Below are 115,343 nucleotides of genomic sequence, written 5' to 3' on the forward strand. Positions count from 1 at the left end.
AAATGAATGCAAAATAGTTAGAAGAATTAAGCTATTGAATTGTATGGATAAAATCACGACTAACTGTTAGCTTGGGTCCAGAATTATTTGAGGCGATCAGCAGCGGCGGCCAGACGAAGCGTTTGCGCTTCTGCAATTTGTCCGAGCCCCAGGACACCAGCAGCATGGCGATCACCGCGGCCAGGTACGGCAGCGCCGAGAGCCAGCCGGCTTCGATCATGTCCATCTGCGCGCCGGCCTTGAGGATCGACGGCAGCCACAACACGAAACCGTAGACACCAATGCTCCAGCAGAAAAACTGCAGCGCAAGGATGATCACTTTCGGCGAACGGAAGGCTTCGGCGTAGTTCTTCACTGCTTTGATGCCGACCTGTTCGGCGGCGAGGGCGCTTTCCAGGTCGTGCTTCTCCTGGTCGGTCAGCCATTTGGCCTGGGCCGGACGGTCATCGGCCAGACGCCACCAGATAAACGCCCAGAATACCGCCGGCAAACCTTCAATGATGAACATCCAGCGCCAGCTGTAATGCTGCACCAGATAACCTGACACCACTGACATCCACAGCATGGTCACCGGGTTGCCGAGGATCAGGAAAGTATTGGCCCGGGAGCGTTCGGCGCGGGTGAACCAGTGGCACAAGTACACCAGCATCGCTGGCATCACCGCGGCCTCGACCACACCGAGCATGAAACGGATCACGATCAGCCAATAGGCGTTGGAGACGACCCCGGTCAATGTCGCGAGCCCGCCCCAGAGGATCAGGCTGACGAAAATCAGCTTCTTCACGCTGTGTTTCTGCGCATAGATCGCGCCCGGTATCTGGAAGAAAAAGTAACCGAGGAAAAACAGCGCGCCGAGCATTGAAGACAGGCCGGGCGTGATCATCAGGTCGGCGGCCATCCCGGAGGCGGCAGCGAAGCCGTAATTGGCGCGGTCCAGATACGCCAGGCTGTAGGTGATGAAGACGATGGGCATGATGTACCACCAACGGCGGGTGGCGAGTGAGGCGGTTTTCATAGTGGTGCTCCTGAGCTTGTTGTTTTTGTCGCAGCAGGTAACGGGTCAGAAATCTTCAGTGGCTGTGCGGGGCTCTTCGCGGGCAAGCCTCGCTCCTACAAGAGCGCCGCTGTCCTGTAGGCGCGAAGCTTGCCCGCGAACAGCGGTCTCAAATTCGACGGACATCTCAAGTCGGGTCGGCAACCCCTCCATATCCCCGCGACTCTGCACCGCACGGCTGCCAATCCAGTTGGCCCGCTGCACGGCATCGGCGAAGCTGTGGTTTTCGAGCAAGGCGCTGATCATGCCGACGGCAAAGCCATCACCGGCGCCGACGGTATCGACCACCGTTGCCACCGGCACACCCGCGACAAACCCCTGATCTTGCTGCGTGCGGTAATACGCGCCATGGGGCCCGAGCTTGATTGCCACCGCTTCTGCACCCTGATCGAGATAAAACGCCGCAATGTCCTCCGGGTCTTCATACCCGGTCAGTAAACGTCCTTCACTCAACCCCGGCAGCACCCAGTGGGCGAGGGCGGCGAGGCGGTTGATCTCGCTGATCATCAGTTGCTCGCTGGCCCACAGACTTGGGCGCAGGTTCGGGTCGAAGGACACGCTGCGCCCGGCAGTGCGCATGCGGGTCATCAATTCGAACGACATTTCCCGGGCCGACGCAGACAGCGCCGGAGGAATGCCGGTAGCGTGCAGATGTCGCGCGTTGAGCAACGGCGGGGAGATCGATTGCACCGACAAATGACTCGCCGCCGAGCCGCGACGGAAATACTCGACCGCCGGATCACTGCCATCGTCGGTACGAGACTTGAGCTGAAACCCGGTCGGGTGTGCCGGGTCGATGGCGACATGGCTGCAATCCAGGCCTTCCTTTTCCAACGTATCGACGACAAACCGTCCCAACGAATCGGCACCGACCCGGCTCAGCCACGCCACGTTGAACCCCAGCCGCGACAGGCCGATCGCGACGTTGCTGTCCGCCCCGGCAATGCGCTTGTGGAATTGGCTGACGGCCGCCAGATCACCGTTCTGATCGGCGACGAACATGGCCATGGTTTCGCCGAACGAGAGAATATCGAACTCAGACATGGGCACTTTCCAGACGGGATTGGCCGAGGCGGGCGAGGGTGGCGACGTGGTCGGTGGTCAACTGCACCAGGTCATCGCCTTGCAGCGGATATTCCGCCGCGCGCATGACGCCTTGGGCCATGTGCCGCAGCAGTTGTTCCCACAGGTGCACATCGCTGGCAGCCGGTGGGATGGCGACCAGTTTGCCGTCAGCCCGGCGCGCAACGGCTTTGCAATGCACGTAACCGACATGCCGACCGAGCAGCCGAGCGGCATTGACGGCGGACTGGTCCTGCCATTGCCAGTTGCCGATGTCGAAGGTCATTTTGATCGGCAGTCGGTGTTGCTCGACTTCGCCGAAGAAGCGTTGGAACGGCTCGATACGCCCGCCGTGCAAGGTCTGGTCGTTTTCCACCAGCAGCTGCACCGGGCTTCGCGCGAGGATCCGGCTCAAGGTGTGCAGATCGTTGTTGTCGGTGAAGTAGCCCAAGGAAACTTTCAGCCATTTGGCGCCGAACGTTTCAGCGCGCTGGAGGGTGCAAAGCAGTTCAGGGTTGGGTTTCGACTGGCCGGCCAGCCACAGTTCCATCGGTGAGGAATAGATGCTTTCCAGGCCATGTGAGCGAGTGGCGTCGGCCAGTTGCACCGGGTTTTCATGGGTCAGCAATTCTTCGCGCCATTCAATGCGCGTGGCACCGGCGGCCGCCAATACCTCGATAAAACTGCCTTGGCCGCGTTGGCGGACCAGATCGGCGCCGTAGCTCGACAGGCTGATGGAAACGGGCGGTTTATTCATTGTTTTGCACCTCTGAAACCGGTTTCATTTTTGTTCAAAAAAAATGGCTTAAGTAATGTGGGGTTCTTTCGGGCCTCATCGCGAGCAGGCTCACTCCCACAGGCATACGCATTCCAATGTGGGAGCGAGCCTGCTCGCGATAGGGCCATCACATTCACTGAAGATTCCCAAGGGTCGACCCACGCACAATCAACCGCGCCGAAAAATCCATCGTCCGCACCGGTCCGTCATCCCCACGCAACCGCTTGAGCAAACACTCAAACGCGCTCGCGCCAATCTCCGCCGTCGGCTGGGCCAGCGCCGTAATCCCGCTGCCCACCAGCGGATACCAATCCAGATCATCCAAAGCAATCAACCCGACATCCTCGAACAGATTGCACTGCAACTCGCGCAAGGCATGGGTTGCGGCCAACGCCGCAATGCCATTGGCACAGAACAACGCTTTGTGACCAGGGCCGGGGGTTTCCAGGAAGGTTTTCAGTTGCGCAATCAGCTCGCTCCCCGTTTCGACCACCGCGCCGGTCAGCGCCGGACGTTGCCCGATCTGCGCCTTGAAACTGCTGACCCGCTCAATCCGCGAGCTGGTGCCGTCAAACGGTTCGGTCACCATCAGCACGTCGCGATAGCCGCGTTCCTGCAAGTGGGCGATGGCCATTTCCACTGCGGCCGGGTTGTCCAGACCGACCAGATCACTTTCAAGCTGCTCAACCTTGCGATCCACCAGCACCATCGGCATCTCCCGATGCAGCTCGCGCAACTCATCGCGGTGGTGGCCCAGGGTATTCACGATCAAGCCTTCGATGTTGTACGAGCGCAGCAACGCGAGGTGCTGGCGCTCCTGCTCGTCATCGCGATCGGTGTTGCACACCACCAGGCTGTAGCCGTGCTGACGGCAGGCGGTTTCCACCCCGTGCATCACGGCAATCGAATAAGGGTTACGGATGTCGGCCACCAGCATGCCGATCAGGCGAGTGCGGCCGCGTTTCAGGCCGCGGGCCATCTGGTTGGGGCGATAGCCGAGTTGGGCAATTGCCTGCTCGATGCGCAAGGCAATGGCATCGGAGAGCAGAGCGCGATCATCGCCGATGAAGCGCGAGACGCTGGCCTTGGAGACGCCGGCGTGTTCGGCGACGTCAAGCATGGTGACGCGGCTGCGCTGGGCGGCGGAGAAATCGTTCACGGTCTGAAACCTTCTTATTGGATTTATCAGGTTAAGTGCCAAGCACTGAAACCGGTTTCAGAAGACACCAGAAACGAATCCCCCGTCAAGTAGCGAATGAACGATGAGCCTATAAACGCCGACGGATGGAGGTCACAACCAGACACTCAGCCAGGCCGATACCAGCAGCAACACCGCCATGCCACGGTTGAAACGTTGCATCGCCTGCGGCGAGCGTAACCAACGCATGGAGCCTGCGCCGAGCAGTGCCCATACGCCGAGGCAAGGCAGGGAAATCAGGAAAAATGCCAGCGACAGATACACCACCTGTACCAGCCGATGTTCACCCGTTCCGGCAAAGACGCTGACGACGGCGAGGGCCATCATCCATGTTTTCGGGTTAATCAATTGCAAGCTGGCGGCGCCCACCGCTCCAAGTCGCGCCTTGGTTTCCTGCGCGGCAACGGATTGCGCCGGGGCGCTGAAAATCTGCCACGCGAGGTAACTCAGCCACATCACTCCGATCCATTGCATGGCGGTTTGCACGGCGGGCAACGCGCTCAGCGACGAACCAGCTCCGGTACCCACCACCAAAACAAGGGTGGCGGCGCTGGCACAGGCACCGAAAATGATCGGCAGTGCGGCAGAAAGTCCATATCGGGCGCTGTTACTCAGCACCAGAATGTTGGTGGGTCCGGGCGTGATCGACGCCACGAAAGCAAACAGCAGGAAAGGCAGGAACGTCGGGAAAGAGGGCAGCATCGCGGGCAAACTCCGGTGAAGATCGATGATGACGATCTTCACAATCGGCGTATCACCTGTCTGGAAGATTTGAGCAGCGCTTGCGGTACAGCGCGGGTGTCAGGCCATAGGCTCTTACAAACCAGCGGCCCAGATGACTTTGATCGGAAAACCCCAATTCCATGGCGATTGTGGCCGGTAGTTCTCCGCGGGCCAGCAGGCGACGCGCGGTGGCCAGGCGTAATTGCACGAGGTAAGCATGGGGTGCGATGCCATAAGCGGCCTTGAACGCGCGGGTCAAACGGAATCGATCTACGCCAGTTGCCGCAGCTAATTGATCGAGACCGATGTCGTAACGGGCGTTGGCATGCAGGTACTCCCGGGCCTTCTGCGCCACCCGGGGCAGGCGTGGGTCTTCCGCATAACGGGTGCGCCAGTGCAAGTGAGTGGTGAGGCGCTCCAGTAACCCGTCAAGAGCGCTCTGGCGCACGATTCTCAATTCCGCCCCGTGCAAGGCTTCAAAGGCGAGGCTGATGGCGTGAGCCAGCCTTGTATTACTGGCCAGGGTGGTGGCGAAACTCAATTGACTATTAAGCGGTGCGTCTTCGAACAGCGCGCTCAACTCACGTTCCAGCCACTGTGGATCGAGGTACAACATGCGGTAGGTGAACCCATCCTCCGTCGGCGCCTCTCCGTCGTGGATGTCTCCCGGTTCGAGCAAGAACACTTTGCCCGGCGTGCTCTGATGCCTGGCGCGCCGGCAATTGAATTGCTGAACGCCTTGCTCGGTCACGCCCACCAGGTAGCTGTCATGCCAGTGCGGATCGTAAGCGTGGCCCTTGAAATGCGCGCGCAGGGTTTCGATGCCGGTGTCGGCGTCTTGGGTCAGGTCGATCCAGTTGTGGGTGGTCATGTTGCACCTGCGAAACCGTTTACCGACGTATTTAACGCCGACGCCGGGAACAATGACTAGAACGTTTGTGCAGCGCTCAGCCAAATAACCCGGCTGCGATGTTGATCGAAAAACCGAGAATCGCCGTATTGAACAAAAAACCGATCAGTGATTGCGCCAGCACAATCTTGCGCATGCTCCGAGTCGCCACGCCCACATCCGAAGTCTGCACCGCCACGCCAATGGTGAAAGAGAAGTACAGAAAGTCCCAGTAATTGGGAGTTTCCAGTCCTTCGGCGAAGCGTAGTGCCAGGTCCTTGCCGTCCCAGGTGTAGAACAGGCGAGCGTAATGCACGCTGAAAATCACCCCGATCAGCAGCCATGAGCCGATGACCGTCAGCGCGGTGAAGCCGTAATGCAGAAGCTTGCGGGTGGTTTCCAGGTCTTTGCTGCCGGCCAGCTCGAAGGTGATGGTCGCGAGGCTGGCAATCGCCGCGATGCACACCACAAACAACACCAACCCGGCGTTTTCGTCTTCGATCTCGGCAATACGCCTTACATCAGGCGCCTTGGCGCGGGCGGCGAGCCAGAGCATCAGGATCAAGTACGTCCAGACCCCGACATTCCAGCCAATGAGGATTTTGCTGATGATCGAATCGACTGGAGCCAGAATGCCTGCTGCGAGGCCAAGGGTGGCTGCGGCAGACAGGCGAGGGTGGGTGCGGGCGAGATAGGGCATGGGTGCTCGATGGGCCAGGGTATGCGACCACCTTAGTCCAGTGTGGTCTGTTGTGACCACACCAGAGAAAACAACCCGCTCCCGCAGGGGATATGTTGTGGGTTAGATGTCTTTATGGCGTTTGCGGACCAGCTTCATCACCACCACAAAAAACACCGGCACAAACACCACCGCCAGCGTCGCTGTGATCATCCCGCCGATCACCCCGGTGCCGATTGCTTGCTGACTCGCCGAACTGGCCCCGGTAGCAATTGCCAACGGCACCACACCCAGAATGAACGCCAGCGACGTCATCACAATCGGCCGCAACCGCAAGCGCGCGGCTTGCAGCGTGGCGTCGACCAAGTCATGCCCTTCGTCGTACAGGCTCTTGGCGAATTCGATGATCAGGATCGCGTTCTTCGCCGACAGGCCAATGATGGTGATCAGTCCGACCTTGAAGAACACGTCGTTGGGCATCCCGCGAAAGGTCACGGCCAGCACGGCGCCGAGCACACCCAGCGGCACTACCAGCAGCACCGATGTCGGAATCGACCAGCTTTCATACAGCGCCGCCAGGCAGAGGAACACGATCAACAGCGACAGCCCGAGCAGAATCGGTGCCTGACTGCCGGACAAACGTTCCTGCAAAGACAACCCGGTCCACTCCTGACCCAACCCGGCCGGGCCGAGTGCAACCAGCCGCTCGATTTCCGCCATGGCTTCGCCGGTGCTGTGGCCGGGCGCCGGCTCGCCGGAAATGCTGATCGCCGGGTAGCCGTTGTAACGGGTCAACTGCGCCGGGCCTTGGGTCCATTTCGCCTGGACGAAGGCCGACAACGGCACCATTTTTCCGCCGTCGTTACGCACGTGGATCTTCAGCAGATCGGCCACCTGGCTGCGTTGATCGCCTTCAGCCTGAACCACCACCCGTTGCATCCGCCCCTGATTGGGGAAGTCGTTGATGTAGGCCGAACCGACCGCCGTGGAGAGCACGTTGCCAATGTCGGCAAAGGACACGCCCAAAGCGTTGGCCTGTTTGCGGTCGACTTCCAGCTGCACTTGCGGCGCCTCGGCCAGCGCGCTTTCGCGCACGTTCATCAGGATCGGGCTTTTCTCGGCGGCGGCGAGCAATTCGCTCCGCGCTTTCATCAGCGTGGCATGACCGAGGCCGCCACGGTCCTGCAAGCGGAACTCGAAGCCGCTGGAAGTGCCGAGACCGTCAACCGGCGGCGGCAGCACCGAGAAGGCCACCGCATCCTTTATCTGGCTCAGGGCAATGTTGGCGCGGTCGGCAATCGAACTCGCCGAGTCGTCGCTGCCCCGATCCGACCAATCCTTCAGCGTGGTAAATGCCAGCGCGGCGTTTTGTCCGCTGCCGGAAAAACTGAAACCGAGAATCACTGTGCTGTCGCCGACACCCGGCTCAGTGGCGTTGTGCGCTTCAACTTGTTCCACGACCTTGACCGTGCGGTTTTTGCTCGCGCCCGGTGGTAGCTGAATGTCGGTGATGGTGTAACCCTGATCCTCAACCGGCAGAAACGAGGAGGGCAGGCGACTGAAACACAGGCCCAGACCAATCAGCAGCACGCCGTAGATCAGCAGATAACGGCCCGTGCGTTTCAGTGCATACGCCACCCAACCTTGATAACGCTCGGTCAGACGCTCGAAACCACGGTTGAACCAACCAAAGAACCCGCTCTTTTCGTGATGCTCACCCTTGGCAATCGGCTTGAGCAGCGTCGCGCACAGCGCCGGGGTCAGGGTCAGCGCAAGGAAGGCGGAGAACAGGATCGAGGTGGCCATCGACAGCGAGAACTGTCGGTAAATCACCCCGACCGAGCCCTGCATGAACGCCATCGGAATAAACACCGCCACCAGCACCAGGGTGATGCCGATGATTGCCCCGGTAATCTGCTTCATCGCCTTGCGCGTCGCCTCTTTGGGCGACAGGCCCTCGGTGGCCATGATCCGCTCGACGTTTTCCACCACCACGATGGCGTCATCCACCAGAATGCCGATGGCCAGTACCATGCCGAACATGGTCAGCACGTTGATCGAGAAGCCCAGCGCGAGCATGGTCGCAAACGTGCCCATCAGCGCCACCGGCACCACCAGCGTCGGGATCAGCGTGTAGCGGATGTTCTGCAGGAACAGGAACATCACCGCAAACACCAGCAGCATCGCCTCGCCGAGGGTGTAAACCACTTTGGTGATCGAGACTTTGACGAACGGCGAGGTGTCGTAAGGAATCTTGTATTCCACGTTCGCCGGGAAGTAGCGCGCCAGTTCATCCATCTTCGCGCGCACCAGGGTCGCGGTGCTCAGCGCATTGGCGCCCGGCGCCAACTGTACGCTGACGGCGGTGGAAGGCTTGCCGTTCAGGCGCGTGCCGAACTGATATTCCTGGCTGCCGATCTCGACCCGCGCCACGTCCTTGATGCGCACGGTGGAACCGTCAGGATTGGCCTTGAGGACGATGTCGGCGAATTCTTCCGGCGTCGACAATTGGCCTTTTACCAGAATGGTCGCGGTGATTTCCTGGGTGGTGCGCGTCGGCAAATCGCCGATGCTGCCGGCCGAGACCTGGGCGTTCTGCGCGACGATGGCGGCGTTGACGTCGCCCGGGGTCAGGTTGAAACCGATCAGCTTCTGCGGGTCGATCCAGATGCGCATCGCCCGTTCGGCGCCATACAACTGGGCTTTGCCGACGCCGTCCAGGCGCTTGATCTCGTTCATCACGTTGCGCGCCAGGTAATCACTGAGCGCCACATCGTCGAGCTTGCCGTCGCTGGAAGTCAGGGTGATCAACAACAGGAAACCGGCGGAGACTTTCTCCACCTGCAAGCCTTGCTGATTGACCGCTTGGGGCAGCCGCGACTCCACGACTTTCAGCCGGTTTTGCACGTCGACCTGAGCCATTTCCGGGTGGGTGCCCGGCTGGAAAGTGGCCTTGATGGTGGCGCTGCCGAGGCTGCTCTGGGATTCGAAATACAGCAGATGATCAGCGCCGTTGAGCTCTTCCTCGATCAGGCTGACTACGCTCTCGTCGATGGTCTGCGCCGAAGCGCCGGGGTACACGGCGTAGATTTCGATCTGCGGCGGCGCGACGTCGGGGTATTGCGCCACCGGCAACTGAGGAATGGCCAAGGCGCCGGCCAGCAGGATGAACAGGGCAACCACCCAGGCGAACACCGGGCGATCGATAAAGAACTGCGGCATAAAAAGCGTCCTGCTTACTGACCAGAAACCTGGGCAAGTGGAAGAGGGGTGTTGTCGATCTGGACTTTTTCACCGGGCTTGGCGTGTTGCAGGCCTTCGGTGACGATGCGGTCGCCGGGGTTAAGGCCGGCGGTGACGATCCAGCGATCGTTCTGTACCGCGCCCAGTTCTACCGTTTGCTGGCCGATGCGCTGCTCGGCGTCGATCACCAACACCTGGGCAATGCCGGCGCTGTCACGCTGAATGGACCGTTGCGGTACGCTGATGCCTTGCTGATTGACGGCTTGTTCGAGGCGCACCCGCACGAAGCTGCCCGGCAGCAAGTCGAGGTCCGGGTTGGGGAACTCGCTGCGCACGATAATCTGGCCAGTGCCCGGGTCGACAGTGATGTCGGTGAATAGCAGCTTGCCCGGCAGCGGGTAAAGGCTGCCGTCATCCTGAATCAGCGTGGCTTTGGCCTGGCCCTGGCCCACTTCCTTCAACTGCCCGGAACGGAAGGCGCGGCGCAGGTCGTTGAGTTCCCGGGTCGATTGGGTCAGGTCGGCGTGAATCGGGTTCAGCTGCTGGATCAGTGCCAGCGGCGTGGTTTCGTTCTGCCCGACCAGCGCACCTTCGGTCACCAGCGCGCGGCCGATGCGCCCGGAAATCGGTGCGGTGACGGTGGCGTAGCCGAGGTTGAGTTTCGCCCGGTCCACGGCGGCCTTGTTGGCGGCGACATCAGCAGCGGTTTGCCGGGCACTGGCCCGGGCGTTGTCGTAATCCTGGCCGCTGATGGCGTTGCCTTCGATCAACTGGGCATAACGCTGTTCCTGCAATTTGGCCTGGAACGCATTGGCTTCAGCCTTGCGCAAGGACGCTTCGGCGCTGTCGAGGTCAGCCTTGAAGGGTGCCGGGTCGATACGGAACAGCACATCGCCTTTTTTGACGTCGCTGCCTTCGCGAAAGGTGCGTTGCAACACGACGCCGGCGACCCGGGCGCGGACTTCGGCAATCCGTGGCGCGGCAATCCGCCCGCTCAGTTCACTGGTGATCGACAGGGGCCGGGTTTCGATTGTTTCGACGCGCACCGTGGCCAGAGGCGCCTGTTCTTCGGCGTTCGAGGACTTGTCACAAGCGCTCAGCGTCAATGCCAGCGCCATCAGGCTGAGCTTGGCAAGCAGGTTCTTTGACATGTAATTACCCCAATAATGACTGCCCGCATCCTACGGGGAGGCGAGGAGAGTAGCGGTGAAGCTTTGTTGGTGCTGTGTGAAATTGTGTAAGGGTTTTGCTCGCGGGCGTGCGGGGGCGTATATCCTTGGCCGCTTGAAACTTTTTGCGCCTGTCAGGCCGCCTTCGCGGGCAAGCCTCGCTCCTACCGTTAATCGCATTCCCTCGTTGGAGCGAGTATGCGCATTTCCCTGTAGGAGCGAGGCTTGCCCGCGAAGAGGCCCCAAAGGTCGCCACTGCACTTTCTGGAAACACCCATGCCCAACATCCTCCTGGTCGAAGACGACACCGCGCTCTCCGAACTGATTGCCAGCTACCTGGAACGCAATGGCTATAGCGTCAGTGTGATCAGCCGTGGCGACCACGTGCGCGAGCGGGCGCGGGTCAATCCGCCGGACCTGGTCATCCTCGACCTGATGCTGCCCGGGCTCGATGGCCTGCAAGTCTGCCGCTTGCTGCGGGCGGATTCGGCCACGCTGCCGATCCTGATGCTCACCGCTCGCGACGACAGCCACGACCAGGTGCTGGGGCTGGAAATGGGCGCCGACGACTACGTCACCAAGCCCTGCGAACCCCGCGTCTTGCTGGCCCGCGTGCGCACGCTGTTGCGCCGCAGCAGCCTCAGCGAACCGCAGACCGCCAACGACCGCATCCTCATGGGCAACTTGTGCATCGACTTGTCCGAGCGCACCGTGACTTGGCGCGATCAGCTGGTGGAGCTGTCCAGCGGTGAATACAACCTGCTGGTGGTGCTGGCCCGGCATGCCGGCGAAGTGCTGAGCCGCGACCAGATCCTGCAACGCCTGCGCGGCATCGAATTCAACGGCACCGACCGCTCGGTGGACGTGGCGATTTCCAAGTTGCGGCGCAAGTTCGACGACCACGCGGGCGAGGCGCGCAAGATCAAGACCGTGTGGGGCAAGGGCTACCTGTTCAGCCGTTCCGAGTGGGAATGCTGAGACGATGTTCAGGATCCTGTTTCGCCTCTATCTGGTGATGATCGTCTCGTACAGCGCGGCGATCTACCTGATGCCGGACTTGGTGATCAAGCTCTTCCATGAACGGTTCGTCACCTACAACCTCGATTATTCGCGCGGGCTGCAAACCCTCATCGTCAAACAGTTCCATGCCGTGCCGGAAGCTCAATGGCCAGCGTTGGCGACTGAAATGGACAAGGAGTTTGCCCCGCTGCGCATCGTTCTGACCCGCCATGACGATCCCGACTTCACCCTCCAGGAGCGCCAGCGTTTGCAGCGTGGCGAGAACATCGTGCGCATCGGCGACTGGGGCTGGCGCACGCTCGCCGTGGCACCGCTGAATGAGCAGTCCGTTGTCGAAATGGTCGTACCGCCGGACCCGATGGACGTCAGCCTGTTGTACTGGAGCATCAACGTCCTGATCGGCGCGACCATGCTCGCCTGCCTGTTGCTGTGGCTGCGTCCGCACTGGCGCGATCTGGAACGGCTCAAAGGCACCGCCGAACGTTTCGGCAAGGGCCACCTCGGCGAACGCACACAGATCTCCTCGCACTCCAACATCGGTAGCCTGGCCACTGTCTTCGACACCATGGCCGGCGATATCGAAAACCTGCTCAACCAGCAACGCGACTTGCTTAACGCCGTGTCCCACGAACTGCGCACACCGCTGACGCGCCTGGACTTCGGCCTGGCCCTGGCGCTGTCCGACGACTTGCCGGCCGCCAGTCGCGAGCGGTTGCTGGGGCTGGTCGCGCACATACGGGAACTGGATGAATTGGTCCTGGAACTGTTGTCCTACAGCCGACTGCAAAACCCGGCGCGTCTGCCGGAGCAGGTTGAAGTGTCGCTGGACGAGTTCATCGACAGCATTCTGGGCAGCGTCGATGAAGAACTGGAATCGCCGGACATCGTGATCGACGTGCTGCTGCATGGGCAACTTGAACGCTTCGTGCTGGACCCGCGACTGACGGCTCGCGCGATACAGAACCTGCTGCGCAATGCCATGCGCTATTGCGAAAAGCGCATTCAGATTGGCGTAAAGGTCTGTCCGAAAGGCTGCGAAATCTGGGTCGATGACGACGGTATCGGCATTCCCGACGATGAGCGCGAGCGGATCTTTGAACCGTTCTATCGGCTGGATCGTAGCCGGGATCGGGCAACGGGCGGATTTGGCCTGGGGCTCGCGATCAGTCGCCGGGCGCTGGAAGCACAGGGTGGCACGCTGACCGTTGAGGCATCGCCGCTGGGCGGAGCGCGATTCAAATTGTGGTTGCCGACGCCGGCCAGCACTTCGGTTTAAGGTCAGGCGCGTTTTCAGACTAAAGGTAGTCATTCAGGTTTTTAAGGTGCTGTACCTGTCAGATCTGACAGTAGCGGTCATCGGCCGGGCGGTGTTGAATAAAAAGGACGTGCTCTTTTCTATCCAGCCATCGCAGCCCGGCCTACAGGGACTTTCCCATGAATACGATGACCACATTCACCCTCGACAAACCCCTCATTCCGGGAATGAAAGAACCGATTCCGGGGCCGGACGGCGTCGACGCCGGGCTGCCACTGGCGTTGACTTACCTGTATCCGGAAGGGGTCAAAGTGTTCATCGAGCCTTCGTCCCTCGCGCAAGCCGGTGACACCTTCAAGTTGCAGCTCAACGGCGCAACGGTGGCCTCATTCCCCGTGATTGCGGGTGAAGAAGACAAGCGTGCGGCTGTTTACGTGCAGACCCGGCACTGGACGGACGGGCTCAATACGCTCGATTGCTTGCTTGATCGCGCAGGCACCGAGATCGACGCTTCGGCGCCGTTGCGAGTGTTATTCCATGCGCAGCGCCCCGGCCTCGTGGATCAGTTTCCTGGCGAGGAAGGTCATTCGGAGCTATCGATTGAAGTCGAGTCAGAAGTGCTGGATCAAGGCGTGGACCCTGAGCGGGCGAGCGAAGGCGTTATCGTTACGCTGTCCTATCCGTTGATGAGGACGTTTGACCAGATTCGGCTCGATTGCAATTCCATTGTGCTCAACCACACGGTGACCCAGCCTGAAGTCGATCAGGGTTGGCTCGAGATGACGGTCGACGAAGCGACATTTGTTGCGGCTGGCGATAATCCGCGTTTTCGCATCAATTACACAGTGATCGATCGCGTAGGTAACGGGCCGGATGTCAACAGCCCGTACTCGGCCAGTCTGTATCTGTACGTCAACCTGAAGGGCACGTGGTATGACCCACCGATCGTCAGTGAAGACCCCGCCGATGCCGAAGACGATCCCGATACCATCGAGCTTGAAAAACTCGCGGGCAAACCGGCCACGGCACAGGTTTACGTGCCGCGCGGTTGGTTGAAAGACGACGAAATCCACTTCACTTGCCGCTTCCGCAGCGCCGACGGATCGGAACCGGAAGACGTGTTGACGCTCATTGAAACAATCAAGAATGTCCCTTTCATGTATTCGCTGTCCGTTCCATACGATCGATTCGCCCGAATTGCGGGCGGGACTGCCGTGTTCAGTTACACCCGCATGAGTCAGGGCAATAGGCTTGATCGTTCCATTGCGTTGAAGGTCGACGTCAAAGGCAAGGCTGTCTCCTTGCTGCAACCGCCAACGCTGGTGGGGGCGGGCACTCCACTGGACCCACTGGACTTTGTTGATGGCGTGACCGCTCGTGTGGAATTTCTTGACGATGTTCCCGGTGATCAGGCCCGACTGTTGGCCGAAGGTACACCCGGTCTCGGCTCGCCGACGTTCGCCGCCATGGCCTTCAACAAAAACCATCGGGCGAACTTTCTGCTTAAGCCACAGATGTTGATGGCCAATCATGGTGCGGTCATGAGCCTGTCCTGGGCGTTGCTCCGCGATACTGCGGCGCAAGCCAGCGATTCACTGGATGTGACGATCAATCGAATAAATGACAAGGACCCGCGCCTGCCAAAGCCGTCGATCCCTCAAGCCATCGGCAATAAGGTGCTGGATCTCGGCTCGTTTGCGGGCCCAGTGCAGGCGCAATGCGCGCCATGGCCCGGGATAGGACTTGGGCAATTGCGTTGGTTTCGCCTGCACGGTGTTGATGTAAATGGCAACGAGTACGTCATCCCTATCGCTCAGGGCGCACCTGTCACGAATGTTGAGATAGGCGGGCTGGACAACACGGTGCCACGGGATCTGCTGCTGAAGTTCAAGCCCGGAAGCCAGCTGCAAATGGTGTTGAAAGTGGGGTTCGACGGCAAGGACGATGAAAGCGCTGCCGTGGTGTTTGCCACGCAGGAACTGACAGTATTGAACCTGCCCGCTCAGCCTCTGGAGGACTTTGACGGTGCGCCCACCCAAACGGTGCGGCACGGCGGTGTCATTGATCTGTCCAGCATGCGGATCACGTTCAAGTCGGGAGAAGGCGAGGTTGCCGTCACCCCCCGCACTGAAATTGGCGAATCGTTTCCCGGACAGGTAGAAAACCAGGTGCTGAGCATCGGTCGCGAAGCGTTTGGCGCAGCGGCGGTGAACGTGGAATTGAAACTCAAGAACAGTTATTCACGGATCAGTTTCTGGCACGTCAGCTCCAATTACGACAACAGCACTGTGTCGTATTACACCGCCGCTGGAGCCTTGCTGGGCACACAGAAACTGGGGACATCATACGGTGGTCCGGTGAATGTTTCGTTTGATGCACCGGGTATCGCTCGGCTGGATTTTCACTGCCCTACGCCGGACTGGTTCTCACTCGATAATTTCAGAGTGGCTGATTAGTGTGGGGCCGAAACGGAACAGACTTGGTTATCGGTGAGTGAGCGATTGCAATTTCCAGGTAGCGTCTGCCAAGCCTGCGAAACTGCGTTCGAATCGTGGCGCACTCGAACGCAGTCCTTGTGGGCAGGTGCCGGGGGTTAACCCGGCACTTGATCCGCTGAAACCAGATCAACGCCAGCCACCTGCATCCGCTCGATCGCAGCCGCTAACGATCCGTCCAGGTCAATCGCCCGGCACGCATCCAACACCACGAACACATTGAACCCCGCCGCCCGCGCATCCAGCGCCGAGAACATCACGCAGAAATCCAGCGCCAGTCCGACCAGATAGAGCGTGTCGATACCGCGTTCTTTCAAATAGCCGGCCAGGCCGGTGGTGGTCTTGCGATCCGCTTCCAGAAATGCCGAGTAACTGTCGATGTCCGGGTTGCAGCCCTTGCGGATGATCAGTTGCGCGTGGGGCAGGTTGAGATCCTTGTGTAACTCGGCCCCTGCCGTCGCCCGTACACAATGATCCGGCCACAGTGTTTGCGGGCCGTAAGGCAGCTCGATGACCTCGTAAGGTTCGCGATCGGGATGGCTGGACGCGAACGAGGCGTGGCCGGGCGGGTGCCAGTCCTGGGTAATGATGACCTGTTTGAACCGGTCGCCCAGGCGGTTGATCAAGGGCACGATCAAGTCTCCCTCGGGCACCGGCAGTTGCCCCCCGGGGATGAAGTCGTTCTGTACGTCGATGACCAGCAAGGCTGTGCGAGAAACGTTTGGCATGGGGAGGTTCCTCCTTGGAAAACAGACGCCAAGCATAGGGCAACTTCGCTCACGCGCTAAGTCGGCTACGCAACGATTTCGCCATGCCTTCCAGTTCCGTCGCCGGGTTATGCCCGATCAGCATCCACGCATGTTCCATGTCTGCCCAATACACCACATTCATCCTGTGCCGAATCTCATGGGAAAAATGCCGGCTACCACTGTTGGAGCGCTTGGCGCACAAGGCAATCGGACCATGTGCCGGGTCCAGATAAGTAATCTGCGCGATCGGCATGCCGTCGTATTCGAGGATCTGCGCGCGCTTCAATTCGGAGCGTGGCAGGGCCAGTTTTGCAGGCGTCAGGCTCAGGCCCAGGCGCGCCTCGATGGTTCGCAGTTGCGCCCGTTGCGAGGCTTCGTCGACGGGCAAGTGTTCCAGGGTTTGCGGCACGTACAGCGACATATAGTCGGCGACCAGGCCCCGCCAGTTGCTTTTCTCCTGACTCAGTTGCCAGGCAAGGAACAATCGATCCGCCACCACGCCACTCACCACCAGGCCGGCCGCCGCCGCGAGGAATCGGCGTCGATTCAGGGCCGGACGTTCAGGCGAGGGCAAAGTGTCGAGCATCGACTGCAAGCGGTGGACAGGCGCCTGTTGGGCCAGTTCGTCATAAGCCTCTTTGAACGGCAGGCTGCTGCGGGCCAGCCATTGCAGGCGCAAGTTGAGTGTCGAGTCTTCGGCGACGGCCGCGTCGATGCGGGTGCGCTGGTCGGCATCGAGCTGATCGTCGAGGTACGCCACCAGTTCCTCGTCCGAAGGTGTCGCGCGCTCGTTCATCGACGTTCTCCCGTGAAAGGGTTCGGCACTGTGTGCAGTGGCGGATATTCAGCCAGTTTCACCCGTGCGGCGGCCAGGCGGCTCATGACGGTGCCGATGGGCACTTGCAGCACCTCGGCGACTTCGCGATACGACAGGCCTTCGACATACGCCAGGTACACCGTTTCACGTTGGGCCTCGGGCAGGGCGTCGACCCGGCGGATGACCTGGGCGGCGAGCACATGGGTCTGCGCTACCGATTCTCCGTCAACCGACAACTGGCTGTCGGCATCGACCAGGCCCTGACCTTGGCGCACCCGTCGGGAGCGCACTTCGTTGAGCCAGATCGAATGCAAAATGCTCAACAGCCAGCGGTCCATGCGGGTGCCAGGTACAAACTGCCCGGCACGCTCAAGTGCCCGAACGCAGGTGGCTTGCACCAGGTCTTCGGCCACATGCCGTTGCCGGGACAGCAGCAGGCCGTAACGCCATAAACGCGTCAAATGCTGGCCCAGTTCTGTTCGTATTGCCTGATCGCTGGCGATGGCGACCTCCGTCTGTTCGGTGTGTCAGGTTTTCGATGAATCATTGATCGCTTCGGCCAGGTCCTGATATTCCTCACACGTACTGCCACAGATCGATTTGATCTGCTGCAACTGCTCTTGCGCCAGGTCCAGCCGACCTTTGATCACGTAAGCCTCGCCGAGGTATTCACGCACTTGCGCATAGTGCGGGTCGAGTTTGACCGATTGCAGGTAATAACCGATCCCTTCGTCGGTACGCCCCAGTTTACGCGTGGCATAGCCGCGGTAGTTCAGAGCCTTGGCCGTATTTGGATTCTTGAGCGTATCGAGCAGGGCCAGGGCTTCTTCGTAGCGACCGTCCTTGGCCAGGCGGTAGGCGTAATCGGTGCGGTCAGCGTCCGGGACCAGGCTGCTGGTTTGCATGACGCACTTCTGCGATTTGGTGTCGAACACCTGGTCTTTGGGGCAGTTGGGTTTGGCCGGAGCGTCATCGTCGCCATCGGCCAGGGCCAGTGAACCGGACAACGCAACGGCGAGCAACAGCGGGGCGGTGAAAACAGCAAAACGGATAGTCATGGAAAATGCTCGGCGAGTTGATTCGATTGAGTGTAAACCACGCCCCGGCCGCAGGCGGCAGCCGCAAGGGTAATTCTCATGGGGCGTTGATTGGAGAACACCGCAGGGTGAACAATTATTCATTTCTTTGGCGGGGAAAGCTCAAATCGAGGCGCTATGCTCGACAGCATTCGTTGTTGTTCAGGAGCACTACCATGAAAGATCAGGTCCATCATTCTGCGGCTGCGGGTTACAAAACCGGGGCCGATACGTATGTTCGCGGCCGCCCGGACTACCCGCCGCAAGTGGCCGAGTGGCTGAGCGAAACCCTGGGCTTGAACGCGGGCAAAACCGTGATCGATCTGGGCGCGGGCACCGGTAAATTCACTGGGCGCCTGGTCGCGACCGGCGCGCAGGTGATTGCCGTGGAACCGGTGCCGCAGATGCTTGAGAAGTTGTCCGACGCGTTCCCCGATGTGTTGGCGGTGAGCGGCACCGCGATGGATTTGCCGCTGCCGGATGCATCGGTGGACGTGGTGGTCTGCGCCCAGGCCTTTCACTGGTTTGCCAGCACTGAAGCACTGACCGAAATCGCCCGGGTCCTCAAGCCCGGTGGCAGGCTGGGCCTGGTGTGGAACCTGCGCGATACCAAGGTGAGTTGGGTGCCGAAACTGGATGCGATCATCAACGCGCTGGAAGGCGATACGCCGCGCTACTACACGGGAGCCTGGCGTCAGGCCTTTCCTCATCCGGCGTTCGGGCCGTTGCAAGCCCAGTATTTCAGCCATGGGCACACGGGGGCGCCGGAAGATGTGATCTTCAATCGCGTGCGCTCGACCAGTTTTATTGCGGCGTTGCCCGAGGAGCAGCGGGAGAGGGTGGATGAACAGATGCGGGCGTTGATTGCCGGGGAGCCTGACTTGCGCGGCAAGGATGTGGTGACCGTACCTTATGAAACCGTGGCGTTTGTGGCGGTGAAGGGCAGTTAGATCGGCGGTGCTGCCTTCGCGGGCAAGCCTCGCTCCTACAAAGGCACCGTATGCCCGCGAAGAGGTCAGATCAGACACTGGAGAACCCGAGGCAGTCCCGCTTTTGGCCGAACCACTGCCTTACTCCCCCACGCAATGCCTTGTTATAGTCCGGTCCTCATTTTTGCCCGGTAAAAGGATCACTGCCATGTCTCAGTACACCGCGTTCACCGTCGAACTGGCCGATAAAATCGCCCATGTGCAGATCAACCGCCCGGAAAAGATCAATTCGATGAACGCCGCGTTCTGGAGCGAGATCATCGACATTTTCCAGTGGATCGATGACACCGATGAAGCCCGGGTTGTTGTACTCAGTGGCGCCGGCAAGCACTTTTCCTCCGGCATCGACCTGATGATGCTGGCCGGGGTGGCCAATGAACTGGGCAAGGACGTCGGCCGCAATGCGCGCCTGCTGCGCCGCAAGATCCTCGCTCTGCAAGCGTCGTTCAACGCCGTCGATAACTGCCGCAAGCCGGTGCTGGCGGCGATTCAGGGTTATTGCCTGGGCGGCGCCATCGACCTGATTGCCGCGTGCGACATGCGTTACGCCGCCGAGGACGCGCAATTTTCGATCAAGGAAATCGACATCGGCATGACCGCCGACGTTGGCACTTTGCAACGTTTGCCGCGGATCATCGGTGACGGCATGCTGCGTGAACTGGCTTACACTGGTCGCACCTTTGGCGCCGAGGAAGCGCGCAACATCGGCCTGGTCAATCGCGTTTACAGCGATCAGGCCAGCCTGTTGGATGGTGTGATGGGCATTGCCCGGGAAATCGCCAGCAAGTCGCCGATCGCGGTCACCGGCACCAAAGAGATGATCAGCTACATGCGCGACCACCGCATCGACGACGGCCTCGAATACGTTGCCACCTGGAACGCCGCCATGCTGCAATCCACCGATTTGCGCGTGGCCATGGCTGCCCATATGAGCAAACAGAAACCCGAATTTCTGGACTGATTAAAATGACTTCACGCTGGACCACCGCAGTACTGGACACCGATCAACCTGGCGGCTGGGCCGTGGCTCGCAGCCCCGAAGGCTTTCTGTTCGACGACAATGGCGCGCTGTTCCCCCGCGAATGGCTCAAACGTCAGGACCTGTCGATCCTGGCCGAACATGGCATCGGTCACCTGGATGGCGAACCGGTCTACCTGCTGGAATTGCGCAGTCACAGCGAAGTACCGGGCTGCAACTGGAAAGGCTTGCGGGCGTTCATGCTCGATGGCGATCACACGGTGTACAAGGTGCTTGGTTATGCTGCGCAGATCGGCACCTGGTACCGCGAGCATCGCTTTTGTGGCAATTGCGGTCAGGCGGCGACGCAAGTTCCTCGTGAGCGTGCGATGTACTGCGAACCGTGTGATTTGCGTTATTACCCGCGCATCTCGCCGAGCATGATTGTGCTGGTGACCCGGGGCGACGAGGTGCTGTTGGCCCGTTCGCCACGTTTCGTGACCGGGGTCTACAGCACGTTGGCGGGGTTTGCCGAGCCGGGCGAGTCAGCCGAGGACTGCCTGATTCGCGAAGTGCGCGAGGAGGTGCAGATCGAGGTCAAGAACATCCAGTACCTGGGCAGCCAGTGCTGGCCGTTCCCGCATTCAATGATGCTCGGCTTTCACGCCGAGTACGCCGGTGGCGAGATTGTCTGTCAGGAAGACGAGATTGAAGACGCCCAGTGGTTCAACGTTCATGAGTTGCCACCCTTGCCGGCGTCGCGCTCGATTGCCCGTTACCTCATCGACGTCTACGTGGCGCGGCGCTTAGGTCACGCTGAACCAGTGCTGCCAGGCTAGCCGCACGGTCAAGCCCAGCACCACGGTGATGAACACCGGGCGAATGAACTTCGCGCCGCCGCTGATGGCGGTGCGAGCCCCGAAGAACGCGCCGACCATCACCGACAGGCCCATGCTCAGGCCGATGATCCAGTCCACCTGCCCGGAAAACACGAACACCGACAGCGCCGCGATGTTGCTGACGAAGTTCATGCTGCGCGCCACGCCGCTGGCCTTCACCAGGTCGATGGGATACATCAGCAGACTGCTGACAGTCCAGAACGCGCCGGTGCCCGGACCGGCCACGCCGTCGTAGAAACCGAGGCTGAAGCCTTGGGTCGATTGCCACTTTTTCTTGATCGGTGCGTCGCTGTCCAGCGGCGCTTTTGGCGTGCCGCCGAACAACAAATACAGGCCACAGGCGAACACGATCACCGGGAGCATTTTGTTCAGCCATTCGGCGGGCAGGTAATGCGCGACCACGGCGCCGGTCAGCGCACCGACCAGCGTACCGACGATGGCATGCACCCACTGCCGGGGATGGAACAGCTTGCGGCGGTAGAAGGTAAAACTGGCGGTGGCGGAGCCGAAGGTCGAACTCAGCTTGTTGGTGCCCAGCACCAGGTGTGGCGGCAGGCCGGCGGTCAACAGCGCCGGGGTAGTCAGCAGACCGCCACCGCCGGCGATGGCGTCGATGAAACCGGCAATGAAGGCGACAATGGCCAGAATGGCCAGGGTGGTGAGGTCAACGCTGAGTTCAAAAGGCATGGAAATCGGCTTATTCGGCGGGGTGCAGCAAGGGGCTGCGGGGAAGGGCCGATATCTTACCTAGATCCAGACTTTGCGGCGACTGGTCTGGCCCTTTCGCGGGCAAGCCTCGCTCCTACGGGATTGTGGTCATCACAAAACGGGCGGACGACATAAATCCTGTAGGAGCGAGGCTTGCCCGCGAAGGCTGATTCACAGTCAACAAATAAGTGGCCTGTTACATCGCCTTCGCGGGCAAACCTCGTTCCTACAGGGGATCAGCGGTTACAGACCAAGGTCGGACAGGCTCGGATGATCATCCGGGCGACGTCCCAGTGGCCAATGGAACTTGCGGTCGCTTTCCTTGATCGGCATGTCGTTGATGCAGGCAAACCGGTTGGCCATCAAACCGTTTTCATCGAACTCCCAGTTTTCGTTGCCGTAGGAACGGAACCAGTTACCCGAGTCGTCGTGCCATTCATAGGCGTAACGTACGGCGATGCGGTTGCCGGTGAAGGCCCAGAGTTCCTTGATCAGGCGATAATCCAGTTCCTTGGCCCACTTGCGGGTCAGGAAACCTTTGGCTTCTTCGCGGTTGTAGGCGAACTCGGCGCGGTTACGCCACTTGGTGTCCAGGGTGTAGGCCAGCGACACGCGTTCCGGGTCGCGGGAGTTCCAGCCGTCTTCGGCCAGGCGAACTTTTTCGATGGCTGATTCACGGGTAAACGGCGGCAATGGCGGACGAACTTCGGCGTTAGACATATATAGTCTCCCTTTCAAGTTAGAGTTCGAGCAAGTTGTCAGGCTTGGTTCAAGTGTTACAGGTCCAATAACTTTCGCGCCATGCATTGCGCATTATCGGCGGCACTGTGATCACCCATCACAAGCGCTACGGTAATGGCGCCGTCGATCAGGATCAGCAGCTGTTTGGCCAGCGTCTCCGGGTCGGTAGCGCCATGTTCGGTGCAGAGCTCGCACACGTAGTCGAGCAGCTTTTGTTTGTGGTCTTTGGCGACCAGGCGAACCGGGTCTGACGGGTCGCCGGTTTCACCACTGGTATTGATGAACGCACAGCCACGGAAACCTTCAGAGGCGAACCAGGCCTTGAGCACGGTAAACAGGTTGAGCAGGCGGTCGGCCGGGGTTTCAGCCTGGTCGACTTCACTTCTGTACCAGTGCATCCAGCGCGCGTCGCGGCGTTGCAGAGCGGCGACGGTCAGCTCCTCCTTGTTGGCGAAGTAGCGGTAGATACTTTTTCTGGAGACGCCGGCGGTTTTCACCAGAAGATCCATGCCGGTGGCGGCGATGCCACTTTTATAGATCAACTTTTCGGTGACATCCAGAATGATGTCGCGTGTGTCGTTGCTTGTGATTTCGTTCATGTGGCGAACAGTAGAACGATCGTTCTCCTTGGTCAACAGGTTTTTAGAAAGATCATTCCCGCGCTCTGCGTGGGAATGCATCCCGTGACGTTCCGCGTCACATTTCGAAGCGGACGCAGAGCGTCCATGGCGGCATTCCCACGCAGAGCGTGGGAACGATCGGTGCCGTGGGAAGACCCAAGCGGATCCATGGTGTAAGCTCTCGGACTCTTCGGAATTGACCCTTTGCGAGCCCTATGCCGTCGCTTTTCAAACGCTCTCTGCTGCCTAAGCTGCGCAGTTTTCCGCTGACCGCCGATGCCGTCACCATTCTTTCCGGCGCTGCCGAGTTCCGGCGTTGCCTGCTGGAAAAAATCGCCAGTGCCACCCAACGCATCTATATCGTTGCGCTGTACTTGCAACAGGACGAGGCCGGTCAGGAAATCCTTGATGCCTTGCACGCCGCCAAACTGAAGCGTCCGGAACTGGACGTGGTCGTGGTGGTTGACTGGCTGCGCGCTCAGCGCGGCTTGATCGGTGCCGGCAAACAGCCGGGCAACTCGGCCTGGTACCAGGAAGCGACGCGCACCCACGAAAGTGTTGTGCCGGTGTACGGCGTGCCGGTGCAGACTCGCGAGTTGTTCGGCGTGCTGCATTTGAAAGGCTTTGTGATCGATGACTGCGTGATCTACAGCGGCGCGAGCCTGAACAACGTTTACCTGCACAAGTTCGACAAGTACCGCTACGATCGTTATCACCTGCTGCAGAACCACGCACTGGCTGATTCCATGCAGCACTTGATCCAGCACGGTCTGATCGCTTCCAAAGCGGTGCATCGCCTCGACCTGCCGAACCTGCCGACCACCCGCAGCCTGCGCAACGACATTGGCGATTTGCGCAGCCGCCTCAAGCACGCCGCGTACGACACCACGGCCGGCAGTACGGCGAAGGGCGGTTTGTCGGTGAGTCCGCTGCTCGGTGTGGGCAAGAACAACCCGTTGAGCCGAGTGATTTGCGAGTTGATCGCCAGCGCTCAGCATCAGTTGACCATCTGCACGCCGTATTTCAACCTGCCATTGGCGGTGACCCGGGAAATCAACCGGGCCCTGGGGCGCGGCGTGAAAATCGACATCGTGGTCGGCGACAAGACCGCCAACGACTTCTTCATCCCGCCGAGCGAGCCGTTCAAGGTGATCGCCGCGCTGCCGTATCTTTACGAGATCAGCCTGCGGCGCTTTGCCAAACGCCATCAACACAGCATCGACAGCGGCAAGCTGAACCTGCATTTGTGGAAGGACGGCGACAACACCTATCACCTCAAAGGCATGTGGATCGACAAGCGCTACACCTTGCTGACCGGTAATAACCTCAACCCACGGGCGTTCCGCCTCGACCTTGAGAACGCGTTGCTGATCGACGACCCGAAAGGCGAATTGCTGGAGCCGCGCAGTAAAGAACTGGGCGAGATTTTCCATAACACCACGCGCATCCAGCGATATCAGGATCTGGAAACGCTGCTGGAATACCCGGCGGCGGTGGCCAAGTTCCTCAAGCGTGTCAGTCGGGTGCGGATCGAGCGGTTGCTCTATCGGATTTTGTAACCCTCAGTGCTGCCGCGTCTGTGGCCACAACGCCACCAGCAGCAACAGCGCAGCGGCAACCAGGTAGGGAAGGCGCGGATCGACGTCGTAGATTAACGTCGCCGCCAGCGGCCCGATGACCACGCCAAAGCCTTGCGCGGCACCAATGGAGCCGGCGGTGGCGCCTTGTTCCGAGGCGTCGACCGCGTTGGCCGCCAGTGCGGCGAACGACGGAAAGATCAGCCCCATCCCGCCCGCCGACACGAAAAAGCACAGCCATAAACCCCACGCAGCATCCGCCAGGATGCTGCCGGCAAAGCCCACGGCCGCCACCAGTGCGCCCGCGCGGATGAGCCGCAGCGGCGGCCATTCAAGCCGGCGCACCAGCAGTTGCGAACAGATCAGCGCGAAACCGACCATGGTCAAGGCGATGCCCGCGGTTTGCGCGGCATCGGCCGGGTTCATGCCGAGTCGGTCGAGGGCGAAGAAGCCGACGGTGATCTGCGCAATCGACACACAGAGCATCGCCACAAACGCGACGGCCATTGGGCGACGCAGTCGTGGATCGTTCAGATGAACCTTGCGCGGCGCTTGCCGCAGGTGCAGTTCCTGACCCTTGAGTTTGTAGTGCAGCACCACAAACGCCAGTAACGGCAGGATCGCCATGGCATAGAACGGCAGGCTCAGACTGAAGCGCGACAACAACGCCGCAATCGCCGGGCCGATCACCAGCCCGCAGGCGTTGGCCGCGCCCAGGGCCGCCATGGCTTTGGCGCGGTGTTGCGGCTCGATGTTGTCGGCGATCAGCGCGTTGCCGCCCACCGGAATCGCGGCATAGAACACGCCGATCAGGCCGCGTCCGATCATCAACCCGATAAACCCCAACAGCGCCGACGGCAGAAAACGCAACGAGGCATCGATGAACAGGCACAAGGCCCAGTAGGCGAGGGTGAAGCCGGCTGTGGCGATCAACAGAATCCGTCGCCGGCCATAGCGATCACTGGCCTGGCCCCAGGGGCGGGCGAGCAACATCCAGATCACTCCGGACACCGTCACCGCCGCGCCGGCCTGCCAGGTGGCCAGGCCCAACGCCCGGGCGATCGGTCCGATCAGGGAGACGAACGCCATCATCGACATGGAACAGGCCATGTTGGCGACCATGAGTGGGCGCAGGTCGAAGGCAGGGGTGGTCATGGTGAGTCTTCCGTGAGCTTTTATTATTGGCGGGGGATGTTAGCGCGGGTTATGTGCAAGGCAGGAGGAATATCGGTGAGCGTGATAATGCCTTCGCGGGCAAGCCTCGCTGCAGGAGCGAGGCTTGGCCGCGAAAAGGCCCGCCAAAACGCTACAAAAAATCAGTTCAAACCCAATTTCCCACGCAATGTGGAAAGGTCTTCAGCCAACGTATTCACCGGCCCAACCAACGCCTTGCGGTCGTTCTCTTTCACCTTGTCATACGTCTCGAACCCACCATCCCCGGTTTTGTACTTCGCCAGAATCTTGTTCACGCTGGCAAAGTTCTTGTCGACCTTGGCAATAAACGCCGCGTCCTGCTTTTCGATCTGCGGACGGAACAGGTCGACGATTTTCTTCGCGCCGTCGATGTTGCCCTGGAAGTCATACAGGTCAGTGTGGCTGTAGCGGTCTTCTTCACCGGAGATCTTGGTGGCCGCCACTTCTTCAAGCAAGGCAGCGGCGCCGCCCACCACTTTCTCAGGCGGGAAGGTCAGGCCGGCGACGCGGGTTTGCAGGTCTTTGACGTCTTTGTTCAAGCCATCGGCCAATTCATCGAGACCCTGGGTGCTGTTTTCCGAGAACAGCGAATATTCAATGCGGTGGAAACCGGTGAAATCTTCGGCCTTCACGCCTTTTTCGTGGTCATCAACGCGTGAGTCGATGGACGCATCGAGGTCGCTGAACAGCTCGGCAATCGGCTCGATCGATTCGTAGAAAACCCGGGTCGGTGCGTACAGTTTCCTGGCGGTGGCCAAGTCGCCTTTTTTCACTGCATCGGTGAACTGCTGTGTGTGGCTGGCCAGCTCATCCAGTTGCTCGGTGACATAGATTTTGTAATCCGAAATCGGCTGCACCAGCTCCAGCGGCGCCGTCGCCGCGAAAGCCGACAGCGGGGTATTGAGCAAGCCTAGGGTCAGCAATAACGCGAGGGGCGACTTTTTCATGGGACAGTTCCGTGTGGGGTTGTTCAGGTGTTTGTTTTGGGTGAGGCAGCGTCAAGCAGCGAGCGACCGATGAAGTCCTGGTCGCCCGTCACACCCGGCAGGGTGAAGAAGTAACCGCCGCCGACCGGCTTGAGGTATTCCTCCAGCGGCTCGCCGTTGAGTCGGGTCTGGACGGTGATAAAACCTTTGTCCAGATCGGCCTGGTAGCAGATGAACAACAAACCCATGTCCAACTGACCGTTCTTGTTCACGCCGTTGGAGTAGTTGAACGGCCGGCGCAGGATCAGGTTGGCCTGGGTCGCAGCAGTGCGCGGGTTGGCCAGGCGGATATGCGCGTCGAGTTTGGTCAGTTTGCCTTGCGGGTCCTTGGCGTAGTCCGGAACTTCAGTTTCATGGGCGCCGCCCATGGGCGCGCCGGTGGCTTTTATGCGGCCGAGAATGCTTTCCTGTTCCTGCAAGGGCGTGCGGTCCCAGCGCTCGACGAAGTTGCGGATGATCCGCACCGCCTGATAGCTGCCATTGGCGGCCCATGCCGGTTCGTCGCTGCCCGGTTGCACCCAGACGAGGCTGTCCATGGCCTTGGCGTCGTTGGAGTCCGGGTTCGCCGAGCCGTCGCGAAAACCGAGGAAATTGCGTGCGCTCTGCGCCGGCACACCGGGTTTCGTCGGCGCCTGGGGCGGCACGCTGCCTTCCTGTTTCCAGCGCACCAGCAGCAGGTCCGGCAGGTTTTTCACAATGTCGCGCAGGGCGTGGATGTTGGTATCGGTGGTGTTGGCGCAAAACTGCAGACTCAGGTCGCCGTGGCAGCAATCGGCGTCCAGAGCATCGTTAGGAAAACCGACCATGCGGCTCAACCGTTTGGGCTTGGCCGCGGCCAGGCCGAAGCGCTCGTCGAACAGCGACTCGCCCACCGATACGGTGATGGTCAGGTTGTCCGGCGTGACCACCGGGCCGAGGATGCCCGAATCCACCGGCGGCAGTTTCGGATCGACTTGCGCCACCGGTCCGCCCTGCATCAGGAACGCGATGCGCTCGTTGAGGGTGCGGAACAACCGTTCCAGGTCCTCGCGATCACTGGCCAACACATCAAACGACACCAGCATGCCGGACGCCGGGCGCGGAGTGACGATGCCGGTCTGGTGCTTGCCATGGAACGCGTGGCGGTCTTCGGTCTTGTCGCTGCTTGGCGCTTCGGTGACTTGCGCGGGGCTTGCGGCCATCGCCGGGCAGCTCAGTGCGGAGCCTGCCAGCGCAACACCCGCAGCGCCCATGCCCATCAATACCCGGCGACGCTGGAGGTTGAAGTGTTCTGAATCGTTCATCGGTTTTGAGTCTTCTGTTTAAAGGCCGGAAAGGCCGAGGGCGGGATCGATTCCATCGAGTGCGTCGGCCAGCGCCTTGGCCTTGTCGGCGATCTGTTTACGCTGCGCGGCACTCACTGTGTCGTAGCTCGCGTAGCCGTCCTGGACCTTCAACCCATTGAGTTCGGCATCGAGGGCGGTGATCGCGCTGTCGATCTTCGGCAGCAACTCGACGGCGGACGTGGTCAGCAACGGGCGCAACAGGTCGACGACTTTGCGCGCAGCAAAGAGGTTGGCGGCGAAACCGTTCAGGTCGGTGTGGCTGTAGCGTTCTTCTTCACCGCTGCTGGCACGCACATCGGCGAGGCTGTGCAGATTGCGCACGACAATGCTCACCAACTGCTCCGGTGGCAGCGATTGCGCGAGCAGTTGCTGTTTGAGCGTGGCGACGTCGCTGCTCAAGCGCTGGGCAACCGGTGCCAGACCGTCGAGGTTGCGTTGCTGGAACAGCGCGTACTCGATGCGGTGGAAACCGCTGAAGGCTGGGTCCTGTTCGCGTTTCTCGAAGTAATCGGCGCGGGCATTGATGGCGTTGTCCAGTTCAGCCAGACGCTGGGCGGCGGGGGCGATCCGTTGATAAGCGGCGCGGGCGGGCACATACAGCGCTTGTGCCTGGCTCAGGTCGCCAGCGGCGATTGCTTGCTCAAGGGCGGCGACGGCTTTGATCAGCGCGCTGCTTTGACTGCTCAGGTACACACGGAATTCCGACAACGGCCCTACGAAGGCGACCATCGACGGCTTGGCCTTGGCGGCCGCGTCGGAGGCGGCAGTCGGAGTCACGTGCAAGGTGCCTCGCGGGTTGCTCAGCAATCCGCAGGTGATCGCATAGTCGCCGGGTAGCAGGTTGGCATTGATCACCTGGCTCAGGCCCGGCGCGATGTTCTCCCGTTCTTCGACTACCAGCACGCCGTCAAGGATCTCCCATTCCACCGCCCGATCCGAGCGATTGACGATGCGGAAGCTGGCGCGACCCGCCGGAACGGACAGCGCATTCGGCTCGCAGCTGTGCGGGTGAATGGTCACCAGCACTTCGTCATGGTTAACCTGGCGCTTGGCCGCCGCCATTTTCGAGGCGTAGTAGAACAGGCCGCCGGCGGCGATCATCACGATCACCGAACCGGCCACCGCCCAGCGCAAGGCGCGGGGAGGCGAGGCCTGGGGAGGGGCTTGATTTGGCATGGGTGCCCTTATTGGCTGGAAACGGAAGAAGGTTGTTCAGCGGGTGCCGGAGCTGGGATGAAGAACATCACCAGCGCCACTACCAGGTAAATCAGATAGGCCCCGAGGGTGCTGACCGTCGGCGCGTCCTGGTAACCGAACATGCCGGCCAGCACCGAACCCACCGGGCCGTCCATCGGCAGCGTCGCACTGAAGTCCAAGAGCACGGTTTGCAGGTGATTCCAGACTCCGGCTTCATGCAGCGCCTGCACCGAGTTGGCGAGAATGCCCGCCGCCACCACCAGGATGAACAAGCCGGTCCAGCGGAAGAACGCGCCGAGGTTCAGGCGCATGCTGCCGGTGTAGATCAGGAAGCCGATGATGATCGCCAGGATCAGGCCGAGGAGGGCGCCGATCGGTGCCGCCGGGCCTTCGCTCTGCTGGAACACTGCGAGCAGGAAGAACACCGTCTCCAGGCCTTCCCGGGCCACGGCGAAAAACACCATGGCGATCAGTGCCGTGACCTGGTGTTTGGAGCCGGTCAGCGCGTGGTCGAGGGAGACGTGCAGCGAGTGCTTGATCGAACGCGCCACTTTGCGCATCCAGAAGACCATGGAGCTGAGAATGCCGACAGCCACCAGGCCGACCACACCTTCAAACAACTCCTGTTGTTTCTGCGGGAATTCGGCGCTCACCAGCTCCAGACCACCGCCCACCAGCAAGGCCAGCGCAACGGCAAGGAAAACGCCGATCCACACGGCGGGCATCCACTGGCCACGGCCGGTCTGCTTGAGGTAGCTGGCGATGATGCCAACGATCAACGCGGCTTCAATGCCTTCGCGCAGCATGATCAGAAAAGGAACAAGCATTCAGCACCGTCGTGGAATTAGATAGGGTGCTAAGTTGTAACATAATGACACTCATTCCCAAATGGCATTCATTGGCATTTACCTGAACCTAACCTGAACAACTCTAAAGATCACATCCCCCCTTGTAGGAGCGAGGCTTGCCCGCGAAGAACGATTACTCGGTATCAGGGCAAGACCGAGTCGCCTGATTCGCGGGCAAGTCGGATCGCCGCACCGCTCGCTCCTACAGGATTGGGTCGCTGTGCGCTAAGATGCCGGCACTCAAACAAGATCAAGGCCCACCTCGCTCAATGTCGGAAAAAGACACCATCGCCATCCAACTGGTGCGTGAAGCCCTGTTGCAAAGCTGCGCCCCCGGAGCCGCCACCGACGAGGTATTGAACAAGGTCGGCATTGATCCGCAGCTGCTGCAAACCAGTGATGCCCGCGTTCCGGCGACGGCGTATGCACGGCTTTGGCGCTTGCTGGCCCGGCGCGGGGACGATGAATTTTTTGGCATGGACCCGCGCAAGCTCAAATCCGGCAGCCTTGAGTTTCTCTGCCGCAGCTCGATGATCCAGCCGAGCCTGGCAGCCGGCCTGACCTCAGGCCTGAGTTTCCTGTCGTTGATGCTCGAACGCATGCCGGCGCAACTGGTTCGTCAGCAAAGCCTGGCGGAGATCGTGTTGCTGGAAGATGAGCTGGACCCGCGCCGGGCCTTTATCTATTTCACCTACTGGATGATCGTGCACGGCGTTGCCTGTTGGCTGGCGGGGCGGCGGATACCGATTCTGGCCATTGAATTACGTTGCCCGGCGCCGGATTTCTGCGATGACTATCAGGTGATGTTTTCCGAGAACCTGCGATTCGACCGGCCCCGCACCCGGATGATTTTCTCGGCGGATTGCCTGGACTTGCCGATCAAGCGCAGCCCGGAAGAACTCAAGCGCTTCCTGGCCCATGCGCCAGCGAATATTCTGGTCAAGTACCGCGACCCGGAGAGCCTGGCGAGCCGGATCAAGCATGATTTACGCCAGTTGCCCGCCGATCAGTGGCCGGAGACCGAGCCTCTGGCGCAGCAACTGTGCATGTCGGCCTCGACCTTGCGCCGGCGCCTGGCGGAGGAAGGGCAGACCTATCAAGGGCTCAAGGACAGCGTGCGCAAGGAATTGGCCATTGTCTGGCTGGCTGAGCCGAGTATCAGCTTTGCCGAGATCGCCACGCGGCTGGGGTTTGCGGATGCGAGTTCGTTCTACAAGGCGTTTCGCAAGTGGTCGGGGTCCAATCCTGGGCATTATCGGAGTTTGATCCTCAACGAAGCGAGCTAGATACCGATCATTCCCACGCATTGGCTACCTTGGCCAAACCAGTCAGACAACTTGATAGCTTTGACCATTGCCCCGAGCCCCGCGTGGGGTGAGTATTTCTGTGGTTTTTACGGTTCCCCCAACCTAATAAAAATACACAGGGATTCTGGCAATGCGCGATTACTTGTCTGCCACGTCACAGTTCAATTATCAGCACACCGTCGACGCCGCCCTGGCCGGCGATCTGACTGCCCTAAACGCCTGCGTCGAGTGTTGCGACCGGCATGCCTTGCCGGGGCGTATTGCGCTGTTCTGGGAAGGCCGCGACGGCGCCAGCGCCACGTATACCTTCAAGGACTTGCAGGACAAAGCCGCGCGCTTTGCCAACTTCCTTCTGGCCCAGGGCGTGAAAAAAGGCGACAAGGTCGCCGGCCTGCTGCCACGTAATATCGAATTGCTGATCACCGTCTTCGCCACCTGGCGCATCGGCGCGGTCTATCAGCCTTTGTTTACCGCCTTCGGCCCGAAAGCCATCGAACACCGACTCAGCTGCTCCGGCGCCAAAGTGGTGGTAACCGATGCGGTCAATCGCCCCAAACTCATTGAAGTCGCCGACTGCCCGACCATCGTTACCGTCGGCGGTGCGAAAGGCCAAGGCATCGTCCGTGGCGATTACAGCTTCTGGGCCGAACTGGCTAATTATTCCCCCGAGTACGAACCGGTGTTGCTGACCGGCGAAGACCCGTTCCTGCTGATGTTCACCTCGGGCACCACCGGCCCGTCGAAAGCCCTGTCGGTGCCGCTCAAAGCCATTGTCGCTTTCCAGAGCTACACCCGCGACGCCGTGGACCTGCGCCCCGAAGACGCGTTCTGGAACGTCGCCGATCCGGGCTGGGCCTACGGCATCTATTTCGGCGTCACCGGTCCCATGGCGATGGGGCATCCGATCACGTTTTACGATGGCCCGTTCACCCTCGAAAGCACCTGCCGGGTGATCAATAAATACGGGATCACCAACCTCACCGGGTCACCGACGGCCTATCGCTTGTTGATTGCCGGTGGCGACGAGTTCGCCAAGTCGATCAAGGGCAAACTGCGCATCGTCAGCAGCGCCGGTGAGCCGCTGAACCCGGAAGTGATCCGTTGGTTCGCCGACAACCTCGGGGTGGTCATTCATGACCATTACGGCCAGACCGAACTGGGCATGGTCCTGTGCAATCACCATGGCCTGGAGCACCCGATCCACATGGGCGCCGCCGGGTTTGCCTCACCGGGCCACCGCATCGTGGTGCTCGACGACGAATACAAGGAGCTCGGCGTCGGCCAGCCCGGCATCCTCGCCATCGACCGTACCCAGTCGCCGATGTGCTGGTTCGCCGGTTACGAAGGCGCGCCAACCAAGGCCTTCGTTGGCAACTACTACCTGAGTGGCGATACCGTCGAGTGGAACCCGGACGGCAGCATCAGCTTCGTCGGGCGCAGCGATGACGTGATCACCACTTCCGGCTACCGCGTTGGCCCGTTCGATGTGGAAAGTGCATTGATCGAACACCCGTCAGTGATCGAAGCCGCCGTCGTCGGAAAACCCGATCCGGAGCGCACCGAACTGGTCAAAGCCTTCGTCGTGATTTGCGAGCAATACCGCCCGACGCCGGAGCTGGCCGAAGAACTGCGCCAACACGTGCGCAAGCGTCTGGCCGCGCATTCGTACCCGCGTGAAATCGAATTTGTCAGCGAGTTGCCGAAAACCCCAAGCGGCAAATTGCAGCGCTTTATCTTGCGCAACCAGGAAATCGCCAAGGCTCAAGAGGCTGCGGCGAAGAACGTTTAGCTTGAATCAAGGACACAATGATGCAGATCGAAAACAAGGTTTTTCTCGTCACCGGCGGTGCCTCGGGCCTCGGTGCGGCCACCGCTGAAATGCTGGTCGCGGCTGGCGCCAAAGTGATGCTGGTGGACATGAACGCCGAGGCGGTCGCGGCCCAGGCGCAACGTCTCGGCGCGCAAAGCGTAGTGGCCGACATCAGCGACGAAGCCGCCGCCGAAGCCGCTGTGCAGGCGACGGTGAAAGCCTTCGGCGGTCTCAACGGTCTGGTCAATTGCGCCGGCATCGTGCGTGGCGAGAAGATCCTCGGCAAGACCGGCCCGCACGCGCTGGCCAGTTTCAGCCAGGTGATCAACGTCAACCTGATCGGCAGCTTCAATATGCTGCGCCTGGCTTCGGCGGCCATCGCCGAAGCCGAAGCGGATGCCGACGGCGAACGCGGCGTGATCATCAACACCGCCTCAGCCGCGGCTTACGATGGCCAGATCGGCCAGGCCGCTTATGCAGCGTCCAAAGGCGCGATCGTCAGCCTGACCTTGCCCGCCGCCCGTGAACTGGCGCGCTTCGGCATCCGCGTGATGACCATCGCCCCCGGCATTTTTGAAACCCCGATGATGGCCGGCATGACCCCGGAAGTCCGCGCGTCCCTGGCGGCTGGTGTGCCATTTCCGCCACGTCTGGGCAAACCGGGCGAGTATGCCGCGCTGGTCAGGCATATCATTGAAAACAGCATGCTCAATGGCGAGGTGATCCGTCTCGACGGTGCCTTGCGCATGGCCGCTAAATAAGGAGGATTTGTCATGACTATTGCCAACGATCCCATCGTTATCGTCAGCGCCGTCCGCACCCCGATGGGCGGTTTCCAGGGCGAACTGAAAAGCCTGACCGCGCCGCAACTGGGGGCTGCCGCGATCCGCGCTGCCGTAGAGCGCGCGGGTATCAAACCTGAAACCGTAGAAGAAGTGCTGTTTGGCTGCGTACTGCCCGCCGGGCTCGGTCAGGCACCGGCTCGGCAAGCTGCATTGGGCGCGGGACTGGATAAATCGACCCGCTGCACCACCTTGAACAAGATGTGCGGCTCGGGCATGGAAGCGGCGATTCTGGCCCACGACATGCTCGTTGCCGGCAGCGCCGAGGTGGTCGTCGCGGGCGGCATGGAAAGCATGTCCAACGCACCGTACCTGCTGGACCGCGCTCGCAGCGGTTACCGCATGGGCCATGGCCGCGTGCTCGATTCCATGTTCCTCGACGGTCTGGAAGACGCCTACGACAAGGGCCGCCTGATGGGCACCTTCGCCGAGGATTGCGCCGAAACCAACGGTTTCAGCCGCGAAGCCCAGGACGCGTTCGCCATTGCCTCGACCACCCGCGCGCAGCAGGCGATCAAGGACGGCAGCTTCAAGGACGAGATCGTGCCGATTACCGTGACTGTCGGAAAAGAGCAGGTGCTGATCAGCAGCGACGAACAACCACCGAAAGCCAAGCTGGACAAGATCACTTCGCTGAAACCGGCATTCCGCGAAGGCGGCACGGTGACCGCGGCCAACTCCAGTTCGATTTCCGACGGTGCGGCGGCGCTGGTGCTGATGCGCCGGTCCGAAGCACAGAAACAAGGTCTGAAACCGCTGGCAGTGATTCACGGCCATGCTGCATTTGCCGATACCCCGGGCCTGTTCCCGGTGGCACCGGTGGGCGCGATCAAGAAGCTGCTGAAGAAAACCGGCTGGTCCGTGGACGACGTCGAGCTGTTCGAAGTCAACGAAGCATTCGCGGTGGTCAGTCTGGTGACCATGACCAAACTGGAAATCCCCCACGAGAAGATCAACGTGCACGGCGGCGCGTGCGCCCTGGGCCACCCGATTGGTGCGTCTGGCGCGCGGATTCTCGTGACCTTGCTCTCGGCCCTGCGCCAGAAAGGCCTGAAACGCGGCGTTGCAGCGATCTGCATCGGCGGCGGTGAAGCCACGGCCATGGCTGTGGAATGCCTTTACTAAGGTTGACGCAATTCCCACTGTAGGAGCGAGCCTGCTCGAGAATGCGGTGTGTCATTCAACGTTAATGTCGACTGACACGGCTCTTCGCGAGCAGGCTCGCTCCTACAGGTTCTGCGTCAGGCTCAATTTTTAAGGATTCACCATGATTCCCGATGACGACCAACAACAGATCCGCGACATGGCCCGACAATTCGCCCAGGAACGGCTGAAACCGTTTGCCGCCGAGTGGGACCGCGAACACCGCTTCCCCAAGGAAGCCATCGGTGAGATGGCCGAACTGGGCTTCTTCGGCATGCTGGTGCCGGAGCAGTGGGGCGGTTGCGACACCGGTTACCTGGCCTACGCCATGGCATTGGAAGAAATCGCCGCCGGTGACGGCGCCTGCTCGACGATCATGAGCGTGCACAACTCCGTGGGTTGCGTACCTATCCTCAAGTACGGCAACGACGATCAGAAAGAACGCTTCCTCAAGCCACTGGCCAGCGGCGCGATGCTCGGCGCCTTTGCCCTGACCGAACCGCAGGCCGGTTCCGACGCCAGCGGCCTGAAAACCCGTGCGCGTCTGGAAGGCGATCACTACGTGCTCAACGGCTGCAAGCAGTTCATCACGTCCGGGCAGAACGCCGGGGTGGTGATCGTGTTTGCCGTGACCGACCCGAGTGCCGGCAAGCGCGGCATCACGGCGCTGATCGTGCCGACCGATTCGCCGGGCTACAAAGTCGCCCGGGTCGAAGACAAACTCGGTCAGCACGCCTCCGACACCTGCCAGATTCTCTTCGAAGACGTCAAAGTGCCGGTGGCCAACCGGTTAGGTGAGGAGGGCGAAGGTTACCGGATCGCCCTGGCCAACCTTGAAGGCGGCCGTGTCGGTATCGCCTCGCAATCGGTGGGCATGGCCCGCGCCGCGTTTGAAGCGGCCCGCGACTACGCCCGTGAGCGTGAGAGTTTCGGCAAGCCGATCATCGAACATCAAGCCGTAGCCTTCCGCTTGGCAGACATGGCGACGCAAATCGCCGTCGCCCGGCAGATGGTGCATTACGCCGCTGCATTGAGGGACAGCGGTCAACCGGCCCTGGTCGAAGCGTCCATGGCCAAGCTGTTCGCCTCGGAAATGGCCGAGAAGGTCTGCTCCTCGGCGTTGCAAACCCTCGGCGGTTACGGTTACCTGAACGACTTCCCGCTGGAGCGGATCTACCGCGACGTGCGGGTTTGCCAGATCTACGAAGGCACCAGCGATATTCAGCGCATGGTTATTTCGCGCAATCTTTAAGAAGGAGTCCATTGTGAGTTACGAAACGATTTTGCTGGAAACCCACGGTCGTGTAGGCCTGATCACCCTCAACCGTCCGCAGGCGCTGAACGCGTTGAATGCGCAGATCGTCAGCGAACTGAACCACGCCCTCGATGGCCTGGAAGCTGATTCGAACATCGGCTGCATCGTGCTGACCGGCTCGAAAAAAGCCTTCGCCGCCGGCGCCGACATCAAGGAAATGGCCGAGCTGACCTACCCGCAGATCTATCTGGACGATCTGTTCAGCGACAGCGATCGCGTGGCCAACCGCCGCAAGCCGATCATTGCAGCGGTCAACGGTTTCGCCCTGGGCGGTGGCTGTGAACTGGCGCTGATGTGCGATTTCATCCTTGCCGGCGACAATGCGAAATTCGGCCAGCCGGAAATCAACCTCGGCGTGCTGCCGGGTATGGGCGGCACCCAGCGCCTGACCCGCGCCGTGGGCAAGGCCAAGGCCATGGAAATGTGCCTGAGCGGACGTTTGATTGATGCGGTAGAAGCCGAGCGCTGCGGGATCGTCGCGCGGATCGTGCCGGCGGATGAACTGCTGGAAGAAGCGCTGAAAGTCGCCGCGTTGATCGCCAAGAAGTCGTTGCCGATCGCGATGATGATCAAGGAAAGCGTCAACCGCGCGTTTGAAGTGAGCCTGTCGGAAGGCGTGCGCTTTGAGCGCCGGGTGTTCCATGCGGCGTTTGCGACGCAGGATCAGAAGGAAGGGATGGCGGCGTTCATTGCCAAGCGTGAGGCGCAGTTCCAGGGTAAGTGATGTAGCGACCTCACCGACGCCTTCGCGGGCAAGCCTCGCTCCTACTGGGTTACGGGTCGTTCATGCGAACACCGATAACCTGTAGGAGCGAGGCTTGCCCGCGAAGCTTTCAAGCTTCACACCAGATAGTTTTTCAACTCCCGGGCAATCACCATCCGCTGTATCTCGCTCGACCCTTCATAAATCTGCGTAATCCGCGCATCCCGGTAATAGCGCTCCACCGGGTAATCTTCCAGATACCCGTACCCGCCATGAATCTGAATCGCCGACGAGCAGACTTTCTCGGCCATTTCCGACGCAAACAGCTTGGCCTGCGAAGCCTCGGACAGGCACGGTTTGCCGGCACTGCGCAGCCGAGCCGCATGCAGGATCAGCAAGCGCGCCGCGTTTAGCCGTGTGTGCATGTCAGCGAGCATATTCGCGATGCTCTGGTGCTCGATGATCGGTTTGTCGAACTGCACCCGATCCCGCGAATACGCCAGTGCGGCTTCGAACGCTGCCCGGGCAATGCCCAGCGCCTGCGCGGCGATGCCGATGCGGCCGCCTTCGAGGTTGGACAGGGCGATGGCCAGCCCTTTACCGCGATCACCCAGCAGATTGGCTTCGGGAATCGTGCAGTTGCTCAAAGTCACCGCGCAGGTGTCGGAGGCGCGAATGCCCATTTTGTGTTCGGTGCGGTCGACGATGAAACCGGCGGTATCGGTCGGCACCAGGAACGCCGAGATGCCGCGCTTGCCCAGGTCCGGATCGGTCACGGCAAACACAATCGCCAGTTTTGCCCGCTTGCCATTGCTGACGAATTGCTTGGCGCCGTTGATCACCCATTGGCCGTCGCGCAGTTCAGCGCGGGTGCGCAGGTTGTGCGCTTCGGAGCCGGCTTGCGGCTCGGTCAGGCAGAAGCAGCCGATCGCCTGGCCGCTGGCCAGATCCGGCAACCAGGTTTGTTTCTGTTCTTCGGTGCCGTAGTTGAGCACCGGGCCGCAGCCCACGGAATTGTGGATGCTCATCAATGCGCCCGTGGCGCCGTCGCCGGCCGAAATCTCTTCTACCGCCAGGGCGTAGGCGACGTAGTCGACATAGGTGCCGCCCCATTCTTCCGGCACCACCATGCCCAGCAGGCCGAGTTCACCCATCTTCGCCACCAGACCGTCATCGATCCAGCCGGCCTTTTCCCAGGCTTGCGCATGGGGCGCGATTTCGCCGCGGGCAAAGTCCCGGGCCATGTCGCGGATCATGACTTGCTCTTCGCTCAATTCGATATCGTGCATGGCTCAGTTCCCGCTCTGGTCAAAACCGCTGAAGAAACTCGCGACGTGCTCGGCGTCCAGCGCCTGCAAGGTTGGCGGATTCCAGCGTGGTTGCTTGTCTTTATCGATCAGCAAGGCGCGCACGCCTTCGATCAGGTCGCCGCGCGCGAACCACTGACGGTCCAGGTGCAGCTCAAGGGCGAAACAGTCTTCGAGGCTCAAGTGCCGACCACGGCGCAGCATTTCCAGGGTCACGCCCATCGCCAGCGGCGAACGGCTCTCCAGCAGGTCGGCGGTGGTCATGGCCCATTCATGGCTGTCGGCGACCGTCACTTCACGCAGTTGCTCAACAATACTCGGCACATCGGGCAGGGCGAAGAAGTGATCGATGGCCGGGCGCAGCGCTTCCAGTGGCGCATCGGGCAGTTGTTGCACCGCGAGTTTCGCCAGCAGCCCTTGCAGGTCCTTGAGCGGCGTGTCGCGCCATTCGAGCTGGTCGAGTTGCTCGTCGAGGGCGCCGAGTTTTTCGCTTTCCAGAAACCAGTCTGCCAAGCCGCAATAGAGCGCATCGGCTGCGCGGATTTGCACGCCGCTGACGCCCAGATAAATCCCCAGCTCACCGGGAATCCGTGGCAAGAAATGACTGCCACCGACGTCCGGGAAATAACCGATGGCCACTTCCGGCATCGCCAGACGGCTTTTCTCGGTAACCACCCGCAAGTCAGCGCCTTGCACCAGGCCCATGCCGCCGCCGAGGACAAAACCGTCCATCAGGGCCAGCACCGGTTTGCAGTAGTGATGAATGGCGAGGTCGAGGGCGTATTCCTCGACGAAGAAGTCTTCGTGCAACGTGTCGCCGCTTTTGAAACTGTCATACAGCGAGCGAATATCGCCGCCGGCACAGAACGCTTTCTCGCCGGCACCGCGCAAGACCACCGCGTGAACCTGCGGATCCTGCGCCCAGGCGTCGAGCTGGCGCTGCAGGTGGCGGACCATGTTCAGGGTAATGGCGTTGAGACCGGCGGGGCGATTGAGGATCAGGTGACCGATGTGGTTGCGGACCTCGGCCAGCACTTCGTTTTGCGTGGCATCCATGAACGAAGTCTCTTTCGATGAAACCTGAGCAGTCATCACTAACTCCCTGCTTTTATTGTTCTTTATAGAGAAGCTCGCGCGCGAGCGATCCCGGATCGTACCAGTGCAAATTTATGATGTACAACCGGGATATATGCAGGTGCTTTCTGCATATTTGCATGGGCCTGTGAGAGCGAGCCTGCTCGCGAAGGCGTTGTGTGATTCAACATTGAGGTTGACGGGCAGGGCGTCTTCGCGAGCAGGGAGGTGTGCCGTCAGGAACTATGACGCAGCACTTCACTAATACTGCGACGTTTGGCGTGTAACTCACTGATATGAATCAGTTGTTCCAGGTCTTCCGGGGTGACATCGAAGAACGCCTCCATGTCCGCCAATGCCAGTTTCAAGTCCTGGGCGGTGATGGCCTGGCTGTCGATCGGCGGATGATCCGCCGGCACCATGGGCACCGGCTCGGCGGCGCGCTTGGGGTAGCGAATGCGCGTCAGGTTGTTATAGGCCAGCGCGCAGAGCAGCATGGTCGATGCGGCGAGCATCACCGCGCCGAGGGCTTTCCAGTCCAGCGCGATGGTTGCCGGATCGGCCAGCACCAACAGCAACGCCAGCGCTCCGGCCGGTGGGTGCAGGCAACGCAGCCAGCACATCAGGATCAGCGCCATGCCCGCCGCCAGGCAGGCGCTGCCAAGGGTTCGGCCGAGAACATGTGCGACCAGCAGCGCAACGACGCCGGCACTCAAATAGCCGCCCAGAATCGACCATGGCTGGGCGAGGGCGCCGGAGGACACCGCGAACAGCAACACCGCCGATGCGCCCAACGGCCCGATCAAATGTTGCGCCACTTCCATGCCGAACACTTGGGCGCACAGCCAGACGCTGAACAGCGTGCCCAGGGACATGCCAATGGCAGCACGGCTCCATTCGGAAGGACGGGTGTTGATGGCGGCAGGTAACCAGCGAGCGAGCATGAGGCAAACGATCCGTTGGTAAAAATCCAGGAAAAAAAAAGGCTTAACTGGGAAACCCAGAAAGCCCTTGAAGGTGTTCCAACTATTGGGGGAGGAACGGGGCACAGTGTGCCGTTCATTCCCGATGCTGACAAATTCATATTAATGCAGTTTGAGTGCATTATTTTTGCTGTAACGCGACTCGGCGACCGCTCATGAAACACAGGAACCCGCCCATGGCCGTCAGCGCGCTCAGGGCATAAAACATGGTGGGCGCCGGTGTGTGCATCAGCAGGAAACCACAAATCACCGGGCTCAGGGCTCCGCCGAGGGCCGCGAGGTTTTGTGCGCCGTAGTAACTGCCGCGCAGTTCTTCCGGGGCCAGGGTGTCGACGAAGAGAAATTCGGCGGGGTAAATGATCATTTCGCCGAGGGTGAAGATGAACATCGCCACGCACCAGCTCACCAGGCTGTCGGCCAGACTGAAGCCGATCAGCCCGACGATAAACAGACTGGTGCCGCCGGCGATCCAGTAACGCAGCTGTTCGCGCTTGAGGAATCGGCCGATCTGGTATTGCAGCAGGATCACGCTGATGGCGTTGCAGGCGAGCAGGGCGGCCATGGTTTCCAGCGCCCGTTTGGAGTCTTGGGTCACCAGCAGGTATTGCGACAGGTACAGGGTGAATCGACCGTGAACCACGGTGCTGAGCAGGCAACCGCAGGTGAACATGATCAGTGTGCGGTCGTTCTTCAGAGTAATCAGCGTCTTGAGAAAACTTTGGGGTTGGCCGATCGGGGGTGTCTGCGACGAGTCCCTGGGGATGCCGATCATCAGGAAAATGCTGAAGAACGCGATGCCGCCGGCTATCAGGAACGGCGCAATCGGGTACACCCCGGCAATCACCACGCCGAGCATCGGGCCGGTGGCGTAGCCGATGTTGGTCAGGGTGTAGCGCAGGGAAAATGCCTTGGCGCGTTGGCCAATCGGCAGGTTTTCGCTGAGGATCGCCTTCGAGCCGATCAGGAACAGCGCCGAGGCGGTTTCGGTGATGACCAGGGTGGCGGTGGTCAGGTAGAGGTTTTCGGCGAAGGTCAGCAGGACGAAGCCGATGGCGCTGGAGAGCATCGCCAGAATCAGCAGCCGACGTTTTTCGAGGCGGTCGATGATGTAGCCGCCATAGAGCGCGAGCAGGGTGGCGATGAACACCGCGATGCCCAGCAGCAAACCGACGTCCTGCTGGTTGAGGCCGAGCTTGTTGCTCAGGAACAAGGTGAGCAGCGGGCTGGTGATGGCGCGGCTGACGACGATGGTCAGCGAAACGATCATCAACCGGCGGATTACGAGCGAGTAAGTGGCCACGGTGGGGCAAATGTCCTTATTTAGGTTTTGTAGTGTTCGACGTGGAGCCGTGTCGCCTTCATTCGCGGGCAAGCCTCGCTCCTACAAGTTGTTGGTGTCCGCATGATCAACGCATGACCTGTAGGAGCGAGGCTTGCCCGCGAAGAGGCCCGCACAGGCAAAACACCGATTCAAGTGTGTCCAACCGCCACAATTGCTCAAGCAATTCCCCAGCCTGCTCCTGGGGCATCACCCGCCCGGCCAGACTGAAAAACTTCTCCTCCAGCGCCGCATCACTCAACGGATTCCCCGGCGCGCCCAATGGCGGGTCGACACAAAGATTTGCCTGCCGACCGTCCACCGTCCGCACGCGGATGACGGGCTCGCCATCCTCTGACAGTTGCGGATCCACTTCAAGACGAATGCGCGCCATCCAGTGAGCAATCCGAGGGTCGCCCCGTTGCGCCTCGTCATAGGCTTCCAGCCGGCAATGACCATGAACCAGCCGGGCGGCGAGGGCATAGGGCAAACTCATCTGTGCCGCCGCGAGCGTGCTGACATCCTGCCCACCGCACATGTCCTGAAGAAACCCGCACAACGAGACGTCGATGTCTTCAATCTGATCGGCGCCGACCTGCAGTTGATCCATTAACAACCCCAACGCATCGATTGCCGAATGAGTCCCCCGGCACGCGGCGTAGGGCTTGATCGAGCAGCGGGCGAGCTTCCACACGACGCCCAGATCCGCATCGAGCGCGGTCGGGTTTGAAGCCACGCCGGCCAGGGTTCTGAGAAAACCGCCCCAGACATCCTCGAACAACTTTTTCGGTCCGCTGATGCCTTGTTGAGCAAACCGCGCCGCCAGCAATCCACCTTCGGCCGCTCGACCGCTGTGCAGCTTTTTACTCTGCGAGCCGTCGTGGATGAAGGCCCACAGCCCACCGCTGAAACTGCCAGCGATGCCCAGTGCCGACACGGTTTGCGCGGCGTCCAGTCCAAGGATCCGCGCGCTCGCCGCTGCGGCGCCGAACACCCCGCAGGTCGCGGTCGAATGCCAGCCCGCGCCGTTGTGCGCCGAATAGCCGCCGCAGGCTTCGAGCACGCGACGGCTGACGTCGTAGCCAATAACCACGGCGGTAATCAACTCGCGGCCGTTGACCGGTTCGGTCTGCATCGACACCGCAGCCATCACCGCCGGCAGCACCACCGCGCCGGAGTGGTCGCAGCCCCCGGTGTCGTCCAGTTCCAGGGCATGGGCGGCGATGCCATTGAGGATCGCGGCCTGAGCGGCGCCCATGCGCAGATCAGTGCCCCAGACCAGGGTGTCACCGGCTTCACTTGCGAATACCTGACGCGCCTGTTTCGCCACTTCGCTGTCAGCCCCGGCCAATGTCACGCCGAAGGTGTCGAGGATGTGCCGTTTGGCTTGCGCCACCAGGGCCGGTGGCAAATCTTCAAAGCGCGTGTCGACGCAAAACTGCGCGAGTCGCTGCATGCGTTCAGTCATACGAGGTAATCCCGGTAATGCCGCTCATACACCGATGCCGGATGATCCTCGGTCACGGGGACTGCCGAATCGGCCCACCATTGCGCGACCTCGCCGGCCGTGGCGATCCACACGTCATCGTGCTGCTGCATGCCCTCAAGCAATTCACGCAACACGCCAATTCGCCCCGGCGTGGCAATGATTTCCGGGTGCAGGCGCAGCACGTAACACAGGCCAAACCGGCGAAACCCGGCGAAGTCCATTTGCAGGTTGCCCAGGGTGTGGCTGTAAGAGGCGATTCGCGATTGTGCCGGCGGCACCGCCGGGCTGAGGTTGAAGGCGAAATAGGGCTCGTCTTCCAGTTCGTAGTGCAACGGCAGCTCGATCACTTCGGGGGCGGTGGGGTGAGCGAACGGCAAATCATCGCCGCGCCACGACGAAGACCAGCGAATGCCTTGGTTCCTCAGCGCCTCGATGAAGCCCGGCGCACCGTTACCGGCCGGGATGCGAAACCCGCTCGGACGCTGGCCGGTCAGTGCCGCGAGCGCTTCGCAACCCTTGGCAATCTCGGCGCTTTGTCCGGCCAGATCGAGCAGGTCGTAGTTCTGGTGGCGATAGCCGGCGCAGGCGATCTCATGCCCGCCGGCCTGAATCGCCCGAAGGTGTTGCGGGTTTTCCTCGGCAACGATGCCCGGGATGCACCAGCTGCTTTTTACCCCGAGTTCGGCGAACAAACCGAGCAACCGCTCGACGCCGCGCTGGGTGCCGTAACGCCAGACCGACAGCGTCTTGTCGCGGCCGGCGACTTCAGGCGCCTGGGTCAGGATGCCGTGGATGTCGTTGTAGTCGACGGTCAGGACCACGGCGCAGCGGTATCCTTTGGGCCAGACGGTGGAATCAGCCATGGTGATGCTCCTTGAGCCACCACTGGGCGACATCGCGGCAGGTGGCAAACCACACGTCGTCGCGCTGACGCATGTGTTCGAAGAGTTTTTCCAACAGCAGGATGCGCCCCGGCTTGCCGGTGATCTTGGGGTGGAACAGGGTGGTCAGGCACAGCCCTTCATTCATCGCGCCGTCGTACTCGCGGCACCAGTTGTCGAGGGTCAGTGCGTAGCTGGCGGTGCGGTCCAGCCCCGAGGGGAAGTCCGGCGCACGGGTATAGGCGAGGGAGGCGTAGTCGTCCATTTCCCAGCGGCCGGGGATTTCCACCAGCGGGGTTTCATGGCCCGGCACTTTCACCAGGTACGGGCGGTCATCGCCGCGCATGCTGCTGGAGTAAGTCACGCCGGCTTCCACCAGCATCGCCGGAGTCTCGGCTCGCCAGTCGCCGGAGGGGGTGCGGAAACCTTCGGCGCGGATGTTCAGGTGTTTCCAGAACACCTCGCGGGATTTGTTCATCACGTCCTTTTGCTGTTCCAGCGCCAGGGCGTAAAAGGATTCGTGTTTGTAGCCGTGGTACGCCACCTCATGCCCGCGCTCGACAATCGCCTGGCACTGTTTCGGCCAGTTTTCCACGACCCAGGCCGGGACGAAAAAGGTCGTCGGGATCCGGTATTCGTCGAGCAAATCCAGAATCCGCGGCAAGGCCCGGTAAGGACCATAACCGCCAAAACCGAAGTACTCGGGCTTGCGCCAGATCGAACCGTTGAGCATCGCATCGCCTGTCGGACCATCGAGGTCGAAGGCCAGGGCGAGGCAGGCTTTGTGCGGGTCGGGCCAGGTGGGTTGGGGGGAGGAGGACATCGTGGCGCTCCATTTTATCTATAAGTAAAACGCAGTTCCTGTAGGAGCGAAGCTTGCTCGCGAAGAGGCCGGTACATTCAACATCTCTGCTGACTGAAACACCGCCTTCGCGGGCAAGCCTCGCTCCTACAGGCAAGCATTACTTGCCGGCGTTGATGGTCACGGTCTTGATCGCGCCCAGTTCCAGGTCCCATTTCTTGAGGATCGCCTGATAGCTGCCGTCATCGACCATGCTCTGCAACGCGACCTTCACCGCTTCACTCAACTCAGGCTTTTTCTTGCTCACGCCAAGGCCGGTGAACTGCTGGGAGATTGGCAGGCCCACGGTCTTGTACATGTCCTTTTCCTGGGTCTTGAGATACGGCAGGGTTTCGCTACCCTGCATGGCCGCATCGATACGGCTCTGACGCAATTGCGCGCGGGCATCGGCCGAGCCTTCGGTGCCGACCACCACGATGGCCGGTTTGCCGGCGCCTTCGCAATGGGCCTTGCTGTATTCAGCAATTTCCGCCGGGAAGGTGGTACGACGGCTGGTGCCGACTTTCTTGCCGCACAGGTCGGTGATCTCGTTGAAGTCCTTGTTCTTCTGCAAGGTGTAGAACTGCGGGCCGCTGGTGAAGTAGTCGACAAAGGTCACGCTGGCCTGGCGTTCAGCGGTGTCGGTCATGCCCGACATCACCATGTCCACGCGGTCGGTGGTCAGGGCATTGATCATTTGCTCGAAGCCGGTTTCCTGCCACTTGATCTTCACGCCCAGACGTTCGGCCAGGGCATTGCCCAGGTCAACGTCGAGACCGGTGAGGGTGTTGGTGGCCGGGTCCTTGAAATCCATCGGCGGGTAGTTCGGCATGATCGCCACAACGACCTCGCCTTTTTCCTTGATGCCGGCCGGAAGCTCAGCGGCGAAGGTGACGCCGCAAGCCATAACGCCTGCGAGCACTGCTGGGATAACTATTTTCTTCATGGTCGTTCTCTTATGAGTGTTGTGAGCGCCAAACGGCGCTTAGGTTCGAACGGCAGAAATGAAGCTTTGGGTGCGCGGGTTTTGCGGACTTATTAGTATTTCTTCGGGGCTTCCAGCCTCCACGATCTGCCCGCCGTCCATGAACACCATGCGGTTGGCAACCTCACGGGCAAAGCCCAGTTCATGGGTGACGACGATCATGGTCATGCCGGTTTGCGCGAGGTCACGCATCACCGACAGCACCTCACCGACCAGTTCCGGGTCGAGTGCCGAAGTGGGTTCATCGAACAGCATCAGCTTGGGACGCATGGCCAGGGCACGGGCAATGGCGACGCGTTGCTGCTGACCACCCGAGAGTTCGATCGGGTAGCTGTTACGCTTGTCGGCCAGGCCGACGCGAGCGAGCAATTCCACGGCTTCTTCGTGCGCCTCTTTGGGCGAACGCTTGAGCACCTGGCACGGCCCTTCGATGATGTTTTGCAGCACAGTCATGTGCGGGAACAGGTTGAAACGCTGGAACACCATGCCGGTGGACAGGCGTTGACGGGCGATCTGCGACTCATTGAGCTCGTGCAATTTGTTGCCGACGACCCGGTAACCCACCAGTTCGCCGTCGACCCACAGGCCGCCCTTGTCGATCTTTTCCAGCTGGTTGACGCAACGCAGCAAGGTACTTTTGCCGGAGCCGGACGGGCCAATGATGCACAGCACTTCGCCTTGCTCGACTTCGATGTTGACGTCCTTGAGCGCGTGGAACTGGTCGTAATATTTGTTCAGGCTCACGGCCTTGACGATGCTTCTCATGTGGGGCTCCTCAAGAACGCTTGCCGGCGCCGCGAGCGAAACGACGCTCCAGACGGCTTTGACCGAAGGACAGCACGGTGACGGTGGCCAGGTACCAGATACCGGCGACGATCAGCAGCTCCATTACGCGGGCGTTGGCGTAGTAGATGTTCTGGGCGTTGTAGAGCAGCTCCGAGTACTGGATGACGCTCGCCAGGGAGGTCATTTTCACCATGCCGATGAACTCGTTGCCCACCGGCGGAATGATCACCCGCATGGCTTGCGGCAGGATGATCCGGCGCAGGGCTTGCAGGCGCGGCATGCCGATCGACTTGGCGGCTTCGTACTGCCCGGTGTCCACCGACAGCAAGCCGGCACGCACCACTTCAGCGGTGTAGGCGCCCTGGTTGATGCTCAAGCCGAGCAGGGCGGCCACGAACGGGGTCATCAGAGTCACGGTGTCCATTTCGAACACGCCGGGAATGCCGATGGTGGGAAAGATCAGCGCCAGGTTGAACCACAACAGCAGTTGCAGGATCAGCGGCGTACCGCGAAACAGCCAGGTGTAGGTCACCGCCACATAACGCAGGATCGGATTGGCCGACATGCGCATGATCGCTGTGATCACCCCGAAGACGATGCCCAGGGCCATCGCCAGCACCGCCATGACGATGGTGTTGAGCAAACCCCACATGATCGCTTGCGAGGTAAGGAACTGGCCGATGTACGACCATTCGATCTTGCCTTCGGCGAAGGCGCGTACCAGCCCGAGGATCGCAATGACGATCACGGTGGCGAAGAAAATCCGCCCGTAATAACGCCGGGGCACGTGGTGGTATTGGGTAATGTCGAACTGGTTTTCCGCCAGTTTTCGCTCCCGCTGGAGTCGTTCTGCCTGAGTCTGGCTCATGTTGTTTCTCCGTACACTGTTCTTTCAGATCAACCAAAATCCCCTGTAGGAGCGAAGCTTGCTCGCGAAAGCGGTGTGACATTCAACATTGAGGTCGACTGACATGACCTCTTCGCGAGCAAGCTTCGCTCCTACGGGTTTTTGCGTGCTGCTTCAGAGGCGGAAACCCTGATAGTTCTCGGTCCATTGCTGCTGCGCCGCGAGGGCGGTTTTCAGACGGCCGATCTGCTCGCGCACCTGTTGCGGCGCCGTGCCACCCCAGCCACTGCGGGCGGCGATGGCAGCTTCGAGGGTCAGACTCTCGCGCACTTCCGCGGTCAGGCGTGGATCAATCTCGGCCAGCAGCGCCGGCGATGCTTCCCACAATTCAATGTCGTGTTTCTCACAGGCCTGGACCAGCGCGCCGGTGATTTCATGCGCTTCCTTGAACGGTACGCCGCGCATGGCCAGCCAGTCGGCGACTTCGGTGGCCAGGGTGAAACCGAGCGGTGCCTGGCGACGCAGTTCTTCGACGTTGACCTTCATGGTTGCGACCATCCCGGCCATGGCCGGCAACACCAGCAGCAGCGTGTCGACGCTGTCGAGCACGCCGTTCTTGTCTTCGCTCAAGTCGCGGTTGTATGACAGCGGCAGGGATTTCAACGTCGATAACAACCCGGTGAGGTTGCCGATCAAGCGGCCAGCCTTGCCCCGTGCCAGTTCGGCAATGTCCGGGTTCTTCTTCTGCGGCATGATCGAACTGCCGGTGGCGTAGGCATCGTCCAGCGCGACCCAGCGAAATTGCCGCGACGACCACAGGCAAAACTCTTCGGCGAGGCGGGAAATGTTGATCCCGAGCATGCTGGCGATAAACAGAAACTCGGCGACGTGATCGCGGCTGGCCACGGCGTCAATGGAGTTTTCGCAGACGCCGCTGTAGCCCATTTCCTTGGCCGACTGCTGCGGCAGGCGCGCGATGGCGGAACCGGCCATGGCCGCCGCGCCGAGTGGCGACAGCGAGGTGCGATTGTCCCAGTCCACCAGACGTTGCACGTCACGCAGCATCGATTGAGCGTGAGCCAGCAAGTGGTGAGCGAAGACGATCGGTTGCGCTTGCTGCAAGTGAGTGAAGCCTGGACAGATGCTCTCGATGTGTTGCTCGGCCTGATCCACAAGCGCTTGCTGCAAGGCCAGTACTTCGACGGCCAGGGTGCGCACGTGATCCCGCAGGAACAGACGCAGGTCGTTGGCGGTCTGGTCGTTACGGGACCGCCCGGCGCGCAGTTTGCCACCGAGGGCGCCGAGGCGTTCGGTCAGCAGGCGTTCGATAAAGGTGTGGACGTCTTCGTCGTCCAGGGTCGGCGCGATGCTGCCGGCACGGAAGTCATCACCGATGCGCGTCAGAGCGTCGAGCATGGTCAGGGTTTCCTGCTCGCTCAACAGCCCGGCGCGCTGCAATTCACGGGCATGCGCCTTGGAACCGGCGAGGTCATACGGGGTAAGGCGAAAGTAGCGTTCGGGGCAACGGGACAACGCCGCCAGGGCTTCGGACGGGCCGCTTTTGAAGCGGGCACCCCAGAGACGGTCGGTGGATTGAGACATTGTTGTTTTCCTCGTCGTAGCCGGAAGTTAGTCATTAGTTTGGTGTGATGCCGAAGAGCTTCGCGGGCAAGCCTCGCTCCTACAGATCGGTATGCCGGACCTGGAACCCGTGCCGGGATCGTTAAAAAATCAACCGGGCGTGGTCAGGCCAAAGCAGTTTCAATAGGGGCAGTTATATCGTTGCGAGAGCTGATCGAAGTGTCAGCTTTTAATAGTTCGAAATCAGTGAGTTGGCACTGAAGTACGGGGATTATTAGCGGTTGCCAAGCCTGGTTTTCTGTGTTCATTATTATTTACCAGCACTATTTTTGTTGTTGGACACAGAGTGTTGAATAGGGCGCCAGAGGTAAATAAGCATTATGGAAACCCCACTTTCCAATTCCGGAAACCCGCCACCGAAAACGTCGCATCGGGCGCCGCTGGCCCTCAGTGGCCTGGATTTCAAACTGCTCAAAGTGTTCAAGGCCGTGGTCGAGGCCGGAGGCTTCAGTGCCGCCCAGAACGAGCTGAATGTGGGGCTGGCAGCCATCAGCAAACAGATTTCCGACCTTGAAATCCGCATCGGCATGCGCCTGTGCACCCGAGGCCGGGAAGGCTTTCACCTGACCGAAGAAGGCAGTCTGGTGTACCAGGCATCCATCGACTTGTTTGCCTCGGTCGACAACTTTCGTGATCGGCTTAGTTCGGCGCAGAATGAACTTGTCGGTGACCTTGGGGTAGGTGTTATTGACAATACAATCTCCGACGATAATTCACCGTTAGTGGCCGCGCTTAGAAGAATCAATGAAGAGTCACCTAAAGTAAGGTTCCAACTTCAGTCATCGCAACTGGATGAAGTCGAAAGAGGCGTCGTAGAGGGGCGGTTAGTGGCGGGCATCGTTCCTGTTTATCAGAAGCGTGAAGAGTTCGATTACTACGCGCTGTATGAAGAGCGCTCGGAGGTTTACTGCGCGCTCGGTCATCCGCTGTTCTCGATGCCGGACGCCGAAATCGGCAGCCACGTGCTCAAGGATTACGAGTTCATCAACCATCGCTACGCGATTCATCGCGACAAACTCAATTTCGTCCACTACGACAGTTTTTCAGCCTCGGCGACTCAGGTGGAAGCCGTGGCATTGCTGATCAAGACCGGGCGTTTCCTGGGCTTTTTGCCGCAGCATTACGCTGCATCGATGGCGGCTCAGGGGCAATTTCGCGCGGTGCGCCCGGACCTGATCAGCATCGTCACGCCGTTCAATCTGATCCTGCGCCACAACACCGTGCGCAGCCCGCTGGTCAAGGCGTTTGCGCGGGCGTTGGGTGTGGATCTGAAGGCGCCGGTTTGAAAGTCAGACACATCTGATACGCAAGACAGGGATTATTTCAGGCTGCGCATCGTCATCTGTTTTAATCAATCTGATTTGTTTTTTACAGTACCTTCTCAAGTTTTTTTGGGAAGGCGATCAAAAGATAAATTGATAAGCCGATATAACAAGTCCCGCCCCTTATTCTGCGAATAATAGAATCAATATCTGCAAAGTCAGTAATCGCGGAAAAAATAATCATGGTGTGGAAGCCAGTGCAAGAAATGATAAGTAAATTCTTGCGAAAAATATTCTTCTTTTAAACTTGGCGGTGGCCAGCCGCCGAACGCTCGATGGCGGGGAGGGCGGCGTCGGTGGAGTGGGCACGGCGGGCAATGACATTGATCCGTGCACTTTAGCAGCAGCCTCACGGGCTCGGCATCTGCGAAGGCGGGTTGAGGTGCAGCAAGACGTAATCGTCTTTGTCGAATCGGCCGCTCAACACCGGCGGCACGGCTGCGAACGGCGTGCCTTGCAAAGCCCGATAGTCACGCGCGTCCATCATCAACCACGCCGGCAGTTGAAGCTGTTCCAGCTCCTGAATCGATTCGGTGAACACCGGTTGCAAGTCCTCATCGATATTGACCATGAACTTGATCGCCTTCGCGTCTTTACCCATGCCATGCAATACCAGCGGCGCCGGATCGTTTTGCACGAGCGCAAAGGCCGCGCGGCTGAACGTCTGGGTGTCGTAGAGCCGGCGTTCGACCGGTTCGAACACCAGAATGTAGACCGACCACAACGCCAGAACCGCGCAAAACGCCAAGGTCTGTGCCCGCCATTGGGGCCTGAAAAGCGTGGCCAGTGCGATCACTTGCAGCGCGGCGAGGATGATCAGCATCGAAGTGATCGAGGTCAGTTGCTCGGGAAACCGTCGATGGGCGTACAGCAACACGCCGATCAATACGCAGGGCGTCAACAACCACACTCCTTGCATCAAACCGCGCAACCAAACGAAAACCCGCCCCCGCGCGACCTGGAACGGGTACGCGGCAATGATCGCGGCCATGGGCAACATCGGCAGCAGGTAGCGGGCCTTTTTTGCTTGGGGAATCGACAGTCCGACCATCACAATCAACGCCGCCGCCGTGCAGTACTGCAACAGGCGCAGCGCCGGACCTGCCTGGCGCTGATGGGGCAGCCAGACTGCCGCCAACACCAGCAGCGCCAACGGATACGCCAGCGCATAGTTGCCCAGCGATCCGGTGAAGTAATACAGCGAACCGCTCACGCCTTCACTGCCGTCCATTCGCCCCAGAAACTGCATGCGCACGACATCCTGCATGAACAGGGGACCGCCACGGCTTTCGGCCAGCCATAACAACGTGCCGACGCTTGCGGCCAGCAGCACCGCCGCCGTCAGGCCGAAGCCGAACAGCCGCTGCCATTGGCGATTGAGCAGCCAATAACTGCATAGCATGCCAGTCGGGACCACCAGCCCGATCGGGCCACGAACCGCAAAGCCCAGAAGCAACAGGGCAAAAATCAGCAGCCAGCGCCGGGGTGCCGAAAAGTGGTCCGCGGCATAACCCAGATAGAACACTGCAAAGGCGATCGCCGCGAGCATCAGGTCCTGGGACACCGCTCGGACTTCGGTGACGAAGGTGTTGGTCATCAACATCAACGCGATGCTCAGCAGCGCCCAACGTGGGGAGTAGGGCGCCAGCAAGCGGTACATCAGCGTAACGATTACCGCCCCGGCAATTGCGCTTGGTAACCAGGCACTGAGGCTGTTGACCTGTCCGAACGGCAACGACAGGACCCAGATGAACAGGGTCGAAAGCGCCGAGTAATCGGCGTAGGGCTGGCCATAGGTGGTCGGAAAAACCGACGGCCCATGGCGCAGCATTTCCTCGGCAAACAGCACAAAACGCGAATCGAAACCGATGGCGGCCTGCTGATAAACCCCGGCGCTGAACAGCCCCAGAGCCATCAGCCCCAGCCACAAGGACTGCCGGCGTATGGGCGCCGATACGGCGATCAAGCGACGACCTGATTCGCGGGCCACTGCTGGAACGGAATCGGCAATTTGCGTGATTCCCCACGGCCTATCGGGAAGTACAGGAAACCGCTGCGTGCCAGGCGTTCGGCGTCGTACAAATTGCGTCCGTCGAAGATCACCGGCGCCTTCAACCGTTGCTGGATCAGGTTGAAATCCGGGGCCTTGAACTGCTGCCATTCGGTGCAAATGATCAGCGCGTCGGCACCGGCCAATACCGATTCCGGTGTGCCCATCAGCATCAACTTCGACTCCTCGGGATACAGGTGCTGGGTTTCCTGCATGGCTTCCGGGTCGAATGCGCGCACGCTGGCGCCGGCGGCCCACAGCGATTCCAGCAGCACCCGGCTCGGCGCATCACGCATGTCATCGGTGTTGGGTTTGAAGGCCAGGCCCCACACGGCGAAGGTCTTGCCGCGCAAGTCACCCTTGTAGAACGCGTTGATGCGCTCGAACAGCTTGTGCTTCTGCCGCTGGTTGATCGCTTCCACCGCTTGCAACAGGTCGCTGGAGCAGTGCGCCTCTTCGGCGCTGTGAATCAGCGCGCGCATGTCTTTGGGGAAACACGAACCGCCATACCCGCAGCCGGGGTAGATGAAGTGGTAACCGATGCGCGAGTCGGCGCCGATGCCCAGGCGCACCGATTCGATGTCCGCACCCAGATGCTCGGCCAGTTCGGCGATCTGGTTGATGAAGCTGATCTTGGTGGCCAGCATGCAGTTGGCGGCGTACTTGGTCAGCTCGGCGCTGCGCAGGTCCATGAACATGATGCGGTCGTGGTTGCGATTGAACGGCGCGTAAAGGTCGCGCATCACGTCGCGCACGTCATCGCTGTCGCAGCCGATGACGATCCGGTCCGGGCGCCGGCAGTCCGCGACGGCCGAACCTTCCTTCAGAAATTCGGGGTTGGAGACGATATCGAACTGCAGCAAGCGGCCGACCTTGATCAGGCACTTGTCGATATGCGCACGCAAGGTGTCGCCCGTGCCCACAGGTACCGTGGATTTCTCCACCAGAATCACCGGCTGCTCACGATGCCGTGCAACCGCTTCGCCCACCGACAACACGTAGCGCAGGTCCGCCGAGCCATCGTCCCGGGACGGTGTACCGACCGCAATAAACAGCACCTGACCATGCTGCACCGCGAGTTTTTCATCGGTGGTGAATTGCAGGCGTTTGGCTTCCAGGCTTTCGCGCACCAGGCTGGCCAGCCCCGGTTCGAAAATGCTCACGTGGCCTTGTTGCAGCAATTCGACTTTCTTCTCGTCAATGTCCATGCAGACCACGTCGTGGCCGACTTCCGCGAGGACGGCGGCTTGCACCAGGCCAACGTAACCGCTACCAAATACACTGATTTTCATGAGGCACTCCTGCGTTCGGGCGCGCGAGCCGGACGTGAGTTGATGGTGATGACTCCGAGCATGACCAGGGCCACGCCGAGGGTTTTTGTAACGCTGAACGCTTCGTTGAACAGCGGCAGGCTGGCGGCCAGCAGATACACCAGCGCGTAGCTGATGCTCAGCAGCGAATAGGCCCGGCCCAGCGGCACATCCCGCAGGGCGGCGAGCCAGGACAGCATTGAAACTCCGTAGGCCAGAATCGCCCCCAGCACCACGGCGACCGCCACTGGATCGATGCTGGAAGTCAGTAGATGTTCGGGGGAAGGCAGGCGCGTCATGCTCCAGCGCATGCCCAACTGCGCCGCGCTGCCGAGCAGCACGCTGCCCATGGCGAAGCTGATTCCGCGACGCAGGCTCATGCGTGTTGCCCCAGCAGAATCACACCGCCGATCACCAGCGCCACGCCCAGCCAGTGCCGGCGGTCGATGGGCTCGTGGAAGACAAACCGGGCGATCAGGGTAATCAGCACGAAATTCAGGCTGAGCATCGGGTAGGCAATGCCGACTTCAAGGCGCTGCAACACCAGCAGCCAGACCAGCAAACCCAACCCCAGCGCAGCGAGTGCCAGCCACAACCACGGCGAGCGCAGTTTCTCGCCCCAGGCTGACGGCTTCGCCCGCCAACTGTCGACGGCGTACTTCTGGGCGATCTGGCCCAGGCAGGTCAGCAGGCACGCGGCCAACAGCAGGAGCAGGCTCATGACGCACCCTGAGGAAAGATCAGAATCACCAGATTGCCTTGTTCATAGCGCTTGCCATCCTTGGGCAGCCGTTCGATTTCTTGCAGCTCGTCCTCACCCTTGACCCGCATCACCACGCCGACCGAGCCGCTCTGACGGGCGTTGCGCATCCACTGCTGAACCTGATCGGGATCGACGCGCTGCTGCACCGAGTCAGGATAAGCAAGGCCATATTTCAGTTCGCCTATCGTGTTGTACAACGCCACGTCCGGGCGCTTCAGACGCCAGGCCAGGGCGGCCGCGGCGCCGAGATCGTTGCTCAACAGTTTCCCGGTCTGCGCCAGTTCATCGGCGTGATGGCGGATGAACTGGTCGGGCATCTTGTTGGCCACCACCGAGTCGGGCAGCCCGGCGGGCAGCAGACCGATCAGCAGCAGGCTGCCGAAGGCCGGTGCGGCCCAGCATTGCAGGGGTCTGAAAGCTTGCAGCAGGTTGGCCATGATCCAGCCGATCAGGCCGATGAACACCAGCACCAGGTTGTGCAGTTCATGGTTATACAGCGGCTTTTTCAGTTGCAGGTAAACCAGTGCGAGCAGGGCGGTCAGCCCCAGCAGCAAGTTCAGCAAACCGTTGAGGCCCAGGACCCGGCCTTGCTCCAGCTTGAGTCGGTCGGCCAGGGTATGCCCCAACAGCAAGGCCAATGGCAGCAGGCAGGGCAAGATGTAGCTCGGCAATTTGCCGTTGCTCAGACTGAAAAACAGCAGCGGCATTACCAGCCACAGCAGCAGAAAACCAATGCGGACCTGGCCACGGGTTGTCCATGCTTGCCGCAACGCCGACGGCAGCAATGCCACCCACGGCAGACTGAACGCCACCAGCAACGGCAAATAGAACCACCACGGCGCGTCATGCTGGGCGTCGTCACCGGCAAAGCGACGTACGTGTTCGTGCCAGAAGAAAAATCGCCAGTAATCGGGTTGCTGCGAGTGAATCGCCAGCGCCCACGGCAGACTGACCGCAATAGCCACGATGATCGCCACGGGGCCGTAGACCAGCAGCTCACGCCAGCGTTTTTGCCAGATCATGAAGGGCAGGGCGATCAGCACCGGCAGTAACCAGGCGAGAAAGCCCTTGGTCATGAATCCCATGCCGCAGGCCAGCCCCAGCACCGCCCAACCCATCAGGCGCGGACCACGGCGGTCGCTGTCGAGCGCGAACCATAACGCGACCAGGCTCAGATTGACCCAGAAGGTGAATTGCGGGTCGAGATTGGCGTAGCCGGCCTGGCCCGCGACCACGGTGAAACTCATGTACAGCAACGCACAGGCAAAGCTTTTGCGCGGTTCGTTCCACAAACGACGGGCGATCAGAAAACACAACAACACACTCAGGCCCATGCTCAGCGCCGAGGCAAAGCGCACTCCAAACAGGTTCTGGCCAAACAAGGCCTGGCTGGCCGCAATCACCCAGTACCCGGCTGCCGGTTTTTCGAAATAGCGCAGGCCCATGAAATGCGGCGATACCCAGTCGCCGCTCAGGAGCATGCCTTGGCTGATCTGCGCATAGCGGGTTTCATCGGGAATCCATAAGCCGTGGCTGCCCAACGGCAACAGATACGCCAACAGAAAAACCCCCAACAGCAGCGGCAGTCCCCAGCGTCTGCTCATGCGCCTTGCACTCCCAGCCAGCCTTCCCGGCCTTCGAGATGGCCGCGCACGACCCGGCCCGCTGGCAAGGCGCCCGGGGCTGCGGGAAGCAGGTCGCCCAAGGGTTTAAAGCCGATACCACGCTGGCGCGCATCGGCCAGCAGTTGACGGAAATCGTTGGCCATCAGAATCCCTTCTACTTCGGCGTGGATCGTGTAGACGTTGAGTTTTTCAGCGGAGAATTGGTCGAGGATGAACCCGTTGAAGTCTTTGGCTTCGACGGCAGGGCCCACCACTTCATCGAAGGTCGGCAGGTCCACCGGAATCTGCGGCGCCCCCAAGCCACCGCCGGCCAATCTTGGTTGGAACAGGCTCTGGCCGCGGCAATCGCTGTTGTAGCGAAAGCCGAAGGCCTGCTTGGCCTCGATCACGCGTTCGTCCGCACGCCAACCGGCCGACGCCGAGCACTCGACGGCTTGCCCGAGGATGTCGCTGAGGGTGTCGACGCCCTGGCGGATCTGTTCGATCAGCTGCGCCTCGCTCCACCGCCCGGCATTGGCCTGCCAGCCGTGGTGATCCCAGGCGTGCAGACCGACTTCATGGCCCGCATCCCGGGCCTGACGCATCAAGTGCCCGAGGTCGCGGCCGATCGGTTTGCCCGGCCAGGCCGTGCCGGCCAGCAGAATGTCCCAGCCGTACAGGCCGGCCGCGTTGGAACGGAGCATTTTCCAGAGGAATTGCGGGCGGATCAGGCGCCACAGATGGCGCCCCATATTGTCCGGCCCGACACTGAAGAAAAACGTCGCCTTGACCTGTGCTTCATCGAGGATTTCCAGCAGTCGCGGCACCCCCTCACGGGTGCCCCGGTAAGTGTCGACATCGATCCGAAGGCCTGCCCGCATCAGCATGATTCTTCTTTGGAGTGCTCGGCAATTTCGAGCATGGCCTCACGCAGGAAGAAATCCAGGGTGTTGCCGATGGTCTCGCTCATCTCCACCGTCGGCGTCCAGTCCAGCAGGCGCTTGGCGTTGGCGATACTCGGTTTGCGGTGGGACACGTCCTGGTAGCCGGTGCCGTAGAACGCCTTGCTTTCCACGTCGCGGAAACCGGCGAACGGCGGGAAGTTGTCGCGCAACGGGTGCGCTTCGAATTGACGCAACAGTTCTTCGCCCAACTGACGAATGCTGGCCTCGTTGTCCGGGTTGCCGATGTTGATGATCTGGCCATTACAGGCATCGTTCTCGTTGTCGATGATCCGGGCCAGCGCTTCGACGCCGTCGGCAATGTCAGTAAAGCAGCGTTTCTGCTCGCCGCCGTCGAACAGACGAATCGGCGTGCCTTCCACCAGGTTCAGGATCAGTTGGGTGATGGCCCGGGAGCTGCCGATCCGCGCCGAGTCCAGCCGGTCGAGGCGCGGGCCCATCCAGTTGAAAGGACGGAACAGGGTGAAGTTCAGGCCTTTCTGGCCGTAGGCCCAGATCACCCGGTCGAGCAACTGCTTGGAGATCGAGTAGATCCAGCGTTGCTTGTTGATCGGGCCGACGACAAGGTTGGAGCTGTCTTCGTCGAAGTTCTGGTCCTGGCACATGCCATACACTTCGGAGGTCGACGGGAAGATCACGCGCTTGTTGTATTTGACGCAGTAGCGCACCAGTTTCAGGTTCTCTTCGAAATCCAGTTCGAACACCCGCAGCGGGTTGCGGGTGTATTCGATTGGCGTGGCTATCGCCACCAGCGGCAGGATCACGTCGCACTTCTTGATGTGGTATTCGATCCACTCGGAGTGAATGCTGATGTCGCCTTCGACGAAGTGAAAACGCGGATGGCTGCGCAAGCGGTCAATGGCATCGGAGCCGATATCGAGGCCGTACACCTCGTATCGGTCGTCGCGCAAAAGCCGCTCGGACAGGTGATTGCCGATGAAGCCGTTGACGCCCAGGATCAGCACCCGAGTGCGGCGTGGCGCGCGGCCGGACTCGGCGCCACGCAACACGGAACCGTCGACCAGCCCCAGTTCGCTGGCCAGTTGCGGACCGCTCAGGTACAAGCCGTTGTCGTTACGCTGGCCGGAGGTGATGACCAAAGAGTCTTCGCCACAGGCAATGCGCAGCGGATCGACGCTGATGACCCGGCCCGGTGCCTGGCCTGCGTTGCCCTTGGCAACTTCTGCGCTCCAGACGATCAGCTTGTGTTCGCCAACGGCACAGAACGCGCCTGGGTACGGCTGGGTGACGGCGCGGACCAGGTTGAACAGATCTTCGGCGGGGCGCTTCCACACAAGCTTGCCGTCGGCCGGGGTGCGACGTCCGAACACCGTGGCTTTGGATTCGTCCTGCGGGGTTTCGCTGACGGTGCCTTGACGCAACGCCGGCAAGGCATCGCGCAGCAGGTCGATGGCGGCCACACGCAATTTGCCATGCAGGCTCAGCGCCGTGTCGCTGCGTTCAATGGCCACCCGTTGCTGGGCGATGATTGCGCCGGCGTCGGCGCGCTTGACCATACGGTGAAGGGTCACGCCGGTTTCACTTTCACCGTTGACCAGCACCCAGTTGGCCGGTGCCCGACCCCGGTAGCGTGGCAGCAATGAACCGTGCAAGTTGAACGCACCTTTGCGTGCCGTGGCCAACAGCGGTTCGCTCAGCAGCTGGCGGTAGTAGAACGAGAACAGGTAATCGGGTTTCAGCTTGCTGATGCGCTCGATCCACAACGGATGGTTGGCATCTTCCGGGGCATGAACCGGGATGCCCTTGCGCGCACACAGTTGCGCCACGGAGGCGTAAAAGGTGTTTTCCTTCGGATCATCGGCGTGGGTAAACACCGCGGCGATCTCGAAGCCCGCGTCAAGCAGGGTTTCGATGCCGGCACAGCCGATATCGTGATAGGCGAAGACAACAGCTTTTGCGCTCATGAGAGAACCTGATCGGAAGAAGTGTTAGTGAGGCCGTCGACGGTGACAACGGGTACTGGCGTGGCGGGTTGGCTACGCAGGACTTTCTCGACGAAGAATCGGGGGCGGGCGCGGACGTCGCTGTACATGCGGCCCAGGTATTCGCCCAACAGGCCCATGCCGATGAACTGCCCGCCGGTGAACACAAACAGCACGGCGAACAACACGAATGTGCCGTCGCCGGCCCATTCGGCGCCGAACACCAGGCGCAGGACGATCAACGCCGTGGCGAACAGCAAGCCGAGTCCGGCCATGGCGAAGCCGACGATGCTCAGCAACCGCAGCGGCGTGGTGGTCATGCAGGTGATCAGGTCGAACATCAGGTTGACCAGGCGCATGGGGCTGTATTTGGATTCGCCGTGTTCACGTTCGGCGTGGGTCACCAGGATCTCCGTGGTGTGCCGGGCAAAGCTGTTGGCCAGGATCGGAATGAAGGTGCTGCGTTCGCGGCAGGCGAGCATCGCGTCGACGATGCTGCGGCGGTAGGCGCGCAGCATGCAGCCGTAATCGCTCATGGCCACGCCGGTGGAACGCTGCACCGCGAGGTTGATCAGCTTCGACGGCCAGCGGCGCAGCGCGGAGTCCTGGCGGTTGTTGCGTACCGTGGCAACCACGTCATAGCCCAGCTCGGCCTGCGCCACCAGGCGAGGGATTTCTTCCGGCGGGTTTTGCAGGTCGGCGTCGAGGGTGATCACCACATCGCCTTTGCACTGCTCGAAACCGGCCATGATTGCTGCGTGTTGGCCGTAGTTGCGGTTGAGAATGACCGCCACCACCGGGCTGCACTCTCGATTGGCGGCCTCCTCAAGAATGTGCGCGGAGTTGTCGCGACTGCCGTCATCGACCAGCACGATTTCATAGTCATGGCGCAACAAACGGCAGGCCGCTTCGGTCCGCCTGAGCAGCTCGGGCAGGCTGTCCTGTTCGTTGTAGACCGGGATGACGATCGACACGCAACGGATCGGATACGGTTTCACAGGCTTTTTTCCAGTGTGTTTTCGATGGCGTCGACGACACGATTGACGTCATCGGTGGTCATGTCGGGGAACAACGGAATCGAGCACAGGCGCTCCGAGTTCCATTCGGTGTTGGGCAGGTGAAGGTCAGGGAAACGCTGGCGGTACCAGGTGTGCAGGTGCGTGGCGATGAAGTGAATGCCAGTGCCGATGTTCTGTTCCTGCAAGATCCTCATGAAGGCATCGCGATCCAGTCCGCAGCGCTCGGCGTCGATGCGCAGGACGAACAGGTGCCACGCGTGCCGCTGCGGATACGTCGGGATGGCCAGCGGTTGCACCGGTAAACCTTCGAGGCGTTGCAGGTAGGTGCGCGCCAGCTCGGTGCGCTTGGCGTTGATCGCACCCAGACGCTCCAGCTGCACCAGGGCGATGGCGGCATTGATGTCGGCCAGGTTGTATTTGAAACCCGGCTCCATCACTTGTGCCTGAGGTCTGCGACCGTGGGTCAGCCGATCGTAGGCATCAACGCCCAGCCCATGAAACTTGAGCATGCGTACCCGGTTGGCCAACGCGGTGTCGTCGCTGACGAACATCGCGCCCTCGGCGCAGGTCATGTTCTTGATCGCGTGGAACGAGAAGATCGCCGTGCCTTTCGCGCCGACATGTCGACCTTTATAGAAGGTGCCTGCTGCATGGGCGGCGTCTTCGATGACGGGGATGCCGTGTTTGTCGGCCAATGCGTAAAGTGGATCAAGGTCGAAGGCGGCACCGGCGTAATGCACCGGAATGATTGCCCGGGTGCGCGGCGTGATCGCCGCCTCGATGCTGGCCAGGTCACACATGAGCGTGTCGCGGTCAACGTCGACGAAGACCGGTTTGGCACCCAGCAGGCAGATCATGTTGGCGGTGGACACCCAGGTCTGCGACGGCGTAATGACTTCATCGCCCGGACCAATGCCCAAGGCCAGTAACGTGATATGCATACCACCAGTGGCCGAAGAAAGTGCAACGGCATGACGGCAGCCGACATAGTGGGCAAATTGCTCTTCCAGTTGCTGGGTTTTCGGCCCGGTAGTGATCCAGCCGGAGCGCAATACTTGCTCTACGGCTGCGATTTCCTCATCGCCGATAGTCGGGCGGGAGAAGGGGAGAAACGCCTCATTCATAAGAATCTCCGGGCGAACGGCTTCCTTCAGCAAAATCGCCGAAAGAAGCGTGTTTTCAAGGGGTTGACTGCCGGAGCAGGAAGCCATCAATTGACTTTCCGGGCCGCGACCGGCAGCGTGACGACCCACAAGGGCTCGTCGGGTTGATTGAAGGTTATGCCCGATTTTGTGAAAGGAACATGAAAAACCGGTCTTCGAATCGTTTATCTGAAAGTCATACAGCCACTGTTCAGACTTCTGCCGTTTATCGCGATTTTTAGAAGAGAAGTCCTGCGGAAGTGTTCCCCTTTATATGAACAATGTTTCAATCCTTAGTTGTTTTTACTGAATTGTTTCCACTCAAGGCCGTTTCGTTTGATTGACTTAGTTAATACCCACTCTGTTGCTTCGAAGACCAACCCGATGACTGTCTACCTGGCCCGACTGGCGCCCTCCAGTCAGTTGACCATGCGCTACGTTTTGCAGGATGCGGCCGACCGTTTGGGTTTCGAAGACATGAACGTCGAGGAGATTCCCTGGCATCAGCTCCAACCCGACAATGTGATTGCGTTGGTCGCAGCGCTGCGTGAAGACGGCTACGCACCGAATACCTCGTCGCTGTACGTCAATGCGGTACGCGGGGTGATGAACGAAGCGTGGCGCATGAGCCTGATCAGTCAGGAACACTTGCTGAAAATGCGCTCGGTGAAAGGGATTGCCGGCACGCGTCTGTCCCAGGGGCGCAACCTCAGGCGCTCGCTGATTCAGGAGATGATGGCGGTGTGTGCCGCCGACCCGCGTCCTCAAGGCTTGAGAGACGCCGCCATCATCGGGATTTTGTACGGTTCGGGAATGCGCAAATCCGAGTCGGTGAACCTGGACCTGTCACAGGTGGATTTCAGCGAGCGTAGCTTGCGGGTCACCGCCAAGGGCAACAAGCAGTTGATCAAATACGCCCCGGCCTGGGCCTTTGAAAAACTGCAGGCCTGGCTGGAGCTGCGCCGTTCGCACCTCAAGGAAGGCGAGGTGGACGACCCGTTCCTGTTCAACCGCATCCGTCGCGGCAGCCACATCACCCGCGAGCGCATCACCAAACACGCGATCTATTACATCGCCCGGCAGCGCGGTGCGCAGGTCGGGGTAAAGATCATGCCGCATGATTTCCGGCGCTCGTTCATCACCCGGGTGATCGAAGAGCATGACCTGTCGATCGCGCAAAAACTCGCTCATCACAGCAATATCCAGACGACGGCCAACTACGATGTGCGCGACGACAACGAGCGGCGTCGGGCGGTGGATCGCTTTGATCTGTGATGGCTGGATTCAGGGTTCACTCAGCACATGGGCATGGCCGATGGTTGATACGTGAACCTCACTGCCAGCGGGCGGCGCGTACAGGCCAGAGCTGCGCACCATCAGTGATCGACCGTGCGGGTCGCCGGCGACGGTAGGCTGCAACTCCACGGTCAAGGTGCAGGTGTTGCCGCTGAAATCCCGCTCGGTCACCACGGCGCGGCACCCGGCGACTTCGGTCGGACTGGGCTGGATGCTGACCAGTTGCAGCTGCTCGGGGCGCAGCATGATCTGCGCGGCATTGTTATTACGGTGGTTGTTAACCGGAATACGGCCCAGATCGCAATGGGCCCACCCGGCCTCGATCCTGGCGGGCATGACCACGGCATCTCCAAGAAACAGCGCGGTCTGTTCGTCGTCGGGATAGCGGTAAAGGTCCAGCGGATGGCCCGACTGCACCAGCCGGCCGTCACGCATTACCGCCAACTGATCGGCGAACGACAAGGCTTCGCTCTGGTCATGGGTGACCAGGATGGTGGTGACGCCGGCGTCGGACAGCAATCGCGCGACCATTTTGCGCATGGCGCCCCGCAGGCCGGTATCGAGGGCCGAAAACGGCTCGTCCAGCAACATCAGCCGTGGTTGCTGCGCCAACGCACGCGCCAGCGCCACTCGCTGTTGCTGACCGCCGGAAAGCTCATGGGGCCAACGTTGGGCCATGCTCGCGTCGAGGGCCACGCTGTCCATCAACTCAGCGATTCGCTGGTGCTTCGCGTCGCCTTTGGTCGACAGCCCGAAACCGATATTGGCGGCCACCGTCATGTGCGGGAACAGCGCGCCGTCCTGGGGGACATAGCCGATCAAGCGCTGATGCGCCGGGACTTCATGGGTGTCGTCGACGAGTGTCTGGCCGTCGAGCGAAATACTGCCCGTGTCCGGGAATTCGAAACCGGCGATCATCCGCAGCAACGTGGTTTTGCCGGAACCCGAGGGGCCAACGATGACTGTCCGGCTGCCTTTTGGCACCGACAGGCTGACGTTCTCCAGCGCTCGCTGAGAACCGTAATATTTGCAGATCGCGTGCAGTTCCAGAGCGTTCATCGTCCAGCCGTTCGTTTGGATTGGTAATAAAGAATTGCGGTCAACGGAAGTGACAGCACAATCATCAGCAGCGCGTAGGGGGCCGCGGCGGCATAGTCGATTTCGCTGGTCAGTGCCCAGAAACCGGTGGCCAGGGTGCGCGTGCCGTTGGGGGCGAGCAGCAGGGTCGCGGTCAGCTCATTGGTGATCGCCAGAAACACCAGCGCGGCACCGGCGGCGGCCCCGGGCGCGGCCAGGCGCAGGGTGATCAGCCACAGTGCCCGCGCAGGCGAGCGGCCGAGGCTGCGCGCCATGTTTTCCAGTTCGACCGGTGCCTGCGCGATGCCCGCACGCAAACTCACCAGGGCGCGGGGCAAAAACATCAGCAGATACGCCAACAGGACGGTGATCGTGGTCTGGTAGATCGGTCGGGCGAAATGGATGGTGATAGTCACCAACGCCAGGGCCACGACGATGCCGGGCAATGAACTGGTGATGTAATTGCAGCTTTCCAGCAACCGCTGCAGCCGACCCGGCGAGCGAATCGACAGCCAGGCGATCGGGATGGCGGCGCAGGTGGTCAGGACTGCGCCGCAAATCCCCAGCAGCAGGGTTTGTTCCAGCGCCGGCACAAGCTCTGCCAAGTCCCAGACTTGCGGGCCGCCCGCGATCAGCCATTTGCCCAAGGTGATCAGCGGCACACCCAAGGCCAGGGCGCAGGTGGTGATTTGCAGCATCAACCCCAGCACGGTGGCTTGAGCGTCCAGGCGCACCACCCGTTGTTCACGCGCGCTGCCGGAACCGACCCGGGCGTAACGCGCCGTACCGCGAGCGGCCGATTCGGCGGTCAGCATCACCAGGCAACACAGGGCGAGCACGCTGGCCAGCATGTGGGCAGCGGGGCCGTTGAAGGTGGATTTGAACTGATCGAAGATCGCCGTGGTGAAGGTGTCGAAGCGGATCATCGCGTACAGGCCATATTCGGCCAGCAGGTGCAGGCCCACGAGCAACGCACCGCCACAGATGGCCAGGCGCAGTTGCGGCAACACCACCCGGAAAAAGATCGCCCAAGGCTTTAGCCCCAGGGATTCGGCCACGTCTTCGATCGCCGGGTCGAGCCGGCGCAACGTCGCTGCAATCGGCAAGTACAGGAACGGGAAGTAGGCGATCACCGAGACCAGAACCCCGGCAAACAGGCCGTGAATCGGTGGTACCAGGCTGACCCAGGCATAGCTGTGCACGAAGGCCGGCACCGCCAGCGGCGCGATCGCCAGCAACGACCAGCCACGTCGCCCGGGCAGGTTGGTGCGCTCCGTCAACCAGGCCAGGGCCAGGCCCAGGCTGATGCACAACGGAATCGTGATCACCACTAGCAACACGGTGTTGATCAGTAACTCGCCGACCCGAGGCCGGAACACCAGCGGCACCAGCGTTGCCCAGCCGGTTTGTATCGACACGCCGATGACGAAGGCAATCGGTATCAGTGCCAGCAACGACACCAGCACCGACAAACCGATTACCCAGGCGCCACCGCGACCGGCGAAGACGCCACGGGCGCGTCGTCGCAGGTTGACGGGTATCGCCGCGGGGATACCGGTTGGCAGGGATTCAGGGATCAATTAGAGCAGCCCCGCCTGAGTCATCAGGTCCACGGCTTTTTTGCTGTCGAGTTTCGACGCATCGACCACAGGGGCGTCGAGTTGCGACAAAGGCACCAGTTTCGGATTGGATGGGGCGTTTTTGCCCACGGCGTATTCGAACGACTTGCCAGTCTTGAGGATGTCCTGGCCGTCCTTGCCGGTGATCCATTTGAGCAACGCCTGGGCTTGTTCCTTGTGCTTGCTGGACGCCAATACGCCGCCCCCCGAGACGCTGACAAAGGCCCCCGGGTCCTTGTGCTTGAAGTAGTGCAGGGCCGTGTTGTTGCTGTTTTCGCCGGTCTTGGCTTGATCGCCGAAGCTGTAATAATGATAGATCACGCCGCTGTCGATCTGCCCGGCATTCACCGCCTTGAGCACGGCGCTGTTGCCGCGATAGGCCGTAACGTTGCTTTTCATCCCTTTGAGCCATTCCAGCGTTGTGGCTTCACCCTTGAGTTCCAGCACTGCAGCGACGATTGCCTGGAAGTCGGCACCGGCCGGAGAAGCGCCCCAACGACCTTTCCACGCCGGACCCGCGAGGTCCATCAGTGATTTCGGCAAGTCGGCCTCGGGCAGTTTCGCAGGGTTATAGACAAACACGGTTGAGCGCGCGGCAATCCCGACCCATTTGCCATGGGCCGGACGATAAGCCGCCTCGACTTGCTCCAGCGTTGTCGGGGCAACCGGCGCAAACAGGCCGGCGTTGTCCACCAGCACCATCGCCGGGGAGTTCTCGGTCAGGAACACATCGGCCGGGGACGCGGCGCCTTCCTGCACGATCTGATTGCCCATCTCGGTATCGTCACCATTGCGCACGGTGACCTTGATGCCGGTTTCCTTGGTGAAGCCCTCGACCCAGGCTTTGGTCAGGCTTTCGTGCTGCGCGTTGTAGACCACAATGCCGTCATCCGCTGCAAACACCTGTGTGGCGCCGAGCAGGGCGGTGGCCAGCAAGGCCGCTTTGAGGAAGGAAGGGGTAGGGGTGAACATTCTGTCGGCAGCTCCTGTTCTTTTGGAAGGCATGCACGTCCATTCGCGGATCAATCAATGCGAACCATTTGCATGTTTGAATCGCAGGGAATGTAGAGCTCAAAATGAGAAAAAAACGTCAAAGAAACCGTTAATACATGTCATTTACATTCAGATTAGCAGCACCTCGGCCCCTTGCCCTATGGGTCTGAATCAAACGGTATGGTCACTGGCTCGATGGGCAGCCTTTCGAAGTTCCGCCGGCCGCCTGATTGATCGCAGCGGCCAGACGCTTGATGTTGTTCTGATGGGCCACCACCAATTCATCAATGCTGGGACCGGAAGGTGACTGCAACGTGCTGCGGCAAGTAATCAGCGTGTTTTCACTGTCGCCAAGGCTGCGCAGGCGCCATTTGACATCGATCAGCGCGTATTGCCCTGGAATCGAGTCGAAGCGCTGCACATCCAGGCGCAGTGACATTTTGCGTTGTGAATGGCTGTTGAGCAGTTGGTCAACCATGGCGCTGCGCAATTCATCCACCAGGCTCGCGGCCCACCATTCGGTTTCGAGTATCGCCAGGCCGCTGTTGCCCTGGCGGATCACGATCTGCGGACGATCGACCTGGGGCGGCACGCTGATGCTTTCAATCTCGATCTCCGAGGTACCGCCTCTGGATTGATTACCCAATTGCGCCGGAATCAGGGTGTGAAACTGAATCGGGTCACTGCGGCAAGCGGTGAGCAGTAACAGCGCGGTGACCAAGGTGATCTTCAGCGAAAAAGCCATGGTGTTGCTCCTGTGGTCAGTTGCGCGGTGGCGCCTGCAGATCCATCGGTGCGGCGTTGTTGGGGCGGCCGCGAATCAGCGATTCCGGATGGCGTCCCAGGTAATCCGAGAGCTCACGCAAGGAGCGCGACATGCGTCCGAGTTCGTCCAGGGTCTGGGTCAGCTGTTCCCGCTGCGGTGAGTCTTCGGCGAGCGTCGAACTGGCCGATTGCAGGGTTTTGCTGACGTCGGCCAGGGTGGTTTGCACGCCCGGCAGCGTCTTGGCGTTGAATTGGGCGAGTCCTTTGCGCAGTTCGACGAGGTTACTGTCAAGATTGCCGGCAATTCGCTCGATCGGCAGTTGGTTGATCTTGTTGACCATGCCTTCGAGTTTTTCCTGCAACTGTTCGAGGCTGCCGGGAATGGTCGGAATACTGACCGGACGGGCGCTTGGATCGAACGCGACTTTCTCGGCCTTGGGGTAGAAATCCAGTGAGATGTACAGCTGGCCGGTCAGCAGATTGCCGCTGCGTGCCTGGGCGCGCAGACCGTTCTCGATAAAGGAACCCATCAAGCGCACGGCTGCGGCTTCATCATTGGGATCATGATTGAGCGCCTTGAGCATTTTGGTATGGGCCGAACCCAGGCGCTGCGGGTAGATCACGATGCCAACGTTGACCGGGAAGCTGCGCTTTTTCGCATCGAAATCGAGATTGATCGACACCACTTTGCCGAACTCCACGCCGAGGAATTCCACCGGTGCATCGACTTTGAGGCCCCGCAGGGCCTGGTCGAAACGCAGGCTCAAGTATTGGCCCTTGCCACTGGGCGGGGCGAGGGCGGTTTGCTGGTCGGTGAACAGTTCATAGGCATACTCTTCTGCCGCCGGTTTATCGTTGGGGCTGTACTCCGGCGCGCGGAAGGCGATGCCGCCCACCAGCAGCGATGACAACGACTCGGTCTTCACCGCGAAGCCATTGGCGCCGACGCTGACATCAATACCGCTGGCGTTCCAGAACCGGGTGTTTTCGGTGACATAGGCATCGTTGGGCGCGTGAATGAACAAGTCGATGTTCACACCGTTGCCGTCAGGGTCCAGCGAATAGGCCACCACCTGGCCGACCGGGATTTTTCGGTAATAGACCGGCGAGCCGATGTCCAGCGATCCGAGGTCCTGGGTGTGCAAGGTAAAGCGTTTGCCCGGTTCGCCATAGGTAATCGCTGGCGGGTTTTCCTGGCCTTTGAAGTGTTTCGAACGGGTGTTGGACTGGCCGATATCCGCGCCGATGTAGTCACCGGAGAACAGGGTATCGATGCCCGACACGCCGCCGGCACCGATACGCGGACGCACCACCCAGAACTGTGAGTCTTCACGGGTGAAGCTTTCCGCCTGTTTGGCCAGTTTGATCGTAGCGTTGACACTCTTCTGGTCGCTGCTCAGTTCCACGTCCGAGACCTGCCCGATCACCACATTGCGGTATTTGACCTCGGTCTTGTTGGCAGTCAGGCCGCTGCCGGTCTTGAACGTGACCGTGATGGTCGGGCCTTCCTGCATCATGCTGTGGACCACCAGGGAAATGCCCACCAGTACCGCGACGATTGGCACGATCCAGACCAGCGAAACGCTGAAACGACGAGTCTTGATTGGGGCCTGGCCAGGGGCTTGCGGCCCGTCAGTGGCTTGCGACTTCATCCATGTCCTCCTCGGTGTGTGAGTTTTTATCCTGCTCGTTATCCCAGATCAGACGCGGGTCGAAACTCATCGCTGACAGCATGGTGAACACCACCACCAGTCCGAAAAACAGAATGCCCGGACGCGGTTCGATATCGGCCAGGGCTTGAAACTTCACCAGTGAGGCCACCAGGGCCACCACGATCACGTCGAGCATGGACCAATAACCGATGAGCTCGACGAAGCGGTATAACGTCGATCGTTCCTTGCGCGCCCATAGGCTGTTGCGATGCACCGTAATCAGCAGCAGCATTAACGCGACGAACTTGACGCCCGGCACCGCGATGCTGGCGATAAAAATGATCAGGGCGATGTCCCAGGCACCGTGCTGCCAGAAATCCAGCACGCCGCCCATGATTGTGCTGTCAGCACCGTTGCCGACCATCTTCGTATTCATCACCGGCAGCAGATTGGCCGGGACGTAAAACACCAATGAGGTCAGCAGGTAGGCCCAGGTGCGGGTCAGCGAGTTGGTTTTGCGCCGATGCAACGGCGCGCCGCAGCGCTCGCATTGGTGCGGTTCACCTGTCATGTCGCAGGCCAGTCCGCAGCTGTGGCACAGGCAGAGGTTGAGTTCGCTGGCGACAGGAGGCGTTGTCATAGAATGTCCCACAGCTCACGGATATCGCGCCCGGCGATGCGGATCATCATCAGGCTGAGCACGGCCAGGGCAAACAGACCGATGCCGGGCAGCACATCCAGCAACCCGGCGAGCTTGATCACCGCGACCATGGCTCCCAGCAGACAGACTTCGAGCATGCTCCAGGGCCGCAGGGTTTCCAGCCAGCGCATGCAGAAGCTGAAACCGGGCGAGCGCCGGGAGGCGAGGGCATAGCTCAGCACCCAGATCAGCAGCAACAGCTGGAAAATCGGCGCGATGATCATCGCGATCGCCGCCACCATGGCAATGAACGTGATCGGCCCCAGGCTCAGGGCCAGCACCGAGTCCCAGAGGGTTGCGCTGTTTTTCAGGCCTTTGAGGCTGATGCTCATGACCGGGTAGAAATTGGCGAAAATCCACAGCATCAACGCCGTCCAGGTCAACGCCAGGCGTTGTTCCACCGTCAGGCCGTTATAGCGCTGGAGCACACCGCCGCAGCGTGTACACAGGGTTTTTTGATGTTTGGCGAGCGTGACTTTTTCATACACGCAGTCGCAGTGCTCGCAGATGATCAGTTGGTCAGTCGTAGCCATTGGCCGCACTCGCCAGGACGCAGGAAAGTCAGAGCACCTCCTCAATATAGAAGTGCCTTGCGATTGAGCAAATCGAAAGGCCTAAACAACTGATTGACCGCGTTATCGTTTATCGCGAGCAGGCTCACTCCCACAGGGATCGTCGTCGTCACAAATGCTGTGTCCGCCGAAAATCCCCTGTGGGAGTGAGCCTGCTCGCGATAGCGGCCTGTCAGCCAACCAGTTCGCGCAGTCGATACCAGAACATCCCGAGCGCCAGCAACGGCGAGCGCAGCATCGGCCCGCCGGGAAAAGTCATGTGCGGCACGGCGCTGAACACGTCGAACCCTCGACTGTGCCCGGCATGGATCGCTTCACCCAATAGCTTCGCGCACCAATGCGTGACGTTCAGCCCATGCCCCGAGTAACCCTGGGCATAAAACACATTCGGGTGCTGACTCAAGCGGCCAACTTGCGGGAAGCGATTGGCGGAGATGCCGATCCGGCCGCCCCATTGATAGTCGATGCGCACATCGCGCAATTGCGGGAAGACTTTGAGCATCTGCGGGCGCATGTACGCCGTGATGTCAGCCGGATCGCGCCCGGAATAATGGCAGGCGCCGCCAAACAGCAAGCGCCGGTCCGCCGAGAGCCGGTAGTAATCCAGGCCGACTTTCTGGTCGCACAACGCGAGGTTCTGCGGGATCAACTGCGCGGCAACCTCAGGTGCCAACGGCTCGGTGGCAATAATGTAGCTGCCGGCCGGGAGCACCTTGCCGCTGAGCTTCGGTTCGAGTTCTTCAAGGTGCGCGTTGCAGGCCAGCACCAGACTTCCCGCGCGTACCGTGCCACCGGCACAGCGAACCTGCACCGTGCTGCCATGGATCAACTCCAGAACCGGGCTCTGCTCGAAGATCTGCACCCCGAGGGATTGCGCCAGCCTTGCTTCGCCCAGCACCAGATTGAGCGGATGCAAATGGCCCGAACCCATGTCGACCAGACCACCGGCATAGACGCTTGAGTCCACCACTTGCTCACGGATCTGCTCCGGCCCGACCAGACGGGTTTCGTGGGCGTAACCTGATTCGGCCAGACTGTCGCGCTCCGCCTTGAACGCCGAGAATTGCGCCTTGGTGTTGGCCAGCTCGCAGAACCCCCAGCGCAGGTCGCACTCAATCCCGTGTTCACGGATGCGATTGCCCACCAGTTCCACCGAGTCGATCCCCGCACGCTCCAGATAGCGCACCCCGTCCTCACCGACGTACCGGGTGAAACCGCTGACGTCATGGCCGATGCCGCGGATCAACTGCCCGCCATTGCGCCCGCTGGCGCCCCAGCCAATCCGCCGGCCCTCCAGCACAATCACCGAGAGCCCGCGCTGAGCCAGCTCGATCGCGGTGTTGACCCCGGTAAAACCGCCGCCGATCACGCAGACATCGGCCACAAGGTCCGAGGCCAGCGTGGGGTAGGGCGTCAGGCCTTTGGCGGTGGCCGCGTAGTAGGAATGTGCGTGTTCGTTATTCATTTGTTGGACTTCACTTTGCTCCAGGAACGGGTCATCAGTCGCATGATCGCCTGGGGCGGGGTGGTCGAAATGTAGAGTTTGTCGAGGACTGCCTGAGGTGGGTAAACCTCAGGGTTGTTCACCAGCTCTGCGTCCATGTATTCCTTGGCGGCGGGGTTGGGGTTGGCGTAGCCGACCGAGGCGCTGACCTTGGCAATCACTTGCGGGTCCAGAAGGTAGTTGATGAAGGCATGGGCTTCTTTCGGGTTGCTGGCATCGGCAGGAATCGCCAACAGGTCAAACCACAAGTTACTGCCTTCCTTCGGAATGGCGTAGGCGATGTTCACGCCGTTTTTGGCTTCCTTGGCCCGGTTGGCGGCCTGGAACACGTCACCGGAATAGCCGAAGGCCACGCAGATGTCGCCGTTGGCAAGGTCCGACACGTATTTGGAGGAGTGGAAATAGGTGATGTAAGGCCGGATGCTCAACAGTTTGGCTTCGGCTTTTTTGTAGTCCTCAGGGTTCTCGCTGCGCGGGTCCATGCCCATGTAATTGAGAATCGCCGGGAACACTTCATCGGCCGAGTCCATCATCGATACGCCGCACTGGCTGAGTTTCTTGATGTTTTCCGGTTCGAACAGCACTTCCCAGGAATCGATGCGGTCGATGCCGAGCACTTGCTTGACCTTGTCGACGTTGTAGCCGATGCCGTTGGTGCCCCACAGGTACGGCACGGAATGCTCGTTACCCGGATCGTTTTTCTCCAGCAGCGCCAACAATTTCGGGTCGAGGTTCTTGAAGTTGGGCAACTGCGCACGGTCCAGCTTGAGGAACGCGCCGGCCTTCACCTGACGGGCGAGGAAGTGGTTGGACGGCACGACCACGTCATACCCGGTACGCCCGGCGAGCAACTTGCCCTCCAGGGTTTCGTTGGAATCGAAGACGTCGTAGATCACCTTGATCCCGGATTTGGCCTGGAAGTCGGCGAGGGTGGTTTCGCCGATGTAATCGGTCCAGTTGTAGACGCTGACGGTGGGTTGAGCCTGGGCAACGGCACTGAACAGCACGGCAAGCGCGGCCGGCACCATGGATTTCAATAGACGCATTCGACACCTCTTTAGTTATTAGACTGTGTAGGAGCGAGGCTTGCCCGCGAAGAGGCCGGTCCGTTCAACATCGTCGTTGACAGTCAGGCCGCCTTCGCGGGCAAGCCTCGCTCCTACAGGGGGGCGCGTGATCTCGCGTGGTTTTCAGACGCTAAGCATCAAGAACTCACGCTCCCAGGAACTGATCACCCGCTTGAAGTTCTCGTGTTCAGCACGCTTGACTGCCACGTAACCGCGCACGAATTTGTCGCCCAGATACCGTCCGATGGTTTCGCTCTCTTCCATCTGCGTCAGCGCATCCTCGATGGTGATCGGCAGGCGCAGGTTGCGGCGCTCGTAGGCTCGACCTTGCACCGCCGCACTCGGTTCGATGCGTTCAACCATGCCCAGATAACCGCACAACAAACTGGCCGCGATCGCCAGGTACGGGTTGGCGTCAGCCCCCGGCAAGCGGTTCTCCACGCGCATCGAATCTGGCGTCGAGGTCGGCACTCGCAGGCCGACGGTGCGGTTTTCTTCGCCCCATTCAACGTTGACCGGGGCCGAGGTGTCCGGCAGGAAGCGGCGGAACGAGTTGACGTTGGGCGCGAACATCGGCAGCACTTTGGGGATGTACTTTTGCAGACCGCCGATGTGGTGCAGGAACAGCTCGCTCATCGTGCCGTCGGCATTGGCGAAGATCGGCTGACCGGTGGCAATGTCGACTACGCTCTGGTGGATGTGCATGGCGCTGCCGGGCTCGTCGCCAATCGGCTTGGCCATGAACGTCGCCGCGACGTTGTGCTTGAGCGCCGCCTCACGCATGGTGCGTTTGAACACAGTGATCTGGTCGGCCAGGTCCAGCGCATCGCCATGACGGAAGTTGATTTCCATCTGCGCCGGGCCGTCTTCGTGGATCAGTGTGTCGAGGTCCAGGCCTTGCAGCTCGCACCAGTCGTAGACGTCTTCGAACAGCGGATCGAATTCGTTCGCGGCGTCGATGGAAAACGACTGACGACCGCTTTCCGCACGGCCCGAACGGCCCAGCGGCGCCTTGAGCGGCAGGTCCGGGTCTTCACAGCGCTGGGTCAGGTAGAACTCCATTTCCGGCGCGACAATCGGCCGCCAGCCTTTGTCGGTGTACAGCTGCAGCACTTTCTTCAGCACGTTGCGCGGCGACAGTTCGATCGGGTTGCCGAACTTGTCGAAGGTGTCGTGGATCACGATGGCGGTCGGCTCGATCGCCCATGGAATCACATACACCGCGTCGGCGACGGGCTTGCAGACCATGTCGATGTCGGCCGGGTCGAGCAGGTCGTAGTAGATGTCGTCGTCGACAAAGTCCCCGGTTACCGTTTGCAAAAGCACACTTTCCGGCAGGCGCATGCCTCGCTCATGCAGGAACTTGTTGGTGGGTGCGATTTTGCCGCGTGCAATGCCGGTCAAGTCACTGACCACACACTCGACTTCGGTAATCTTGTGATCTTTCAGCCACGTGAGGAGCTGATCGAAAGGGGCATTCATAAAGACCTCGTTATTGGTTTTTTTTAACGCCGGGGAGGACGGTTTCATCCACCGCACACTTCCCCTGAGACGCGTTGACGACTATCTTGGGCGAGCCTTGCGGTTCCATCTATCCACTTTCAGCAGCACCAAAACGCACCAAACGAGTGCGTAAGGTCATTCATGTCAGCGTCCAGTCCAATTCAGGTTCAAGCGTTCAACACCGACGATGTCGCTGCGCAAATCCGCGCCACGCCGGGTTGGGTTCAGCATTACCAGCAAATGTCGCCGGGGCATTTCGCCGGGCGTGTGCGCTACCTGGACCTGCAAGGCGTGGAGATTTACGAAGAGCAGATGAACACCCGGGTCGAACAGAATTTCAGCGCGCCCGAGGGTTCGCTGGCGTTCTGTTTCGATCGCAGCGACAACGCGCTGTATGTGTTGAATGGCGAAAGCCGCAACATCTGGATCACCCCGGAGAACTACCAGGAAGTCGCCGTGGTGTTTGGTCCGGAGTTCGTGCAGCGTCACGGTTTGAATGTTGCGCGGCTGGAAGGCTTGTTCATGTCGCCGCTGAACTCGGGGCAGAACGCCTTGTTCAGCCGCTGGTTGAGCGGCACCTTGACCCGCCTCGCCGAAACGCTCGACCCGCCGAGCAAAGAAGCGCTGACCCAGCAACTGCTCGAAGACTGCCTGTACATCCTCGACAACGCCTGTGTGTGCCTCGATCACGGCGGCCTGCAGCGCCGCACCGAAGAACGCGCAGTGATGAAACGCATCGGCGAATGGGCCGCCGACTCACCGGAAGAAACCCTCAACCTGCTGGAGCTCTCCCAGGTGGCCGGGGTTTCCCTGCGGCAGTTGCAGCACGCGTTCAAGGCCTTCACCGGGATGACGCCCACCCATTGGCTGCGCCTGCGCCGCCTCAACAGCGCCCACCGCGAATTGCTTGCGCGAACACCGAATGACACCACCGTTGCCGAAGTGGCGATGAATTGGTCGTTCTGGCATCTGGGGCGGTTTTCCAGCAGTTACCGGGCGCTGTTCAAGGAACTGCCGAGTGAAACGCTCAAGCGCATTCGCCCGAGCAGGACCTGATTCGCAAGTTCAGCCTCGCCGAGAGGGCGCAGTGACTGGCTGAACGACCGGTTTTTTGTTCAAACCGTCGATGCAGGTTTCGCCAGTTCAATCCCGGCCGCACCCAATCGCTTGAGAATTTCAAACAACAAATCGCTTTTAGTCGTGCCGACGATTCTCGGGCTGCTGACGTAGCCCGTGACCGTCAGCGTGATGCCTTCGGGGGTCAGTTTGCTGAACCGGACGAAGGTAGCCGGTTTGTCGAGGATGGTTTCGTTCTCGCGGTACGTGTCGTACAGCAGGTTTTGAACTTGCTCCGGATCGATGTCCAGCGGGAACATCAGCTCCAGTGTCGCCACCCCTTGTGCGCTGCCGCCAAGGGTGACGTTGCGCAGGTTCTGCGAGATCAGTTGTGAGTTGGGCACGATGACGATCGAGCGGTCACTGAGTTGTATTTCGGTGGCCCTGACGTTGATGCGGCGGATGTCGCCTTCGACGCCACTGATGCTGATCAGGTCGCCGACCTTGACCGGGCGCTCGGTCAGCAGAATCAGCCCGGAGACGAAGTTTTTGACGATTTCCTGCAAGCCGAAGCCGATCCCCACCGACAGGGCGCTGACAATCCACGCCAGGTTGGTCCACTCGATGCCCAGGGATGACAAGGTCAGCAGAATCACCAGGGCGTAGCCGATATTGGAGAACAGTGTGCTGAGCGAGGCACACATGCCGGGGTCCATGTCGGTCTTGGGCAGGAACTCGTTATCCAGCCATCGGCGCAGTGCGCGAATCAGGTAGATGCCGATGAACAGGGCCAGTAGCGCATTCAGCAAATGGCCCGGGATGATATTGAGTTTGCGCAGGCCATCGCCGCCGAGGATGGCGAACGTCTGGGTAAACAGTTGTCCCAGCGTCGTGCCGACGCCACCGACAAACAGTGAAATGACCGCCAGCAGCATTAAACCGGCGCGACCGACACCGGACAGAATGATCGACGCTTGCTCAAGGCGTACATCGCCGATTCCGAGCAATTGTTTGAGCGCCTTGCCGCTAGGACTCTTGGGTGAAAACAGGTACTCACAGCTGTCTCTGAACAATTGCGTCAGCAAGTAGAAGCCCGACAGGATGATAAAACCCCAGACCAGTTGGTACGTAATGAACCGTGCCAGGGAGATGTAGCCGATCAGCAGCGCAATCAGCGATACCACCGTCGCAAAACCGGCCAACGAATAAATCAGGCCGGCAAGGGTGGTACTCGATTCGGGCGCTTCCCCGGTAGCCGCAACGGCTCTGCGGACTCTGCTGGCTCGCCGGAACAACGTGCCGATAATCAGCGTGACCACCAGCGCGATCAAACCGCGGCCAAACAGAATGGCCGGCGGGCTCATGCCGGTGACGTTGGTGATTTGTGCCAGGCTGACCAGAATCAGCAGTGTGACGGCCAGTATTCTGGGGAAGGGCTGGATTGCCAGTGCCACGGGATCGGAGATGGCCGGCAGTCGCCAGGAAGGATGTCGGGTCGACAGCAGCGCCCGGCTCAGACCGGTAATCAGGATGCACACATAGATGATTTTTTCGAATTCATCGGCAAAGTTCTGAATCAAAGGCGACAACGGCAATTGCCGGGTGAGCGCATAAAACAGCAGTTGCATCGCAAAAGCAGTGGTCAGCAGCGTGGCCACGACAGAGGCCAGTGCGAGCGAGCTTCGACGCAAACGTCCTTCCGGCATTCGATGAATACACACCCAGGTCAGCCCGCGCTCCGCGATTCGTCGGCCCCAGGACCAAACACCCAGGGCCAGCACGATCAATGCGATGGTGAACAGGCGCTCGCCGGGTTGCCAGGCGGCCTTGATTGCGCTGGAAGCCTGCTGGATGAATTCGCTCAGCCGCTGGCGGTCCTCCTTCAGCGGACTGAACAATGGCGCCCAGAACCCCGGCCCCAGGATACTGCCGCTGCGCAGCGTGACTTCGCTTTCCAGCAGGTTGCGGCGAATACCGGCGATTTGAATAAGGAGACCGGCAGCATTGTTTCTGAGTGCTGTCAGGGTTTTCAGGCTGGAATCGACTTTGGTCTTTTGCTCGGAGAGATAGGCTCTTTGCGTCGCGATATCCGATTTCTCTGACTCTACATCGTCGAGTGATACCGGGCCCAACACATCAAGTTGGGCTTGCAGTTGCTTCTGTTCGGGCAGCAGGGATGACTGCAGACTATCCACGTCGTTGATAAACGACTGAACAGCATCTTGCAGGCCGACCATCTGGGTGAGGTTATTGGCCAGCGAAATCTGTTGCTTGATTCGGTCAAGGCGGATTTGCAGGTTTTGCAGATCACTCTGAGAAATGACTAACGACGAAGTACCCGATGTAATACCTGCAGCCGGCAGTATGTCGGCGGCCGACAGCGCTCCGTCACTGGTTGCAAGCAGCGTGAGCACGACGAACATCATTGACTTCAATGCATTACGCATGGGGGTGCTCGACTCTGTGGTGGGTCGCTCAACCTATGAGGTTAGGCCATCACGCCAAAACGATCGAAAAGAATCCTGTTCGCCGTCAGGATCAGGCAATACCGTGCAGAGAGTGGGTGCCGCGTGATCTACACTCTTTGTTGCTGAATCAAGCCCGGGATCAGCTACCCGGGGTTAGTGCAGAGTGACGGGCTGCGTTGGAGGTCATTATGAGCAAGGTGTCATCCATCGGCCTGAGCATCGCATTGACGGTTGCGTGCACCCAGGGTTGGGCTGCAACGGTCGTTCCGATGAAAGGGCAGAGTTCGCAACAGACCCAGCTGGACATCAATGAATGCAACAGCATCGCGTCCGGTCAGGCCGCGTCGACCGCACAGCCTGCTTCCGGAGGGCGATTGCGCGGTGCTGCCGCGGGGGCCGCCGCGGGATCGGCCGGGGCAGAAGTGCGCGGGCGTCAGCATGACGAGTTTTATGAGCGCATCGATGACGACACGAAACAGGACTATCGGCAGGACCGCGCGAAAGAGACCGCCGTGGCCGGTGCCGTGGTGGGCGGCTCGCGTCAGCGTCAGGAACGCCGGGCACAAGAGAAAACCAGTGCCGCAACGACCTCGACGGCGTACACCAGTTGCCTGCAGGGCAAGGGGTATCAGGTTAACCCCTGAGCCTTTCGCGGCCGCTGCTCGAGCAGATAAACCATCAGGCAGGCGTACAACGTGACGGCAAGGAACAAGCCCATGCGCACCGCAAACGCGGTGTACACGTCCTTGCCTGCGATGCTGTCCTGAACCGACTGGCCCAGCAGGATAATCAGCGTGATCAGGGTGTTGAGCCAGAACCCCGGGCTGAACCCGGTCGGGCTCAGCGCGTAGAGCTTGCGCGCCAGCACCAGGCCGAACAGCAGCATCCACAGAAAGAACATCCACAGGTGCACAAACAGGCTGAGGGCGCTCCAGAACAGGATCGCCAGCAGGCCTGCGAGCAAGGTTGAGCCAACGAGTTCGCGACCGGCTGTGTGGGCGTTGGTCGTGGAGCTTTGTTGGCCCAGGCTGACGGCTTTGAGGATGATCGGCAGGTAACCGGCCGGGTCGATCAACGCGAGCAGGAACGTCGGTAACACGATCAGGGTTGCACGTAGCGCCACTCGGCTGACCTCTTCGGCGGGCAACGTCGGGGTGGGCGGCGGGGAAGGGGCGTTGGGCGGATCCGGGAATAACCCGTGACTGATCGCCACGACCGCTACGGCGAGCAGCAAGCCCTTGACCAGGGCACCGATGACCATCGCCGCCAGATCGAATTCGGCAACGCCGGCCGAGGAAATCATCGTCAGGCCAATCACCAGAAAGGTCACGATCAGGGCATTTCCACCGCGCAGGCCAAAACGGAAGACCAGAAACAGGCTCAGACCGATCAGCAGCACGCCGCTGAAGGGGTAATAACGCAGGATCGGGATCAACAACAGGCCGAGGCCCGTGGTCAACATCGCAGCCAATGCGAGCACCACGGCTGCCTTGAACGGCAACGGGCGATTGATCGAGGCCAGCAGGATCAGGCACAGCACCGGCGCGAGAAAGGGGATCGGCAACCCGAGGCCGAAGCTGGCGGCAAGGCACAGCGCCGTGCCAGTGGCCAGGCGTAATGCGCGCTGTTCCCGGGGCGTGCGTTTAGTAGGCATAGCTCAGCCAGCTCATGAAACCCACAAACAGCCGACCCAACGGGTTCAGCGGGTTGCCTTGAGTCGGGAAGGCCATGACTTCGGCCTGCCCGCCAGCACGGATGGCGCCGCTGTCACGCAAGGTTTTTCGGGCGTCTTCGGAGAGCTCGATAATCACCGGAAAACGCTGGGCCGGTCGCAGCCAGTCGCGGCTGTTCTGGACACTGGGTAAGGTGCCAGGCGCCGGTGTCTGTCCGACACTGACGCCATAACCGACACTGCGCACGCGTCCGTCGAACACTTCGCCCGGGAATGCATCCAGGACGATCGCCACAGGCGTATCGACTTTCACCAGACCGAGGTTGTTTTCAGTCATGTCCGCGCTGATCCAGACATCGTGGATGGCAATCAGGGTCATGACCGGGCCACCGGCCGCGGCGAACTGCCCGGCGTCGGTGCGCAGGTCGGTGACCAACCCCGCCGAACGGGCGCGAATCTGCGTGTTGGACAGATCCAGCTCGGCTTTCGACAGCGCCGTGGCGGCGCTTCGCAGCAGGGCGTTGTCTTCCTCGCTGCCACCTTCTTGCTCGCGGGCGCGTTGCACTTCGGCGCGGGCGGCCGCGACCTGGCTGACCGCCTGTTCACGATTGGCGCGAGACACTTCGAGCAGACGCACGGAAATGGTTCCGGGGTCTTCGCGGTACAAACCTTCCAAACGTTGATTGTCTTGTTTCGCCTTCAGTTCGTTGGCCTGGGCCGCGCGCAAGTTGGCTTGCGCCGAAGCGATGCCGGCGGTGCTGGCGCCGATCTGCCGACGGGTCGATTCAAGGTCTGCGCGGGCGCGGTCGACGGCGATCTGATACGGCTGCGGGTCCACTTCGAACAGCACGTCGCCCGCCTGGACGTCCTGATTGTTGCGCACGTTGACGCGGATCACCCGGCCGGCGACTTCCGAGGCGACCGGAATGACAAAGGCGCCCACGCGGGCTTGTTGCGTATAGGGCGTGAAACGGTCGGCCGCCAGGTACCACGCCAGGCTCAGGAGGATCAGGAGCAGCACCCATTTGATGCCTTTTTTCGCCGGGTCGGCGGCAGGCTCAGGAGGCTTTGGGGCGGGCGCCTCGGGGACAGGCTGCGCGGTTTCACTCATGGCTGTTTACCTTGTGAGGCAGGGAGGGTGGCGGGCTCGCTCAGCAGGTCGCCCCAGTCGGTGCGTTTTTCCATCTGCTGGCGGGTGGCTTCATCGACTTTGGGCTGGGCGCTGTACCAACCGCCACCGAGGGATTTGTACAGGGCAATCAGGTTGCTCACCGCGTTGCTGCGGGCGACCAGGTAGCTGTCCTGCTGTTCGAGCAGTGCGCGCTGAGCATCGAGCACCCGCTGAAAGTCTGAGTAACCTTCGCGGTACTGCGTGCTGGCCAGCACCAGCGAGCGTTTGGCGGCCACTCCGGCTTCGCTCAGGATGCGTTCGCGCTCCAGCGATTTGATCAAACCAGTGGCGGCATCGTCAGCCTCCCGCGCAGCCTGGCGGACTTTGTCGCGGTACGCCTCGATCAGTTGCTGCAACCGCGCATCCTGGACGCGCACGTTATTGCTGATCTGACCATGGTCGAACAGGTTCCAGCGCAGGCTGGGACCGCCGATCAGGTCCAGGCTTCGGGACGTACCGTTGAGCGTGTCGGCCGACCAGACGATGCTGCCAAGCAAGGTCAGCGACGGATAGAAGTCACTTTCGGCCACGCCAATCAATGCCGACTGGGCGGCGACATTCAGCTCGGCGGCGCGCACATCGGGCCGACGCAGCAGCAGATTGGCCGGCACATCCTGGAGCACGGCGCGATCGACCAGCGGGATCAAGCCTTCGTTGCTCACGAGCAGCGGTAACGCGCCGGGCGGTTGCCCGATCAGCACGGCCAAGGCATTGCGCGTTCGTTGCAACTGGTCTCCGAGGGAGGGGATGGTGCTCAGGGTGCCGAGGTATTGGGTTTTGGCCTGTTGCAGGTCGAGTTCCGCTTGCTGGCCGCTGTTGAACAGTTTTTCGGTGATCTCGAAATTACGCTTTTGTTGTTTGGCGTTCTCCCGGGCAACGCGTAACCGGGCCTCGGTGGTGCGCAATGAAAAGTAGGTGTCCGCGACCTGGGCGCGCAGCAATACCAGCACGTCTTCGTAGTTGGCCTGAGCGGCAAAATAACTGGCGTCGGACGATTCGATGGCCCGGCTGAAACGCCCCCAGAAGTCCAGCTCCCAACCCATGTCGAACCCAGCGCTGTATTGCCAGAAATGGCTGTCCTGGGGATTGGTGCCACCCGATTGCCGGCGATTGAAGTACAAACTGTCGGCGCTGGCTTGCTGCAGTTGCGGGTACAGAGCGCTTTGCGCAATGCCCAGCTGGGCACGGGCTTCCATCACGCGCAAGCCGGCGATTTTCAGGCTGGAATTATTTGCATCCGACTCGGCGATCAGCTGATTCAGTAGCGGATCGTTGAAGACCTGCCACCACTGGCGGATATCCGGATTCGGTCCGCGTTGACTGGCGTGTTCAAGGGCTGCGGTATTCCAGTGTTCGACCCACGTTTCGCCCGGCGGCTGGAAGTCCGGCCCCAGCCGCACGCAGCCACTCAGGCCAAGTGCGCCGAGCAGGAGGAGGTGGCCTGGCAGTCTTTGCAAGGAACGGCCTCGAGGCATCGCGTATCGTCCAACCAGAGAAGGTCACTGGAGCATAGCCGTCCAAATGAGCAACCGGCTGTTAAGCTTCTCAGGCAACCTCAAACCTTCTGCGATCACTTATAGGCAGGACACTCATGAGTCCTTTTGTGCTGGGGGGCAATTTCTGGGAGAAGGCGCGGGCGTTGTTTATCCGCTCTGCCAAGGTGGTCAATCCCGAGACGGTGCAAGGCGTGCCTGCTAGCGCGAAATGATCCCGTGATCGATCGCGTACTTGACCAGGGCTGCGGGTTTGTCGATGTTCAGTTTGCGGCGGATGCTCAAACGATGGGTTTCCACAGTGCGCACGCTGATGTCGAGCTCGCGGGCCATTTCCTTGTTGTTCAATCCTTGCGCCATTTTGTACAACACCTGGCTTTCGCGAGGGGTCAGCTCATTGTCGGTGCTTTTGTCGGCTATCAGCCGCTGGGCGATTTCGGCGCTGTAGAACGTGCCGCCACTGACGATGGCTTCGATGGCCGCAATGATTTCCCGCGACGGTGAGTTCTTCAGCACATAGCCGCTGGCGCCGGCGCGAACGGATTCACTCACGTATTCATAATTGTCGTACATGCTCAGCATCAGCACCTTGAGCGACGGGTACTGGCTGCGCAGCACGCGGGTCAGCTCAAGCCCGTTCATGTCGCGCAGGCTGATGTCGACCAGCAACAAGTCTGGCTGGCAGCGCCCGACCATCTCGATGGCCTGCGCGCCACTTTCGGCTTCGCCCACCACTTCCAGGGGCGCCATGACCGCGAGCAGCGCTTTGATCCCGTCGCGGACCAGGGAGTGATCGTCGACCAGGGCGACGCGGATCGGATAGGGCAGGTTCATCGCAGATATTCACTCTTGTTGTAAGGGGGTGGGTCAGCGTTTCGCACCGGGCATTTTCATCGGCAGCAGCACGTCCAGCTCACTTCTTCCAGGCATCGATATCAGGTCGAACCGCCCGCCAAAATGTTCGACACGCTCACGGATATTACGCAGGCCGATGCCCGCGTGGCGACGTTCGACCTGGGCGACATTAAAACCGACACCGTCGTCGACCACCGTCAACCGCACGGATTCCTGTGACCCATGCAGGGTAATCGAAACGTTTTTAGCCTGTGCGTGGCGTTCGATGTTGGTCAGGCCTTCCTGCACAATCCGGAACAGCGAAACCGCCGCGCCGTCGACCAGGTCACAATCAAATTCATTATCGTCGTAAGTCACGGTGAGACCGCTGCGCTGCTCGAATTCGGCGGCGAGCTGGCCGATCGCCGCCGGCAGGCCCAGCGTGTCGAGCAATGACGAGCGCAGATCGTGAGAGAGGCTGCGAACCTCGCCAATCGCGTCGCCAAGGCGCTCCGTGGCATCTTTCAGCGTATTCAAACCCTTGTCGTTGGCCTGGCCATTCTCCAGCAGCAGGCTGGCCAGTTCGAACTGGAATTTTATGGAGACGAGCACCTGGCTGATGCCGTCGTGCAGCTCCCGGGAAACCCGTGAGCGCTCTTCCTCCTGGAGGCTGACGATCCGCTGGGTCAGGCGCTGGAGCTTTTTGTCCGCCAGGCGATGCTCGCTGACGTTGAGCGTCATGCCGCTGGCGAAGACGAACAGCACAGCCACGAGCGCCACCGCGGCAATCGCCAGCATGGTCTTGCGGATGCCGTGGGCCACTTCGTCACGCGCCTGCTGGGTGGCGCGCTCAACGTCTTCAAGGTAGATGCCGGTACCGAGCATCCAGCCCCAACGGTCCAGCATCACTACATACGCGAGTTTGTCGGTGACCTGGCCGGAAGAAGGCTTGTTCCAGGCGTAGCGCTGAAAACCTTCGCCGGATTGCGCACTTTTGAGCAGTGCCTGAATCACCGGCAAACCTTGGGGATCTTTCATGTCCCACAGGTATTTGCCCACCAGTTCCGACTGGCGCGCGTGCATCAGGCTGCGACCCTCACGGTCGTAGACGAAGAAGTAGCCGTTGATGCCAAAACTGAGTTTGCGCAGTTCTTCCAGCACCTGTTGCTGGGCGTGCTCGTCACCGTGCCCGTCGTCGTAGAGCGGCGCGATCAGGCTCTGGGCCATTTCCACGTAGTTTTTAAGCTCGGCGCGTTTGCTCGCCAGAATGCTGTCTTCAATCAGCTGCGCCTGTTGATCGCCGAGTTGGCGATTGAGGGAAATCACCAGCGCGCAGATCACCGCGATCGCCAACACCAGCGGCAGAATCCCGAGCGCGACGATTTTGTGTTTGAGCTGCATCTTGGCTCCTGACCGGACCGAGGGAAGGCGATGGCCCGGCATCATATGCCAAAGATACGCGCGTCCAGTAGCGGTGCTGGACGGAATGACCTGCGGCGGGGATGTCTGTCAGGTGAAATGCAAAACCCTTGTAGGAGCGCATCTACGTAGAACTACGTAGGCGCCATGTACGTAGTAACGCGGATTTATTTGTGGACGGCATGCGGGGATATTGGGCCAGCTCCGCACCGCGGACACAATTATAAAAAATTACCGCCGCAGTCCACTGGCTGTCGGCAGGAGACACGCTATGCCCCGTATGGCTAAACACCTCGCCTGGTTTGCCGTGGCTGTTCTGGGAGCGTTTGCGCTAAGTGTCGTGGCCTTGCGCCGCGGCGAAGCGATCAACGCCCTGTGGATCGTAGTCGCAGCAGTCGCTATCTACCTCGTTGCCTACCGCTACTACAGCCTGTTCATCGCCACCAAGGTGATGCAACTCGACCCCAATCGTGCCACGCCCGCCGTCATCAACAATGATGGCCTGGACTACGTGCCGACCAACAAACACGTACTTTTTGGTCACCACTTCGCGGCCATCGCCGGCGCAGGTCCGCTGGTCGGTCCCGTTTTGGCGGCGCAGATGGGCTATCTGCCCGGTACGCTTTGGCTGATTGCCGGCGTGGTGCTGGCCGGTGCGGTTCAGGACTTCATGGTCCTGTTCATGTCCACCCGCCGCAACGGCCGTTCCCTGGGCGATATGGTCCGGGAAGAAATGGGCCGCATCCCCGGGACCATTGCGCTGTTCGGCTGCTTCCTGATCATGATCATCATCCTTGCGGTGCTGGCATTGATCGTAGTGAAAGCCTTGGCCGAGAGCCCGTGGGGGATTTTCACGGTGATGGCGACCATCCCGATCGCGATGTTCATGGGCATCTACATGCGCTACATCCGCCCGGGTCGCATTGGTGAAATCTCCATCATTGGTGTGCTGTTGCTGCTCGGTTCGATCTGGCTCGGTGGGCAGATTGCTGCTGATCCGGTCTGGGCCAAAGCGTTTACGTTTACTGGCATTCAGATCACCTGGATGTTGATCGGCTACGGTTTTGTCGCCGCGGTATTGCCGGTGTGGCTGATTCTGGCCCCGCGTGATTACCTGTCGACTTTCCTGAAGATCGGCACCATCGTGGCCTTGGCGATCGGCATTCTGATCACCATGCCCGACCTGAAAATGCCGGCACTGACCCAGTTCATCGACGGCACTGGCCCGGTGTGGAAAGGCGGGTTGTTCCCGTTCCTGTTCATCACTATCGCCTGCGGCGCGGTCTCGGGTTTCCATGCACTGATTGCCTCCGGCACCACGCCGAAACTGTTGGCCAGCGAAGGTCATGCCCGTTACATCGGTTACGGCGGCATGCTGATGGAATCCTTTGTCGCCATCATGGCGATGGTCGCGGCTTCGGTGATCGAGCCGGGCGTGTACTTCGCCATGAACAGCCCGGCGGCGCTGGTTGGCTCTGATGCTGTGTCGGTTGCTCAGACCGTCAGCAGCTGGGGTTTTGCAATTACTCCGGAAGCGCTGCAAGCGGTGGCCAAGGACATCGGTGAAACCACGATCCTGGCCCGTGCCGGCGGTGCGCCGACCCTAGCGGTCGGTATCGCGCAGATCCTGCATCACGTTCTGCCAGGTGAAAACACCATGGCGTTCTGGTACCACTTCGCGATCCTGTTTGAAGCGTTGTTCATCCTGACAGCCGTCGATGCGGGCACCCGTGCCGGGCGTTTCATGTTGCAGGATTTGCTCGGTTCGTTCGTACCGTCGCTGAAGCGCACTGAATCCTGGACCGCCAACCTGATCGCGACCGCTGGTTGCGTAGCGATGTGGGGTTATCTGCTGTACCAAGGCGTGATCGACCCTCTGGGCGGCATCAACACCTTGTGGCCGCTGTTTGGTATCTCCAACCAGATGCTGGCCGGTATCGCGCTGATGTTGGCGACCGTTGTGCTGATCAAAATGAAACGTCAGCGCTACGTCTGGGTGACCATGTTGCCAGCCGTGTGGCTGCTGATCTGCACCACCACCGCAGGCTTCATCAAGCTGTTCGATGCCAACCCGGCGATCGGTTTCCTGGCCCTGGCCAAAAAGTACAGCGATGCGCTGGCCAACGGCCAGATCCTCGCCCCGGCGAAGAGCATCGACCAGATGCACCACGTGATCTACAACGCCTACACCAACGCAACGCTGACCGCGCTGTTCCTGCTGGTGGTCTTCAGCATCCTGTTCTTTGCGCTCAAGGTCGGCATTGCGGCCTGGGGCTCCAAGGAGCGTACGGATAAAGAAGCCCCATACCAGGCGCTGCCGCAAGCGTGAGGGAGGAGGGCGCCAAATGTTCAATGACCTGAGTCGCCTCGGTAAATACCTCGGTCAGGCCGCGCGCTTGATGGTGGGCATGCCGGACTACGACACCTACGTCGAACACATGCAGGGCAAACACCCGGACAAGCCGGTGATGAGCTACGAAGTGTTCTTCCGGGAACGCCAGGAAGCGCGTTACGGGAGCAAGGCCGGGCCTAAATGTTGTTGAGGTAACTGGCGGCTTGATGCAATCCCCGTGGGAGCGGGCTTGCTCGCGAAAGCGGTGTGTCATTCAACACGGATGTTGACTGACACGACCTCTTCGCGAGCAAGCCCGCTCCCACTTTTTTTGTTTTGTCTTTTAAATCCTCGACGGCGTCCTCGGCGCCGGTAAATCTTCAACCATGGACTAAACTCAGCGAGCCAATCGACTGCGAGGTGTTGTTCATGGCAAAGGACAAGAAATCCACCAAGAAACGTCATTCCGTCGACATCGCGAAGATGTCCAACAAGGACTACCTGAGTGAACTGCGCCGACTGCATGTCGAAATAGTGAAGTTGCAGGAATGGGTGCGGCATGAGGGCATCAAGATCTGCATTGTCTTCGAGGGCCGCGACGGGGCGGGCAAGGGCGGCACCATCAAGGCGCTGACCGAGCGCGTGAGCCCACGGATCTTTCGCGTTGTGGCGTTACCTGCCCCGACCGATCGCGAAAAAAGCCAGATGTATGTGCAGCGTTATCTGCCACATTTGCCTGCGGCTGGCGAAGTGGTGATCTTTGATCGCAGTTGGTACAACCGTGCGGGCGTCGAGCGCGTGATGGGGTTTTGCACCAAAGAGCAGGCAGTCAGTTTCCTGAGGGCTGTCCCCTTGGTCGAGCGCGCAATCGTCGACTCGGGCATCATGTTGTTCAAGTATTGGCTGGAAGTCAGCCCGCAGGAACAGACCCGACGACTTGAAGCGCGGATTGAGGACGGCCGCAAAATCTGGAAGCTCACCCCAATGGACCTGAAGTCGTACAGCCGCTGGTATGACTACTCGCGTGCACGTGATGACATGTTCAAGGCGACGGATACCGGACATGCTCCCTGGCTGGTAGCCAACTCGAACGACAAACGACGGGCTCGTCTGAACATCATCACCGATTTGCTCAGCCGCATTCCTTATGAAGAGGTGCCGCGCGAGAAAGTGAAGTTGCCCAAGCGTCAGCGGCCAGGCGGTTATCACGAACCGGATTACCCACTAAAACGCATTCCCGAAAAGTTCTGAGTGCGTCGTCAAATCTTTCATGGGTACTAAAGCGAATAAAACTATTGATAAAAAGGTACATAAGCTTTAAACGGGAAGAACACTGGCGTATTGCTAGCAACTAAAAAGTGGATATCGCCAGTTTTGGCACAGGGAGCGCTGATGAGTTTTTGTCCATTGTCCGACTCCCCGCAGCAATCCGTTGTCGCCACGCTACCGAAGAGTCGGCCAGGTGCTGTCGGCACAGCCTGCAAGGGCCATGAAGAAACGGTTGAACAATTGCTGACCTCGGCTCGCCACTGGTCTCACACCACCGCATGGGTGGTGTACCGTGCCGGCGAACACATGCACCTGGTCGGGCAGGGCGACCCGCAGGCGAAGTGGCCGTCCAGTGTGGCGAGTGAAGAATTTGAGGCCTTTTGCCAGGCCCGACACTTGCACCGATGGCCCACCGGTCGAGGCGAAAGTGTATTGGGATGGCTGCTCGCGCCCATCAAGGATGCTGCGGAGCCGGCGCTCGCTGAATTTGCCCAGCGCCTGGGCATGCAGGTACAGACCGATACCCTTGCCCGAGCGCAAATTACTCAGCGGGTGCTGTATGAAATTACCTACCTCGCGAGTTCGACCCGCGACCGGTTTGTATTTCTGGTGGGGGTTCACCGGCTACTCGCCAGCCTGATCGACGCCGAGAACTTCTATCTCGCACTGTATGACCCGCACACCGGCAAGATTGACTATCCGTATTACGTCGACATCATCGACGTTGATGCCGTGGAGGCCGAACACTACGAGTACCTTGATGTTTCACACCTGTCGTTGACCGGCCAGGTGTTGACCACCGGCCAGCCGTTGCTGATCGACGCCGCCGGCATTCGCGCGGCTCAGGCCGAGGGCCGCTTCTACTGCGTGGGGGATCGTCCCGAGTTCTGGATGGGCGCGCCGTTGAAAAATGCCTCGGATGACGTGTTTGGCATGCTGGCCATGCAGGTCTACGACGTTTCCCGTACCTACAGCGCTGAAGACCGCGCATTGTTTCTGGTGGTGGTCCGCCACGTGGCCATGGCGCTGGACCGGATCCTGCACCGCGAGAATCTCGAAGGGATCGTCATGCGTCGCACCCTGGAGCTTTCGGCACTCAACGACGCCTTGAGGCAGGAAGTAGCAGAACGTGAGCGCGCCGAACATTTGCAGAGCGCGCTGTTCCAGATTGCTGAACTGTCAAGCCAGCCTGGCGATATGGCTGAACTGTTTCAAACATTGCACGGCATCGTCGGTGATCTGCTGTTCGCGCAGAACTTCTACATCGCACTGTTCGACGACACGACCACTGAAGTGACTTTTCCGTATTACGTTGATGATCGGCAGACAACCTGTCCGTCGGCACGGCGTGGACGCCGGGGCCTGACTGAGTACGTTATTCGTCAGCGTCGACCTTGCTTGATTGACGCCGACGAGGCTGAACGATTGCATGTGCACGGTGAAATCGAAATTGCCGAAGAGTGTTACCGGTCCTACTCCTGGCTGGGCATTCCCTTGTTCGATGGCGATGTGGTGCGTGGTGTACTGGCGGTACAAAGCTATACCTCGCAAGTGCGGTATACCCTGCGTGATCAGGAACTGCTGACGTTTGTGTCGCGGCACATCGACACCGCGTTGTCGCGACGCACGGCCGCCGAAGCCATCCATTCCGCCAACCTCAAGCTCGAAGCCCGGGTGCAGAGCCGCACCCGAGAACTCGATCACGCCAATGCCAAGCTGCAACACGAAAACTCCCACGATGCGCTGACCGGGTTGCCGAACCGAACCTACCTGCAACAGCACCTCAATCAGGCCTGGTTGCGATTCGGCAGCGAAGGCGGGCACCTGGCGGTGATGTTCATCGACCTTGATCGTTTCAAAATGGTCAACGACAGCCTCGGCCACCATTTTGGCGATCTGCTGTTGAGGCAAGCCGCCCACCGTTTGCGCAGTTGCCTGCGTGACACCGACATGCTCGCACGACTGGGGGGCGATGAATTTTCGGTGCTCGCTCCCGACGCGCCGCTGGACGTGGTGATCGAAATCGCCGAACGGATCCTGGTGGCGTTTGACCTGCCGTTTTTTATCAATGGCCATGAGGTTTTTTCATCCTGCAGTATCGGTATTGTCAGCGCCGACAATCAGTTCCATCACGAACCGGCCGACTTGCTGCGCGATGCCGATGCGGCGATGTACCGGGTCAAGAGTGCCGGTCGCGACAGCTACGCGGTGTTCAATCAGGAAGTGCGCCGAGAAGTCTCGGACCAGATGGAGCGCGAAGGGGCCTTGCGCAATGCGCTGAAACGCACCGACGAACTGCTGCCGTATTTTCAGCCGATTGTCAGCGTTGAAACTGGCGAATTGTTGGCCCTTGAAGCGCTGATCCGCTGGCATCAGCCGGGCGGCCGAGTGATAGCACCAGGGGAGTTTTTGCCGAACGTCGAAGGGTTGCGCCTGATCGGTCGACTGGACCTGTACATGCTCACCAGCGTTGCAGTAATCCTCGCACTCCCTCAACACGCCAATTGGCCGCCGGTGCACGTGAATTGCTCCAGCTACAGCATGACGCGCCCGGACTTTGCCAGTGATGTGCTTGCCCTGTTGGCGCAGCACCGGGTCGCGCCGTCGCGGATCTGCCTGGAGTTGACCGAAGGTGCCCTGGTGGCCGAGCCGGCTATTGCCCGGCAGAACATGCAGCAATTGGCCGACAATGGCATGTCGGTGGTGCTCGATGACTTCGGTGCAGGATTTTCATCCCTGAGCTACGTGCATCAATACCGTTTCAGCGGCTTGAAGATCGACAAGTCTTTCATCCTTGAACTGACCACCAGCGCCCGCAGTCGCGCGATCGTGCGGGCAATTGTGCGGATGGCCGAATCGCTGGACCTGAGCGTGGTGGCCGAAGGTGTCGAGGATGAAGCGACGCTAATCTTGCTGCGCGAAATGGGGGCAGGGCAGGCTCAGGGTTACTATTTTGCCAAGCCCATGGGGTTGCAGGCGTTGCTGGATACGTTACTTGTCGCTCGCTAAAACGGGGTGTGTTATTGCGGCAATGCATAGACCTTGAACAGCTTTTTAGCCGTGTCGTCGGCGCCACCCAGGTATTTGTCGAATGCCTGCTCAATCTCGCCCGAGCGGTACATGTCACTTAGCGCGGTATCGACTAGCAAACGGAAGTCTTCATCGTTTCGATCCACTGCCATTGCAGTCGGTGCGTACTCGAAAATTCGGTCGAGCAAAACCAGATTGCTTGCAGACTTATCCGTGGCGAGAAGATTTTTCAGCACCATGCGTTCGGCGAAGAAGGCATCGGCCTTGCCTTCGGCGACCTGCTTGAGGCCTGCCGCGGTATTTTCGACAGTGACAAGCGTGGCCACGACCCCGAGTAATCGCATCCGCTCACGGATCCATGTCTCGGTGACTCCGCCTGCAATGGCGGCGTAGGTCTGGTTGGACAACCCATGGTTGATCGTCGCTCGCCACGTTGGTCCGGTGTTAGCCACCTTGCCAGCAAGCGCATTGAGCAACGGCTGCGGTGCATCCTGACGCACCACTACCGAGAGGCCAGCCGTGTAGACCGGTATTGAGTAGCTCACCCTCTTGCGCCGCTCCAGAGTGGGGGCGGTCGGTGTACAGAGAATGTCGATTTTCCCCGAGCTGACGGCATTTATCTCGTCGGTGGGTGAGACCGACAGGTAGCGTATTTGCAAACCAGGCAGAGCCAATTCGGTCTTGACCTTGTCGGCGATCTTCAGGCACAGATCGATCGCATAACCGCTCGGTATATCGCTTGCCTGGGCGCTAAAAGGGGGGAAGTTCGGCAAGTAGCCGAGGGTGAAGGATTGAGTCGTCCGCACGCGCTCAAGCGTATCGGCACCCGCCAATACCGGCATCAGCGTGAGCAGGCAGACGAGCAGCAGGTTGTTGGCTTTGGACAATTTAACGTTCATATCCTGGTTCCCCGAATTCAGATGGCTGGCAGTCCTGAAGACGACGGTCAAGGGATGTTGGCCTGAGTCTGAGGCGGTGCAGATGGCTCGACAAACCGTTTGGAGAGGAAGCCGTAAAGCAGGTAGCCGAACGCCAGGACAAGGGCGCCGCCGAACACGGCTTCTTTGCCGCAGGCATACAAAGCGTACAAGGAGTAAGCCACGGCAATCAGTAACAGCGCCGTATTGCGGGTGTATACGCCTGCGCTGACTTTGGCTTTGTACATCATGACCAGCAGGCCGGTGGCCGCCGTCACATAGGGGATCAGGTTGGTCACTGCCGCCAGGCTGACGAGTTTTGCAAACTGAGCGCTGGCGTTGGGCGAAATGGTCGACAGCGCCATCAAGGTCTGCAACACACCGCAGACAAGCATGCCGACAATGGGCGCGTTCAGCGCGCTGACCTTGCTGAACAGTTTGGGAAACATGCCCTGGTCAGCCGTCATCTTGGCCGTTTGCGCCAGGGTGAACTGCCAGCCCAGCAGCGAACCGACACAAGCCAATACTGCCAGCGCCATGATGATGTTGCCGACTGTCGGGTTGAACATGTGTGCGTAGACGAGCGCGAAAGGGGCCGATGAGTTGGCCAGTTCGGCATTGGGTATGATGCCCTGAATAACGGACGTCGACAGCACGTAAACCACTGCTGCACCGAGCGTGCCGAACAGGCAAGCCAGCGGCACCGTGCGCTTGGGATCGTCCACGGCATCGGAAGCCTGAGCCGCCGACTCCATGCCGAGGAAGGCCCACAGCGTCAGGGGGATCGCTTTGCTGATGGCTTCGGAGATGGGCAGTTCGTTGGGGTTCCATGCGGCAGCCAGCACGTCAGGCTTGAACCAGAACCAACCGATGATGCACAAGCCGGCCACCGGGATGATGACACCCCACACGGTGATCGCACCGATCTTGCCGGTGATGCCGGGGCCGCCAAAGTTGGCCACGGTGGTCAACCAGAGCAAGCCGACCGTTCCGATGAACAATGGAATGGCGCCACTTCCCAGCCACGGCAGGAACGATGTCATGTACCCCACCGCGGAGATGGCGACGGCCACGTTGGCGATGGCCAGCGAAAGGAAGTACAGGTACGAGCAGAGGAAGAACCCAGATTTGGCGTGTGCCTCTTCGGTGTAGGCAGACAACCCTCCTGGACGCGGGCAGAAAATACCGCACTGGGAAAAGCAGTAGGCGATGGACATTGAGCCAATGGCCGTGACGATCCATGACAACAATGAAACAGCCCCGAGTTGCGCCATGCTTGTCGGCAACATGATGATGCCTGAGCCCATCATGTTCACCGTGACCAGTGTGGTGAGCCCCATGAGGCTCATTTTCTTGCTTGAGTCGGCCATCGGAAACTCCTGGATCTGCTCGACGCATTGACCCTGTGCCCGACGCTTGGATACTTGTCGGCGGGCAAGGGCTTAACCTTGGTGTTTTTGTGACCCCATCTGTCTAGCGCTAATCAGGGTGGTTTTTCGCTTGCAGTGACGGTCAGCTTGTCCGCTTCGGTAACCCAGCCTCCGCCAGTGGCCTTGTAAACATCGACCATGGCGCTGAACACCGAACCCCGGGTCCGGGTGTAATTCAACTCGGCGTCGAACAAGCTGCGTTCGGCATCCAGTACTTCTATGTAGCTGGTGTACCCGTTGTCGTAGCGCAGGCGCGCAAACCGGGTGTAAGTGCGCAACGCCTCGACCTGATTGGCCTGGGACATCATCTGCTCGCGGGATTTGCTCGCCGCCACCAGTGCGTTTTCAACATCCCTGAAAGCCGACTGAATGGTCTTTTGGTAGGCCAGCAAGGTTTGTTGCTGGAACGCCTCGGCTTGCTGGACTTCACCGGCGATGCCACCCGCGGTGAAAATCGGCATGCTCGCGGCGACACCATAGGACCAGGTGGCGGCGGGCCCGGTGAACAAATTTGAGAGTTGATCACTCACTGAGCCCAGTAGCCCGGTCAGGGAGATCGTCGGGAAATACAGCGCCTTGGCGGCACCGATGCGGGCATTGGCGGAAATCAGATCCAGCTCGGCCTGACGCAGGTCGGGGCGTCGTTCCAATAAGTCCGAAGGCAAGCCGGCAGGCACCAACGGTAGCGTCAGTTGGGCCAGGTCACGTCCGCGCAGGATTGGGCCCGGGTTGCGTCCCAACAGCACGGCCAGGTTGTTTTCCTGCTGTGCAACCTGGGACTCGAATTGCGATACAGAGGCCTGGGTGCGCTGGAACTCGGAGAGGTTTTGCGCCAGTTCCATTTCGGAAATGGTGCCGGCACCAAAGCGCAGTTTGAAAATTTCGTAGGAGTCGCCGCGGGCCTTGGCAGTGGTGCGGGCGATTTCCAGTTCGCGGTCGAGATCGCGAAGCAGGATGTAGCTGGATGCCACCGACGACACCAGGCTCAGAATGACCGTGCGCCGGCCTTCTTCAGAGGCCAGCAGGTCAGCGCGTGCGGATTCATTGAGGCGCCGCAAACGACCCCAGATATCCAGCTCCCAGCTGACACTGAGGGTGGCCTGGTAGTTGTTGTAAATCGGATCGACGTTGGCATCCAAAGGCACCGGGCCGTTGTCGCGTGGCGCCCTGGACCGACTGCCTTGCGCACCGGCGCCGATTTGCGGAAACATCTGCGAGCGCACCACTCCGTAACGGCCCTGGAATTCCTCGACCCGGGCGGCGGCAATCTTGATGTCTTTGTTTTCCGCCAGCGCCGTGCGAATCAGGTCATTGAGCGCCGGATCCTTGAACTGTTCCCACCACAGCGTATTGGACAGGTCATGGGCCTCCTGGTCTGCATAACGGTAGGTTGCCGGGGTGTCCGTGGTCGGACGTTGGTAGTCCGGGCCGAGCATGCAGCCCGTCAGGCCCAGGCACACCACGAGGGGAAGATGAAAGGTGCGCATCTCAATCCCCCTCATGTCGGTGTTGCGCAGCGCCGCCGGGAATCTCCCCGGTCGACGTAGACGGCGGTGGCTGAGTGGTCTGCCTGACCGTGCCTTTTTTCTCGGTCAACCGTTCGACCAGGTAGTAAAACAGCGGGATAAAGAAGATTGCGATGACTGTCGCCGCCAGCATCCCGCCAATGACCCCTGTGCCGATGGAGTGGCGACTGTTTTCGGATGCACCGACGGCAATGGCCAGCGGGACGCAGCCCAGAATAAACGCCAGGGATGTCATCACAATCGGGCGCAAGCGCTCCTTGGCGGCGGTCATGGCGGCATCGTAGGCAGACATGCCGCTTTCGCGGTTCAGTACCGCAAACTCGAAAATCAGGATGGCGTTCTTGGCGGCCAGGGCCACCAGCATGGTCAAGCCGATCTGGAAATAAACGTCATTGCTCAACCCACGGATCAGCACAGCCAGCAGCGCACCGAACAATGCAAAGGGCACCGCCAGCAGCACCCCGACAGGCAGTGACCATTTCTCGTATTGAGCCGCCAGGATCAGGAACACCATGATCAGGCCGAAGATGAACACCCGGGACGAGGCACCGCCGCTTTTTTTCTCCTCGAAGGCTTCACCACTCAAGGCCAGGGCGTAGTCGTTGGTCATGATTTCAGCGCTTATTTCTTCCAGCGCCTTGAGTGCCTGGCCGGAGCTGTAACCGGGGGCTGCGTTGGCGGTGAGTTTGACTGCGGGGAAGTTATTGAAACGGGTCAGCAGGTCGGGACCGGTGACGTAGCGGGTGGTCAGCACGGCTTTGAGCGGCACCATCTCCTGGTTTTTGTTGCGCACGTAGATCTGTTGCAGGTCCTCGGCCTTGAGGCGATAGCTTGGTTCTGCCTGCAGGATCACCTGCCACAGCCGGCTGAATTTGTTGAATTGCGACACATAGAGCGAGCCGAACATGGTCTGCATGGTGCTATAGACTTCTTCCACCGGCACACCCAGCGACTCTGCCTTTTCCCGGTCTACGTCGACCAGCAATTGCCGGGAAAACACGTTGAAGGTGGAGGTGATGGCGCCGAGTTCGGGGCGCTGCCTGGCTTTGGCGACAAACGTGCCGACCATTTCTGCCAGTTGATTGACGCCGGCATCCCCCTTGCTCTGAATCCATACCTCCATGCCGCCGGTGGTGCCAAGGCCGGGAATGGACGGCGGATTCACCGGCAGAATGATCCCGCCTTGAACGTTGGCAAAAGCATGGACTGCTTTCTGGATGACGGCGGGGGCACTTTGTTCCTTGATTGTGTCCGAGTCCTTGTAGCGCTCCTCGAAATCCTTGAACCCGACAAAAAAGGCGCCGGCATTGTTCTTGTTCTGGCCGTCGAGCAGGCTGTAACCATTAACGATGGCAACGCCCTCGACGGCCTCGTCGTTCATGAAGAAGTCACTGGCTACTTTGCCCACCTCGCCGGTGCGATCGAGACTGGCGGCATCGGGCATGATCACGGCCCCCAGCAGATACCCCTGATCTTCCGGCGGCAAAAAGGCGCTGGGAATGCGCTGCGCCATGAGCAGAATCAACGCGATCATGCCGGCGAACAGTAACAACGCCATCACGAAGCGCTTGATCATGAAGGCCACCGAGCGCGAGTAGCCCTCGGTCATGCGTTCGAAGCTGTGCTCGAACCAGCGGAAAAAAGCATTTTTTTCGCCGTGTTGGGGTTTGAGCAGCAGGGCCGCCAAGGCAGGCGAAAGTGTCAATGCCACCAGACCGGATATCACCACAGAGATGGCGATGGTGATCGCGAACTGTTTGTAGAGCTGGCCTGTGATCCCGCCCATGAAGGCCACCGGGATGAACACCGCGCACAGCACCAGCACGATGGCCACCACCGGGCCTGCGACTTCATCCATGGCTTTTTTCGCGGCGTCCTTGGGCGTCATCTTGTGGACGTGCATGTTGCGTTCGACGTTCTCGATCACCACGATGGCGTCGTCGACCACGATACCGATGGCCAAGACCATCCCGAACAGCGTCAGCATGTTCACTGAAAAGCCCAATGCCGACATCCCGATGAAGGTGCCGACGATCGACACCGGCACCGCAAGCACCGGGATCAGGGTGGCACGCAGGCTCTGCAGAAAGATGAACACCACGATGACCACCAACACCAGCGCTTCGAAAAAGGTGTATATCACCTCGGAAATCGAGGCGCGGGTAAACGCGGTGGTGTCCATTACGATCTTGTATTCGATGCCCTCGGGGAAGGTCGTCTTCATGTCTGCCAGGGTCTTGGTAACCGCAGCAGACACGTCGAGGGCGTTGGCGCCCGGTTGTTGATACACCGCAATCAGCGTTGCCGGACGGCCCTGATAGGTGCTGCGCAGCGAGTAGTCTTTTTGTCCGAGTTCGGCACGGCCGATGTCCTTGAGACGAACGATTGCCGCCCCTTCGTTGCTGGCGCGCAGAATGATGTTCTCGAACTCTACCGGCTCGGTCAGACGTCCCTTGGTGGTCACGGCAAACGACTGCTCTACCGCCTGGCCGGTGGGCGACTGGCCAACGCGACCGACAGCAAATTGCTGGTTCTGATTGGACACGGCTTTTTGCACGTCTGCCGCAGTGATGCCCAACTGGGCCATCCGGTCGGGCTTGAGCCAGATCCGCATGGCGTAGTCGGGTGTGCCGAAAATACTGGCCTGGTTGGCGCCCGGAATACGCTTGATCGCATCCAGAATGTAGAGGTTGGCGTAGTTGGCCACATAGGTGCTGTCAAAACGATCACCTGCGGAGTACACGGCGAGGACCATCATGAAGGCCGAAGATTTCTTCTGCACCTGAATACCCTGGCTCTGAACCGCGGAGGGCAGTTGCGGCAGGGCCAGGTTGACCCGGTTCTGCACGTCTACCTGGGCAAGGGAAGGGTCGGTGCCAATCTCGAAGAACACATTGAGGGTCATGTTGCCGGTCGCTGAGCTCGACGAGTTCATGTAGATCATGTTGTCGGCGCCGTTGACCTGCTGCTCGATAGGCGCTGCCACATTATTGGCCACGACCTGGGCATCCGCGCCCGGGTAGGTGGCTGACACCGTAATCTGCGGCGGTGTGATATCCGGGTACTGGGCGACCGGCAAACTGACCATCGCCACTGCACCGGCCAAGGTGATGATGATCGAGATAACGGAAGCAAAAATGGGACGATCAATGCAATAGTGAGAGATGCTCATGGGCGACGCCCACTGTCTTGCACCGACGCGGTGGCTGTCGGTTTTGCCGTCGTCTCGGTTGCCGGGGGAGGGGGGGCGATGATATTCAGCGGCCCTCCGGGGGTCACTCTGATCGCACCATCGACCACGATGCGTTCACCGGCTTGCAATCCTTGGGTGATAAACCAGTCATTGCCATGCCAGTCACCCACTTCGACCACCCGTTGCTCGGGCTTGCCCTGTGCATTGATCACCCAGACGAAACGGCTTTTGGCTCCCTCCAGAACGGCCTTCTGCGGCACCGTAATGGCGTTCGGCCTGGAAGCCCCGATGGCCCGCACCCGCACGAACTGTCCGGGTCTAAGTAGGCCTGTCGGGTTGGCAACCACCGCCCGGACCAGAAAGGTCCCGGTATCCTGGCTATAAGAAGGCGCTGCAAAATTCAGGCGGCCACGCTCGGGGACAACGGTGCCGTCGGCCAGGACGACCTCTACGACGAACTCACTGCGCAGGGGAAATATAAGGTGTCCAGACGCAATCTCGTCGCGGAACTTGAGCGTCTCGTTTTCCGAAAGACTGAAGTTGACGTAGATAGGGTCCATCTGTGAAACGGTGGTCAGCAGCCCGGATTCACCCGGCGTGACGTAACTGCCTTCCTGCTTTTTGGCAAAACTTGAAAGGCCGGTGAGGGGCGAGGCTATGGTGGTGTAACTGAGGTTCAACTGTTCGGTTCGAACCGTGCCCTCGGCGGCAAGCACGGCAGCCCGTGTCTGACGCTCATCACCGACAGCATTGTCCAGATCCATCTTGCTGACCGCATTCTGCGCCGCCAAGGGACGGACACGGGCCAGCGTAGCCTTGGCGACTTCCCAGCGTGCCTGTTGTTGAGCCAATTGGCCCTGAGCCGACAGCAATGACGCTTCAAAAGGTTTACGGTCCATCTGGAACAGCGTTTGCCCGGTTTTTACCAAATCGCCTTCGGTGTACAGCCGCTTCTCCAGGAAGCCGGCAACCCGGGCGCGGATCTCAACCTCGCGGGAACTTTGTGTCTGGGCAACGAATTCGAATGTTACCGGGGTGTCGCGGGCGGTGACCGTCATGACCGTCACATCGGGGGCTTGGCGAGTCAGGGTTACGGGCTCTTTGCCGCAACCGACCAGGCTCAAGACCCCGACCATAATGGCAACAGGCAAGCCGACGAGCTGCCTGACAACAATCATGTTTGCGCCCATTCTCACGCTCCCTAAACGCTTAGCCACGCTTTCGTAAAACGCTAACACCCGCAGACCGTGGCATTTCTGACAATAATCAATGAATACGACCGGCCAGCCGCGAGACCCATGGATTGGCGCTCAAGCCGTGCAGCAGCACGCTGAGTAAAACGGTACAGGCAGCGACAGATACCAAGGTGCGACTGGTTTCTAGAGGGTAGTCCAATATCATGACGGCGAAGACGATGCTGGCCAGGCCGCGTGGGCCGAACCAGCCGATGAACAGGCGGGTTTCGAAATCAAAGCCGGTTCCTGTCAGGCTGATCAGCACGGGCACTATGCGAATCACGGTCAGACTAAGCACTGCATACAGGCAGATGTTCAGGGTGAGATTGTTCCAGGCCCAAGGGATCACAATTGCGCCGAATACGACCCACGTGATGACCGACAGCAGGCTGGCGAATTCTTCACTGGCTTCGAGCAGATGATGCTTTTGTTCGGTAAACAAAAAGCTGGCGAGCAACCCACCGACGAACGCGCCGATAAAACCGCTACCGCCCAATGTTTGCGCGGTGGCAAAGCACAAAATGGCGAGCCCCGGCAGCGTCAGTTGCGACCACATGGGGGCTTGCCAATGGTGTTTTGCGGCGTAACGCTGCAACAGCCAGGCAATGAGCGTAAGCGCCACACCACTGATTGCACCGATGCCCAGCTCCTCGATAACCAACTCTACCGCGAGTGAAAGCGGCGACTGCGTCTGCTCTTCGACCAGCAGTGCAAGGAACATCAGCAGCACTGGAACACAGATCCCGTCATTCAGCCCGCTTTCTACGTTCAGTCCTTCACGCACGGGGGCGGGCACCTTGGGATTACTCACCACCGCCTTCCCCAGCGCAGCGTCGGTGGGCGCCAGAAGGGTCGCCAGTATGGCCAGTTCCAATGGCGGTACTTGCGGGAACAGCCAGATACCGACCAGCCAGCCACTGAGCATGGTCAGTGGCAGACCTATCATCAATAAACGCAACGGCAACCCTTCGTGCGCCCTTAAAACCTTGAGGTCAGCATTGGCCGCATCGCTAAAGAGAACAATGGCCAATGTCAGCTCTGCCAGAATCCTGAGGCCATCCTTGTCAATCCGGGGTTGCAGAATTCCCAGGAACGCAGGGCCAAGAATCAGGCCGGCAAGCATGAACATGAGTGGACCGTTGAGCAGGCGAGATTCGAAGCGCCCCGCAAATATGCTGTAGGTCAGGAGGAAGGCGGCAAGCAGAGCTAAGTTCTGATACATCGCAGACCTGCTTATCCAGGTTGATGTAAAGGCAATGGTGTCATTGCCAGGACGAGGCGCAGCCGAAATCAAAACATCAGGTTAGTCCACATGCTCGGGTTTGACCGGGTCGCCCGACTTCAAACCCAGCTGCGCCCTGACATCGTCGAGACTGGAGAAGCGATAACGCAGGATGAGTTCGTTCGTTGTCGATTCGTCTGATTTAAATCAAGGCAGGGCAACTCGGTACGTCCATTGAAACAAGTATTGCCTTGCCAGCTGACTCAGTGGTGACCCAGGTTTCAGTTTTTTCTCTCGACCAACGATAAGAACGGTCGCTCCTGCACGTTCGATACTGATGGAGTGCGGTGAGTGTGGGTTTTGTGGCTTTCTTGATCGATGTCAACCACATGGAGCGGACGGTTCTGTAGTCTCCAGAGATCGACATACCCGTGCGTAACGGGTTGCCTTGACTCAAGGCGACACCTCCATGATCTATCCGCTGATTCTGACGTTGCATCTGTTTGCCGCCCTGATCTTTATCGGCACGGTGTTCTTCGAAGTGCTGTTCCTTGAAAGCATCCGCAAACAGCTACCCACCAGGGTCATGTTGCTGGTGGAGGAAGGCATCGGCCGGCGAGCGCGCTCGCTGATGCCGTGGGTGCTGCTGGTATTGTTCGGTGCGGGGCTCGGCATGGTCTGGCTACGCTACCTGCCAGTCCTTGCCTCACCATTGGCTTCATCGTTAGGCACATTGCTTGCCTTGAAAGTCGCGGTGGCCGTGAGCGTACTGCTGCACTTCCTGGTGGCCATGTTTTTGTTCAAGCGTGGCCGAATGAGTCCGCGGTACCTGCAGTTCATCCACGGCAGCCTGTTTTGTCACATGATCGTTATCGTGCTGCTGGCCAAGGGAATGTTTTATCTGACCTGGTGATCGGCTTTGACGGGTAGTCTGTCCTTCCAAGACTTTGCTTGTGCTTGATGCAAATCAAGGCGTATTGATCGTTGAACCCCGACACTGATGATCCGCAGCCAGTGTCGGAGACCTTCATGCTCGATTTCTTTTACAACCCCGGCGAGCTGGTCGCCCGGTGCGATCAGGGCGTGCTCGACCCCAACTGTCATGCCGACACGCAAAAATTCCATGAGGGTATCGGATCACTGGATCTGCTTCGCGCGTTGCGCGTCAGCCGCCAGAAGCGACGTCCGCTGTCCCTGAACGTGCAGCTACCCTCCAGCCTCAAGCTTTCCTTTTGTTCCCCTCGTGACAGCGCCGACGAGCACCAGGTTATTGAGCAGTACCTCCAGCATCTGGAGCAGGAGATCGACCTCGTCGGTTGCCACCTGGATGCGCAGCAACGGGTGGAACAGTTTCATCTGGGCGGCGGAACACTCACCACTGCTCACATAGGGCGGCTGATGAGTCATCTGCGTAGCCGTTTCAACTTTCTCTTACATGATTGCGGCGACTACAGCGTCGAGGTGGACCTCTATCAAACCGATTGGGCGACCATGGGTGTGCTGCGCGACCACGGTTTCAACCATGTCAGTATCGGCGTTCCGGATTTCGACAGCGACTGTGAAAGGTCGGTGGCCTGTTACCAGAACCCGGCGCCGATCCAGTCGCTCATGGACGCGGCGCGGACCTTTGGTTTTCGATCCATCAACGTCGATCTGGGTTTTGGTCATGCCTGGCAGACGCCAGACAGTTTTGCGTTGAAGCTGGCGAGCATTATCAAGCTGGAGCCAGACCGGCTGATGGTGTTCGATTATGCCCGGCCACCACGGCGCTATCGTCCGGTGCCCGGTGACAAAGTCAGAGCGCCGTGCAGCCAGGTCGATAAAGGCGCGATGCGCCAAATCTGCTTTGATCAACTGCTTTGCGCGGGTTATCACTACATCGGTATGGGGCAGTTTGTCCGGCCCGATGATGATTTGGCCGTCGCCCAGGAGCGAGGCCGGTTGCGCCGTACCTGTGAGGGTTTCTCCCGTCACGGCTATTGCGATCATGTTGGATTCGGTCTGGGTGCCATTAGCCAGATCGACGATTTGTACACGCAAAACACCGACGAGATTGAACGCTATCAGCAGCAACTGGACATGCGGCAATTGCCGACGTCTCGAGGCTGGCGCTTCGAGGCGGGGGAGCAAATCAGGCAAATGGTCATGGAGCGACTGGCGTGTGATCTGGAATTGGATATACGCGCCATCGAAAGACGTTATGGGCTGGTTTTTTCCAGGTATTTCTCGTCGGTCTGGCCGTTGCTGGAGCAATTGAGTCGTGAGGGGTTGATTGAGTTGTCGGACCGCTTCATCAGCATTCTCCCTGCCGGTCGGCCGGAAGTGGATGCCATCTGCAACCTGTTTGAAAAGGATGTGGGCGGTGCGAGGTGTTAACCCATTTGCGAGTTGATTGATCATGAAGCCTTCCTTTGATTTCAATCGCGCCCTGGTCGAAAAGTATGACCGCCCGGGGCCGCGCTACACTTCTTACCCAACCGCGCCACAGTTCCATCAGGCCTTTGCCGTTGACGACTATCAGCGTGCCGCCCGCGAGAGCAACCAGGCGAGCGCGTCGAAACCGCTGTCGGTGTATATCCACATTCCGTTTTGCAAAAGTCTTTGTTACTACTGCGCCTGCAACAAAATCATTACCCAGAAAACCCATCGCGCCGTCGAGTACCTTCGGTACCTCAAGCTTGAGATTGCGATGCAGGCGGCCTTGTTCGATAGCACCCGTAAACTCACGCAATTGCACCTGGGCGGCGGCACGCCTACTTATTTAACCAGTGAACAGCTCGCGGACCTGATGGATTGCCTGCACCAGGCGTTCAACATGGATGACAGCGATGACCATGAGTTTTCCATCGAAGTCGACCCGCGCACCATCAGCACCGAGCAGATCCGGTCGCTGCGCCAGTTGGGCTTCAATCGCCTGAGCTTCGGTGTTCAGGATTTCGACCCCGACGTGCAGGCCGCGGTCAATCGCCAGCAAAGTGAAGAGCAGATTTATGCGCTGGTTGCTGCGGCACGCGAGGCGCAATTCAAGTCGATCAGCGTCGATCTGATCTATGGCCTGCCGTTGCAAACCGTGCAGAGTTTCGACGTCACCCTCGGCAAGATCATCGCGCTGCGTCCGGACCGGATTGCCGCCTACAGCTACGCGCATCTGCCGGAAATGGTTCGCGCACAACGGTTGATTCGTCCCGCCGACATGCCGCCGCCGGAGCGCAAGCTGGAATTGCTTGAACTGACCATCCGCCGTCTGACCGCGGCCGGTTACGTCTATATCGGCATGGATCATTTCGCCTTGCCGGACGACGAGCTGTCGCTGGCCCGGGCCAATGGCACCCTGCAGCGTAACTTTCAGGGCTACTCCACCCACGCCGACTGCGACTTGATCGGCCTCGGCGTGTCCTCGATCGGCAAGGTTGGCGACAGCTACAGCCAGAGCGTCAAGGAGCTGTCTCAGTACTACGCGCGTCTGGACCAAGGCCTGCTACCGGTGCATCGCGGTTACCGCTTGAGCGCAGACGACTTGCTGCGCCGCGAAGTGATCAGCGACCTGATGTGCCACGGCCGTATTACGTTTAACCGCTATGAAATGCGTCATGACATTCGCTTCATCGAGTACTTTGCCGATGCCTTGGCCCAACTGGAGGAACATGTTCGCGACGGACTGCTGCAGATCCACTGCGACGAACTGGTGCTGTTACCACAGGGGCACTTGATGATGCGCAGTGCCGCGATGGCGTTTGACGCCTATCTGGGTAGTGAGCAAAAAGGCCTGTTTTCACGCACGGTTTGAGTCATTGGCGCCTGTCCTCAAGGGCTAATTTCTCAAGTTGATTTCAATCAAGGGCAGGGGGCGCAACGCTCCCTAACATGACCGAAAGCCCTTTTGAAATCAGCGAGCCCATGACAATCCATCCGCCTTCGATACACGGCAACCTGCGCGCCTGGGGCGTCGGGCTGGTGGTCATGCTAATGCTGATGCTCGCCACCTTTGAGGCGGTGCAAGCCAAGCAATACGGCGACATCGAGCAGCAGCGCATCGAGAAAACCTTCCCTCAGACCGATTCCGTTTCCGCCCCCGAAGGCCGGTTCAAGGTGCGCACGCTGTCCGCCGCCGGCAAGGTGCTCGGCTATGTGTTCCAGAGTCTGGACGTGGTGGACATTCCTGCCTACTCGGGCAAGCCGATCAATACCCAGGTGATCCTCGACACTGCTGGTGCGATTCAGGATGCCTATGTGCTGGAGCACCATGAGCCCATTCTGCTGATCGGCATTCCTGAGGCAAAACTTCACGGCTTCAGCGCCAGGTACAAGGGCATCAAGGTCAGCCAGCGGGTGGTCGTCGGCCATTCCAGCGACCCGAAGGCCGTCACCGTCGATGCGATTGCCGGGGCTACCGTCACGGCGATGGTGGTCAACGAGGTCATCATGCGCGCCGCCCACGACGTGGCCGTATCGCTCAAGCTGATCGAGGACACGGGCGGTGTGGCACGCATGCCTGCCACCGTGCGCCAGGACTTTTTCGAACCCGCCACCTGGGAACAACTCACCGGCAACGGCGCCATCCGCCGCTTGAACCTGACCCGTGGCCAGGTCGACGCCGCCTTCAAGGGCACCGACGCCGAAGGCGTGGAAAACGCCGCCGCCGATCAGGTGGATGAGACCTTTATCGAGCTCTACACCGCCGACCTGAATCCGCCGACCATCGGCCGTGCGCTGCTGGGCGACAATCAATATCGCTTCCTTATGCAGGACCTCAAGCCCGGCGAGCAGGCCATTGTGGTGCTGGGTCGTGGGCTTTTTTCCTATAAAGGCTCGGGGTATGTGCGCGGCGGGATTTTCGATCGGGTGCAATTGCGCCAGTTCGGCAACGTCATCAGTTTTCGCGACATGGACCATCAGCGGCTCTCCGACGTCTTTGCCAAGGGCATGCCGGAATTCACTGAAATGTCGATTTTCATTGTGCGCGAGCCGGCCCGGTTCGACCCGGGATCGCCCTGGTCCCTGGAATTGCTGGTGCGTCGTCAAACCGGGCCGCTCAGTGGCACGTTCAGCAGCTTCGAACTGCCTTATCAACTGCCCGAGCCATACCTTGAGCGGCCACTGCCCAGCGCCGAAGAATTGGCCGCCCTCGAGGAAGCCGGTCGGCCGATGTGGTTGACCATCTGGTACCAGAAATCCTTTCAGATCACCGTGCTCGGCAGCGCATTACTGCTGCTGATGGCGATCCTGTTCCTGCAGGACTCCTTCACGCGTCGGCCACGTTTTCTGCACTGGCTGCGCCGAGGTTACCTGGTCTTTACCGTGGTGTTTCTCGGCTGGTATGCGCTGGGGCAACTGTCGGTGGTCAATGTGCTGACCTTCGCCCATGCGCTGTTCGATCACTTTCGCTGGGAGCTGTTTCTCACCGACCCGCTGATCTTCATGCTCTGGGTCTTCACCGCTGCGAGCATTCTGCTGTGGGGGCGGGGCGTATTCTGCGGCTGGTTGTGCCCGTTCGGTGCCTTGCAGGAACTGATTAACGAAGCCGCGCGCAAGCTGAGACTCCCCCAATACGAATTGCCTTTCGCGGTGCATGAACGGCTGTGGGCCATCAAATACATCATTTTGCTGCTGCTGTTCGGCCTCTCCCTTGAGTCGATGTCCACCGCCGAATTGTTCGCCGAGGTGGAACCGTTCAAGACCGCTGTCACCCTCAAGTTCGACCGCCAATGGTGGTTCGTCCTCTACGCGGTGGCACTGCTGGTCATCAACCTCTTCACCCGCAAAGTCTATTGCCGCTACATCTGCCCGTTGGGTGCCGCGCTGGCGATTCCGAGCAAATTTCGCCTGTTCGACTGGCTCAAACGCCGCAAGGACTGTGGCACACCCTGCCAGCTGTGCGCCAAGGAGTGCGAGATCCAGGCGATTCATCCCGATGGCCGAATCAATGCCAACGAGTGCCACTACTGCCTCGATTGCCAGATGACTTACCAGAACGACAACAAGTGTCCGCCGCTGATCAACAAGCGCAAGAAGCGCGGCAAACCGGCACCCATCGCTGTGCAACTGATACCTGTCGTGGAAGTGAGCGCTCTGGAATGAACCCCGCGAGCGCCTGTGCGCTGCGACCGTTTTTATCCCTTCAAGGAACACAACTGATGAACGACACAGAATCCAAGAAAACCACTGAAGTGCCGGAATCGACCGGCCTCAGTCGTCGCGGTTTCCTGGGCACCAGTGCGGTAACCGGTGCGGTACTGGCCGGTGCCACGGCCATCGGTGGCGCGGTGTTTACCCGTGAGACCTGGGCGGCAGCGGCCAAGGACGCGCAACTCAAAACCCACGTCGGGCCGGGCGAACTGGACCAGTACTACGGTTTCTGGAGTGGCGGTCATCAGGGGGAAGTGCGGATCATGGGCATTCCGTCGATGCGCGAGCTGTTGCGTGTACCGGTGTTCAACGTCGACTCCGCCACTGGCTGGGGCCTGACCAACGAAAGCAAACGGATCATGGGCGACAGCGCGCATTTCCAGAATGGCGACTGCCACCACCCGCATTTGTCCATGACTGACGGCAAGTACGACGGCAAATACCTGTTCATCAATGACAAGGCCAACAGCCGTGTTGCGCGTATCCGTCTGGACATCATGAAGTGCGACAAGATGCTCACCGTGCCCAATGTGCAGGCCGTTCACGGGCTGCGCCTGCAAAAAGTGCCGCACACAAAATACGTGTTCGCCAATGCCGAATTCGTGATTCCACACCCCAATGACGGCAGCACCTTCGACCTGCAGGACAAGAACAGCTACACGATGTTTAACGCCATCGATGCCGAGAAAATGGAGATGGCCTTCCAGGTCATTGTCGATGGCAACCTGGACAACACCGACGCCGACTACACCGGCAAATACGCGGCGTCCACCTGCTACAACTCGGAGAAGGCCTACGACCTGGGCGGCATGATGCGCAACGAGCGCGACTGGGTGGTGGTGTTTAACATCCCGCGCATCGAAGCGGCGATCAAGGCTGGCAAGTTCATCACCCTGGATGGCTCGAAAGTGCCGGTGGTCGACGGTCGTAAAACCGATGGCAAGGACAGCGCATTCACCCGTTACATCCCGACGCCGAAGAACCCCCACGGCCTCAATACCTCGCCTGATGGCAAATACTTCATTGCCAACGGCAAGCTTTCGCCGACCTGCACCATCATTGCCATCGCCAAGCTTGACGATCTGTTCGACGACAAATTCAAGGACCCGCGCGACGTGGTGATCGGTGAACCCGAGCTCGGTCTGGGCCCGCTGCACACCACTTACGACGGCCGCGGCAATGCCTATACCACGCTGTTTATCGACAGCCAGGTGGTGAAGTGGAACGTGGAGGAGGCCATTCGCGCGTACACCGGCGAGAAGGTCAACTACATCAAGCAGAAACTCGACGTGCAATACCAGCCAGGCCACAACCATGCGTCGCTGACCGAAACCAGTGAGGCCGACGGCCAATGGCTGATGGTGCTCAGCAAGTTTTCCAAGGATCGCTTCCTGCCGACCGGCCCGCTGCACCCGGAAAACGATCAACTGATCGATATCTCCGGCGAGGAAATGAAACTGGTGCATGACGGCCCGGCCTTCGCCGAACCCCACGACTGCGTCATGGCCCGCCGCGACCAGATCAAGACCAAGAAGATCTGGGACCGCAACGACCCGTTTTTTGCCGAGACGGTGGCGATCGCCGCCAAAGACGGGATCAAGCTGGAGACCGACAACAAGGTCATCCGCGACGGCAACAAAGTCCGCGTCTACATGACCTCGATGGCCCCGGCCTACGGTTTGCCGGAGTTCACCGTCAAACAAGGCAACGAGGTCACGGTGACCATCACCAACATCGACCAGATTGAAGACGTGACCCACGGCTTCGTGATGACCAACCATGGCGTGAGCATGGAAATCAGCCCGCAGCAGACCTCGTCGATCACCTTCATCGCCGACAAGGCCGGCCTGCACTGGTACTACTGCAGCTGGTTCTGCCATGCGCTGCACATGGAAATGGTCGGCCGCATGAAGGTCGAGAAGGCCTGACCGTTGCCCATCGACAGGAGCGAAGCAATGACTGATAGCAAGGGAAACCCGGTGACGGTCATTGCATTTGCGCTCCTGCTGATGTCCGGCAGCGCGCTGGCGGTGCAACCCATCACCTCGTTGCCGCTGCGGGTGGACGCCAATCAACGCTGGCACCTGCCGGTGGGGGAATACCGGGGCTCGTTCAGTGTCGATCAACCGATGCAGATTCTCTGCGAGCCCGGCGCGGTATTTCAGGGGGAGGGGCAGGGCAACGGTGTGATCATCAGCGCGCCGGATGTCGCCATCGAAGGCTGCACCTTTCTAAACTGGGGACACGACCTCACCGCCATGAATGCGGCGGTGTTTATCCAGCCCAAGGCCCATGGTGCGGTGATTAAAGGCAATCGCCTGCAGGGTAAGGGCTTCGGTATCTGGGTCGACGGCACTCAGGATGTGAGCCTGATCGACAACCGCATTCAGGGTGATCCGGCGATGCGTTCGCAAGATCGCGGCAACGGCATTCACCTGTATGCCGTGCATGGCGCCAAGGTCATTGGCAACCAGGTGCGCGACACCCGCGATGGCATCTACATCGACACCTCCAACGGCAACCTGCTGCAGGGCAATACCCTTGAAGACCTGCGCTACGGGGTGCATTACATGTTCGCCAACGATAACCAACTGATCGGCAACACCACCCGCCGCACCCGCACCGGCTACGCCTTGATGCAAAGCCGCAAGCTCACGGTGATCGGCAATCGCTCCGAACAGGACCAGAACTACGGGATCCTGATGAACTACATCACCTATTCAACCTTGCGTGACAACTTCGTCACTGACGTGCGCGACGGCTCGACCGGCGACAGCATGATCAGCGGCGCCGAGGGCAAGGCGCTGTTCATCTACAACTCGCTGTTCAACAGCATCGAACACAACCACTTCGAGCACAGCGCCGTGGGCATCCATCTCACCGCCGGCTCGGAAGACAACCGCATCGCCGACAACGCGTTTGTCGGCAACCAGCGGCAGGTCAAGTACGTCGCCACCCGCTTGCAGGAATGGTCGGTGGATGGCCGTGGTAACTACTGGAGCGATTACCTGGGCTGGGACCGCAACAACGACGGCCTCGGCGATATCGCCTACGAACCCAATGACAACGTCGACCGCCTGCTCTGGCTGTACCCGCAGGTACGACTGTTGATGAACAGCCCCGGCATCGAGTTGCTGCGCTGGGTGCAACGGGCCTTTCCGGTGATGAAATCGCCGGGGGTGCTGGACAGCCATCCGCTGATGAAATCATCCACTCAACCCCTGACCCAGGAGCCCAACTCATGAACGTCATCGACATCGAAGGCGTCAGCCAGCGCTATGGGCATGCCACCGTGTTGCATCAGCTCAACCTCAGCCTGGCGGAAGGTGAAGTGCTGGGTTTGTTCGGTCATAACGGCGCGGGCAAGACCACCAGCATGAAACTGGTGCTGGGCCTGCTCCAGCCCAGCGAAGGGCAGGTCCGGGTGTTCGGTCGCTTGCCCTGCGATCCCCACGTACGACGCCTGCTCGGTTATCTGCCGGAGAACGTGACGTTTTACCCGCAGCTGAGCGGTGTTGAAACCTTGCGCCATTTCGCGCGACTCAAAGGCGCCGCGTCCGCCCAAGTGGACGCACTGCTGGAGGAAGTCGGCCTGGCCGGTGCGGCGCATCGGCGGGTCAAGACCTACTCCAAGGGCATGCGTCAACGGTTGGGGCTGGCGCAGGCGCTACTCGGCGAGCCGCGTTTGTTGCTGCTCGACGAACCAACAGTCGGCCTCGACCCCATCGCCACTCAGGACTTGTATCGGTTGCTCGATCGCCTGCGCAGCCAAGGCACCAGCATCATTCTGTGTTCCCACGTCTTGCCCGGTGTCGAGGCGCACATCAACCGCGCCGCGATTCTGACCCAGGGACGTCTGCTGGCACTGGGGAGTCTACGCAGTTTGCGCGAGGAAGCCGGGTTGCCGACGCTGATTCGCGCCAACGGCCTCAAGCACGCCGGGCCCTTGCAGCAACGCTGGAACAACGCCGGGCACCTCACCGAGCGCTGGGGCGTCGAAGGTCTTGAAGTGGCCGCACTCAATGGCAGCAAGCTCGGGCTGTTGCGCCAGCTGCTCAATGAAGACGAGCCGGCCGACGTGGAAATCCATCAACCGTCGCTGGAAGATATTTACCGCTACTACATGAGCCGGGCCGGTGCGGCGCCAATCGGGGAGGCCGTATGAACGCTGTCTGGAACATGGCCCGCAAGGAATTCAGTGACGGTTTGCGCAATCGCTGGTTGTTGGCAATCAGTGTGTTGTTCGCGGTGCTGGCCATCGGCATCGCCTGGCTGGGCGCCGCGGCCTCCGGGCAGTTGGGTTTCACCTCGGTGCCGGCCACCATCGCCAGCCTCGCCAGTCTGGCGACGTTTTTGATGCCGTTGATTGCGTTGCTGTTGGCCTATGACGCCATCGTCGGCGAGGACGAGAGCGGCACGTTGCTGCTGTTGCTGACGTACCCCTTGGGTCGCGGGCAGATTCTGCTCGGCAAGTTTGTCGGCCACGGGTTGATCCTGGCGCTGGCGACGCTGATCGGTTTCGGCTGCGCCATGCTGGCCATCGCGGTGCTGGTGGACAACGTCGAACTGAGCCTGCTGCTCTGGGCCTTCGGTCGGTTCATGGCGTCGTCGACGTTATTGGGCTGGGGGTTTCTGGGGTTGGCCTATGTGCTGAGCAGTGCGTCGGCCGAAAAATCCACGGCGGCCGGGCTGGCACTGGGCGTGTGGTTCTTCTTCGTGCTGGTGTTCGACCTGGCCCTGCTGGCGCTGTTGGTGCTCAGCGAAGGGCAGTTCAACCCGAAAGTGCTGCCCTGGTTGCTGCTGCTCAATCCCGCTGACATCTATCGCCTGATCAACCTTTCCGGTTTTGAACCCGGTGCCGGCAACACGGGTGTGCTGACGCTTGGCAGCGATTTGCCGATGCCGGGCTCGATGCTCTGGCTATGCCTGTCGCTGTGGGTGGCGGTGCCATTGGGTTCGGCCTGGTTGTTGTTTCGTCGCCGAGCGACATGAATTTTCACTTTGATGGTTTTGGAGTAGTTGACGATGAATGCGTTTTATCTGACGACGATGCGCGCGGTGGCGGGCCTGATGATGTGCCTCCTGCTGACGGCCTGTGACAACCCAGTGCAAGCCACTTACAGCGACACCGCCGCGGCCTTTCATCCCAGTGATGAATGCCATGTCTGCGGGATGATTATCGACGGATTCCCCGGGCCCAAGGGCGAAGTGGTCGAGCGGGCGGGGATCAAGAAGTTCTGTTCCACGGCGGAAATGATCGGCTGGTGGTTGCAACCGGAAAACCATCATGGCGATGCAAAACTGTATGTCCATGACATGGGCCGCAGCCCGTGGAACGCGCCGAATGACGCCCACCTGATCGATGCCAAAGACGCCTTCTACGTGGTCGGTACCCAACTCAAAGGCGCCATGGGCGTGGTGCTGGCGTCGTTCTCAAGTCGCGAGGCCGCTGAAAAGCTTGCCGCTGAACAGGGCGGTCGCTTGCTGCGCTTCAGCGAGATCACTCCGGCGCTGCTGCAACAACACTAACGTCGTTTTAAAAGCCTGATCGCCGTCAAGTCGTTTTTTTGTCTCCTGCTCAAAGATAGGGCTCGCTACGTCCTCAGTGCTGGCATCCGTGATGCCCAGGAGAAAATGATGAAAACCGAGTTTCAAGATCGTTTGGCGGTGGTCACAGGTGCCAGCTCCGGGATCGGCCTTGCGCTGTGCGCCGCGCTGTTACCGCGCGGGGTCAAGGTGCTGGCGATGTCACGGACCCTCGGTGAATTGCCGGCCTTGCAGCAGATCTACGGCGAGCGGTTGCAGTGGTTTGCCGGGGACGTCACAAGTCAGCAAGACCTGAGCGAACTGGCCGAGCGCGCTGCGGCGATGGGCCCCGTGGACTATTTGGTGCCTAACGCGGGTGTCGCCGAGATGGCCGACAGCCTGGATATGCAGGCCTTCCAGCGTCAGTGGGCGGTCAACGGCGCCGGGGCGTTGAACACCCTGGCGGCGTTACGCGGTGAATTGGCGAGCCCGGCTTCGGTGGTGTTTGTCGGGAGCTTCCTGACCGGATCGAGCTTTCCCGGGTTGGCCGCTTGCATTGCCAGCAAGGCGGCGCTCGCGGCTCAGGCGCGGACGTTGGCGGTGGAGTTTGCGAGCTTTGATGTGCGCATTAATCTGGTCTCGCCGGGACCGACGGCTACCTCGATGTGGGATCACTTGGGGTTGAGCGATGGGGAGCTTGACGATGTTGCCGACACGCTTGGTAAACGTCTGTTGCCGGGGCATTTTCTTGATGCGGCGGCGGTGGCCAATGTGATTGTTTTTCAGCTGTCGCAGGGGGCTCGGGGTGTTTTCGGCCAGGACTGGAAGGTTGATAACGGTTACACCTTGGGCTGAAGTCCGTTCGGGGTACATATCCGTTTCTGCGGTAACGGCTACTATTGATTCCGCTTTTACAGCGGGTCACTTGGAAAAGCGCCAAGTAACCAAACGCTTTCGCCCCTGACGTACGGTGCCTCGCCTAGGCTCGGCATGCCCTCGCTCCGGTCCTGCTCCGTGGGCCCGCCGCCATCGGCCATCCATGGCCGGGGGCGGCTACCGCGGCATCCTTGCCGCGGTGCCCACTGCGCAGAACCTGCGCTCGGCCTTCCGACGGGGCAGATCAAGATCAAGTTCAAAAGCCAGATCAAAAGCCAAAGCGAGGCGGCCTGATAGCCGACCTGATGTCTGTCAGGGGCATCGGCGGTGGACCTCTATGTCATGCCCGCCAAAAATCCAACTGTGGGAGCGAGTCTGCTCGCGAAGGCGGACTTACATTCAACATTGATGTCGACTGACAGGGCCTCATCGCGAGCAGGCTCGCTCCCACAGGGGAATGCGTACGCTTGAAGATACAGGCCGGCCGGTAGGCCGCCTCGCAGTGTTTTTGCGGTAGTCGCCCCCTCGAGAGGCCCACGGAGCAGGACCGGAGCGAGTGTATGGCGAGCCTCCGAACGAAAGGGGTAAAAGCGAAACCAATAGCCGCCGTTACCAAAGAAACGGATATACCCCCAAAGCCTAGTGCGAAGTCCCCTCGGCAAACTCAATCTTGTTCCCCACGTTGTACTTGCCCGAAGGCTTGTTCATCGGAATGCGTTTGATCTCCTGGAGGGTGTTGCTGTCGTAGACGATCAGCGCGCCATCGGTGGCCCAGATGCTCAGCAGCAAGTAGCGGCCGTCGCGAGTGAACTCAACATGAGCGGCGGTTTTGCCGGGGACCGGGCGCAGTGTGTGGGCGATTTCCTGGGTCTGTTTGTCGATCAGGTGGATCGCATCGTTGTCCGGCCCGAAGAACACATCGGTCCAGGCATACCGCGAGTTGACATGACTGCGCATGAAAAACCCGGGCCCCAGGGTCGGAATTTCCTTGATCAGTTTCCAGGTCTTGAAGTCGATGACCGAGATCAGACCCTTGCTGATATTCGGCGTGGCGAACACCCATTCACCGTTGCGTTTCCAATAGGTCCCCGAGCCCAAATGCGGCATGCCCGGCAGCGGTATGTCGATGACCACCTTGCCGCTGTCGAGGTCGATGACCTGGCCGCCCTGGGCCTTGCGCGACGTGGCCAGCAGCTGTTTGTAGTCCGGCGAAAAGGAAAAATCATCGAGAAAATCCCCGGCAGGAATCCGCTGGGGTTCGAAATCCGGTGTGCCCGCCCAGGACAGCTCCCAGACTTCCTTCACGTCCTTGAGTGCGACGATGAAACTGTCGCGCGGCGGGGCGGAGTAAACCGCGCTGACCCGTGACGCGGTACCGTTCTGACCGATGGTCGGGATGGTTTTGACCAGCGACAGATCGCGAGCATCGAGCACCACCAGGTTGCCGGGCAAGTAGTTGCCCACCAGCACCCAGCGTCCATCCTTGCTCACCGCCAGGTTGCGGGTGTTAAGGCCGGCGCGGACCTCGGCGATCAGCTTCAGGTTGTGCAAGTCATACAGACTGATCCAGCCGTCACGGGAAGCGAAGTAGACGAAGCGCCCGTCGGGCGAGAACTTCGGTCCGCCGTGCACGGCGAAGTGCGAAGCGAACCGCGCGAGCACCTCAAATCGGTCACCGTCGAGGATGTCGATGTGATGGTCGCCAGCTTCTACCACCACAAACAGGTTCATCGGGTCGGCGCCGTGCTGGGGCGTGGAGGGCAGTTTGCTCAGGTCCGCGAGCATCGAGTAACTGCCGAGTATGTCGTCATTGCTCCAGGTGGGCGGGGTGGCGGGCGGTTGCTGAAGGTAATCCACCAGCGCGTCGATCTGCGCGGGGCTGAACACGTTGGCATAGCTGGCCATCTGGCTCGCGGGGCGACCGTTTTGAATCACGCTGCGGATTTCATCAGGTTTGATCCGGCTGAGGCTCTCAGGCAACAACGCCGGCCCTGCGCCGCCGAGACGGTTGATACCGTGACAGCTCTGGCAATGCTGCTGATAGAGTTGCGCCGCGTGTTCAAGTGCCGGCACTGCTGCGCCGGCCTGGGCCGCACTGACCCCTAACAGGTGGGCAAGTACGATGCGCCTCATATCGCCACCTTGGCGCGACGTAGCAGGGCTT

94 protein-coding genes and 2 pseudogenes (1 of these 96 running past the window's edge) are annotated in these 115,343 nt (G+C 60.2%); 31 read left to right on the forward strand and 65 right to left on the reverse strand.

Translation table 11 applies throughout. The features are described from left to right. Positions 1-88 precede the first annotated feature (88 nt). The 9 genes and pseudogenes from FHL16_RS12495 to FHL16_RS12535 form a co-directional block, all read right to left on the reverse strand. A pseudogene (locus FHL16_RS12495) lies at positions 89-1,015 on the reverse strand (MFS transporter); the annotation flags it as partial. A gap of 45 nt (positions 1,016-1,060) precedes the next feature. Next, on the reverse strand, positions 1,061-2,098 hold the full coding sequence (locus FHL16_RS12500; protein ID WP_077748358.1) for a sugar kinase: 1,038 nt from the start codon (positions 2,096-2,098) through the stop codon (positions 1,061-1,063). Next, complete coding sequence (locus FHL16_RS12505; RefSeq protein WP_077748359.1) at positions 2,091-2,873, reverse strand: sugar phosphate isomerase/epimerase family protein; 783 nt, start codon at positions 2,871-2,873, stop codon at positions 2,091-2,093. Before FHL16_RS12505 ends, FHL16_RS12500 begins: the two co-directional genes overlap by 8 nt. 154 nt (positions 2,874-3,027) lie before the next feature. Further along, a complete protein-coding gene (locus FHL16_RS12510) occupies positions 3,028-4,053 on the reverse strand; it encodes a LacI family DNA-binding transcriptional regulator (RefSeq protein ID WP_077748360.1) in 1,026 nt (341 codons plus the stop codon). 132 nt (positions 4,054-4,185) lie between these two features. Beyond that, entirely contained in the window at positions 4,186-4,794 is a 609-nt protein-coding gene (locus FHL16_RS12515) for a LysE family translocator (protein ID WP_077748361.1), read from the reverse strand. A gap of 52 nt (positions 4,795-4,846) precedes the next feature. Further along, entirely contained in the window at positions 4,847-5,686 is an 840-nt protein-coding gene (locus FHL16_RS12520) for an AraC family transcriptional regulator (RefSeq protein WP_077748362.1), read from the reverse strand. A gap of 76 nt (positions 5,687-5,762) precedes the next feature. Then, positions 5,763-6,404: a DUF1345 domain-containing protein gene (locus FHL16_RS12525; RefSeq protein WP_010459983.1), complete on the reverse strand. Its 642-nt coding sequence runs from the start codon at positions 6,402-6,404 to the stop codon at positions 5,763-5,765. Between the two features lie 102 nt (positions 6,405-6,506). Then, the gene (locus tag FHL16_RS12530) at positions 6,507-9,605 is read right to left on the reverse strand and encodes an efflux RND transporter permease subunit (RefSeq protein WP_077748363.1); all 3,099 of its coding nucleotides are present in this window, start codon (positions 9,603-9,605) and stop codon (positions 6,507-6,509) included. 14 nt (positions 9,606-9,619) lie between these two features. Next, entirely contained in the window at positions 9,620-10,777 is a 1,158-nt protein-coding gene (locus tag FHL16_RS12535; protein WP_077748364.1) for an efflux RND transporter periplasmic adaptor subunit, read from the reverse strand. 294 nt (positions 10,778-11,071) lie between these two features. On the opposite strand from FHL16_RS12535, the gene FHL16_RS12540 reads away from it, so the two are divergent. The 3 genes from FHL16_RS12540 to FHL16_RS12550 all read left to right on the forward strand — a co-directional run bounded on the left by FHL16_RS12540 (position 11,072) and on the right by FHL16_RS12550 (position 15,526). Next, positions 11,072-11,773 (forward strand): response regulator transcription factor, encoded by a 702-nt coding sequence (locus FHL16_RS12540; RefSeq protein ID WP_010459989.1) that lies wholly within the window; start codon positions 11,072-11,074, stop codon positions 11,771-11,773. A 4-nt stretch (positions 11,774-11,777) separates the two neighbouring features. Next, positions 11,778-13,091: an ATP-binding protein gene (locus FHL16_RS12545; RefSeq protein WP_077748365.1), complete on the forward strand. Its 1,314-nt coding sequence runs from the start codon at positions 11,778-11,780 to the stop codon at positions 13,089-13,091. Positions 13,092-13,249: 158 nt separating this feature from the next. Continuing rightward, positions 13,250-15,526, forward strand: coding sequence for a hypothetical protein (locus FHL16_RS12550; protein ID WP_138739037.1), 2,277 nt, complete (start codon positions 13,250-13,252; stop codon positions 15,524-15,526). Between the two features lie 137 nt (positions 15,527-15,663). Here the strand turns inward: FHL16_RS12550 and pncA are convergent, their stop codons facing one another. From pncA to FHL16_RS12570, 4 genes are all read right to left on the reverse strand, one after another. Beyond that, positions 15,664-16,293 (reverse strand): bifunctional nicotinamidase/pyrazinamidase, encoded by a 630-nt coding sequence (pncA, locus tag FHL16_RS12555; RefSeq protein ID WP_077748367.1) that lies wholly within the window; start codon positions 16,291-16,293, stop codon positions 15,664-15,666. A 49-nt stretch (positions 16,294-16,342) separates the two neighbouring features. After that, entirely contained in the window at positions 16,343-17,110 is a 768-nt protein-coding gene (locus tag FHL16_RS12560; RefSeq protein ID WP_077748368.1) for an anti-sigma factor family protein, read from the reverse strand. Then, positions 17,107-17,592, reverse strand: a complete 486-nt coding sequence (locus tag FHL16_RS12565) for an RNA polymerase sigma factor (protein WP_077748369.1) — start codon at positions 17,590-17,592, stop codon at positions 17,107-17,109. Before FHL16_RS12565 ends, FHL16_RS12560 begins: the two co-directional genes overlap by 4 nt. 66 nt (positions 17,593-17,658) lie before the next feature. Beyond that, positions 17,659-18,189 (reverse strand): tetratricopeptide repeat protein, encoded by a 531-nt coding sequence (locus FHL16_RS12570; RefSeq protein ID WP_077748370.1) that lies wholly within the window; start codon positions 18,187-18,189, stop codon positions 17,659-17,661. A gap of 194 nt (positions 18,190-18,383) precedes the next feature. On the opposite strand from FHL16_RS12570, the gene FHL16_RS12575 reads away from it, so the two are divergent. From FHL16_RS12575 to nudC, 3 genes are all read left to right on the forward strand, one after another. Beyond that, on the forward strand, positions 18,384-19,157 hold the full coding sequence (locus FHL16_RS12575) for a class I SAM-dependent methyltransferase (protein ID WP_077748371.1): 774 nt from the start codon (positions 18,384-18,386) through the stop codon (positions 19,155-19,157). 187 nt (positions 19,158-19,344) lie between these two features. Beyond that, positions 19,345-20,157 (forward strand): crotonase/enoyl-CoA hydratase family protein, encoded by an 813-nt coding sequence (locus FHL16_RS12580; RefSeq protein WP_077748372.1) that lies wholly within the window; start codon positions 19,345-19,347, stop codon positions 20,155-20,157. 5 nt (positions 20,158-20,162) lie between these two features. Beyond that, positions 20,163-20,993: an NAD(+) diphosphatase gene (gene nudC / locus FHL16_RS12585; protein ID WP_010460006.1), complete on the forward strand. Its 831-nt coding sequence runs from the start codon at positions 20,163-20,165 to the stop codon at positions 20,991-20,993. Here the strand turns inward: nudC and FHL16_RS12590 are convergent. The 3 genes from FHL16_RS12590 to FHL16_RS12600 all read right to left on the reverse strand — a co-directional run bounded on the left by FHL16_RS12590 (position 20,961) and on the right by FHL16_RS12600 (position 23,101). Beyond that, positions 20,961-21,740 (reverse strand): TSUP family transporter, encoded by a 780-nt coding sequence (locus tag FHL16_RS12590; protein ID WP_010460008.1) that lies wholly within the window; start codon positions 21,738-21,740, stop codon positions 20,961-20,963. The two genes, nudC and FHL16_RS12590, sit on opposite strands and share 33 nt — an antisense overlap. Positions 21,741-22,004: 264 nt before the next feature. Next, positions 22,005-22,481: a nuclear transport factor 2 family protein gene (locus tag FHL16_RS12595; RefSeq protein WP_010460010.1), complete on the reverse strand. Its 477-nt coding sequence runs from the start codon at positions 22,479-22,481 to the stop codon at positions 22,005-22,007. 56 nt (positions 22,482-22,537) lie between these two features. Then, positions 22,538-23,101, reverse strand: a complete 564-nt coding sequence (locus FHL16_RS12600) for a TetR/AcrR family transcriptional regulator (protein WP_077748373.1) — start codon at positions 23,099-23,101, stop codon at positions 22,538-22,540. A gap of 236 nt (positions 23,102-23,337) precedes the next feature. Here FHL16_RS12600 and pssA point away from each other — a divergent pair, with 236 nt between their 5' ends. Continuing rightward, entirely contained in the window at positions 23,338-24,681 is a 1,344-nt protein-coding gene (gene pssA, locus FHL16_RS12605) for a CDP-diacylglycerol--serine O-phosphatidyltransferase (protein WP_010460013.1), read from the forward strand. A 3-nt stretch (positions 24,682-24,684) separates the two neighbouring features. Here the strand turns inward: pssA and FHL16_RS12610 are convergent, their stop codons facing one another. The 5 genes from FHL16_RS12610 to efeU all read right to left on the reverse strand — a co-directional run bounded on the left by FHL16_RS12610 (position 24,685) and on the right by efeU (position 30,228). After that, positions 24,685-25,854, reverse strand: a complete 1,170-nt coding sequence (locus FHL16_RS12610; RefSeq protein ID WP_077748374.1) for an MFS transporter — start codon at positions 25,852-25,854, stop codon at positions 24,685-24,687. 161 nt (positions 25,855-26,015) lie between these two features. Beyond that, positions 26,016-26,840, reverse strand: a complete 825-nt coding sequence (gene efeO / locus FHL16_RS12615; RefSeq protein ID WP_077748375.1) for an iron uptake system protein EfeO — start codon at positions 26,838-26,840, stop codon at positions 26,016-26,018. Positions 26,841-26,863: 23 nt separating this feature from the next. Further along, entirely contained in the window at positions 26,864-28,162 is a 1,299-nt protein-coding gene (gene efeB / locus FHL16_RS12620) for an iron uptake transporter deferrochelatase/peroxidase subunit (RefSeq protein WP_077748376.1), read from the reverse strand. 18 nt (positions 28,163-28,180) lie between these two features. Next, positions 28,181-29,380: an iron uptake system protein EfeO gene (efeO, locus tag FHL16_RS12625; RefSeq protein ID WP_077748377.1), complete on the reverse strand. Its 1,200-nt coding sequence runs from the start codon at positions 29,378-29,380 to the stop codon at positions 28,181-28,183. An 8-nt stretch (positions 29,381-29,388) separates the two neighbouring features. Further along, positions 29,389-30,228, reverse strand: coding sequence for an iron uptake transporter permease EfeU (efeU, locus tag FHL16_RS12630; protein WP_077748378.1), 840 nt, complete (start codon positions 30,226-30,228; stop codon positions 29,389-29,391). A gap of 290 nt (positions 30,229-30,518) precedes the next feature. Here efeU and FHL16_RS12635 point away from each other — a divergent pair, with 290 nt between their 5' ends. The 6 genes from FHL16_RS12635 (at position 30,519) to FHL16_RS12660 (ending at position 37,390) form a co-directional block, all read left to right on the forward strand. Next, positions 30,519-31,535: an AraC family transcriptional regulator gene (locus FHL16_RS12635; RefSeq protein ID WP_077748493.1), complete on the forward strand. Its 1,017-nt coding sequence runs from the start codon at positions 30,519-30,521 to the stop codon at positions 31,533-31,535. 151 nt (positions 31,536-31,686) lie between these two features. After that, positions 31,687-33,345, forward strand: a complete 1,659-nt coding sequence (locus FHL16_RS12640) for an AMP-binding protein (protein WP_077748379.1) — start codon at positions 31,687-31,689, stop codon at positions 33,343-33,345. 20 nt (positions 33,346-33,365) lie between these two features. Then, positions 33,366-34,127, forward strand: a complete 762-nt coding sequence (locus FHL16_RS12645; RefSeq protein WP_077748380.1) for an SDR family NAD(P)-dependent oxidoreductase — start codon at positions 33,366-33,368, stop codon at positions 34,125-34,127. A 12-nt stretch (positions 34,128-34,139) separates the two neighbouring features. Then, the gene (locus tag FHL16_RS12650; protein WP_077748381.1) at positions 34,140-35,333 is read left to right on the forward strand and encodes an acetyl-CoA C-acyltransferase; all 1,194 of its coding nucleotides are present in this window, start codon (positions 34,140-34,142) and stop codon (positions 35,331-35,333) included. Between the two features lie 142 nt (positions 35,334-35,475). Further along, positions 35,476-36,603, forward strand: coding sequence for an acyl-CoA dehydrogenase (locus FHL16_RS12655; protein ID WP_077748382.1), 1,128 nt, complete (start codon positions 35,476-35,478; stop codon positions 36,601-36,603). A gap of 13 nt (positions 36,604-36,616) precedes the next feature. Next, on the forward strand, positions 36,617-37,390 hold the full coding sequence (locus FHL16_RS12660) for an enoyl-CoA hydratase (protein WP_077748383.1): 774 nt from the start codon (positions 36,617-36,619) through the stop codon (positions 37,388-37,390). A gap of 116 nt (positions 37,391-37,506) precedes the next feature. On the opposite strand, the gene FHL16_RS12665 is transcribed toward FHL16_RS12660, so the two are convergent. The 11 genes from FHL16_RS12665 to argH all read right to left on the reverse strand — a co-directional run bounded on the left by FHL16_RS12665 (position 37,507) and on the right by argH (position 49,482). Continuing rightward, positions 37,507-38,658, reverse strand: a complete 1,152-nt coding sequence (locus tag FHL16_RS12665) for an acyl-CoA dehydrogenase family protein (RefSeq protein ID WP_077748384.1) — start codon at positions 38,656-38,658, stop codon at positions 37,507-37,509. Between the two features lie 3 nt (positions 38,659-38,661). Beyond that, entirely contained in the window at positions 38,662-39,768 is a 1,107-nt protein-coding gene (locus FHL16_RS12670; protein ID WP_077748385.1) for an enoyl-CoA hydratase/isomerase family protein, read from the reverse strand. A 218-nt stretch (positions 39,769-39,986) separates the two neighbouring features. Continuing rightward, positions 39,987-40,694 (reverse strand): HPP family protein, encoded by a 708-nt coding sequence (locus FHL16_RS12675; RefSeq protein ID WP_010460040.1) that lies wholly within the window; start codon positions 40,692-40,694, stop codon positions 39,987-39,989. 160 nt (positions 40,695-40,854) lie between these two features. Then, positions 40,855-42,033 carry an MFS transporter gene (locus tag FHL16_RS12680; protein ID WP_077748386.1) on the reverse strand — a complete coding sequence of 393 codons (1,179 nt, stop codon included), beginning with the start codon at positions 42,031-42,033 and terminating at the stop codon, positions 40,855-40,857. Positions 42,034-42,139: 106 nt separating this feature from the next. Beyond that, positions 42,140-43,519 carry an MmgE/PrpD family protein gene (locus FHL16_RS12685; protein WP_077748387.1) on the reverse strand — a complete coding sequence of 460 codons (1,380 nt, stop codon included), beginning with the start codon at positions 43,517-43,519 and terminating at the stop codon, positions 42,140-42,142. Beyond that, entirely contained in the window at positions 43,516-44,403 is an 888-nt protein-coding gene (locus FHL16_RS12690; RefSeq protein WP_077748388.1) for a polysaccharide deacetylase family protein, read from the reverse strand. The genes FHL16_RS12685 and FHL16_RS12690 overlap by 4 nt, the downstream gene beginning before the upstream one ends. Then, on the reverse strand, positions 44,396-45,244 hold the full coding sequence (locus FHL16_RS12695; protein ID WP_010460047.1) for a polysaccharide deacetylase family protein: 849 nt from the start codon (positions 45,242-45,244) through the stop codon (positions 44,396-44,398). Before FHL16_RS12695 ends, FHL16_RS12690 begins: the two co-directional genes overlap by 8 nt. 139 nt (positions 45,245-45,383) lie before the next feature. After that, entirely contained in the window at positions 45,384-46,208 is an 825-nt protein-coding gene (locus tag FHL16_RS12700; protein WP_077748389.1) for an ABC transporter substrate-binding protein, read from the reverse strand. A gap of 39 nt (positions 46,209-46,247) precedes the next feature. Beyond that, a complete protein-coding gene (locus tag FHL16_RS12705) occupies positions 46,248-47,012 on the reverse strand; it encodes an amino acid ABC transporter ATP-binding protein (RefSeq protein ID WP_010460050.1) in 765 nt (254 codons plus the stop codon). A 10-nt stretch (positions 47,013-47,022) separates the two neighbouring features. Then, entirely contained in the window at positions 47,023-47,901 is an 879-nt protein-coding gene (locus tag FHL16_RS12710; protein ID WP_010460052.1) for an amino acid ABC transporter permease, read from the reverse strand. A gap of 153 nt (positions 47,902-48,054) precedes the next feature. Further along, a complete protein-coding gene (argH, locus tag FHL16_RS12715) occupies positions 48,055-49,482 on the reverse strand; it encodes an argininosuccinate lyase (protein WP_010460054.1) in 1,428 nt (475 codons plus the stop codon). A 359-nt stretch (positions 49,483-49,841) separates the two neighbouring features. On the opposite strand from argH, the gene FHL16_RS12720 reads away from it, so the two are divergent. After that, complete coding sequence (locus FHL16_RS12720) at positions 49,842-50,807, forward strand: LysR family transcriptional regulator (protein WP_077748390.1); 966 nt, start codon at positions 49,842-49,844, stop codon at positions 50,805-50,807. A gap of 385 nt (positions 50,808-51,192) precedes the next feature. On the opposite strand, the gene FHL16_RS12725 is transcribed toward FHL16_RS12720, so the two are convergent. From FHL16_RS12725 to arnB, 9 genes and pseudogenes are all read right to left on the reverse strand, one after another. Continuing rightward, on the reverse strand, positions 51,193-52,758 hold the full coding sequence (locus FHL16_RS12725) for an ArnT family glycosyltransferase (RefSeq protein WP_238706171.1): 1,566 nt from the start codon (positions 52,756-52,758) through the stop codon (positions 51,193-51,195). 45 nt (positions 52,759-52,803) lie between these two features. Then, positions 52,804-54,185 (reverse strand): annotated as a pseudogene (locus tag FHL16_RS12730) (UDP-glucose dehydrogenase family protein); the annotation flags it as partial. Then, positions 54,182-54,583 carry a 4-amino-4-deoxy-L-arabinose-phosphoundecaprenol flippase subunit ArnF gene (arnF, locus tag FHL16_RS12735; protein WP_077748391.1) on the reverse strand — a complete coding sequence of 134 codons (402 nt, stop codon included), beginning with the start codon at positions 54,581-54,583 and terminating at the stop codon, positions 54,182-54,184. The gene arnF and the pseudogene FHL16_RS12730, both read right to left, overlap by 4 nt. Then, positions 54,580-54,924 (reverse strand): 4-amino-4-deoxy-L-arabinose-phosphoundecaprenol flippase subunit ArnE, encoded by a 345-nt coding sequence (gene arnE / locus FHL16_RS12740; RefSeq protein ID WP_010460060.1) that lies wholly within the window; start codon positions 54,922-54,924, stop codon positions 54,580-54,582. Before arnE ends, arnF begins: the two co-directional genes overlap by 4 nt. After that, complete coding sequence (gene arnT, locus FHL16_RS12745; protein WP_077748392.1) at positions 54,921-56,570, reverse strand: lipid IV(A) 4-amino-4-deoxy-L-arabinosyltransferase; 1,650 nt, start codon at positions 56,568-56,570, stop codon at positions 54,921-54,923. The genes arnE and arnT overlap by 4 nt, the downstream gene beginning before the upstream one ends. Beyond that, positions 56,567-57,451, reverse strand: a complete 885-nt coding sequence (gene arnD, locus FHL16_RS12750; protein WP_077748495.1) for a 4-deoxy-4-formamido-L-arabinose-phosphoundecaprenol deformylase — start codon at positions 57,449-57,451, stop codon at positions 56,567-56,569. Before arnD ends, arnT begins: the two co-directional genes overlap by 4 nt. Further along, positions 57,451-59,457 (reverse strand): bifunctional UDP-4-amino-4-deoxy-L-arabinose formyltransferase/UDP-glucuronic acid oxidase ArnA, encoded by a 2,007-nt coding sequence (gene arnA, locus FHL16_RS12755; RefSeq protein ID WP_077748393.1) that lies wholly within the window; start codon positions 59,455-59,457, stop codon positions 57,451-57,453. Before arnA ends, arnD begins: the two co-directional genes overlap by 1 nt. After that, entirely contained in the window at positions 59,454-60,473 is a 1,020-nt protein-coding gene (gene arnC / locus FHL16_RS12760) for an undecaprenyl-phosphate 4-deoxy-4-formamido-L-arabinose transferase (RefSeq protein WP_077748394.1), read from the reverse strand. Before arnC ends, arnA begins: the two co-directional genes overlap by 4 nt. Continuing rightward, positions 60,470-61,618 (reverse strand): UDP-4-amino-4-deoxy-L-arabinose aminotransferase, encoded by a 1,149-nt coding sequence (arnB, locus tag FHL16_RS12765; RefSeq protein ID WP_077748496.1) that lies wholly within the window; start codon positions 61,616-61,618, stop codon positions 60,470-60,472. The genes arnC and arnB overlap by 4 nt, the downstream gene beginning before the upstream one ends. A gap of 402 nt (positions 61,619-62,020) precedes the next feature. Here arnB and FHL16_RS12770 point away from each other — a divergent pair, with 402 nt between their 5' ends. Further along, the gene (locus tag FHL16_RS12770; protein WP_010460071.1) at positions 62,021-62,911 is read left to right on the forward strand and encodes a site-specific integrase; all 891 of its coding nucleotides are present in this window, start codon (positions 62,021-62,023) and stop codon (positions 62,909-62,911) included. 9 nt (positions 62,912-62,920) lie between these two features. Here FHL16_RS12770 and FHL16_RS12775 read toward each other — a convergent pair whose 3' ends face one another. From FHL16_RS12775 to FHL16_RS12820, 10 genes are all read right to left on the reverse strand, one after another. Then, the gene (locus FHL16_RS12775) at positions 62,921-63,991 is read right to left on the reverse strand and encodes an ABC transporter ATP-binding protein (protein WP_077748395.1); all 1,071 of its coding nucleotides are present in this window, start codon (positions 63,989-63,991) and stop codon (positions 62,921-62,923) included. Next, positions 63,988-65,538 carry an ABC transporter permease gene (locus FHL16_RS12780; RefSeq protein ID WP_177346235.1) on the reverse strand — a complete coding sequence of 517 codons (1,551 nt, stop codon included), beginning with the start codon at positions 65,536-65,538 and terminating at the stop codon, positions 63,988-63,990. The genes FHL16_RS12775 and FHL16_RS12780 overlap by 4 nt, the downstream gene beginning before the upstream one ends. A gap of 51 nt (positions 65,539-65,589) precedes the next feature. Next, a complete protein-coding gene (locus FHL16_RS12785; RefSeq protein WP_077748396.1) occupies positions 65,590-66,600 on the reverse strand; it encodes an iron ABC transporter substrate-binding protein in 1,011 nt (336 codons plus the stop codon). A gap of 205 nt (positions 66,601-66,805) precedes the next feature. Continuing rightward, on the reverse strand, positions 66,806-67,366 hold the full coding sequence (locus tag FHL16_RS12790; RefSeq protein WP_077748397.1) for a PqiC family protein: 561 nt from the start codon (positions 67,364-67,366) through the stop codon (positions 66,806-66,808). 16 nt (positions 67,367-67,382) lie between these two features. After that, on the reverse strand, positions 67,383-69,038 hold the full coding sequence (locus tag FHL16_RS12795; RefSeq protein ID WP_077748398.1) for a PqiB family protein: 1,656 nt from the start codon (positions 69,036-69,038) through the stop codon (positions 67,383-67,385). Beyond that, positions 69,019-69,678 carry a paraquat-inducible protein A gene (locus FHL16_RS12800; RefSeq protein WP_077748399.1) on the reverse strand — a complete coding sequence of 220 codons (660 nt, stop codon included), beginning with the start codon at positions 69,676-69,678 and terminating at the stop codon, positions 69,019-69,021. Before FHL16_RS12800 ends, FHL16_RS12795 begins: the two co-directional genes overlap by 20 nt. Beyond that, the gene (locus FHL16_RS12805) at positions 69,675-70,271 is read right to left on the reverse strand and encodes a paraquat-inducible protein A (protein ID WP_010460085.1); all 597 of its coding nucleotides are present in this window, start codon (positions 70,269-70,271) and stop codon (positions 69,675-69,677) included. Before FHL16_RS12805 ends, FHL16_RS12800 begins: the two co-directional genes overlap by 4 nt. Positions 70,272-70,482: 211 nt before the next feature. Continuing rightward, positions 70,483-71,775 (reverse strand): NAD(P)/FAD-dependent oxidoreductase, encoded by a 1,293-nt coding sequence (locus FHL16_RS12810; RefSeq protein ID WP_077748400.1) that lies wholly within the window; start codon positions 71,773-71,775, stop codon positions 70,483-70,485. Continuing rightward, the gene (locus FHL16_RS12815; protein ID WP_077748401.1) at positions 71,772-72,860 is read right to left on the reverse strand and encodes a polyamine ABC transporter substrate-binding protein; all 1,089 of its coding nucleotides are present in this window, start codon (positions 72,858-72,860) and stop codon (positions 71,772-71,774) included. The genes FHL16_RS12810 and FHL16_RS12815 overlap by 4 nt, the downstream gene beginning before the upstream one ends. Positions 72,861-73,004: 144 nt before the next feature. Then, complete coding sequence (locus FHL16_RS12820; RefSeq protein WP_077748402.1) at positions 73,005-74,363, reverse strand: glutamine synthetase family protein; 1,359 nt, start codon at positions 74,361-74,363, stop codon at positions 73,005-73,007. Positions 74,364-74,525: 162 nt separating this feature from the next. Between FHL16_RS12820 and FHL16_RS12825 the strand changes: the two genes are divergently transcribed. Next, the gene (locus FHL16_RS12825) at positions 74,526-75,440 is read left to right on the forward strand and encodes a helix-turn-helix domain-containing protein (RefSeq protein WP_010460092.1); all 915 of its coding nucleotides are present in this window, start codon (positions 74,526-74,528) and stop codon (positions 75,438-75,440) included. Between the two features lie 59 nt (positions 75,441-75,499). Here the strand turns inward: FHL16_RS12825 and FHL16_RS12830 are convergent, their stop codons facing one another. Next, the gene (locus tag FHL16_RS12830; protein ID WP_042932089.1) at positions 75,500-77,887 is read right to left on the reverse strand and encodes a DUF3772 domain-containing protein; all 2,388 of its coding nucleotides are present in this window, start codon (positions 77,885-77,887) and stop codon (positions 75,500-75,502) included. A 209-nt stretch (positions 77,888-78,096) separates the two neighbouring features. Here FHL16_RS12830 and FHL16_RS12835 point away from each other — a divergent pair, with 209 nt between their 5' ends. Continuing rightward, positions 78,097-78,552, forward strand: coding sequence for a YMGG-like glycine zipper-containing protein (locus FHL16_RS12835; protein WP_077748403.1), 456 nt, complete (start codon positions 78,097-78,099; stop codon positions 78,550-78,552). Here FHL16_RS12835 and FHL16_RS12840 read toward each other — a convergent pair. The 5 genes from FHL16_RS12840 to FHL16_RS12860 all read right to left on the reverse strand — a co-directional run bounded on the left by FHL16_RS12840 (position 78,537) and on the right by FHL16_RS12860 (position 84,479). After that, positions 78,537-79,562, reverse strand: coding sequence for a DUF2955 domain-containing protein (locus FHL16_RS12840; protein WP_077748404.1), 1,026 nt, complete (start codon positions 79,560-79,562; stop codon positions 78,537-78,539). The genes FHL16_RS12835 and FHL16_RS12840 overlap by 16 nt on opposite strands. Then, entirely contained in the window at positions 79,552-80,691 is a 1,140-nt protein-coding gene (locus tag FHL16_RS12845) for an HlyD family secretion protein (protein WP_077748405.1), read from the reverse strand. Before FHL16_RS12845 ends, FHL16_RS12840 begins: the two co-directional genes overlap by 11 nt. Further along, positions 80,688-82,226 (reverse strand): efflux transporter outer membrane subunit, encoded by a 1,539-nt coding sequence (locus FHL16_RS12850; protein WP_077748406.1) that lies wholly within the window; start codon positions 82,224-82,226, stop codon positions 80,688-80,690. The genes FHL16_RS12845 and FHL16_RS12850 overlap by 4 nt, the downstream gene beginning before the upstream one ends. Before the next feature lie 219 nt (positions 82,227-82,445). Next, positions 82,446-83,078: a response regulator gene (locus tag FHL16_RS12855; RefSeq protein WP_010460104.1), complete on the reverse strand. Its 633-nt coding sequence runs from the start codon at positions 83,076-83,078 to the stop codon at positions 82,446-82,448. A gap of 33 nt (positions 83,079-83,111) precedes the next feature. Further along, the gene (locus FHL16_RS12860) at positions 83,112-84,479 is read right to left on the reverse strand and encodes a cache domain-containing protein (protein ID WP_077748407.1); all 1,368 of its coding nucleotides are present in this window, start codon (positions 84,477-84,479) and stop codon (positions 83,112-83,114) included. A gap of 289 nt (positions 84,480-84,768) precedes the next feature. On the opposite strand from FHL16_RS12860, the gene FHL16_RS12865 reads away from it, so the two are divergent. The 4 genes from FHL16_RS12865 (at position 84,769) to FHL16_RS12885 (ending at position 91,107) form a co-directional block, all read left to right on the forward strand. Beyond that, positions 84,769-86,826, forward strand: a complete 2,058-nt coding sequence (locus FHL16_RS12865; protein ID WP_010460108.1) for a carbon starvation CstA family protein — start codon at positions 84,769-84,771, stop codon at positions 86,824-86,826. A gap of 16 nt (positions 86,827-86,842) precedes the next feature. Then, the gene (locus FHL16_RS12870; protein WP_010460111.1) at positions 86,843-87,040 is read left to right on the forward strand and encodes a YbdD/YjiX family protein; all 198 of its coding nucleotides are present in this window, start codon (positions 86,843-86,845) and stop codon (positions 87,038-87,040) included. Between the two features lie 218 nt (positions 87,041-87,258). Then, positions 87,259-88,080, forward strand: coding sequence for a polyphosphate kinase 2 (ppk2, locus tag FHL16_RS12880; RefSeq protein ID WP_010460112.1), 822 nt, complete (start codon positions 87,259-87,261; stop codon positions 88,078-88,080). 141 nt (positions 88,081-88,221) lie between these two features. After that, positions 88,222-91,107 carry a sensor domain-containing phosphodiesterase gene (locus tag FHL16_RS12885; RefSeq protein WP_010460114.1) on the forward strand — a complete coding sequence of 962 codons (2,886 nt, stop codon included), beginning with the start codon at positions 88,222-88,224 and terminating at the stop codon, positions 91,105-91,107. A gap of 11 nt (positions 91,108-91,118) precedes the next feature. On the opposite strand, the gene FHL16_RS12890 is transcribed toward FHL16_RS12885, so the two are convergent. The 6 genes from FHL16_RS12890 to FHL16_RS12915 form a co-directional block, all read right to left on the reverse strand. Further along, positions 91,119-92,027, reverse strand: coding sequence for an amino acid ABC transporter substrate-binding protein (locus FHL16_RS12890; RefSeq protein WP_077748408.1), 909 nt, complete (start codon positions 92,025-92,027; stop codon positions 91,119-91,121). Positions 92,028-92,074: 47 nt separating this feature from the next. Further along, a complete protein-coding gene (gene potE, locus FHL16_RS12895) occupies positions 92,075-93,415 on the reverse strand; it encodes a putrescine-ornithine antiporter (protein ID WP_010460119.1) in 1,341 nt (446 codons plus the stop codon). Between the two features lie 113 nt (positions 93,416-93,528). Continuing rightward, complete coding sequence (locus tag FHL16_RS12900; RefSeq protein ID WP_077748409.1) at positions 93,529-94,962, reverse strand: efflux transporter outer membrane subunit; 1,434 nt, start codon at positions 94,960-94,962, stop codon at positions 93,529-93,531. Between the two features lies 1 nt (position 94,963). Then, positions 94,964-98,173, reverse strand: a complete 3,210-nt coding sequence (locus FHL16_RS12905; protein WP_077748410.1) for an efflux RND transporter permease subunit — start codon at positions 98,171-98,173, stop codon at positions 94,964-94,966. Continuing rightward, a complete protein-coding gene (locus FHL16_RS12910; protein ID WP_371857840.1) occupies positions 98,170-99,252 on the reverse strand; it encodes an efflux RND transporter periplasmic adaptor subunit in 1,083 nt (360 codons plus the stop codon). Before FHL16_RS12910 ends, FHL16_RS12905 begins: the two co-directional genes overlap by 4 nt. 208 nt (positions 99,253-99,460) lie before the next feature. Next, positions 99,461-100,651 carry a cation:proton antiporter gene (locus FHL16_RS12915; RefSeq protein ID WP_010460127.1) on the reverse strand — a complete coding sequence of 397 codons (1,191 nt, stop codon included), beginning with the start codon at positions 100,649-100,651 and terminating at the stop codon, positions 99,461-99,463. Positions 100,652-101,120: 469 nt separating this feature from the next. Between FHL16_RS12915 and FHL16_RS12920 the strand changes: the two genes are divergently transcribed. The 10 genes from FHL16_RS12920 (at position 101,121) to FHL16_RS12965 (ending at position 113,158) form a co-directional block, all read left to right on the forward strand. After that, the gene (locus tag FHL16_RS12920) at positions 101,121-101,564 is read left to right on the forward strand and encodes a CopD family copper resistance protein (protein WP_077748412.1); all 444 of its coding nucleotides are present in this window, start codon (positions 101,121-101,123) and stop codon (positions 101,562-101,564) included. A gap of 116 nt (positions 101,565-101,680) precedes the next feature. Then, on the forward strand, positions 101,681-103,027 hold the full coding sequence (locus FHL16_RS12925) for a coproporphyrinogen III oxidase (protein WP_077748413.1): 1,347 nt from the start codon (positions 101,681-101,683) through the stop codon (positions 103,025-103,027). Positions 103,028-103,049: 22 nt separating this feature from the next. Beyond that, entirely contained in the window at positions 103,050-104,438 is a 1,389-nt protein-coding gene (gene hemN / locus FHL16_RS12930; protein WP_077748414.1) for an oxygen-independent coproporphyrinogen III oxidase, read from the forward strand. Positions 104,439-104,515: 77 nt separating this feature from the next. Further along, complete coding sequence (gene nosR, locus FHL16_RS12935) at positions 104,516-106,729, forward strand: transcriptional regulator NosR (RefSeq protein ID WP_077748415.1); 2,214 nt, start codon at positions 104,516-104,518, stop codon at positions 106,727-106,729. Positions 106,730-106,782: 53 nt separating this feature from the next. Beyond that, positions 106,783-108,705, forward strand: coding sequence for a TAT-dependent nitrous-oxide reductase (gene nosZ, locus FHL16_RS12940; protein ID WP_371917151.1), 1,923 nt, complete (start codon positions 106,783-106,785; stop codon positions 108,703-108,705). Between the two features lie 27 nt (positions 108,706-108,732). Then, positions 108,733-110,022, forward strand: coding sequence for a nitrous oxide reductase family maturation protein NosD (locus FHL16_RS12945; RefSeq protein ID WP_077748417.1), 1,290 nt, complete (start codon positions 108,733-108,735; stop codon positions 110,020-110,022). Further along, positions 110,019-110,942, forward strand: coding sequence for an ABC transporter ATP-binding protein (locus FHL16_RS12950; RefSeq protein WP_010460143.1), 924 nt, complete (start codon positions 110,019-110,021; stop codon positions 110,940-110,942). The genes FHL16_RS12945 and FHL16_RS12950 overlap by 4 nt, the downstream gene beginning before the upstream one ends. Beyond that, entirely contained in the window at positions 110,939-111,769 is an 831-nt protein-coding gene (locus FHL16_RS12955; protein WP_010460145.1) for an ABC transporter permease, read from the forward strand. Before FHL16_RS12950 ends, FHL16_RS12955 begins: the two co-directional genes overlap by 4 nt. Before the next feature lie 33 nt (positions 111,770-111,802). Beyond that, positions 111,803-112,306: a nitrous oxide reductase accessory protein NosL gene (locus tag FHL16_RS12960; RefSeq protein ID WP_010460147.1), complete on the forward strand. Its 504-nt coding sequence runs from the start codon at positions 111,803-111,805 to the stop codon at positions 112,304-112,306. 108 nt (positions 112,307-112,414) lie between these two features. Then, on the forward strand, positions 112,415-113,158 hold the full coding sequence (locus tag FHL16_RS12965; RefSeq protein ID WP_077748418.1) for an SDR family NAD(P)-dependent oxidoreductase: 744 nt from the start codon (positions 112,415-112,417) through the stop codon (positions 113,156-113,158). A gap of 660 nt (positions 113,159-113,818) precedes the next feature. Here the strand turns inward: FHL16_RS12965 and FHL16_RS12970 are convergent. Continuing rightward, positions 113,819-115,312, reverse strand: a complete 1,494-nt coding sequence (locus FHL16_RS12970; protein WP_077748419.1) for a nitrite reductase — start codon at positions 115,310-115,312, stop codon at positions 113,819-113,821. Continuing rightward, a protein-coding gene (gene cobA / locus FHL16_RS12975) for a uroporphyrinogen-III C-methyltransferase (protein WP_077748420.1) crosses the window boundary here: on the reverse strand, positions 115,309-115,343 show its 3' portion. Its footprint extends 805 nt past the window's final position; 35 of the gene's 840 nt are visible here — the last part of the coding sequence; its start codon lies off the right edge, out of view — the gene reads right to left on this strand; it ends in the stop codon at positions 115,309-115,311. Before cobA ends, FHL16_RS12970 begins: the two co-directional genes overlap by 4 nt.

Origin of the sequence: Pseudomonas sp. FSL W5-0299 (assembly GCF_005930655.1) — a bacterium.
GTDB lineage: Bacteria > Pseudomonadota > Gammaproteobacteria > Pseudomonadales > Pseudomonadaceae > Aquipseudomonas > Aquipseudomonas mandelii.

What these genes read in the sequence shown, in the direction of transcription:
- FHL16_RS12500 (WP_077748358.1), bottom strand. Translation starts at nt 2,098, where the DNA reads ATGTCTGAGTTCGATATTCTCTCGTTCGGCGAAACCATGGCCATGTTC.
- FHL16_RS12505 (WP_077748359.1), bottom strand. Translation starts at nt 2,873, where the DNA reads ATGAATAAACCGCCCGTTTCCATCAGCCTGTCGAGCTACGGCGCCGAT.
- FHL16_RS12515 (WP_077748361.1), bottom strand. Translation starts at nt 4,794, where the DNA reads ATGCTGCCCTCTTTCCCGACGTTCCTGCCTTTCCTGCTGTTTGCTTTC.
- FHL16_RS12520 (WP_077748362.1), bottom strand. Translation starts at nt 5,686, where the DNA reads ATGACCACCCACAACTGGATCGACCTGACCCAAGACGCCGACACCGGC.
- FHL16_RS12525 (WP_010459983.1), bottom strand. Translation starts at nt 6,404, where the DNA reads ATGCCCTATCTCGCCCGCACCCACCCTCGCCTGTCTGCCGCAGCCACC.
- FHL16_RS12530 (WP_077748363.1), bottom strand. Translation starts at nt 9,605, where the DNA reads ATGCCGCAGTTCTTTATCGATCGCCCGGTGTTCGCCTGGGTGGTTGCC.
- FHL16_RS12535 (WP_077748364.1), bottom strand. Translation starts at nt 10,777, where the DNA reads ATGTCAAAGAACCTGCTTGCCAAGCTCAGCCTGATGGCGCTGGCATTG.
- FHL16_RS12540 (WP_010459989.1), top strand. Translation starts at nt 11,072, where the DNA reads ATGCCCAACATCCTCCTGGTCGAAGACGACACCGCGCTCTCCGAACTG.
- FHL16_RS12545 (WP_077748365.1), top strand. Translation starts at nt 11,778, where the DNA reads ATGTTCAGGATCCTGTTTCGCCTCTATCTGGTGATGATCGTCTCGTAC.
- FHL16_RS12550 (WP_138739037.1), top strand. Translation starts at nt 13,250, where the DNA reads ATGAATACGATGACCACATTCACCCTCGACAAACCCCTCATTCCGGGA.
- pncA (WP_077748367.1), bottom strand. Translation starts at nt 16,293, where the DNA reads ATGCCAAACGTTTCTCGCACAGCCTTGCTGGTCATCGACGTACAGAAC.
- FHL16_RS12560 (WP_077748368.1), bottom strand. Translation starts at nt 17,110, where the DNA reads ATGAACGAGCGCGCGACACCTTCGGACGAGGAACTGGTGGCGTACCTC.
- FHL16_RS12570 (WP_077748370.1), bottom strand. Translation starts at nt 18,189, where the DNA reads ATGACTATCCGTTTTGCTGTTTTCACCGCCCCGCTGTTGCTCGCCGTT.
- FHL16_RS12575 (WP_077748371.1), top strand. Translation starts at nt 18,384, where the DNA reads ATGAAAGATCAGGTCCATCATTCTGCGGCTGCGGGTTACAAAACCGGG.
- FHL16_RS12580 (WP_077748372.1), top strand. Translation starts at nt 19,345, where the DNA reads ATGTCTCAGTACACCGCGTTCACCGTCGAACTGGCCGATAAAATCGCC.
- nudC (WP_010460006.1), top strand. Translation starts at nt 20,163, where the DNA reads ATGACTTCACGCTGGACCACCGCAGTACTGGACACCGATCAACCTGGC.
- FHL16_RS12590 (WP_010460008.1), bottom strand. Translation starts at nt 21,740, where the DNA reads ATGCCTTTTGAACTCAGCGTTGACCTCACCACCCTGGCCATTCTGGCC.
- FHL16_RS12595 (WP_010460010.1), bottom strand. Translation starts at nt 22,481, where the DNA reads ATGTCTAACGCCGAAGTTCGTCCGCCATTGCCGCCGTTTACCCGTGAA.
- FHL16_RS12600 (WP_077748373.1), bottom strand. Translation starts at nt 23,101, where the DNA reads ATGAACGAAATCACAAGCAACGACACACGCGACATCATTCTGGATGTC.
- pssA (WP_010460013.1), top strand. Translation starts at nt 23,338, where the DNA reads ATGCCGTCGCTTTTCAAACGCTCTCTGCTGCCTAAGCTGCGCAGTTTT.
- FHL16_RS12610 (WP_077748374.1), bottom strand. Translation starts at nt 25,854, where the DNA reads ATGACCACCCCTGCCTTCGACCTGCGCCCACTCATGGTCGCCAACATG.
- efeO (WP_077748375.1), bottom strand. Translation starts at nt 26,840, where the DNA reads ATGAAAAAGTCGCCCCTCGCGTTATTGCTGACCCTAGGCTTGCTCAAT.
- efeB (WP_077748376.1), bottom strand. Translation starts at nt 28,162, where the DNA reads ATGAACGATTCAGAACACTTCAACCTCCAGCGTCGCCGGGTATTGATG.
- efeO (WP_077748377.1), bottom strand. Translation starts at nt 29,380, where the DNA reads ATGCCAAATCAAGCCCCTCCCCAGGCCTCGCCTCCCCGCGCCTTGCGC.
- efeU (WP_077748378.1), bottom strand. Translation starts at nt 30,228, where the DNA reads ATGCTTGTTCCTTTTCTGATCATGCTGCGCGAAGGCATTGAAGCCGCG.
- FHL16_RS12635 (WP_077748493.1), top strand. Translation starts at nt 30,519, where the DNA reads ATGTCGGAAAAAGACACCATCGCCATCCAACTGGTGCGTGAAGCCCTG.
- FHL16_RS12640 (WP_077748379.1), top strand. Translation starts at nt 31,687, where the DNA reads ATGCGCGATTACTTGTCTGCCACGTCACAGTTCAATTATCAGCACACC.
- FHL16_RS12645 (WP_077748380.1), top strand. Translation starts at nt 33,366, where the DNA reads ATGCAGATCGAAAACAAGGTTTTTCTCGTCACCGGCGGTGCCTCGGGC.
- FHL16_RS12650 (WP_077748381.1), top strand. Translation starts at nt 34,140, where the DNA reads ATGACTATTGCCAACGATCCCATCGTTATCGTCAGCGCCGTCCGCACC.
- FHL16_RS12655 (WP_077748382.1), top strand. Translation starts at nt 35,476, where the DNA reads ATGATTCCCGATGACGACCAACAACAGATCCGCGACATGGCCCGACAA.
- FHL16_RS12665 (WP_077748384.1), bottom strand. Translation starts at nt 38,658, where the DNA reads ATGCACGATATCGAATTGAGCGAAGAGCAAGTCATGATCCGCGACATG.
- FHL16_RS12670 (WP_077748385.1), bottom strand. Translation starts at nt 39,768, where the DNA reads ATGACTGCTCAGGTTTCATCGAAAGAGACTTCGTTCATGGATGCCACG.
- FHL16_RS12675 (WP_010460040.1), bottom strand. Translation starts at nt 40,694, where the DNA reads ATGCTCGCTCGCTGGTTACCTGCCGCCATCAACACCCGTCCTTCCGAA.
- FHL16_RS12685 (WP_077748387.1), bottom strand. Translation starts at nt 43,519, where the DNA reads ATGACTGAACGCATGCAGCGACTCGCGCAGTTTTGCGTCGACACGCGC.
- FHL16_RS12690 (WP_077748388.1), bottom strand. Translation starts at nt 44,403, where the DNA reads ATGGCTGATTCCACCGTCTGGCCCAAAGGATACCGCTGCGCCGTGGTC.
- FHL16_RS12695 (WP_010460047.1), bottom strand. Translation starts at nt 45,244, where the DNA reads ATGTCCTCCTCCCCCCAACCCACCTGGCCCGACCCGCACAAAGCCTGC.
- FHL16_RS12700 (WP_077748389.1), bottom strand. Translation starts at nt 46,208, where the DNA reads ATGAAGAAAATAGTTATCCCAGCAGTGCTCGCAGGCGTTATGGCTTGC.
- FHL16_RS12705 (WP_010460050.1), bottom strand. Translation starts at nt 47,012, where the DNA reads ATGAGAAGCATCGTCAAGGCCGTGAGCCTGAACAAATATTACGACCAG.
- FHL16_RS12710 (WP_010460052.1), bottom strand. Translation starts at nt 47,901, where the DNA reads ATGAGCCAGACTCAGGCAGAACGACTCCAGCGGGAGCGAAAACTGGCG.
- argH (WP_010460054.1), bottom strand. Translation starts at nt 49,482, where the DNA reads ATGTCTCAATCCACCGACCGTCTCTGGGGTGCCCGCTTCAAAAGCGGC.
- FHL16_RS12720 (WP_077748390.1), top strand. Translation starts at nt 49,842, where the DNA reads ATGGAAACCCCACTTTCCAATTCCGGAAACCCGCCACCGAAAACGTCG.
- FHL16_RS12725 (WP_238706171.1), bottom strand. Translation starts at nt 52,758, where the DNA reads ATGGCTCTGGGGCTGTTCAGCGCCGGGGTTTATCAGCAGGCCGCCATC.
- arnF (WP_077748391.1), bottom strand. Translation starts at nt 54,583, where the DNA reads ATGAGCCTGCGTCGCGGAATCAGCTTCGCCATGGGCAGCGTGCTGCTC.
- arnE (WP_010460060.1), bottom strand. Translation starts at nt 54,924, where the DNA reads ATGAGCCTGCTCCTGCTGTTGGCCGCGTGCCTGCTGACCTGCCTGGGC.
- arnT (WP_077748392.1), bottom strand. Translation starts at nt 56,570, where the DNA reads ATGAGCAGACGCTGGGGACTGCCGCTGCTGTTGGGGGTTTTTCTGTTG.
- arnD (WP_077748495.1), bottom strand. Translation starts at nt 57,451, where the DNA reads ATGCGGGCAGGCCTTCGGATCGATGTCGACACTTACCGGGGCACCCGT.
- arnA (WP_077748393.1), bottom strand. Translation starts at nt 59,457, where the DNA reads ATGAGCGCAAAAGCTGTTGTCTTCGCCTATCACGATATCGGCTGTGCC.
- arnB (WP_077748496.1), bottom strand. Translation starts at nt 61,618, where the DNA reads ATGAATGAGGCGTTTCTCCCCTTCTCCCGCCCGACTATCGGCGATGAG.
- FHL16_RS12770 (WP_010460071.1), top strand. Translation starts at nt 62,021, where the DNA reads ATGACTGTCTACCTGGCCCGACTGGCGCCCTCCAGTCAGTTGACCATG.
- FHL16_RS12775 (WP_077748395.1), bottom strand. Translation starts at nt 63,991, where the DNA reads ATGAACGCTCTGGAACTGCACGCGATCTGCAAATATTACGGTTCTCAG.
- FHL16_RS12785 (WP_077748396.1), bottom strand. Translation starts at nt 66,600, where the DNA reads ATGTTCACCCCTACCCCTTCCTTCCTCAAAGCGGCCTTGCTGGCCACC.
- FHL16_RS12790 (WP_077748397.1), bottom strand. Translation starts at nt 67,366, where the DNA reads ATGGCTTTTTCGCTGAAGATCACCTTGGTCACCGCGCTGTTACTGCTC.
- FHL16_RS12795 (WP_077748398.1), bottom strand. Translation starts at nt 69,038, where the DNA reads ATGAAGTCGCAAGCCACTGACGGGCCGCAAGCCCCTGGCCAGGCCCCA.
- FHL16_RS12800 (WP_077748399.1), bottom strand. Translation starts at nt 69,678, where the DNA reads ATGACAACGCCTCCTGTCGCCAGCGAACTCAACCTCTGCCTGTGCCAC.
- FHL16_RS12805 (WP_010460085.1), bottom strand. Translation starts at nt 70,271, where the DNA reads ATGGCTACGACTGACCAACTGATCATCTGCGAGCACTGCGACTGCGTG.
- FHL16_RS12810 (WP_077748400.1), bottom strand. Translation starts at nt 71,775, where the DNA reads ATGAATAACGAACACGCACATTCCTACTACGCGGCCACCGCCAAAGGC.
- FHL16_RS12815 (WP_077748401.1), bottom strand. Translation starts at nt 72,860, where the DNA reads ATGCGTCTATTGAAATCCATGGTGCCGGCCGCGCTTGCCGTGCTGTTC.
- FHL16_RS12820 (WP_077748402.1), bottom strand. Translation starts at nt 74,363, where the DNA reads ATGAATGCCCCTTTCGATCAGCTCCTCACGTGGCTGAAAGATCACAAG.
- FHL16_RS12825 (WP_010460092.1), top strand. Translation starts at nt 74,526, where the DNA reads ATGTCAGCGTCCAGTCCAATTCAGGTTCAAGCGTTCAACACCGACGAT.
- FHL16_RS12830 (WP_042932089.1), bottom strand. Translation starts at nt 77,887, where the DNA reads ATGCGTAATGCATTGAAGTCAATGATGTTCGTCGTGCTCACGCTGCTT.
- FHL16_RS12835 (WP_077748403.1), top strand. Translation starts at nt 78,097, where the DNA reads ATGAGCAAGGTGTCATCCATCGGCCTGAGCATCGCATTGACGGTTGCG.
- FHL16_RS12840 (WP_077748404.1), bottom strand. Translation starts at nt 79,562, where the DNA reads ATGCCTACTAAACGCACGCCCCGGGAACAGCGCGCATTACGCCTGGCC.
- FHL16_RS12845 (WP_077748405.1), bottom strand. Translation starts at nt 80,691, where the DNA reads ATGAGTGAAACCGCGCAGCCTGTCCCCGAGGCGCCCGCCCCAAAGCCT.
- FHL16_RS12850 (WP_077748406.1), bottom strand. Translation starts at nt 82,226, where the DNA reads ATGCCTCGAGGCCGTTCCTTGCAAAGACTGCCAGGCCACCTCCTCCTG.
- FHL16_RS12855 (WP_010460104.1), bottom strand. Translation starts at nt 83,078, where the DNA reads ATGAACCTGCCCTATCCGATCCGCGTCGCCCTGGTCGACGATCACTCC.
- FHL16_RS12860 (WP_077748407.1), bottom strand. Translation starts at nt 84,479, where the DNA reads ATGCAGCTCAAACACAAAATCGTCGCGCTCGGGATTCTGCCGCTGGTG.
- FHL16_RS12865 (WP_010460108.1), top strand. Translation starts at nt 84,769, where the DNA reads ATGCCCCGTATGGCTAAACACCTCGCCTGGTTTGCCGTGGCTGTTCTG.
- FHL16_RS12870 (WP_010460111.1), top strand. Translation starts at nt 86,843, where the DNA reads ATGTTCAATGACCTGAGTCGCCTCGGTAAATACCTCGGTCAGGCCGCG.
- ppk2 (WP_010460112.1), top strand. Translation starts at nt 87,259, where the DNA reads ATGGCAAAGGACAAGAAATCCACCAAGAAACGTCATTCCGTCGACATC.
- FHL16_RS12885 (WP_010460114.1), top strand. Translation starts at nt 88,222, where the DNA reads ATGAGTTTTTGTCCATTGTCCGACTCCCCGCAGCAATCCGTTGTCGCC.
- FHL16_RS12890 (WP_077748408.1), bottom strand. Translation starts at nt 92,027, where the DNA reads ATGAACGTTAAATTGTCCAAAGCCAACAACCTGCTGCTCGTCTGCCTG.
- potE (WP_010460119.1), bottom strand. Translation starts at nt 93,415, where the DNA reads ATGGCCGACTCAAGCAAGAAAATGAGCCTCATGGGGCTCACCACACTG.
- FHL16_RS12900 (WP_077748409.1), bottom strand. Translation starts at nt 94,962, where the DNA reads ATGCGCACCTTTCATCTTCCCCTCGTGGTGTGCCTGGGCCTGACGGGC.
- FHL16_RS12905 (WP_077748410.1), bottom strand. Translation starts at nt 98,173, where the DNA reads ATGAGCATCTCTCACTATTGCATTGATCGTCCCATTTTTGCTTCCGTT.
- FHL16_RS12910 (WP_371857840.1), bottom strand. Translation starts at nt 99,252, where the DNA reads ATGACGGTCACCGCCCGCGACACCCCGGTAACATTCGAATTCGTTGCC.
- FHL16_RS12915 (WP_010460127.1), bottom strand. Translation starts at nt 100,651, where the DNA reads ATGTATCAGAACTTAGCTCTGCTTGCCGCCTTCCTCCTGACCTACAGC.
- FHL16_RS12920 (WP_077748412.1), top strand. Translation starts at nt 101,121, where the DNA reads ATGATCTATCCGCTGATTCTGACGTTGCATCTGTTTGCCGCCCTGATC.
- FHL16_RS12925 (WP_077748413.1), top strand. Translation starts at nt 101,681, where the DNA reads ATGCTCGATTTCTTTTACAACCCCGGCGAGCTGGTCGCCCGGTGCGAT.
- hemN (WP_077748414.1), top strand. Translation starts at nt 103,050, where the DNA reads ATGAAGCCTTCCTTTGATTTCAATCGCGCCCTGGTCGAAAAGTATGAC.
- nosR (WP_077748415.1), top strand. Translation starts at nt 104,516, where the DNA reads ATGACCGAAAGCCCTTTTGAAATCAGCGAGCCCATGACAATCCATCCG.
- FHL16_RS12945 (WP_077748417.1), top strand. Translation starts at nt 108,733, where the DNA reads ATGACTGATAGCAAGGGAAACCCGGTGACGGTCATTGCATTTGCGCTC.
- FHL16_RS12950 (WP_010460143.1), top strand. Translation starts at nt 110,019, where the DNA reads ATGAACGTCATCGACATCGAAGGCGTCAGCCAGCGCTATGGGCATGCC.
- FHL16_RS12955 (WP_010460145.1), top strand. Translation starts at nt 110,939, where the DNA reads ATGAACGCTGTCTGGAACATGGCCCGCAAGGAATTCAGTGACGGTTTG.
- FHL16_RS12960 (WP_010460147.1), top strand. Translation starts at nt 111,803, where the DNA reads ATGAATGCGTTTTATCTGACGACGATGCGCGCGGTGGCGGGCCTGATG.
- FHL16_RS12965 (WP_077748418.1), top strand. Translation starts at nt 112,415, where the DNA reads ATGAAAACCGAGTTTCAAGATCGTTTGGCGGTGGTCACAGGTGCCAGC.
- FHL16_RS12970 (WP_077748419.1), bottom strand. Translation starts at nt 115,312, where the DNA reads ATGAGGCGCATCGTACTTGCCCACCTGTTAGGGGTCAGTGCGGCCCAG.